General features: G+C 72.3%; 88 protein-coding genes and 2 pseudogenes (2 of these 90 running past the window's edge). 43 read left to right on the top strand and 47 right to left on the bottom strand.

Translation table 11 applies throughout. From position 1 onward, the window contains the following. Nucleotides 1-839, bottom strand: the 5' portion of a protein-coding gene (locus ACGFNH_RS28850) for an SRPBCC family protein (protein ID WP_393658661.1). Its footprint begins 307 nt before the window's first position; only the first 839 of its 1,146 coding nucleotides appear in the window; the start codon lies at nucleotides 837-839; the stop codon falls past the left edge of the window. A gap of 371 nt (nucleotides 840-1,210) precedes the next feature. Between ACGFNH_RS28850 and ACGFNH_RS28855 the strand changes: the two genes are divergently transcribed. The 15 genes from ACGFNH_RS28855 (at nucleotide 1,211) to ACGFNH_RS28925 (ending at nucleotide 29,742) form a co-directional block, all read left to right on the top strand. Beyond that, entirely contained in the window at nucleotides 1,211-1,618 is a 408-nt protein-coding gene (locus ACGFNH_RS28855; RefSeq protein ID WP_393658663.1) for a hypothetical protein, read from the top strand. Continuing rightward, nucleotides 1,615-2,907 carry an NADH-ubiquinone oxidoreductase-F iron-sulfur binding region domain-containing protein gene (locus tag ACGFNH_RS28860; protein ID WP_393658665.1) on the top strand — a complete coding sequence of 431 codons (1,293 nt, stop codon included), beginning with the start codon at nucleotides 1,615-1,617 and terminating at the stop codon, nucleotides 2,905-2,907. The genes ACGFNH_RS28855 and ACGFNH_RS28860 overlap by 4 nt, the downstream gene beginning before the upstream one ends. A 14-nt stretch (nucleotides 2,908-2,921) precedes the next feature. Further along, nucleotides 2,922-3,113 carry a ferredoxin gene (locus ACGFNH_RS28865; protein ID WP_393658667.1) on the top strand — a complete coding sequence of 64 codons (192 nt, stop codon included), beginning with the start codon at nucleotides 2,922-2,924 and terminating at the stop codon, nucleotides 3,111-3,113. Nucleotide 3,114: 1 nt separating this feature from the next. Continuing rightward, nucleotides 3,115-5,175 (top strand): acetate--CoA ligase family protein, encoded by a 2,061-nt coding sequence (locus tag ACGFNH_RS28870; protein ID WP_393658669.1) that lies wholly within the window; start codon nucleotides 3,115-3,117, stop codon nucleotides 5,173-5,175. A 157-nt stretch (nucleotides 5,176-5,332) separates the two neighbouring features. Then, nucleotides 5,333-6,505: an acyl-CoA dehydrogenase family protein gene (locus ACGFNH_RS28875; protein WP_393658671.1), complete on the top strand. Its 1,173-nt coding sequence runs from the start codon at nucleotides 5,333-5,335 to the stop codon at nucleotides 6,503-6,505. Nucleotides 6,506-6,557: 52 nt separating this feature from the next. Next, complete coding sequence (locus ACGFNH_RS28880) at nucleotides 6,558-7,730, top strand: acyl-CoA dehydrogenase family protein (RefSeq protein ID WP_393658673.1); 1,173 nt, start codon at nucleotides 6,558-6,560, stop codon at nucleotides 7,728-7,730. Nucleotides 7,731-7,908: 178 nt separating this feature from the next. Next, nucleotides 7,909-8,769: a 3-hydroxybutyryl-CoA dehydrogenase gene (locus tag ACGFNH_RS28885; RefSeq protein WP_393658675.1), complete on the top strand. Its 861-nt coding sequence runs from the start codon at nucleotides 7,909-7,911 to the stop codon at nucleotides 8,767-8,769. Between the two features lie 190 nt (nucleotides 8,770-8,959). Then, on the top strand, nucleotides 8,960-9,565 hold the full coding sequence (locus ACGFNH_RS28890; protein WP_393658677.1) for a TetR/AcrR family transcriptional regulator: 606 nt from the start codon (nucleotides 8,960-8,962) through the stop codon (nucleotides 9,563-9,565). A 335-nt stretch (nucleotides 9,566-9,900) separates the two neighbouring features. Further along, a complete protein-coding gene (locus ACGFNH_RS28895; protein WP_393658678.1) occupies nucleotides 9,901-11,343 on the top strand; it encodes an MFS transporter in 1,443 nt (480 codons plus the stop codon). Between the two features lie 115 nt (nucleotides 11,344-11,458). After that, nucleotides 11,459-12,835 carry a carotenoid oxygenase family protein gene (locus ACGFNH_RS28900; protein ID WP_393658680.1) on the top strand — a complete coding sequence of 459 codons (1,377 nt, stop codon included), beginning with the start codon at nucleotides 11,459-11,461 and terminating at the stop codon, nucleotides 12,833-12,835. A 126-nt stretch (nucleotides 12,836-12,961) separates the two neighbouring features. Continuing rightward, the gene (locus tag ACGFNH_RS28905) at nucleotides 12,962-13,408 is read left to right on the top strand and encodes an SRPBCC family protein (protein WP_393658682.1); all 447 of its coding nucleotides are present in this window, start codon (nucleotides 12,962-12,964) and stop codon (nucleotides 13,406-13,408) included. Between the two features lie 136 nt (nucleotides 13,409-13,544). Next, complete coding sequence (locus ACGFNH_RS28910; RefSeq protein WP_393658684.1) at nucleotides 13,545-26,768, top strand: amino acid adenylation domain-containing protein; 13,224 nt, start codon at nucleotides 13,545-13,547, stop codon at nucleotides 26,766-26,768. A gap of 125 nt (nucleotides 26,769-26,893) precedes the next feature. Further along, nucleotides 26,894-27,457, top strand: a complete 564-nt coding sequence (locus ACGFNH_RS28915; RefSeq protein WP_393658686.1) for a TetR/AcrR family transcriptional regulator — start codon at nucleotides 26,894-26,896, stop codon at nucleotides 27,455-27,457. A gap of 315 nt (nucleotides 27,458-27,772) precedes the next feature. After that, nucleotides 27,773-28,342, top strand: coding sequence for a TetR/AcrR family transcriptional regulator (locus tag ACGFNH_RS28920; protein ID WP_393658688.1), 570 nt, complete (start codon nucleotides 27,773-27,775; stop codon nucleotides 28,340-28,342). A gap of 185 nt (nucleotides 28,343-28,527) precedes the next feature. After that, a complete protein-coding gene (locus ACGFNH_RS28925) occupies nucleotides 28,528-29,742 on the top strand; it encodes a GDSL-type esterase/lipase family protein (RefSeq protein WP_393658690.1) in 1,215 nt (404 codons plus the stop codon). A gap of 45 nt (nucleotides 29,743-29,787) precedes the next feature. On the opposite strand, the gene ACGFNH_RS28930 is transcribed toward ACGFNH_RS28925, so the two are convergent. From ACGFNH_RS28930 to ACGFNH_RS28950, 5 genes are all read right to left on the bottom strand, one after another. Then, nucleotides 29,788-30,609, bottom strand: a complete 822-nt coding sequence (locus ACGFNH_RS28930; RefSeq protein ID WP_393658866.1) for a class I SAM-dependent methyltransferase — start codon at nucleotides 30,607-30,609, stop codon at nucleotides 29,788-29,790. 237 nt (nucleotides 30,610-30,846) lie between these two features. Then, nucleotides 30,847-31,800, bottom strand: coding sequence for a transporter (locus tag ACGFNH_RS28935; protein ID WP_393658692.1), 954 nt, complete (start codon nucleotides 31,798-31,800; stop codon nucleotides 30,847-30,849). Next, nucleotides 31,797-32,738 (bottom strand): ATP-binding cassette domain-containing protein, encoded by a 942-nt coding sequence (locus tag ACGFNH_RS28940; protein ID WP_393658694.1) that lies wholly within the window; start codon nucleotides 32,736-32,738, stop codon nucleotides 31,797-31,799. The genes ACGFNH_RS28935 and ACGFNH_RS28940 overlap by 4 nt, the downstream gene beginning before the upstream one ends. Continuing rightward, nucleotides 32,735-33,157: a GntR family transcriptional regulator gene (locus tag ACGFNH_RS28945; RefSeq protein WP_393658696.1), complete on the bottom strand. Its 423-nt coding sequence runs from the start codon at nucleotides 33,155-33,157 to the stop codon at nucleotides 32,735-32,737. The genes ACGFNH_RS28940 and ACGFNH_RS28945 overlap by 4 nt, the downstream gene beginning before the upstream one ends. A 162-nt stretch (nucleotides 33,158-33,319) precedes the next feature. Continuing rightward, nucleotides 33,320-35,266, bottom strand: coding sequence for a SpoIIE family protein phosphatase (locus ACGFNH_RS28950; protein ID WP_393658698.1), 1,947 nt, complete (start codon nucleotides 35,264-35,266; stop codon nucleotides 33,320-33,322). A 94-nt stretch (nucleotides 35,267-35,360) separates the two neighbouring features. Here ACGFNH_RS28950 and ACGFNH_RS28955 point away from each other — a divergent pair, with 94 nt between their 5' ends. Beyond that, nucleotides 35,361-39,734, top strand: a complete 4,374-nt coding sequence (locus ACGFNH_RS28955; RefSeq protein WP_393658700.1) for a HAMP domain-containing protein — start codon at nucleotides 35,361-35,363, stop codon at nucleotides 39,732-39,734. Beyond that, a complete protein-coding gene (locus ACGFNH_RS28960) occupies nucleotides 39,731-40,429 on the top strand; it encodes a two-component system response regulator (protein ID WP_393658702.1) in 699 nt (232 codons plus the stop codon). Before ACGFNH_RS28955 ends, ACGFNH_RS28960 begins: the two co-directional genes overlap by 4 nt. Before the next feature lie 123 nt (nucleotides 40,430-40,552). On the opposite strand, the gene ACGFNH_RS28965 is transcribed toward ACGFNH_RS28960, so the two are convergent. Then, nucleotides 40,553-42,994 (bottom strand): SpoIIE family protein phosphatase, encoded by a 2,442-nt coding sequence (locus tag ACGFNH_RS28965; protein WP_393658704.1) that lies wholly within the window; start codon nucleotides 42,992-42,994, stop codon nucleotides 40,553-40,555. 425 nt (nucleotides 42,995-43,419) lie between these two features. On the opposite strand from ACGFNH_RS28965, the gene ACGFNH_RS28970 reads away from it, so the two are divergent. The 3 genes from ACGFNH_RS28970 (at nucleotide 43,420) to ACGFNH_RS28980 (ending at nucleotide 46,356) form a co-directional block, all read left to right on the top strand. Continuing rightward, nucleotides 43,420-44,433 (top strand): NADP-dependent oxidoreductase, encoded by a 1,014-nt coding sequence (locus ACGFNH_RS28970; RefSeq protein WP_393658706.1) that lies wholly within the window; start codon nucleotides 43,420-43,422, stop codon nucleotides 44,431-44,433. A gap of 112 nt (nucleotides 44,434-44,545) precedes the next feature. After that, the gene (locus tag ACGFNH_RS28975) at nucleotides 44,546-45,364 is read left to right on the top strand and encodes a TylF/MycF/NovP-related O-methyltransferase (RefSeq protein ID WP_393658708.1); all 819 of its coding nucleotides are present in this window, start codon (nucleotides 44,546-44,548) and stop codon (nucleotides 45,362-45,364) included. Nucleotides 45,365-45,552: 188 nt separating this feature from the next. Beyond that, entirely contained in the window at nucleotides 45,553-46,356 is an 804-nt protein-coding gene (locus tag ACGFNH_RS28980; RefSeq protein ID WP_393658710.1) for a PE-PGRS family protein, read from the top strand. Nucleotides 46,357-46,564: 208 nt separating this feature from the next. Here ACGFNH_RS28980 and ACGFNH_RS28985 read toward each other — a convergent pair whose 3' ends face one another. Then, a complete protein-coding gene (locus tag ACGFNH_RS28985) occupies nucleotides 46,565-46,849 on the bottom strand; it encodes a zf-HC2 domain-containing protein (RefSeq protein WP_393658712.1) in 285 nt (94 codons plus the stop codon). Between the two features lie 55 nt (nucleotides 46,850-46,904). On the opposite strand from ACGFNH_RS28985, the pseudogene ACGFNH_RS28990 reads away from it, so the two are divergent. Further along, nucleotides 46,905-47,474 (top strand): annotated as a pseudogene (locus tag ACGFNH_RS28990) (sigma-70 family RNA polymerase sigma factor); the annotation flags it as partial. A gap of 214 nt (nucleotides 47,475-47,688) precedes the next feature. On the opposite strand, the gene ACGFNH_RS28995 reads toward ACGFNH_RS28990, so the two are convergent. The 3 genes from ACGFNH_RS28995 to ACGFNH_RS29005 all read right to left on the bottom strand — a co-directional run bounded on the left by ACGFNH_RS28995 (nucleotide 47,689) and on the right by ACGFNH_RS29005 (nucleotide 51,037). Next, on the bottom strand, nucleotides 47,689-48,201 hold the full coding sequence (locus ACGFNH_RS28995; RefSeq protein ID WP_393658714.1) for a copper chaperone PCu(A)C: 513 nt from the start codon (nucleotides 48,199-48,201) through the stop codon (nucleotides 47,689-47,691). Beyond that, on the bottom strand, nucleotides 48,198-50,585 hold the full coding sequence (locus ACGFNH_RS29000; protein WP_393658868.1) for a heavy metal translocating P-type ATPase: 2,388 nt from the start codon (nucleotides 50,583-50,585) through the stop codon (nucleotides 48,198-48,200). Before ACGFNH_RS29000 ends, ACGFNH_RS28995 begins: the two co-directional genes overlap by 4 nt. Nucleotides 50,586-50,728: 143 nt before the next feature. Next, entirely contained in the window at nucleotides 50,729-51,037 is a 309-nt protein-coding gene (locus ACGFNH_RS29005; RefSeq protein WP_393658716.1) for a hypothetical protein, read from the bottom strand. Between the two features lie 516 nt (nucleotides 51,038-51,553). Here ACGFNH_RS29005 and ACGFNH_RS29010 point away from each other — a divergent pair. Further along, a complete protein-coding gene (locus ACGFNH_RS29010) occupies nucleotides 51,554-52,525 on the top strand; it encodes a DMT family transporter (RefSeq protein WP_393658870.1) in 972 nt (323 codons plus the stop codon). Between the two features lie 616 nt (nucleotides 52,526-53,141). Further along, complete coding sequence (locus ACGFNH_RS29015) at nucleotides 53,142-55,283, top strand: SpoIIE family protein phosphatase (protein ID WP_393658718.1); 2,142 nt, start codon at nucleotides 53,142-53,144, stop codon at nucleotides 55,281-55,283. 32 nt (nucleotides 55,284-55,315) lie between these two features. Here the strand turns inward: ACGFNH_RS29015 and ACGFNH_RS29020 are convergent, their stop codons facing one another. Continuing rightward, on the bottom strand, nucleotides 55,316-56,737 hold the full coding sequence (locus ACGFNH_RS29020; protein ID WP_393658720.1) for a hypothetical protein: 1,422 nt from the start codon (nucleotides 56,735-56,737) through the stop codon (nucleotides 55,316-55,318). Nucleotides 56,738-56,874: 137 nt separating this feature from the next. Here ACGFNH_RS29020 and ACGFNH_RS29025 point away from each other — a divergent pair, with 137 nt between their 5' ends. After that, nucleotides 56,875-57,300 carry a YchJ family protein gene (locus tag ACGFNH_RS29025; RefSeq protein WP_393658722.1) on the top strand — a complete coding sequence of 142 codons (426 nt, stop codon included), beginning with the start codon at nucleotides 56,875-56,877 and terminating at the stop codon, nucleotides 57,298-57,300. A gap of 74 nt (nucleotides 57,301-57,374) precedes the next feature. Here ACGFNH_RS29025 and ACGFNH_RS29030 read toward each other — a convergent pair whose 3' ends face one another. The 3 genes from ACGFNH_RS29030 to ACGFNH_RS29040 all read right to left on the bottom strand — a co-directional run bounded on the left by ACGFNH_RS29030 (nucleotide 57,375) and on the right by ACGFNH_RS29040 (nucleotide 61,558). Then, nucleotides 57,375-58,544 (bottom strand): anhydro-N-acetylmuramic acid kinase, encoded by a 1,170-nt coding sequence (locus ACGFNH_RS29030; RefSeq protein WP_393658723.1) that lies wholly within the window; start codon nucleotides 58,542-58,544, stop codon nucleotides 57,375-57,377. A gap of 29 nt (nucleotides 58,545-58,573) precedes the next feature. Continuing rightward, a complete protein-coding gene (locus tag ACGFNH_RS29035; RefSeq protein ID WP_393658725.1) occupies nucleotides 58,574-59,914 on the bottom strand; it encodes an MFS transporter in 1,341 nt (446 codons plus the stop codon). Nucleotides 59,915-60,139: 225 nt separating this feature from the next. After that, on the bottom strand, nucleotides 60,140-61,558 hold the full coding sequence (locus ACGFNH_RS29040; protein ID WP_393658872.1) for an MFS transporter: 1,419 nt from the start codon (nucleotides 61,556-61,558) through the stop codon (nucleotides 60,140-60,142). Between the two features lie 180 nt (nucleotides 61,559-61,738). On the opposite strand from ACGFNH_RS29040, the gene ACGFNH_RS29045 reads away from it, so the two are divergent. Continuing rightward, on the top strand, nucleotides 61,739-62,299 hold the full coding sequence (locus tag ACGFNH_RS29045; protein WP_393658727.1) for a CGNR zinc finger domain-containing protein: 561 nt from the start codon (nucleotides 61,739-61,741) through the stop codon (nucleotides 62,297-62,299). Nucleotides 62,300-62,522: 223 nt separating this feature from the next. On the opposite strand, the gene ACGFNH_RS29050 is transcribed toward ACGFNH_RS29045, so the two are convergent. The 7 genes from ACGFNH_RS29050 to ACGFNH_RS29080 form a co-directional block, all read right to left on the bottom strand. Beyond that, complete coding sequence (locus tag ACGFNH_RS29050) at nucleotides 62,523-62,867, bottom strand: hypothetical protein (RefSeq protein ID WP_393658729.1); 345 nt, start codon at nucleotides 62,865-62,867, stop codon at nucleotides 62,523-62,525. A 515-nt stretch (nucleotides 62,868-63,382) separates the two neighbouring features. After that, the gene (locus tag ACGFNH_RS29055; RefSeq protein WP_393658731.1) at nucleotides 63,383-64,762 is read right to left on the bottom strand and encodes a Tm-1-like ATP-binding domain-containing protein; all 1,380 of its coding nucleotides are present in this window, start codon (nucleotides 64,760-64,762) and stop codon (nucleotides 63,383-63,385) included. Nucleotides 64,763-65,310: 548 nt separating this feature from the next. Then, on the bottom strand, nucleotides 65,311-65,538 hold the full coding sequence (locus tag ACGFNH_RS29060; protein ID WP_393658732.1) for a hypothetical protein: 228 nt from the start codon (nucleotides 65,536-65,538) through the stop codon (nucleotides 65,311-65,313). Between the two features lie 203 nt (nucleotides 65,539-65,741). Continuing rightward, entirely contained in the window at nucleotides 65,742-66,800 is a 1,059-nt protein-coding gene (locus ACGFNH_RS29065) for a PHB depolymerase family esterase (RefSeq protein ID WP_393658734.1), read from the bottom strand. 530 nt (nucleotides 66,801-67,330) lie between these two features. Continuing rightward, complete coding sequence (locus tag ACGFNH_RS29070) at nucleotides 67,331-68,299, bottom strand: zinc-binding dehydrogenase (protein ID WP_393658736.1); 969 nt, start codon at nucleotides 68,297-68,299, stop codon at nucleotides 67,331-67,333. Between the two features lie 116 nt (nucleotides 68,300-68,415). Beyond that, complete coding sequence (locus ACGFNH_RS29075; protein WP_393658874.1) at nucleotides 68,416-70,302, bottom strand: AMP-dependent synthetase/ligase; 1,887 nt, start codon at nucleotides 70,300-70,302, stop codon at nucleotides 68,416-68,418. 163 nt (nucleotides 70,303-70,465) lie between these two features. Next, complete coding sequence (locus ACGFNH_RS29080; RefSeq protein ID WP_393658738.1) at nucleotides 70,466-73,684, bottom strand: chondroitinase family polysaccharide lyase; 3,219 nt, start codon at nucleotides 73,682-73,684, stop codon at nucleotides 70,466-70,468. 360 nt (nucleotides 73,685-74,044) lie between these two features. On the opposite strand from ACGFNH_RS29080, the gene ACGFNH_RS29085 reads away from it, so the two are divergent. Both ACGFNH_RS29085 and lpdA read left to right on the top strand, forming a co-directional pair. Next, nucleotides 74,045-75,004 carry a hypothetical protein gene (locus tag ACGFNH_RS29085; RefSeq protein WP_393658740.1) on the top strand — a complete coding sequence of 320 codons (960 nt, stop codon included), beginning with the start codon at nucleotides 74,045-74,047 and terminating at the stop codon, nucleotides 75,002-75,004. Nucleotides 75,005-75,459: 455 nt separating this feature from the next. Beyond that, nucleotides 75,460-76,860, top strand: a complete 1,401-nt coding sequence (gene lpdA, locus ACGFNH_RS29090) for a dihydrolipoyl dehydrogenase (RefSeq protein ID WP_393658742.1) — start codon at nucleotides 75,460-75,462, stop codon at nucleotides 76,858-76,860. Here lpdA and ACGFNH_RS29095 read toward each other — a convergent pair. The 3 genes from ACGFNH_RS29095 to ACGFNH_RS29105 form a co-directional block, all read right to left on the bottom strand. Next, nucleotides 76,850-77,275, bottom strand: coding sequence for a sigma factor-like helix-turn-helix DNA-binding protein (locus ACGFNH_RS29095; protein ID WP_393658744.1), 426 nt, complete (start codon nucleotides 77,273-77,275; stop codon nucleotides 76,850-76,852). The genes lpdA and ACGFNH_RS29095 overlap by 11 nt on opposite strands. A 60-nt stretch (nucleotides 77,276-77,335) precedes the next feature. Beyond that, nucleotides 77,336-78,004, bottom strand: a complete 669-nt coding sequence (locus ACGFNH_RS29100) for a chaplin (protein ID WP_393658746.1) — start codon at nucleotides 78,002-78,004, stop codon at nucleotides 77,336-77,338. Nucleotides 78,005-78,329: 325 nt separating this feature from the next. After that, nucleotides 78,330-79,193, bottom strand: a complete 864-nt coding sequence (locus ACGFNH_RS29105; protein WP_393658748.1) for an aldo/keto reductase — start codon at nucleotides 79,191-79,193, stop codon at nucleotides 78,330-78,332. Between the two features lie 138 nt (nucleotides 79,194-79,331). On the opposite strand from ACGFNH_RS29105, the gene ACGFNH_RS29110 reads away from it, so the two are divergent. Next, nucleotides 79,332-80,219 (top strand): LysR family transcriptional regulator, encoded by an 888-nt coding sequence (locus tag ACGFNH_RS29110; RefSeq protein ID WP_393658750.1) that lies wholly within the window; start codon nucleotides 79,332-79,334, stop codon nucleotides 80,217-80,219. Nucleotides 80,220-80,336: 117 nt separating this feature from the next. Here ACGFNH_RS29110 and ACGFNH_RS29115 read toward each other — a convergent pair whose 3' ends face one another. The 10 genes from ACGFNH_RS29115 to ACGFNH_RS29160 are packed head-to-tail and all read right to left on the bottom strand — an operon-like array spanning nucleotide 80,337 to nucleotide 89,089. Next, a complete protein-coding gene (locus ACGFNH_RS29115) occupies nucleotides 80,337-80,468 on the bottom strand; it encodes a DUF6893 family small protein (RefSeq protein ID WP_393658752.1) in 132 nt (43 codons plus the stop codon). Continuing rightward, nucleotides 80,465-81,280, bottom strand: coding sequence for a hydrogenase maturation protease (locus tag ACGFNH_RS29120; RefSeq protein WP_393658754.1), 816 nt, complete (start codon nucleotides 81,278-81,280; stop codon nucleotides 80,465-80,467). Before ACGFNH_RS29120 ends, ACGFNH_RS29115 begins: the two co-directional genes overlap by 4 nt. Then, complete coding sequence (locus ACGFNH_RS29125; protein WP_393658756.1) at nucleotides 81,277-82,347, bottom strand: hypothetical protein; 1,071 nt, start codon at nucleotides 82,345-82,347, stop codon at nucleotides 81,277-81,279. Before ACGFNH_RS29125 ends, ACGFNH_RS29120 begins: the two co-directional genes overlap by 4 nt. Then, nucleotides 82,335-83,057 (bottom strand): DUF6084 family protein, encoded by a 723-nt coding sequence (locus tag ACGFNH_RS29130; protein WP_393658758.1) that lies wholly within the window; start codon nucleotides 83,055-83,057, stop codon nucleotides 82,335-82,337. The genes ACGFNH_RS29125 and ACGFNH_RS29130 overlap by 13 nt, the downstream gene beginning before the upstream one ends. Next, the gene (locus ACGFNH_RS29135; RefSeq protein WP_393658760.1) at nucleotides 83,054-83,260 is read right to left on the bottom strand and encodes a hypothetical protein; all 207 of its coding nucleotides are present in this window, start codon (nucleotides 83,258-83,260) and stop codon (nucleotides 83,054-83,056) included. Before ACGFNH_RS29135 ends, ACGFNH_RS29130 begins: the two co-directional genes overlap by 4 nt. After that, nucleotides 83,242-83,925: a DUF5947 family protein gene (locus ACGFNH_RS29140; RefSeq protein ID WP_393658762.1), complete on the bottom strand. Its 684-nt coding sequence runs from the start codon at nucleotides 83,923-83,925 to the stop codon at nucleotides 83,242-83,244. Before ACGFNH_RS29140 ends, ACGFNH_RS29135 begins: the two co-directional genes overlap by 19 nt. Continuing rightward, nucleotides 83,922-84,485, bottom strand: a complete 564-nt coding sequence (locus ACGFNH_RS29145; RefSeq protein WP_393658764.1) for a NifU family protein — start codon at nucleotides 84,483-84,485, stop codon at nucleotides 83,922-83,924. The genes ACGFNH_RS29140 and ACGFNH_RS29145 overlap by 4 nt, the downstream gene beginning before the upstream one ends. Nucleotides 84,486-84,494: 9 nt before the next feature. Next, nucleotides 84,495-86,282: a nickel-dependent hydrogenase large subunit gene (locus ACGFNH_RS29150; RefSeq protein ID WP_393658766.1), complete on the bottom strand. Its 1,788-nt coding sequence runs from the start codon at nucleotides 86,280-86,282 to the stop codon at nucleotides 84,495-84,497. A 24-nt stretch (nucleotides 86,283-86,306) separates the two neighbouring features. After that, on the bottom strand, nucleotides 86,307-87,359 hold the full coding sequence (locus ACGFNH_RS29155; RefSeq protein WP_393658768.1) for a hydrogenase expression protein HypE: 1,053 nt from the start codon (nucleotides 87,357-87,359) through the stop codon (nucleotides 86,307-86,309). 56 nt (nucleotides 87,360-87,415) lie between these two features. Further along, nucleotides 87,416-89,089, bottom strand: coding sequence for an enoyl-CoA hydratase-related protein (locus ACGFNH_RS29160; protein WP_393658770.1), 1,674 nt, complete (start codon nucleotides 89,087-89,089; stop codon nucleotides 87,416-87,418). Between the two features lie 278 nt (nucleotides 89,090-89,367). On the opposite strand from ACGFNH_RS29160, the gene hypA reads away from it, so the two are divergent. From hypA to hypE, 6 genes and pseudogenes are all read left to right on the top strand, one after another. Further along, on the top strand, nucleotides 89,368-89,778 hold the full coding sequence (gene hypA, locus ACGFNH_RS29165; RefSeq protein WP_393658771.1) for a hydrogenase maturation nickel metallochaperone HypA: 411 nt from the start codon (nucleotides 89,368-89,370) through the stop codon (nucleotides 89,776-89,778). Continuing rightward, entirely contained in the window at nucleotides 89,778-90,620 is an 843-nt protein-coding gene (gene hypB, locus ACGFNH_RS29170; RefSeq protein WP_393658875.1) for a hydrogenase nickel incorporation protein HypB, read from the top strand. Before hypA ends, hypB begins: the two co-directional genes overlap by 1 nt. A gap of 23 nt (nucleotides 90,621-90,643) precedes the next feature. Beyond that, nucleotides 90,644-93,049: a carbamoyltransferase HypF gene (hypF, locus tag ACGFNH_RS29175; RefSeq protein ID WP_393658773.1), complete on the top strand. Its 2,406-nt coding sequence runs from the start codon at nucleotides 90,644-90,646 to the stop codon at nucleotides 93,047-93,049. A 92-nt stretch (nucleotides 93,050-93,141) separates the two neighbouring features. Continuing rightward, nucleotides 93,142-93,444 (top strand): annotated as a pseudogene (locus ACGFNH_RS29180) (HypC/HybG/HupF family hydrogenase formation chaperone); the annotation flags it as partial. Nucleotides 93,445-93,548: 104 nt separating this feature from the next. Beyond that, entirely contained in the window at nucleotides 93,549-94,676 is a 1,128-nt protein-coding gene (gene hypD / locus ACGFNH_RS29185; RefSeq protein ID WP_393658775.1) for a hydrogenase formation protein HypD, read from the top strand. A 100-nt stretch (nucleotides 94,677-94,776) separates the two neighbouring features. Beyond that, the gene (gene hypE, locus ACGFNH_RS29190) at nucleotides 94,777-95,766 is read left to right on the top strand and encodes a hydrogenase expression/formation protein HypE (protein WP_393658877.1); all 990 of its coding nucleotides are present in this window, start codon (nucleotides 94,777-94,779) and stop codon (nucleotides 95,764-95,766) included. 73 nt (nucleotides 95,767-95,839) lie between these two features. Here the strand turns inward: hypE and ACGFNH_RS29195 are convergent, their stop codons facing one another. Continuing rightward, nucleotides 95,840-96,229, bottom strand: coding sequence for a hypothetical protein (locus ACGFNH_RS29195; RefSeq protein WP_393658777.1), 390 nt, complete (start codon nucleotides 96,227-96,229; stop codon nucleotides 95,840-95,842). Between the two features lie 415 nt (nucleotides 96,230-96,644). Between ACGFNH_RS29195 and ACGFNH_RS29200 the strand changes: the two genes are divergently transcribed. The 3 genes from ACGFNH_RS29200 to lnt all read left to right on the top strand — a co-directional run bounded on the left by ACGFNH_RS29200 (nucleotide 96,645) and on the right by lnt (nucleotide 100,081). Further along, the gene (locus tag ACGFNH_RS29200; RefSeq protein ID WP_393658779.1) at nucleotides 96,645-97,145 is read left to right on the top strand and encodes a pyridoxamine 5'-phosphate oxidase family protein; all 501 of its coding nucleotides are present in this window, start codon (nucleotides 96,645-96,647) and stop codon (nucleotides 97,143-97,145) included. Between the two features lie 160 nt (nucleotides 97,146-97,305). Next, nucleotides 97,306-98,355: a phosphatidylinositol-specific phospholipase C domain-containing protein gene (locus ACGFNH_RS29205; RefSeq protein ID WP_393658781.1), complete on the top strand. Its 1,050-nt coding sequence runs from the start codon at nucleotides 97,306-97,308 to the stop codon at nucleotides 98,353-98,355. A 133-nt stretch (nucleotides 98,356-98,488) separates the two neighbouring features. After that, a complete protein-coding gene (gene lnt / locus ACGFNH_RS29210; RefSeq protein ID WP_393658783.1) occupies nucleotides 98,489-100,081 on the top strand; it encodes an apolipoprotein N-acyltransferase in 1,593 nt (530 codons plus the stop codon). On the opposite strand, the gene ACGFNH_RS29215 is transcribed toward lnt, so the two are convergent. Both ACGFNH_RS29215 and ACGFNH_RS29220 read right to left on the bottom strand, forming a co-directional pair. Continuing rightward, the gene (locus ACGFNH_RS29215) at nucleotides 100,002-100,910 is read right to left on the bottom strand and encodes a Gfo/Idh/MocA family protein (protein ID WP_393658785.1); all 909 of its coding nucleotides are present in this window, start codon (nucleotides 100,908-100,910) and stop codon (nucleotides 100,002-100,004) included. The genes lnt and ACGFNH_RS29215 overlap by 80 nt on opposite strands. 89 nt (nucleotides 100,911-100,999) lie before the next feature. Further along, nucleotides 101,000-102,310, bottom strand: coding sequence for an FAD-dependent monooxygenase (locus ACGFNH_RS29220; RefSeq protein WP_393658787.1), 1,311 nt, complete (start codon nucleotides 102,308-102,310; stop codon nucleotides 101,000-101,002). 137 nt (nucleotides 102,311-102,447) lie between these two features. On the opposite strand from ACGFNH_RS29220, the gene ACGFNH_RS29225 reads away from it, so the two are divergent. Then, nucleotides 102,448-103,050, top strand: coding sequence for a TetR/AcrR family transcriptional regulator (locus ACGFNH_RS29225; protein WP_393658789.1), 603 nt, complete (start codon nucleotides 102,448-102,450; stop codon nucleotides 103,048-103,050). Between the two features lie 65 nt (nucleotides 103,051-103,115). Continuing rightward, nucleotides 103,116-103,628, top strand: coding sequence for a DinB family protein (locus tag ACGFNH_RS29230; protein ID WP_393658791.1), 513 nt, complete (start codon nucleotides 103,116-103,118; stop codon nucleotides 103,626-103,628). Nucleotides 103,629-104,234: 606 nt separating this feature from the next. Here ACGFNH_RS29230 and ACGFNH_RS29235 read toward each other — a convergent pair. From ACGFNH_RS29235 to ACGFNH_RS29260, 6 genes are all read right to left on the bottom strand, one after another. Next, nucleotides 104,235-104,705 carry a hypothetical protein gene (locus ACGFNH_RS29235; protein ID WP_393658793.1) on the bottom strand — a complete coding sequence of 157 codons (471 nt, stop codon included), beginning with the start codon at nucleotides 104,703-104,705 and terminating at the stop codon, nucleotides 104,235-104,237. A gap of 96 nt (nucleotides 104,706-104,801) precedes the next feature. Then, nucleotides 104,802-105,470 (bottom strand): uracil-DNA glycosylase, encoded by a 669-nt coding sequence (gene ung, locus ACGFNH_RS29240; RefSeq protein WP_393658879.1) that lies wholly within the window; start codon nucleotides 105,468-105,470, stop codon nucleotides 104,802-104,804. Between the two features lie 189 nt (nucleotides 105,471-105,659). Continuing rightward, nucleotides 105,660-106,421 carry an SDR family oxidoreductase gene (locus ACGFNH_RS29245; RefSeq protein WP_393658795.1) on the bottom strand — a complete coding sequence of 254 codons (762 nt, stop codon included), beginning with the start codon at nucleotides 106,419-106,421 and terminating at the stop codon, nucleotides 105,660-105,662. 17 nt (nucleotides 106,422-106,438) lie between these two features. Next, entirely contained in the window at nucleotides 106,439-107,200 is a 762-nt protein-coding gene (fabG, locus tag ACGFNH_RS29250) for a 3-oxoacyl-ACP reductase FabG (RefSeq protein ID WP_393658796.1), read from the bottom strand. Nucleotides 107,201-107,465: 265 nt separating this feature from the next. Beyond that, nucleotides 107,466-107,861 (bottom strand): DUF3037 domain-containing protein, encoded by a 396-nt coding sequence (locus ACGFNH_RS29255; RefSeq protein ID WP_393658798.1) that lies wholly within the window; start codon nucleotides 107,859-107,861, stop codon nucleotides 107,466-107,468. After that, complete coding sequence (locus ACGFNH_RS29260) at nucleotides 107,858-108,682, bottom strand: HipA family kinase (protein WP_393658800.1); 825 nt, start codon at nucleotides 108,680-108,682, stop codon at nucleotides 107,858-107,860. Before ACGFNH_RS29260 ends, ACGFNH_RS29255 begins: the two co-directional genes overlap by 4 nt. Before the next feature lie 55 nt (nucleotides 108,683-108,737). On the opposite strand from ACGFNH_RS29260, the gene ACGFNH_RS29265 reads away from it, so the two are divergent. Both ACGFNH_RS29265 and ACGFNH_RS29270 read left to right on the top strand, forming a co-directional pair. Next, the gene (locus ACGFNH_RS29265; protein WP_393658802.1) at nucleotides 108,738-110,855 is read left to right on the top strand and encodes a prolyl oligopeptidase family serine peptidase; all 2,118 of its coding nucleotides are present in this window, start codon (nucleotides 108,738-108,740) and stop codon (nucleotides 110,853-110,855) included. A gap of 95 nt (nucleotides 110,856-110,950) precedes the next feature. Then, entirely contained in the window at nucleotides 110,951-111,424 is a 474-nt protein-coding gene (locus tag ACGFNH_RS29270) for a Rieske (2Fe-2S) protein (protein ID WP_393658803.1), read from the top strand. Nucleotides 111,425-111,457: 33 nt separating this feature from the next. Here the strand turns inward: ACGFNH_RS29270 and ACGFNH_RS29275 are convergent, their stop codons facing one another. Beyond that, nucleotides 111,458-112,102: an isochorismatase family protein gene (locus tag ACGFNH_RS29275; RefSeq protein ID WP_393658805.1), complete on the bottom strand. Its 645-nt coding sequence runs from the start codon at nucleotides 112,100-112,102 to the stop codon at nucleotides 111,458-111,460. Nucleotides 112,103-112,556: 454 nt separating this feature from the next. On the opposite strand from ACGFNH_RS29275, the gene ACGFNH_RS29280 reads away from it, so the two are divergent. Beyond that, nucleotides 112,557-112,997: a pyridoxamine 5'-phosphate oxidase family protein gene (locus ACGFNH_RS29280; RefSeq protein ID WP_393658807.1), complete on the top strand. Its 441-nt coding sequence runs from the start codon at nucleotides 112,557-112,559 to the stop codon at nucleotides 112,995-112,997. A gap of 35 nt (nucleotides 112,998-113,032) precedes the next feature. Here ACGFNH_RS29280 and ACGFNH_RS29285 read toward each other — a convergent pair whose 3' ends face one another. Then, nucleotides 113,033-113,938, bottom strand: coding sequence for a LysR family transcriptional regulator (locus ACGFNH_RS29285; RefSeq protein ID WP_393658809.1), 906 nt, complete (start codon nucleotides 113,936-113,938; stop codon nucleotides 113,033-113,035). A 37-nt stretch (nucleotides 113,939-113,975) separates the two neighbouring features. On the opposite strand from ACGFNH_RS29285, the gene ACGFNH_RS29290 reads away from it, so the two are divergent. Next, nucleotides 113,976-115,193: a DMT family transporter gene (locus ACGFNH_RS29290; protein WP_393658811.1), complete on the top strand. Its 1,218-nt coding sequence runs from the start codon at nucleotides 113,976-113,978 to the stop codon at nucleotides 115,191-115,193. 33 nt (nucleotides 115,194-115,226) lie between these two features. Here ACGFNH_RS29290 and ACGFNH_RS29295 read toward each other — a convergent pair whose 3' ends face one another. Further along, nucleotides 115,227-115,343, bottom strand: the final stretch of a protein-coding gene (locus ACGFNH_RS29295) for an aminotransferase class I/II-fold pyridoxal phosphate-dependent enzyme (protein ID WP_393658813.1). Its footprint extends 1,215 nt past the window's final position; 117 of the gene's 1,332 nt are visible here — the last part of the coding sequence; its start codon lies beyond the right edge, outside the window; the stop codon is at nucleotides 115,227-115,229.

The raw sequence follows: 115,343 nt of genomic DNA on the forward strand, positions 1-115,343 counted from the left end.
TAGATCACGGCGTACCGCCAGACCCTGCGGTCGGCCTCGTGCAGGCCGGGCATGGGGGCGGCCAGTCGCTGGTAGGCGCGCTCGGTCCAGTTGGACGAGGGCTTGTCCCGCAGCGGCGACGCGAAGAGCACGTAGTTCTCGGCGATCTCGCTGGTGTAGCTCTGGTAGTCCAGCAGCCTCATGAGACCTGGGTGTGCCACTGGTACGTGATAGCCCTCGAGGTAGTTGTCGATGGCTACCTTCCAGTTGGCGTTCTGCACCTCGGCGCCGGCCAGGTCGTGGATGCGGGCGCGCCCCACGGGCTCGAGGTCGGCTCCGGCGTAGTGACCGACCGATTCGGCCAGCCCGGCGCACTGCTCGGCGAGCGGCACGGCGTCCGGGTCGAGGTTGGCGAAGACGAAGCCGAGGAAGGACTCGACGCGGACCGGGAACAGGCCGAGCTTGGGCTTGTCCAGGCACGGGATCTGCCGGGCTTCGGGGGCGCCGACGAGGCGCCCGTCGAGCTTGTACGTCCAGCCGTGGTACGGGCAGCGGATCGCCTTGCCGGACGGTTCCGGACTGGTGACGAGCCGGGTTCCGCGGTGCCGGCAGACGTTGAGGTGGCCGACCAGACCGCCGTCCTCGGTGCGGACGACGAGTACCTCGCGGTCGGCGACCCGGGCGGCGAGACGCGCGCCCGGCTCCGGCAGGTCGGACTCGTGGCACACGAGCTGCCAGGACTTCGCGAAGATGTGCCGGGTCTCCTCGGGGACGACGTCCGGATCGGTGTAGTAGCGGGCCGAAAGGGCCTTCCCCGGTGTGGCCTGGCTCGGCGGCGCTGCGGGGGCTTGGGGCTGCATCGGATACTCCTCCATGCCGCGCGGGCGATGGGCGCTGAGGCGGCCCAAGGGCGTGTCGGCGGGCCGGGATGTGCACCGGAGACCGCACTAACTAATTGGTCAGTCAGATTGCGGGCGGGTTTCCGCACTGTCAAGACTTGTGGACTGACTAATTGATTAGTTAGCCTACTCGCCACAGCTGCCCCCCGGCGTGCCCGTGGCGGACCGGCCGGCAGCCCCCGGGCCCACCCATCGCCCGGGGCGCTTCTCACTCTCACATCGCGCCGGACCCCACCGGCACCCACATCCCTACGCGTGAGCCCCACCGCGCCGAACCGCCCCCAGGAGCGGCCCGCGGAAACGGCTCCCCCCACCCCATCCCGGAGGCACGCATGAGCGGTCGTCGGAGTCTGGTCTGGCTCGGGCTCACCCCCGAACCCGAGCGGGAACTGCCGTCCACGGTGGCCGTCCTGCGCGTGCCCGGACAGTCCGCCCCGGCAGCGCCGGACCTCGCGGCGGCCGAGCGGCGCCGCGTGGAGAAGCTGATCCTCCACGGCACCCAGCGCAGCTGGCTCCGCTATCTCGCCGAGGTCACCGATCTGGTCACCTCCGTCGCCGACGGCTCCTCCCACGGCGACCCGGGAGCGGCGCTGCTCGCCGGAGAGGTCGTCCTGGACCACCACCGCATGCTCATCGGCCTGCCCGGCCCGGGCTACGGCCGGACCGAGGGGGACCGCAGGGCCCTCGAATCGGCGGTGCGGACCCTGCGCACCCACACCGAGCAGGGAGGCCGGGGATGACCGCGATCCAGTCCCTGATGCCCGACGCGGAGACCGGCCTGCTCGGCACGGACCCGTCGGCAACGGAGAGCGCCGGGACCTATGTCACGGCAGGCGGCTACGCCGACACGCTCACCCCCGGGGAGCTCCTCGACCGGATCTGCGAGTCCGGGCTGCGCGGCCGCGGCGGCGCCGGCTTCCCCGCCGCCGTGAAGCTGCGCACCGTACGCGAGGCCGGCGGCAGCCCCGTCGTCGTCGCCAACGGCGAGGAGGGCGAGCCCGGTTCGGCCAAGGACCGGTGGCTGCTGCGTGCCCGCCCCCACCTCGTGCTGGACGGCCTCGCACGCGCCGCCGCGATCACCGGCGCCCGGACCGCGTACGTCTACGTCTCCGACCCGGCCGCTGCCGAGCGCGTCAAAGCGGCCCTCGGCGAGTGGCCGCCGGACGTCCCCGTCGAGATCGTCGAGACCGCCCACACCTATGTCGCCGGTGAGGAGACCGCGGTGGTCCGCCGGATCGACGGCGGCCCCGCACTGCCCACCTCCAAGCCGCCCCGGCCGTACCAGGAAGGAGTGGGAGGCCGGCCGACGCTGATCGCCAACGTCGAGACGCTCGCCCGAATCGCGCTCATCGCGGCCCGGCCGGAGGAGAGGGGCCACCGTACGAGCCGGTCCACCCTCCTCACCCTCTCCAGCGGCACCGCACAGCCGCTGCTGACCGAGGCGCCCTACGGCACGACGCTGCGCGAGCTCGCCACGGCCCAGGGCACCCCGGACGCCTGCGGCGCCCTCATGGGCGGACTGTTCGGCGGACTGATCGGTGCCGACTCCCTGAACCTCCCGCTCGACCCCACCACTCTGACCGCGGCCGGTACGTCGCTGGGCTGCGGAGCCATCCGCTTCCTCGGCCCGGGAGAGTGCCCCGCCTCCGTGGCCGCCGACGCGGTGGACCACCTCGCGGCCCAGAGCGCGCGCCAGTGCGGCATCTGCGTCGCGGGGACGTCCTCGATCAGCACCACCCTTGCCGCCCTGGCCACGGGCCGGGCGGACGGCGACGCCCCCGAAAAGCTGCTCCGCTGGTCCTCCAGCCTCCCCGGCCGCGGAGCCTGCGGCCTGCTGGACGCCTCGGCGGGTACGGCGGGCAGCCTGCTGCGCATCTTCCCCTCGCTGGTGCGCTCCCATCTCGACGGCCCCTGCCCGGGATGCGCCTCCTCCCCTCCCGACGGGCGCCGCCTCACCGTGCCCGTCCCGAAGATCACCGGGATCCGCTCATCCGAAACGCGGATCCCCCGTCCCTCCCCCGCGCCGTAGCGAAAGGACCGACCGTGAAGCTGCTGCTGGATTCCACACGCTGCCAGGGCTACGGCCTCTGTCAGGAGCCCGTGCCCGACCTCATCGAGCTGGACGAGTTCGGCTACGCGAACGTCCTCGCCCGGGACGTACCTCCCGGGAGCGAGGACGACGCCCGCGCCGCCGTCGAGGCATGCCCCAACTCCGCGCTCCGGCTGGAGAAGTGACATGGGGCGCGACCTGACGGCGCTCTTCGACCCCAAGTCCGTGGCCGTCCTCGGTGCCAGCGACGACCCGGCGAAGTACGGCCACGCGGTGGCGGCCCAGGCCCTCCGCGCACCCGGCCGCCGCCCCGTCCACCTGGTGAACCGCCGCGGCGGTACGGTCCTCGGCCGCACCGCGGCCACCTCGCTCGCCGAGATCGGCGACCCCGTCGACCTCGTCGTGATATCCGTCCCGGGCGCGGGGTTCGAAGCCGCGATCGACGACGCCCTGGCCGTCGGGGCCCGTGCCATCGTCGGGATCACGGCAGGTTTCGCCGAGACCGGGGCCACCGGGCTCGCCCGGCAGCGGGCCGTCGCCGAGCGCGTACGGGCCGCCGGTGCGGTCCTGGTCGGGCCCAACTGCCTGGGCATCGCGGACAACACGACCGAGCTCTACCTCGCCTCGGACACCTTCGCGCCCGGCGGTGTCGCCCTGCTCAGCCAGAGCGGCAACCTCGCGCTCGAACTCCAGCTCCGCTGCGCCCCGCACGGCCTGGGCTTCTCCCGCTTCGTCTCCCTCGGCAACCAGGCCGACGTCACCCTCGTCGACCTCGTCGAGGACTGCGCCCGGCACGACGACACCCGCGCCATCGCCGTCTACGCCGAGGACTTCGGCGACGGGCGCGCCTTCGCGGAGGCCGCCGCCGCCGCGGGCAAGCCCGTCGTGCTGCTCACGGCCGGGCGCGGCACCGCCTCGGCGCGCAGCGCCCAGTCGCACACAGGGGCGCTCACCACCTCGGCCGATGTCGTGGCCGCCGCATGCCGGGACGCCGGGGTCGAACTCGTCGCCACGCCACGGGAGATGGTGGTCGTCCTGGCCGCGCTCTCCGGGGCGCGGCGTACGGCGGGGCGCCGCACCGCGGTGTTCACCGACGGCGGTGGCCACGGCGTCATCGCCGCCGACGCCGCCGAGGCCGCTGACCTGTCCGTCCCCGAGTTCGGTCCGGCCACGCAGGCGCGCCTCACGTCCGTGCTCTGGGAGCAGTCGGCGGTCGGCAACCCGGTGGACCTGGCCGGGATGGGCGAGCAGAATCCGCGCTCGTACGCCGACACCATCGGCGGGCTGATGTCCTCGGAGGAGGTCGACGCCGTCCTGATGACGGGCTACTTCGGCGGCTACGCGGCCGCGGGAGGCGGTCTGGGCGGCGGCGGGATGGCGCTCGCCACGGGCGAGCAGGAGGCCGCGCACGAGATCGTCGCCCACCGCATGACCTCGGGCAAGCCGCTGGTCGTGCAGTCGATGTACCCGCAGTCACCCACCTGCCGGACGCTGTCCGCCGCCGGGATCCCGGTGTTCGACGCGACGGAGGACGCCGCCCGCGCGCTGGCCGCGCTGACCAAGGAGCAACGGCTCGACCGACCCGGCGTCGCCCCGCTGCCTCCGGCCGCCGCCCCACTGCGCGACCCCGGCTACCACGGGGTGCGGGCGCTGCTCACCGAGGCCGGTGTCCCCTTTCCCCCGGCCCGCGAGATCGGCAGCGAGGCCGAACTGCTCGCCGCCGCCGAGGAGTTCAACGGCCCGTACGTCCTCAAGGCGCTCCATGTCCTGCACAAGTCCGACGCCGGCGGTGTCGCACTGCGGCTGGACGGCACGGAGGCGCTGCTGGACGCGTACCGGACCATGCACGCCCGGCTGGGCGCCCCGTCGTACTCGGTCGAGGCGATGGCGGACCTCTCGGACGGGCTGGAGCTGATCGTGGGCGTGAACCGCGATCCGCGGTTCGGCCCGGTCGCGATGGTCGGTCTCGGCGGCGTGCTCACCGAGACGCTCCGCGACGTGGCCTTCTCCCTGGCGCCCGTGCCCGCCGCCCGCGCGGTGCAGTTGCTGTGGAGCCTGCGGTCGGCCGCGCTCCTCGGAGGTGTCCGCGGCCGCCCCGCCGTGGACGTCGCCGCCGCGGCGGAGGCCATCGCCCGCATCACCGAAGTCGCCGCCGCGCACCCGGAGATCGCGGAACTCGAAGTCAATCCGCTGCTCGTCCGTCCGGACGGCGTCCTGGCCCTGGATTCCCGCGCCGTACTCGGCTGACCGCTCCCGGACGGCCCTCGTCCTCCGGCCGGCGGCCGCCCGTCCCCGCACCCCGCCCGTCCCCGCACCCCCGCACCCCCGCACCCCGCACCCCCTCGCCCCCTCGCCCCCTCGCCCCCTCGCCCCCTCGCCCCCTCGCCCCCGGAAAGGACACCGCATGGACTTCCGCTACACCCCCGAGCAGGCCGACCTCAAGGCCCGCGCCGCCGCGTACACCCGGCTGCTGATGCGCTACGAGGACCAGTCGGAGGAGGCGGGCGGCCCGCTGCCCGTCGAGACGGTCCGCGAACTGACCCGCGCGGCCATCGACGCCGGCGTGTTCGCCATCAACATGCCCGCGAAATGGGGCGGTCCGGGCCTGACCCTCCTCGACCAGGTCATCGTCGAGGAGGAGTTCGGCAAGGCCACCAACTGCCTGTGGGACATCCCCTGGCGGCCCGCGAACGTACTGGCCTACGGCACGGAGGAGCAGCGGGAGAAGTATCTGCTGCCGGTGATCCGGGGCGAGCGGTTCGACGCGTTCGCGGTGACCGAGCCGGGCGCGGGCTCCGACCCGTCGTCGGGCACCAGCACGGCCACCCGTACCGACGGCGGCTGGCTCCTCAACGGCGAGAAGTGGTTCGTGACGTGCGGCGACATCGCCGACTTCCTGCTCGTCCAGGCGGACGCGGGACCGGAGAAGGAAGCGACCCTCTTCTTCGTCGACAAGCAGGCCCCGGGCGTGGAGATGACACGCGTGCCCCGCTTCATGCACAACGCCGTGAACGGGCACCCGGAGTTCACCTTCACCGAGGTCTTCGTGCCGGACGAGGACGTGCTCGGCGGTGTCGGCAACGGCTACGAGCTGACCAAGGAGTGGTTCACCGACGAGCGGCTGATGATCGCGGCCCGGACCACCGGGGCGGCCGAGCGTGCTCTGGAGCTGGCCCGCGACTGGGCCGTCGAACGCCGCCAGTTCGGCACCCGAATCGCCGACTTCCAGCTCGTCCAGGGCATGTTGGCCGACTGCGCCGTCGACATCGCCGTCAACCGCGCCTACACCCACCAGGTCGCCTGGGAGGCCGACCAGCCGGGCACCGACCGCAAGACCCTGCACGCCAAGGCCTCGACGGCCAAGCTCGCCGCGAGCGAAGCGGCGGGCCGCGTCATCGACCGCTGCGTGCAGATCTTCGGCGGACGCGGCTACGACCGCTCCTACCCCGTCGAGCGCATGTACCGCGAACTGCGCGTCGACCGCATCTGGGAAGGCACCTCCGAGATCCAGCGCCTGATCATCGCCAACGAGCTGATCAAGCGCGGCACCCGGGCCCTCGCGCTGCCCACCTCCTGACCCGCCCCCCGCTTCCGTCCCCGCTCACCCACACCAACCCGCGAGGAAAGACATGGACTTCCGTCTCACCCCCCGTCAGGAGGAACTCCGGAGCGCCGCACGCGGTCTCACCGAGTTCATCATGAAGTACGAGCTCGACTGCGAGGAGAACAACGGGCTCACCCCGCAAGCGCACGCCGAGATCCGCGACGCCGTTCTCGAGAGCGGGTTGCAGGCCGTCAACATGCCCACGGAGTGGGGCGGCGCCGGGCTCACGATTCTGGAGCAGGCCACCGTTCAGGAGGCGCTCGGCCGGCTGACCGGCGCGCTGTGGGACATGGTGTGGCGCCCGGCGAACGCCCTGCGCTTCTGCACCCCCGAGCAGCGCGAGCGGTTCCTCGTCCCGGTCATCCGCGGCGCGCGCCGCGACTGCTACGCCGTGACCGAGCCGGGCGCGGGCTCCGACCCGCAGAACCTGGCGACGACCGCGACGCGCAACGACCGGGGCTGGGTGCTGAACGGCGAGAAGTGGTTCGTCACCGTCGGCGACCACGCCGACTTCATGATCGTACTCGCCGCGGCCGGTGAGGAGAAGGAGCCGACCCTCTTCCTCGTCGACAAGGACACGGCGGGCATCGAGATGACCAACGTCCCCCGGTTCATGCACACCTTCGTCTACGAGCACCCCGAGTTCACCTTCACCAACGTCCAGGTCGGGGACGACGCGGTGCTCGGCGGCGTGGGGAACGGCTACGACATCACGCGCTCCTGGTTCACCGAGGAGCGGCTGATGATCGCGGCCCGGACCATCGGCGCCGCGGAGCGTGCTCTGGAGCTGGCCCGCGACTGGGCCGTCGAACGCCGCCAGTTCGGCACCCGAATCGCCGACTTCCAGCTCGTCCAGGGCATGTTGGCCGACTGCGCCGTCGACATCGCCGTCAACCGCGCCTACACCCACCAGGTCGCCTGGGAGGCCGACCAGCCGAACGCCGACCGCAAGAAGCTGCACGCCAAGGCGGCCATCGCCAAGCTCGCGGCGAGCGAGGCGTCGGGCCGGGTCATCGACCGCTGTGTGCAGATCTTCGGCGGACGCGGCTATGACCGCTCCTACCCCGTGGAGCGTCTCTACCGCGAGCTGCGCGTCGACCGCATCTGGGAGGGCACCTCCGAGATTCAGCGCCTGATCGTCGCGGGCGAACTCGTCAAGCGCGGTACGGGCGTTCTGCACATGCCGACGACCGACTGACTCCTCCGGGCGGGCCCCCGGGCCACCAGCCGGGGGCCCGCCGTATCCGTCCCATCTCCCGCCCCCCATCGCAACGAGGCGGACGGCCCCAGCCGAGGACGCCACCCGCAAGGCACAGGCATACAGCCGCGAGCCACAGAGATCCGAAGACGAAACTTTCAGAGCCGAAGGAGGGCCGATGGCGGACATCGAACTCATCGGAATCGTGGGCTGCGGCCTCATGGGATCCGGTATCGCCGAGGTCTGCGCACGGGCCGGACGTGACGTGGTGGTCGTCGAGACCACCCCCGAGGCGGCGGAGGCCGGGCGGAAGAAGATCGCCGGGTCTCTGGAGCGCGCCACCAGGGCCGGGAAGCTGTCCACCGCGGACCGTGACGCGGCGCTGGCCCGTATCCGGGTGACCGCGGACATGGACGAGCTGGCCGACCGGGATCTCGTCATCGAGGCGGTCGCGGAGAACGAGGACGCGAAGCTGGAGGTGTTCGCCCGGCTCGACACCACGGTCAAGCGGCCGGACGCGATCCTGGCGACCAACACCTCGTCCATCCCCGTCATCAAGCTCGCCGCGGCCACCTCGCGCCCGGAGCAGGTGGTCGGCCTCCACTTCTTCAACCCCGTCCCGGTGCTGCCCCTGGTCGAGCTGGTGCCGTCGCTGCTGACCGGCGAGACCACGACGCGGGCCGTCGAGGCGTTCGCCTCCGAGGTGCTGGGCAAGACGGTCATCCGGGCACGGGACCGAGCGGGGTTCATCGTGAACGCCCTGCTCATCCCGTATCTGCTGGCCGCCGTACGGATGGTGGAGTCCGGCATCGCCTCGGCCGCGGACATCGACCGCGGAATGACGCTGGGCTGCGCCCACCCTCTCGGCCCGCTCGCCCTCACCGACCTCATCGGCCTGGACACGACGCTGGCCATCGCGGAGTCGATGTACGAGGAGTTCCGCGAGACGCTCTACGCGCCGCCGCCGCTGCTGGCGCGCATGGTCGACGCGGGCCTGCTCGGCCGCAAAGCGGGCAGAGGCTTCCATACCTACCGGTGATCGCCGTCGCCGCCGGGCCTCGGGAACCCGGCGGCGACGGCGATGCGGGAAGATGAGAGGCAGGCGGGGGACCCACGCCGGCCCGGCGGCCGGACGGCCCGGGACTTCCACGGGCGACGCTCGGGGAAGGGCCTGGCGACCGTAGGGAACCCTGCGGAGAAGACGACGACCGGGGAGCAGCAACGTGTCCATGACCGAGCGCACGATCGAAACGCGCGAGCGGATCCTGTCCGCCGCGTGCGAAGTGATCGCCGACGTCGGATTCGAAAAGATCCGCATGCGCATGGTCGCGGAGCACGCCGGGGTGTCGACGGCCCTGCTGCACTATCACTTCGAGAACCGCGAGAAGCTCTTCTCCGAGGCGATGGCCCACTCCTTCGCCCACACGGCCACCGAGCTGGAGCGGGACGCCGACGCGGTCCCGGCCTCGGTCATCCTGGCCCGCATCGTGCACAGCCTCCTGCCCACCGACCCCGAACTCCGGCAGGACTGGCGGCTCTGGCAGGAGCTGTGGGTACGGGCGCTGCGTGACGAAACGGCGCGCGAGTTCGCCGTCGACCTCTACGACCAGCTCCACTCATGGGTGGGGCATGCGCTGGAGCGCGGCATCGAGTCCGGCGAGTTCGCCGAGCGCGACGTGTACGAGACGAGCACGCTGATCCTCGCCCTGTGCGACGGGTTCGGCATCCGCCTGATGCTCGGCGACCCGCGGATCAGCCTGGACGCGGCGAAGGCGGCGATCTGGGGGGCGGTCGCCGGGGCGCTGGGCGTACCGCCGGAGTTCCCCGCGATCTGAGCCGCGCCGCGGCCGGGCAGCCGGGCGAGTGCGCCCCGTTGGCACGGGGGCGTGCGTCTGCGGGTCAGTGGGAGTGCGTTCGGCGGGTCAGCGGGCGTGCGTTCGGTGGCGCGGCGGGTGTGCGTTCGGCGTCCGGTCCGGCCCTTTGTGGAGTCCCTGAACGACCGGTTGACACCCATCGGAATGAGTGGTTGATTACTCACAATCGGGAGGCGCCTCAGATCCTCTACGGGCGAACTCCTCGCGACGCACCAACTCTGCCACCCCGAGCTCGAATGCCATCGGCCCGTCGTTGCGCAGCGAAGTGAGTAATCAACCAATCTTTTGGAGACGTTGTGTGGCCGACTTCCCTCAGTCCCGGCGCGGCCGGCATCGCACACGACCCCGACGGATCCGGACGCCCGTCCCGCCTCGCGCTGGCGGTGCCGGCCACGGCGCAGTTCCTGGTCGTCCTGAGCACCTCGATCGTCAACGTGGCGCTTCCGTCCCTGCAGCGCGACCTGCACCTGGACCCGGTGGGTATGTCCTGGGCGGTCAACGGCTACGTCCTGGCCTTCGGCGCGCTGCTGCTGCTCGGCGGCCGGGCCACTGATCTCCTCGGCCACCGGCGGATGTTCGTCGGCGGCCTGGCGCTCTTCGCCGTGGCGTCCGCCGCCGCGGCGCTGGCCGCCAGCGCCGAGGTGCTCATCGCCGCGCGCATCGTCCAGGGGCTGGCCGCCGCGGTGCTGGCGCCGGCGGCACTGGCGCTGGTGATGACGCTGTACCCCTCGGGCCCGCGGCGCGCATTCGCCCTGGGGGTCTGGGGCGCCGTGTCCGGAGCGGGCGGGGCGGCGGGGGTCCTGCTCGGCGGCCTTCTCACCGATGCGTACGGCTGGCCCGCGGTCTTCTGGCTGAGCGTGCCCGTCTCCCTGGCGGCGATCGGCGGTGCCTACGCGGTCCTTCCCGGCGACCGTCCCGCGAGCGGCCCCCGCCACATCGACCTGCCCGGTGCGGCGACCGTGACCGCCGGCCTCTTCGCGGTCGCCTACGCCCTGGCGGGTGGGAGCCGCAACGGCTGGACGAGCCCTGCCACCCTGCTCATGCTGTCCGCCGGCGTCCTGCTGCTTCTGCTCTTCGTCCGCATCCAGCGCCGGTCGGCGGCCCCGCTCCTGCCGCCGAGGATCCTCTCCGTGGGCACGGTCGGGCCGGCCAACGTGATGATGGCCGCGCTCGGCGCGATCTGGATCGGCCTCTTCTACTTCCTTCCGCTCTACCAGTCGCAGGTGCTCGGTTACGGCCCGCTCAAGACCGGCCTGACACAGCTCCCGCTCGCCCTGACCCTCACACTCGCCTCGGCCCTGGCCCCCCGCCTCACGGCACGCCTGGGCCGGCGCAACACCCTGACCGCGGGGCTGGCCGCGGTGAGCGTCGGCCTGGTCTGGCTGGGGCGGGCGCCGGCCGACGGCACGTTCGCCGCGGACCTGCTCGGCCCGTCCCTGCTCGTCGGCGCGGGGCTCGGCCTCGCCTTCGTCCGGCTCACCACACTGGCCACCGACGGGGTGGCGGCCACGGAGGCGGGGGTGGCGGGCGGGCTGGTCAACACCACCCGGCAGATCGGCGGTGCCCTCGGTCTCGCCGCACTCACCGCCGTCGCGGGTGCCGCCTCCCCCGCACCGCACAGCACGGCCGCCGCAGTCACGGCCGCACAGCACGCGCAGGGATACGGCGCCGCCTTCCTGGCCGCCGCTGCCGTGGCCGCGCTCACCTCCCTCTACGCCGCGCTCCGCTCCCCGCGCTGACCCGGAACCCCTTCGCACCATTGCGGAACGAACCGCTCCGCCCGATCCCGAGTAGCACCCCTGACACAACCCGCCCCGCACGACCCGGAACACGACCCGCAGGAGAAGAGCCGGCATGAGCACCGAGACAAGCACCGCGACGGGCATCGACAAGCCGTACATCACCGGGCACTTCGCGCCGGTGGCCGAGGAGACCACCGCCACCGGCCTCACCGTCCGGGGCACCCTGCCTCCGGAGCTGAACGGCCGCTACTTCCGCAACGGGCACAACCCCAAGCCGGGCGACGTCCCGACGCACTGGTTCAAGGGCAGCGGGATGGTCCACGGCTTGCGGCTGCGCGACGGCCGGGCCGAGTGGTACCGCAACCGCTGGGTCACGACGCCGGCGCTGGACGGTGCCCCGTACATGCGCGAGGACGGCACCCCCGACCTCACCGCCAGCATCGCGGGAACGCACATCATCGAGCACGCCGGCCGCATCCTGGCCCTCCAGGAGGCGAACCTGCCCTGGGAGATGACCCCCGAACTCGACACCGTCGCCCCGTACGACTTCGGCGGCAGACTTCGCACGGCGATGACGGCCCACCCCAAGGAGGACCCGGTCACCGGCGAGCTGCACTTCTTCGGATACTCGCCCTTCCCGCCGTATCTGACGTACTACGTGGCTGACGCCTCGGGGCAGTTGGTGCGCAGCGTCGAGATCGAGGGTGCCGGTCCCTCGCTGATGCACGACTTCGCGCTCACCGCCAACCACGTCGTCTGGCTGGATCTGCCGGTGGTGTTCGACCACGCCGAGCAGTCCGGCATCCCGTACCGGTGGAGCGACGCGTACACGCCGCGGATGGGTGTCATGCCGCGCACCGGGCCGGCGAAGGTCACCTGGTACGAGGTCGAGCCCGGAGCACTGCTGCACGTCGCCAACGCGCATGAGGACGAGACGGGGCGCATCGTCATCGACGGTCCCCGCTACGACCGCACGTCGTGGGAGTCGTCGTGGAAGTGGTTCGTCGGTGCGCCCGGCTACGGCCCCGTCCCCTCCATCGGCTCCGTCGGGCACCGGTGGATCCTCGACCCGCACAGCGGCAAGGTGACGGAGGAGGCGCGCGACGGCCTGGTCACCGAGTTCCCCACCGTCAACGACGCGTACCTCGGCCATGCCAACCGGTACAGCTACGCGCTCGCCTTCCCCGGGGCAGGACTCGACGCGTACGCCCTCGTCAAGTACGACAACGACACCGGTGAGCGCCGGATGGCGCCCATGGGCGAGCGGAGGATGCCGGGCGAGGCGGTGTTCGTACCCGCAGAGGGCGGTACCGCCGAGGACGACGGCTATCTCCTGACGATCGTCAGCGACCTCGCCCGTGATGCCTCCGAACTCCTCGTCCTGGACGCCACGGACATCCGGCGCGAGCCGGTCGCGGTGGTGGAACTGCCGAACCGCGTGCCCTCCGGGATCCACGGCTCCTGGATCCCGGACGCCGAACAGGCCTGACCCCCGCGGTGGTCGCGGAGCCCGTACGGCTGTGCGCGACCTGCCGCCCGTACGGACGTGTGCGCCCTGCCGCCGTACCCCGCCCCGGTCTTCCCCCACGCCCTCCCGCCCCGAAAGGACCTCTCCATGGACATCGACCGCACTGCACCTGTGATCGTCGAGCTCGAGATCACCGTCGACGCGCCCCGCGCGACCGTGTGGGACCTCCACACCGACATCGCGCGGTGGCCGGCCTGGCAGGCCGACATCAGCACCGCGCGGCCGGACGGTCCCCTCGCTCCCGGGACCACGTTCGCCTGGGAGACGGCCGGACTGGCCATCACCTCCACCATCGAGGAGGTCGAGCCGCAGCGGCGCATCGTGTGGGGAGGCCCGGCGCACGGCATCGACGGAATCCATGTGTGGACGTTCGAGGAGACCGCCGCGGGCACCGTCGTCCGTACCGCAGAATCGTGGAACGGCGACCCCGTGCGCAGCGACCCCGACGGCATGCGCACCGCGCTGCACGGCTCCCTGAAGGCGTGGCTGACCGCGCTCAAGAACGCCGCCGAATCCGCGGCAACCCGCGCCTGACGAAAGCGGTCCTTCTCCCTGGAGCGGGCTCCTCCGCTCCAGGGAGACTTTGCGTCCGAAACGTACGGCTCGGCGCCGTATGCGACAGGAGGCACGGCACTCCGGCCCGTTGGCCGAGATTGGTACGTTACCCGTCATGCCAGGCCCGAACGGTGAGAAGACCCTCCTCGACGTCCTGCTCCGCGCGGCCGAGGAGGCGCCCGGGCAAGTCCTCGTGCATGTGCGCGGTGACAGCAGCGAACGGGTCGTGACGTACCGCGATCTCCGCGACGAGGCGCTGCGGATCGCCGGAGGATACGTTTCCGCAGGCCTGGAGCCGGGCGCCCCCGTCCTGCTGCTCGCCGACCTCGGGGACGACTTCCAGCCGATGTTCTGGGGGGCGCTTGCGGCCGGACTGGTGCCGGTGCCGCTGCCGCCCGAGGCGGGCCGCGTGCTGCCGGTCTGGGAACATCTCGGCCGCCCGCACCTCGTCGTCGACGAGGCGAACGCGCCGCTGCTCCCCCGGCTGCCGGACACGGTGCGCGCGCTGCGACTCGCGGAGCTGCGCGAGGGCACCCCGCCCGCCAGGCTGCCGGAGCCGCACCCCGACGAGGTGGCGGTGCTGCAGTTCTCGTCGGGCAGCACCGGGGCCCCCAAGGGCGTGGAGCTGACGCACACCGCCGTCCTGGCCAACCTGGGGCAGATTCGGGCCGCCGCCGCGCTCACACCGGACGACGTCGTGGCGAGTTGGATGCCGTACTTCCACGACATGGGGCTCTTCGGCACCCACTTGGCGCCGCTCGCGGCCCGCGCCAAGCAGGTGCGGCTGAGCCCGCTGTCGTTCGCCAAGCGGCCGGAGCTGTGGTTCGACGCGGCGCAGCGTCACCGTGCGACGATCCTGTCGGCCGCGAACTTCGCGCTGGCCCTGGTCGTCCGGCGGCTCCCCGAGGCGGCGCTCGCCCGCTTCGACCTCCGCAGCGTCCGCCAGGTGATGGTCGGCGCCGAGCCCATATCACCGTCCGTGTGGCGGGAGTTCGCCCGCCGCACGGAAGGCGCCGGCCTCGCCCCGCACGCACTGCTTCCGGTGTACGGGCTGGCCGAGGCGACATTGGCGGTGACCTTCCCACCGCTCGGTGAAACCGCGTCACCTCTGGTTCTGGACAGGGCGGCGCTGAGCGAGGGCAGCGCGGTGGACACCGAACCCGGCCCGGGTGCGGTGGAGTTGATGGATGTGGGGCACCCCGTGCCGGGATGCGCGGTACGGATCGTCGACGAGGCGCGGACGCCGCTCGGCGACCGGCGCGTGGGACACATCGAGGTCCTGGGGCCGCAGATCGCCCGTGGCTATCACGGTTCGCCGCGTGCGACGGCGGAGACGTTCAGCGACGGGTGGCTGCGCACCGGCGACCTGGGGTTCCTGCGGGACGGGCGCCTGTGCGTGACGGGTCGCCACAAGGACGTGCTGTTCGTCAACGGCCGTACTTTTCATGCCTCCGACGTCGAAGAGGTGGCGGCCGCCACGCCGGGGTTCGCCGACGGGCCGGTGGCGGTTGCCGGATCCACGGACCGGGTGGGCGGCGGTGAGCGCGTCCTGGTCTTCGTCCGGGCCGTACCGGACCGGACGAAGACCGGTGCGGACCGCGACCGCGCGGGTTTCGCGGCGGGCTGCTCGGGCGGACCGGCGGCCGCCCTCGGCCGGGTGGCGGCGCGCGTACGGGAGGCGCTGGCCCACGACGACGTCACCGTGGTGGCGCTGCCCCGTGCGGCGTTCCCGCGCACGACGAGCGGAAAGGTGCGGCGCGGGCTGATGCGGGAACGGTACGAGGCGGGCGCGTATGCGGACGCCCCCGCGCACCCCGTACTCCCGGCCTTCCCCGCACACCCCGAACTCCCCGCACACGCGACGCACTCCGAACACCCCGGACACCACGAAGTCGCCGCACCTGCGGCGCACCCCGGACACCCCACGCATGACAACGCGTCCGTGGGGCCCGACCGGCCGCACATGGAGCAGGAGCCCGCATCGCCCTCGTCCGCGCCGGACGGAGGGGTGTCGCCGCGCTCGAGGCGTGAGGCCGAGAGCATCGTACGAGCGGTCTGGGCCCGGGTGTTGGGGATCCCGGAGCGGCACATCGGGCCGCACGACCGGTTCCTGACGATCGGTGGCTCGTCGCTCAAAGCGATGGAGGTGCTGGCCGGGCTCGAGGACGCGTTCGGGATCACCGTTCCCCCGGCGGCCGTCCGGGACCGCGACACCGTCACCGCGCTCGCCGGATTCCTGCTCGGTGAGGCAGCCGTTTCGGATGCGACTCCCGCCGCGCAGGGCGGTGTCGCGGCGACGGCAGCACCGGGCGTCGCATCCGGGGAGGCCGCGCACGGTTCCGCGATCGCAATCGTCGGGATGGCCTGCCGGTTCCCCGGAGCCTCCACTCCCGAGGCGTTCTGGGCGCAACTGACGGCGGGTCATGATGCCGTCACCCCGGTACCGCCGGACCGGTGGGGCGGCACGCCCGGTTCCGCGCCGGACGACACATCCCGTGCCGGTGCGTTCCTGAAGGATCCGGCCGCCTTCGACGCCGCGTTTTTCGGTCTGGCCGAGGACGAGGCCCGTGCCACCGACCCCCAGGCCAGGATCCTTCTCGAACTCGCCCATGAGGCCCTGGAGCGCGCCGGTTACGCGGGACGGCGCCGCCACGGCCTCCGGGTCGGGGTCTTCGCCGCGGTCGGCGACAGCGGCTACCGCGACGTACTCGGGCAGGCGGCACCGGAGCGGTCCCCCCTGCCCGCCGAGGCGTTGACGGGCAACCTGCCCAATCTGGCGGCCGCCCGGGTGTCGCAGTGCCTGGACCTGACCGGCCCGGCGCTGGCCGTCGACACCGCCTGTTCCTCGGCGCTCGTCGCGCTGCACCTGGCACGGCAGAGCCTCGGCAGCGGCGAATGCGACGTGGCCGTGGTGGGCGGGGTCTCGCTCCATCTCACCCCGACCGCCTACGCGTTGCTCGAAGGGGCGCAGGCGCTCTCGCCGACCGGACGGTGCCACACCTTCGGCGCGGCGGCCGACGGCTTCGTCCCGGGCGAGGGCGGCGCGGCGATCGTCCTGACCCGCCTGGAGGACGCCCGGCGCGGCGGCGATCCGGTGCTCGCCCTTCTCCGGGGCACCGCGGTCAACAACGACGGCAGGTCGATCGGCCTGATGGCGCCGAATCCGCTGCGGCAGCGCGAGGTCATCACCCAGGCGTACCGCGACGCGGGCGTCGACCCCGGCACGGTGTCGTACGTCGAGGCGCACGGCACCGGTACGGCCATCGGCGACCCCGTCGAGGTGCGCTCGCTCGCCCACGCCTTCCCGCCGCGCGCCGACGGGCGGCCACGCCTGCTGGGTTCGGTCAAGTCCAACCTCGGGCACCTGCTTCACGCGGCGGCCCTGCCGAGCCTGGTGAAAGTGGTGCTGGCGCTGACGCACCGCCGGCTTCCGCCGTCCCTCCACCACATGCCGCCGTCACCCGCCTTCGACCTCGACGCCGCCGGGTTCGCCGTGGTCGCCGAGGCTCGCGACTGGTCCGCGCCCGGCCCGCTGGTGGCGGGAGTCAACGCGTTCGGTTTCGGGGGAACCAACGCGCACGCCATCCTCGAACAGGCGCCGGCCGCCCGCGACGACCGACGGTGCACGTCCGCTTCCCTGTCCCCCTCCCCATCCGCGTCCCAGGGCCCGCATCTGCTCACCCTGTCCGCGCCCAGCGCCCCCGCCCTGCGCGCGGCCGCGCGCGACCTCGCCGCGCATCTGCGCGCCAGGCCGGACCTCGACGAGGGCGACGTGTGCGCCGCGGTCGCGGCCGCTCGGGACGACGGGCCGTACCGGCTGGCCCTCGTGTCGTCGGGCGACCTCGCCGGGCGCCTGGGGGCCGGGCAGGGCATCACGGAGGCCGGATCGCGGCCGCGGCTGGTGTTCCTGCTGCCCGGCCAGGGAGCACAACGCCCGGGGCAGGGCCGCGCTCTGTACGAGACCGGGCCGGTCTTCCGGGACACGCTCGACGAGGCGTCCGCCGTCGTGGGCGCTCTGCACGGGCGCACTCTGACGGAGTGGTGTCTCGACGCGGACGTCCAGGCCGCCGAACTCGCACGGACGGACATCGCGCAGCCCCTGCTCGTCGCCTTCGGTGCAGCGCTGGCGCGCCAGCTCGGGGCCTGGGGCGTGACCGCGGACGCGGTCGCCGGTCACAGCGTGGGAGAGATCGCGGCGGGCTGCGTCGCGGGGGCACTGACTCTGGCCGACGCGGTGCGGTTCGCTGCGGAGCGCGGGCATGCCATGGCGGACTGCGCCCCGCCCGGCGCGATGGCAGCGGTGAAGGGCGGCGAGGACGTCGTCGCGGAAGTGGTCGCCGACGCGGGCGGCTCGCTGTGCGTGGCGGCCGTCAACAGCCCAGAGCAGGTGGTTGTTTCGGGAGACCCGGACGCGGTCGGCAGGGCTGTGGAGAAGCTGACGGCCGACGGTGTCGCCGTACGACGGCTCGCGGTGTCGCACGCCTTCCACTCGCCCCTGATGCTCCCGGCCCTCGACCGGATCGCCGGCGCGGCGGGCACCCTCGCCTTCCGCCCTCCGTCGATCCCGATGCTCAGCACGGTGACCGGCGACTGGTGCGCCGGACCGGACGTGGCGCACCTCCGTGAACACGCCGTACGGCCCGTACGGTTCGGGGACGCGGTGCGACGCCTGCTCGACGACGGTTTCGACACCTTCGTCGAACTCGGCCCGGGCACGACGCTGCCCGGGCCGGTGCGTGCCGTCGCGGACGCGCACCATCCGGCGGCCGATGTGCTCGCGACAGCGGCGCTGCGCGGATCCGAGGACGGGGGAAGAGCCCTGCTGGAGACGGCGGGACGGTTGTGGGCGCGCGGGGTGCCCCTGGACCGGACGGTGCTCGACGCGGACCGGGCGCGGGTCGACGTACCGACGTACCCCTTCCAGCGGCTGCGCCACTGGGCCGGGCCCGGTGGCGGCGATGCGGGGCGGGGCGACGCTGCGGGGCGGGGTGACGCTGCGGGGCGGGGTGACGCTGCGGGGTCGGGCACTGCTGCCGGGCGGGGCGGCGTCGCGGGTCGGGTGGGTGTCGCGGGGCGGGACGGTGTCGCGGGGCGGGACGGTGTCGCCGGGCGGGACGGTGTCGCTGTGCATGACGCCGTCGCCCCGAGGGGCGGTGCTGCCGGCGGGCAGAAGGGAGGCAGCGCCGGGCAAAACGACGCGCCGTGGCAGGAGTCGCCGCTGCACCGGCTCGTGTGGGACGACGCGCCGATGGTCGCCGCCGCCGCTCCCCGGGCGGTCCGGCTGACCGGTCCCGACTGCGCGCTGGCGCGGGCGTTCGCGGAACGGCTCGCCGGCCGAGGCGCCGCCGTGTACCGCGACGGCGAGGTACCGCCGACCGGAGCGGCGGCACCGGAGGCCCTCGTCGTGATAGCCGGACCGGCGATGCACCTCGATTCGGTGGCGGCCCTCGACGCCGCGCAGCACACGGCCGTGACGACGATGAGCCAACTCGCGCGACCGGACGGGCTGTTGGGCCGGGGCGGGTCCGGGAGGGGTCATGCCCCCTCCCGGGGGGTGGGGGCCGTCGGCGAGGGGATCTCTCGCGTACTGGTCGTCACCGAGGACGTGCACGCGACCGGCAGCGTCCCCGAACTGCTGTGCCCCGCCCAGTCCTTGCTCACGGGATTCGCTCTGGCCCTTCCGGAGGAGCGGCGCGGCCTCTCCGTCCGCAGTCTCGACCTGTCCTCGCTCGACTCCCTCCAGGACCGCCTCGACGCCCTGGAACGGGAACTCGGTGTGCGTGCGGCTCCGGAGCGGGGCACCGAAGTGGTCGCATGGCGCGCGGGCCGCCGTCTCACCCGGTACCCGGTCCCCGAGTCGGCCTCCCTCCGGACCCAGTCCTCTCTTCCGGCGGACGGTGCCTACCTGATCACGGGCGGGGCCGGGGGTCTCGGCGGCGCACTCGCCCGCGACCTGGCGAGGCGGGGGCAGCCGACACTGGTGCTGGCCGGCCGGTCACCGGAGCCGCCCGAGGGGCTGCTCGACGAACTCGCCGCGCTGGGCTGCTCGGCGCGATATCACGGTGCCGATGTGTCGGTCGGGTCCGACGTCGACGCGCTCATGGCCCAACTGCCGCCCCTGGACGGGGTGTTCCACGCGGCGGGCGTCGTGAGCCCCGGCACGCTCGGCTCCAAGTCACCGGATGATGTCGGCCGGGTCCTCGCGCCCAAGGTGCGCGGCACCTATCTGCTCGCCGACGCCCTGCGGCGGTACGGTCAACGCCCCGCCGTGTGTGTGGCGTTCTCCTCGGTGGCATCGGTGCTGCCGGGCCTCGCCGGAGCGCTGGGCGACTACGCGGCGGCCAACGCCTTCCTCGACGCGTTCGCCGCGGCGGAGCGGTCGGCGGGCCGCCCCTGGCAAGCGCTCAACATGGCCGCCCTGGCCGAGACCGGCCTGGCTTCCCGGCCCGTGATACGCGAAGCCGTCGTCGCACGGGGCGTCGGCTCTCTCACGACGGGTGCCGCGCTGGCAGCACTGCACACCGCGTGCGGCATCGATGCGGCGCAGCTCCTCGTCGGCGATCCGGCACCGGACCGGAACCGCCCGGCAACTCCCCTGCGAGGCCTGGACACCGCCGACTTCCCGGTGCGCGGGGAGGTGGAGGCGCAGAGCACGGGAACGCGTACGGGCGCAGCGTCCGGGCCCGCACCCGCCCCCGTCTCCGTCCCTGTTCCGGCGCCCACGCCCGTACGGACGCAGGAGTCCGCGCTGACACAGGGTCACGTCCCGCCGGGCGTGGGCCGGATACTCCGCCGTCTGCTCTCAGAGGCTTTGGACCGGCGGCCCGCGGACATCGCCGACGACGAGCCGCTCCTCTCGATGGGGCTGGATTCGCTGACCGCCGTCGACCTGGTCAAGAAGCTGGAGCCGGAACTCGGCCGCCCGCTCCCGGCGACGCTGTTCTTCGAACACCCGACGGTCGGCGCACTGGCGGCGCACTTGGAGGCCACCACTTCCGGTACGGCGTCCACCACCTCCGGTACGGCGTCCACCACCTCCAGCACGGCGTCCACCACCTCCAGCACGGCGTCCACCGTGCCCGTCACCGATGCGCCCGTGGCCGAGCGGGCAGCGGTGCGGCCTCCGTCGGTCGAGGACGCGCCGTTCCCGCTCACCCCCGTGCAACTCGCCTTCCACACGAGCGGACGGCTGCACCCCAAGGTCCCCGCCTACGGCTACGTTCGGCAGACGATCACCGGACCGCTCGACGCCGATCTGCTCGGCACGGCTCTCGCCGTCCTGATGGAGCGTCACCCGATGCTCCGGATCCGTATCGAGCCCGACGGCTCCTCGCCTCGGCAGTCCGTGACACCACCGGCCCCGCTCCACGACTGGTACGAGGTACGGGATCTGCACGGCCCGCTCGACGATCTCGAAGAGGCCCTGTGCAACGGGGTGTTCGACCTCGCCGCCGGTCCCCCACTGCGCGCGGTACTCGCCCGCGAGGGCGCACGCGACCGGGACGCCGGACCCATGACTGGCGCATGGGGGGCCCGGGACGAGGATGTGGCGCACCTGCTGCTCGTGATCCATCACGCCGCCGGGGACGGATTCAGTCTGAACATCCTCGGCGAGGAGCTGTGGGCCGTCTACACCGCGCTCGCACACGGCCGAGCGCCCGCCCTCCCCGTGCCCGGCACGAGCTTCGCCGACTACGCGGCAGCCGTCGCCGAGGAGCGCGGCTCCGCCGCGTTCGAGGAAGACCTGGAGCACTGGCGGGGCGTGCTGTCCTCACGCCGCGAACCCCTGCACCTGCCCTACGACGGCGATCCGGACACTCCGCCCGCGCCGCCCTTCGTCGCGCACCCGGCCGTCACCGACCGCGACCTCACCGCGGCGCTGCGCGAACGGGCCGCCGCGCACGGCGTATCGCTCTTCCACCTGCTGCTCACCGCGTACGTACGCTGTCTGGCGCGGTGGAGCGGACAGCGCGACGTGACCGTCAACGTCGCCCGCGCGCGCCGCGAGACGCGGCTGCCCGGCATGGACCGGCTCGTCGGCCCGCTCGCCGACACGCTGCCGGTCCTCGTCGCCGTCGAGCCCGGTGAGCCGGTGGCAGCTCTGGCCGGGCGTGTGCGGGAGGCCTGGCTGTCGGGGGAGCGGCACGCCCGCCCCACAAGCCTCGACCTCGCGCGGCTGCTGCCGGCCGACGGACCCGGACCTCGTACGGCCGGCCCGGCGAGCTTCAGTTTCGCCCGCTTCCCCGCCACAGTCGATCCCGACTGCCCCGTCACGGTACGACCGACGGCGGCCGGCACCGCCACGGCCGCCACCCGACTCGCCCTGCTGTGCTGGGAGTCGGACGACGTCCTGCACTTCTCCTGGAACGTCCCGGCCCGGCTGTTCGACCGCGAGACCGTGGCACGGCTGGCAGGCGACCATCTCGTGGAGTTGCGCTCTCTGGCCCAACAGCCCGATTCCGTACGGGAGTCGGCACCCGCGGCAGGAGAAACGGGGCCCGAGGGGCTGGTGGCCCGTCTGTGCGCCCGCTTCCGCGCCGCCCCCGGGCTCGTCGCCGTCGACACGGGGGACGCGACCCTGACCTACGCCGAACTGGATCGCGCCTCCGCCGGACTTGCCGCCCGGCTGCGTGCCTCGGGAGTCGGCCCCGGGGACCTCGTCGGCCTCCTCACCGAACCGGGCGCCGACACCGTCACGGGGCTCGTCGGCATCCTGCGCGCCGGGGCGGGCTGGGTCCCGCTGGACGCCGGCCACCCCGTGTCGCGCCTGTCGGGCCAGCTCGATCGGACCGCGGCCCGTACGGTCGTGTGCCACCGCGCCACCCGCGCCACGGCTGACGCGCTCCCCGGTGTCACGGCCGTCTCCGTCGACGCCCCGCCACCGGCGCCCATGTCCGTCGACGCCCCGTCACCAGCGTCCATGTCCGTCGACGCTCCGCCACCGGCTTCCGCAGCCGGCACAGAGCCCGGCGTCGGGCACACCACGGCCCATGACCCTGACGCCATCGCGTACGTGATCTTCACCTCGGGATCCACCGGCCGCCCCAAGGCGGTCCCGATCACCCACCGGGCGGCGGAGAACTATCTCGACTGGGCGCTGGACACATTCGGCTACGGCATCGGCGACCGTCTCGCCCAGACCGCTTCGATCTGCTTCGACGCCTCCGTCCGCCAGCTCCTCGCCCCGCTGCTCGTCGGCGCCACCGTCGTCACCCTGCCCCGGCACCTCGTCCGCGACCCCCAGGAGCTGCTCGCCCATGTCGAGCGGGCGGGAATCACCGTATGGAGCTCCGTACCCACGCTGTGGGAGCAGCTGCTCTCCGCCGCCGAGAACCGCGCTCGGCGCGAGGGGTCCCGGCCCGATCTGAGAGCGCTGCGCTGGATCCACGTCGGCGGTGAGGCACTGCCCGCAGCCCATGTCCGGCGCTGGTACGACCTGTTCGGCCCCGGTCACCGCTTCGCCAACCTCTACGGGCCGACCGAGACCACCATCAACGCGACCTGCCACATCATCGACGGCCGCCCCGGCGCCACCGTGGCGCGGCTGCCGATCGGCCGTCCCATCGCAGGAACCGATGTCGAGGTGGTCGGGGCGGACGGACGGCGCTGCGCCGACGGCGAGCCCGGCGAACTCCTCATCGGCGGCGTGGGCCTCTCCCCCGGCTATCTCGGCGAACCGGCCCTCACGGCCGCGGCGTTCGCCGAACGCGGGGGCAAGCGCTGGTACCGCAGCGGCGACCGCGTGCGCGTCGGCCCGGACGGAGGGCTGGAGTTCCTCGGCCGCCTCGACGACCAGGTGAAGGTCCGCGGCCACCGGGTCGAGCCCGGCGAGATCGAGGCGACGCTGCAGAACCACCCGGGCGTCGCCCGCGCGGCGGTCCTCCACCAGGACGGCCGCCTCGTCGCTTACGTGGAACCGCGGCCCGGCGTCCCGGCGGCGGACGCAGCGGCGCCGGACGCAGCGGCGGCGGACGCAGCGGCGGCGGTATCGACTGCGGACGTACGGACTCCGGACATCGCGGCTCCGGACGCACAGGCTCAGGGCGCCCCGGCTCCGCACGCACAGGCTCCCGAGGTTCGGGCTCCGGAGGTACAGGCCCCGGGCACAGCGTCTCTCGACGCCACCGGGCTGCGCGCCCACCTCGCCGCGACGCTGCCCGACTTCATGCTCCCGGCCCGGATCCACCTCGTCGACGCACTGCCGCTCACCGACACCGGCAAGATCGACCGACGCCGGGTCGCCACTCCCCCGGCACACCGGGATGACGGTACGAACGCCACGCATCGCCATACGAACGAGCCCCGGGGCGAGGCGAGTTCACGTCCGGGGACTCCCCCCGCGACCGGGACCGAACGCCTTCTGGCCCGGATCTGGTCGGCGCTGCTGGAGGTGCGCGGCGTCGTCTGCGAGGACGACTTCTTCGACCTCGGCGGCGATTCGCTCCTCGTCCTCGACGTGTTCGCCCGCCTCGGCGAGGACATCGCCGCCCTGCCCAGGCCGACCCTGATCTACGAGCACCGTACGCTCGGCGCTCTCGCCGCAGCGGTGGACGCGTTCACCGCCCACCCGGCCGATCCCGCCGACCTCGCCAGCCCCGCCGACGAACCGTGCGCACACGCCAACGCGCCTGCCGGTCGGGCCGGTTCCGGACCGCAGGAATCCCCGCCGTACCCCGTCACGCCCACGCAGCGCGGCTTTCTGCTCGCCGAAGCGATGAGGCCCGGGTCGGGATCCGCCTGGCTCGCGCGGCTGCGCCTGCGCGGACCGCTCGACGCCGGAGCCTTCCAGCGAGCGGTCGATGTCCTCGTGGAACGCCATCCGATGCTGCGCACCGTGTTCCCCGCGGGCGCCCGCCCGCCGGTCCAGCAGGAGCTCCCCACCGCGCTGCGCCTTCCCGTGCACATCGAGGTTCTGGAGTCCCCCGGCCTGCTCGCCGACCGTATCGCCGAGGAACGGCTCCACCGCTTCGAGCCGTGGGCATGGCCTCTGCTGCGTCTGCGTGTCCTCACTGTCGGCGTGGACGACCACGTCCTGGTCGTCCACGCCCATCACCTGATCGGCGACGGCTACAGCGCCGCGCTCCTCGGCCGCGAACTGCTTGCGCTCTACGACGGTCAGGTACGGGGCGACGTGGTCGAACTGCCGCCGCCGCGCGCCACGTTCCGCGATTACGTCGCCCTCCTCGAACGGTCCGGTGCCGCCGGTCGTACGGATGCCGCCGCGGCGAGCGATCCGGCCGCGGCGGACCCGCGGCGCGACCGCACCGACGCGCCGTACGAACGCCCCCTGCTGCGCGCCGATGCCCCCGCCCCCCAGGGCCCCGACGACTCGGCGCGCGTCGCCGAAGGGGCCTTCCACTCCGCCGGGTTCACCGTGGGGGCCGCTCAGGTCGACGCGCTGCGACGGCTCGCCGCCGAAGCCCGGACCACGCTCTACGCACCCCTGCTCACCGCCTACTACCGGGCGTTGACGGGTTTGACGGGCCGAGCCGATCTGGTCCTGGGCCTGGCCGTCACCGGGCGGGACCATGCCCTGCCCGGCATCGGCCGTGTCTTCGGCCCGTTCGCCGCGGCCGTACCCGTACGCCCGGCAGCGCCCGCCCGCCCGGCGGAAGGGCCAGGAGCCCGGCAGGCCGAAGAGGGCGTTCCGGACCGGGACTTCAGGGACGATCTGCGGCGCGTGGTGGCCGAGGTCGCCGCGGCCCGCACCAGCGGAGCGGACGTCGTCCGGCGCCCGGCCACAGCCCGCCTCCCCGCATCGGCCCAGTTCTTCTTCACCTTCCTCGACTTCTCCGCCCTCGGCCCGCCGGCCAGTGAGACGCTGGACGTCACCTGGGACGAGGACGCAGAACTCGACCCGCCGCCCGTGGGCACGGACACCTTCCTGGCGGTTCGTCCGGTCGGTGACGGCCTGCGCGTGACGCTGCGAGCCTCGGCCTCCGCAATGAGTTCAGCGGTATGCGCGGACCTCGCCCGGGTGCTGCGCGAACAGCTCGTGGACGCGGCGGCACGGACCATCCCACGCCAGTCCGCTCCACACTCGTACGCCCCACGCCCGACCGCTCCACACTCGTACGCCCCACGCCCGACCGCTCCACACTCGCACGTCCCCGGCACGGCCAACCCCCGCCCGTACGCCGGGCGTTCGCCCGCCCGGCTCTCGGACGCGCCACACCCCGAGCTCCCACGCGCAGGCGCCGACCCGGCTCCCGTCACCCCGCTGGACGCCGCGCTCGTCGGCTATCTCCCGGCCCCGGACCAGCTCTTGGCGCTGACCGGCCGTCATGGTCCGGCGGTCCCCCGCGACGACCTGCGCGCCCTCGTCTTCCCGGACGGCGGCCCGCGCCTCCTGGAGCACATCGCCACGCCGCTCGGCCGTTCGGGGTTCGTCTGTCTCCCGCTGTTCGCCGACGAGTTGGCGCCTGGGCCGGACCTGGCGGCGCGCACCGCCCGCGCCGTGGAGTACGCGGCGTCCCTGGGCTCCCGCTGCACGTCGCTCGCCGGGATGATCCCCGCCCTCACCGGCTACGGCTTCGGTGTCCTCGACGCGTCGGGCGCCGCGCCGCCGCTCACCACCGGCCACGCAGCGACCGCCGTGTCCGTGGTCAAGACCGTGCGTGCCGCGCTGGAGGCCATGGGGCGCGACCTGGAGGACCTCACTGTCGCGGTGGTGGGTCTCGGCTCCATCGGCAGCACCTCCCTGGAACTGCTCCTGGCCCGCGCCCCGCGCCCGCCCGCCCGGCTCCTGCTGTGCGATGTCGCCGGGAGCGCGGCGCGCCTCGCCGAGATGGGCGGGACCCTGTCCGTACGCGGACGGGCGGCCCCGGCCGTGGAAGTCCACGAGTCCTCCCCTGAGCTCCCGGCCGCCGTGTACGAGGCCGATCTGCTCATCACCGCCGTCAGCGGCACGACGGACCTCATCGATGTCGACCGCCTGCGGCCCGGCTCGATCGTCGTCGACGACTCCTTCCCTCACTGCTTCGACACGGCGCGCGCCCTGGCGCGTATGCGGGACCGGCGTGACGTACTCGTCGTCGGCGGCGGGCTGCTGGCGGTCGGTGCCGTCGAGCGGCACCTCGCGGAGGGCCTCCCGGCGGCGGCCGGCGACGGGTACGCGGCGCGATCGTGGATCCCGGACACCGTGGCCTCCTGCCGCCTGGAGTCACTGCTGCACGCGGCGGTCCCCGGGCTGCCCCTGATCCACGGCCTGGTCGATACGCCCCGCGTCCTGCGCTACCTGCGGGCGGCGGAGTCGTCCGGTGTCCGCGCGGCGCCGCTCCACCTGCTGAACCACACCATCGGCCCGGACTCGCTCACCGGGTTTCCGCCCGGGCACTGAGCGGACGCCGAATGCCCGGTCCAGGGCGGCCGAGTCTCCGGCCCGGGCGTACGACATCCGCGTCCGCGTCCCCGTAGTCCGCTCATCGATTGACACGGCACAAGTGTGAGTGAGTGAATACTCACATGTCTGCAACCACCCGTCGCCTGTCCACCGCCGAGGAACGCCGGGAGACGGTGCTGCGCACCGCGATCGGCGCCTTTGCCTCACGCGGGTACTTCGGCACGACGACGACCGATGTCGCCAAGGCCGCCGGCATCTCGCAGGCGTATGTGTACCGCCTCTTCCCCAACAAGGAAGCCCTCTTCGTCGCCGTGGTCGAGTACTGCTTCACCCGGGTGCGCGAGAGTCTGGAGGACGGCTCCGCGGCGGCTCGCGGCAGCTCCGCGGAGGCGGCGCTGTCGGCGATGGGCGAGGCGTACGCGCGCCTGATCGCCGACCAGGACCTCCTGCTGGTCCAGCTCCACGCCCAGGCGGCGTCGGTCTCCGAGCCCGCGGTACGGGAAGCCGTACGGGCGGGGTACGCCCGCGTCGTCGAGTACGTCCGGGGCGCGTCCGGGGGCAGCGACGAACAGGTCCAGGAGTTCTTCGCGCGGGGCACGCTCTGCCATCTGGTGGTCTCCATGGGCGCTGAGGAGATCGACGCCCCGTGGACCCGCACGCTGACCGCGGGCATCCGGCACTACTAGGACCCGTCGCCTCCGCCGAACGTCCGCTTCCACCTCTCAGCAGCGTCAGCGGGCCGCCGTCCGCGCGAATGTGCGTCAACCGCTCCCGGCACGCCCCCCCGTTGAGCCGCCCGGCACGGTGATCAGGTGGCTGCGGCCCCGTGCCGTCGCACCGACCGAGTGATCCGCCGGGTCACGCGCCTCGCCGCGCTCCCGCCCCACGGCACGACGACGCCGTGGACCCGCTCCACCGCCAGAGGCCCTACCAAGCCATACCCTCTTGCCTAATACCTTTAGGTTTTTGCATAATCAATCAAGCCAAGGGAAGGGATGGGCATGGCGCGCGCAGGGCTGAACACGGAACGTCTGACCCGAGCGGGGGCGGAACTGGCCGACGAGGTCGGCTTCGACCAGGTGACCGTCTCGGCGCTCGCCAGACGGTTCGATGTGAAGGTCGCGAGTCTGTACTCGCATGTGAAGAGCTCCCATGACCTCAAGACCAGGATCGCCCTGCTCGCCCTGGAGGAACTCGCCGACCGGGCCGCCGACGCCCTGGCCGGCCGTGCCGGCAAGGACGCCCTGACCGCCTTCGCGAACGTCTACCGCGACTACGCCCGCGAGCATCCCGGCCGCTACGACGCGGCCCGGTTCAGGCTCGACCCGGAGGCGGCGGCCGCCAGTGCCGGCGGCAGGCACGCCCAAATGACGCGGGCGATCCTGCGCGGTTACGACGTGACGGAGCCGGACCGGACGCACGCGGTACGGCTGCTGGGCAGCGTCTTCCACGGTTACGTCAGCCTGGAGTCGGGCGGAGGGTTCAGCCACAGCGCCCCCGATGCGCAGGAATCATGGTCACGGATCCTGGACGCTCTCGACGCGCTCCTGCGCAACTGGCCCACGCCCTGACGCACGTCCCGACCCGCGTCCCGGCCTGCGTCCCGACCCGCACCCGGCACCCGGCACCGGCCCGGAAGCCGTCCGCCTACCGCCCCGCCCGATCACCTCACCTACCGCCCCGCGGTCGACCACTCCCGCATCGGCGCCCCCGAACCATGCCCCGCTCCACACCCTTCGATCGGCAGACCGAGGCCATGCACACCACCGAGCACGACTGGATCACCACGCCCCTCACCGAGGACCTCCTGCGCGGAGCCCTCGAGTTGGAGCGCACCGCGCAGGGAGGTGTGCTGCCGCACCGGCTGCCCGCCCGGGCCCGCGCCCAGTGCACCGACGGACAGCTCGCCATGGCGGAGGCCCAGCCCTCCGGCGTACGGCTGGTCTTCAGGACCGGGGCCACCGCCGTCGAGTTGGACACGCTGCCGACCAAGCGGGTCCACGTCGGCGCCCCTCCCCGCCCGGACGGGGTGTACGACCTGGTCGTCGACGGCCGGCAGGCGGGCCGGGCGAGCGTGACCGGCGGCAACACCCTGACCATCGACATGACCACCGGGACCGCCGAGAGCCGGCCCGGTCCCTCCGGCACGCTGCGCTTCACCGACTTGCCCGACGGCGTCAAGACCGTCGAGATCTGGCTGCCGCACAACGAGACCACCGAACTCCTCGCCCTGCGCACGAATGCCCCTATCGAGCCGGCAGCGGACGGGGGCCGGGCAGTGTGGCTGCACCACGGCAGTTCGATCAGCCATGGTTCCGACGCCGCGAGCCCCACCACCACCTGGCCGGCGCGCGCCGCCCGCCTCGGCGGTGTGGAGCTGATCAACCTGGGCCTTGGCGGCAGCGCTCTGCTCGACCCGTTCACCGCCCGGGCCCTGCGGGATACCGCGGCCGACCTGATCAGCGTCAAGATCGGCATCAATCTGGTCAACACCGACCTGATGCGCCTGCGCGCCTTCGCGCCCGCCGTCCACGGTTTTCTCGACACCATCCGCGATGGCCACCCCACGGCGCCCCTGCTGGTCGTCTCGCCCATCCTGTGTCCCATCCACGAGGACACACCCGGACCCAGTGCCCCGGACTTCACGTCGCTCGGCAGCGGACACCTGCGGTTCCGTGCCGCGGGTGACCCGGCGGAGCGCGCGAACGGGAAGCTGACCCTGGGTGTCATCCGCGACGAGCTGGCCCGGATCGTGGAGCAGCGGTCGGCCGAGGACCCGAACCTGCACTACCTCGACGGTCGTGACCTCTACGGTGAGGCGGACTCCGCCGAACTTCCGCTGCCGGACCGGCTCCACCCGGATGCCGCCACCCACCGCCGTATCGGCGAGCGCTTCGCCGAGCTGGCGTTCTCCGCCGACGGGCTTCTCACGGGGCGCGGCGCCTGGCACGGGAGCGCCGCGCGGCGGTGATCCCCGCCTGCGGCCCGAGCGGAAGGCCGCGCGGCGGGGCCGCCCTCAATCGGTGTCGGGGAGCGGCGAGCGGCTGACGCGGATCTTGGACTGCCCGTGCGGGCGCTTCTCCCAGTCCGTCATGAACCGTGCGTGCAGACCGCGTTGACGGGCGAGGTCCAGCAGGGTCTCGGTGCGGTAGTAGAAGTCCTCGCTGAGCACCTGGTGTTCGGTGCCCTCCGTGCGGTCGAAGGTGAAGTCGAAGAAGCCGTTCGGTGTGAGCACCCGGCCGACGTGGGTGAGGCATTCGTCGATCACATGGAGCGGTGAGTGCGAGAACACGCTGTGCGCGTGGATCACGTCGAAGTGTTCGTCTGGCAGGAAGTCCAGGGTGAGGTCGCCGGTGATGGTGAGGTGCGGCAGTTTCTCCTGGAGTGCACGTTCGGCGACGGTCTTCTTCGCGTGGATCAGGATGTCCGGTGAGATGTCGATTCCGTAGTAGTTGCCGCTGTCCAGGTGGTGTATGAACCGCCAGCCGCCGCGCAGGTTTCCGCAGCCGATGTCGAGCATGCGGTGCTCCGGGCGGAGCCCGTGCTCCACGAGGTAGTCGAACTGCATCTGCCCCAGCGCCAGCCAGCGTTCGTGGGTCCGGGCGCCGACGGCTCGCTCCGGGCTGCGCCGGGTGTCCGAGGCCATCACGGCGCGGTAGTACGAGACATGGTCGCGGTGCTTCCACCGCAGCCAGGTGTCGCGTCCGGAGCGGCGCAGATACGGCGCGACGCGGCCGGGGTGACGGAGCGCGTAGGTGATTTTGTGGCCGAGGCCGGACCGGTTGGAGGCCAGCTTCTTCGTCGACTTCGGGGAGGACTGCGAGGTGTTTTCCGGCATGACGAGAAGACCTTTCATGGGGGTGAGGGAAAGGGTGTCGGCGACGGTGAACGGCGGGAGGAAGGAACGAAGGACGGACGGATGGAGGAAGGGCGGAGGAAGGGACGGACGAAGGAAACGTGCGGGACGTCCGGAAGCGGGGTCCCGGAAACACCGGCGGACGGTCCGCCGAGACTGCCCTGCCGGGCCGTGCGTCAGGACGACGTCGTCCCGGACCGCGTAAACCCTGAGGGAGCGTCAGATGCGACGGCGCAGCCGCCACACCGTGAAGGCGACGAGAGCGATGGCCAGTCCGCAGAGGACCGCCGTGTCGATCCACTGGAACACCCAGTAGTCACCGGGCGGGTTGGCCGAGTAGACGCGGGAGGCGTAGTCGTGGTCCGTCATGCATTCCCGCAGCTCCCGGCCCGCGGGATAGGGGCAGTTGGTGATGGACTCGCGGTGTCCGGAGGGGGTGAGGTAACCCCAGTTCCCCGCCGACCACTTGTCGGCCATCGGCTGTCTTCGCCCGGCCCCGTGACTGGCGTAGACCTGGGGCGGAACGAGCAGACGTGCCTGGTGCGACCACTGGAGCAGTACGCCCACCGTGCCCGTCACGAGGGCGGTAAGCCCCATGGCGAGGACCACCCGCCGCACCAGCAGTCCGGCCAGTGTGCCCACCGCAAGCCCGAGGACCGCGGCGGCCACGGCTCGCGGCCCGGAGCCCTCCAGGGCCACGGTCTCGTACCAGTACAGCCCGTAGCTCCTGTCGGCGACCGGCTTCCACCACCAGGCGAAGAGCAGCGCCGGCACTCCGGCGACGACGACCGCCCAGGTGGCGGCGAGCATCAGGCGGGCGGCGAACCAGCGGGTCCTGCTCACCCCTTGGGTCAGCACCAGCCGGTGGGTGCCCAGTTCCCGGTCACGCCCGAGGAGCGGGGCGCCCCAGAGCATTCCGATCAGGACGGGCAGGGCCATGTTCAGGATTCCGAGCAGGCGCAGCGGGCCGGTGTCCAGGGCCCGGGGCAGGCCGATGGAGTTTCTGCAGGTGAGGGGTCCGATGCCGCAGTTGCGTACGGCGCCGCTGCCCAGGGCCGAGAGGATGGCCGCGCGTTCGGACGCCGCGACGACGGCGAGGACGGCCAGCACCCCGGCGCTGCCTATGATCAGCGCGCGCTGTTGGCGCCAGGCCAGCCAGAACGAGCCCTTCACGCGACCTCCTCCCTCGTATCGTTTCCCGTGGCCGTGGCCGTGGCCGTGGCCGTGACCGTGACCGTGGCGTCGGCGCTGGGTGCCCGGAGGTGGCCGAGCAGGATCTCCTCCAGTCGGGGCCGTTCGGCGATCCAGTCGCCGCGGACCGGGCCCCGCGTGCGGACCAGCGCGGTGATCTGTCTGCCGCTGGTGCGTCGATGGACTACGCTGTGCTCGTCCAGCGCCCCGGCGGCGTCGGCGTGCCCGGTCAACACGGTGTGCGCTTCCCGCAGTTCGTCCACGTCGGCGCAGAGGCCGACGCGTCCCTCCCGCAGCAGGACGACCCAGTCGCAGACCTCTTCGACGTCGGGGAGCACATGGGAGGAGAGCACGATGGTGACCCGGCGCTCGGCAGCCTCCTCCATCAGCGTGGCGGTGATCTCCTCACGGACGAGCGGGTCGAGATCGGCCAACGGCTCGTCCAGGAGCAGCAGTTCGGGCCGCCGCCCCAGGACGAGCGCCAGAGCGACGCGGGTGCGCTGGCCTGCCGAGAGCCGGCCCACCCGGTCGGTCAGGGGGATGTCCCCGGCCCGTACGACACGTTCGGCGGCCGCCTGGTCCCATTCGTGGTTGAACTCGCGGCCCAGGCGCAGGGTGTCGGCCACGGTGAAGCGGGGATAGAGCGGTTTGTCCTGGGCGAGCAGCGCGACACGGTCGCGGATGGCGGCCGCCCCGGGGGACGCCCCGAGCACCCGCAGGTCTCCCTCGGCGGGCGCGATGAGGCCGGACGCAAGGTGCAGCAGCGTGCTCTTGCCCGCCCCGTTGCGCCCGACGAGCGCGGCGACACGTCCGGCGGGCAGGGTCAGTTCGCAGTCCCGCAGGGCCCAACTGCCGCGGGTCCGGAACCGGAAGCCCAGCCCTGTGGCGTGCACCGCGGCCGGCGCCGTCGCCCCCGTCATACGTCCTCCCGAATGTGCTCCCGGCTGTCCCGTGCCTCCTCGGCCGGCAGCTCGTCCAGCGCTGCCCGGCACAGCGCGAGAATGTCCTCCCGTTCCAGCCCCGCCGCCCGTGCCCGCTCCATCCACGCGGCGAGTTCGGCCCGCAGCTCGGAGCCGCCCTCGGCCCCGGGCCGCGCGAGCGATCTGCGGACGAACGTCCCGAGGCCGCGGCGGCCCTCGACCAGTCCGGCCCGTTCCAGCTCCCGGTAGGCCTTGAGCACGGTGTTGGGGTTGATGGCAGTGGCGGCGACGACCTCCTTGGCCGTCGGCAGTTTGTCGCCGACCTGCAGCGTGCCCATCCGGAGGGCCTGCTCGGTCTGCTGCACGATCTGCACGTACGCGGGTACGCCGCTCCGCCGGTCGATCCGGTAGTCGACCACCGCCACCTTCCATGTTTCACTAGTTAAGTAGTGAAAGCATGGATCAGGGGTGGGACGGGTGTCAATCCCGATCGGACGATCCCGGCCGGAAGTAGACCGCTGGAAGGGGGTGGCCGGCAGGTCGCTCCCCCGGAAGGCGCTGAGCGCCCCGGCGCCGCTCGTTCAGAGACCCGGGTCCGGCGCGCCGCTCGCCGTGCCCTCCTGCGGCCCGGCCGTCCGCGCCCGCACCGGACCGCGCACAGCGTGCATCACCAGCACCGCGAGATCGTCCTCCAGCGGCTCCGGGGAGAAGTCGTGGGCCACCTGCCGCACCCGTTCGGCCACGGCCATGGCACCCATGCCGGCGCATCCCCGCAGCACGTCGGACAAGCCGTCATCGTCGTCCAACTGCCGGTTCCCGCTGCGGCGTTCGGTGACGCCATCGGTGACGCACAGCAGCGTCTCGCCGAGCGCGAGGTCGAAGGAGTTGGCGTTGAAGCGGGTGCTCCTGTCGATGCCCAGCAGCATCTGGGGATCCGCCGCCGGTTCCACCGTGCCGTCGGGGAACAGCCTCAGCGGCAGCGGATGCCCCGCACTCGCGATGGTGCAGCGCGCACCGCCTGCGGCAGGGTCGGGCTCGAGCTCGCCGTAGAGGAGGCTGAGGAATCTGGGGTGCGCCTGCTCGCCGCCGTACGCCACGGCCTCCGCGCTCTCCTCGGCCATCGCGATGTTCAGCCGGTGGAGGACGGACTCGACGCCGTGCCCCTCGCGCGCCAGCAGGCGGACCAGGTGCCGGGCCAGGCCCGTCACCGACATGGCCTCCGGGTCCTTGCCCTGCACGTCGCCGAGCAGGAAGCACCAGCGCCGCCCGCCCATCGGGAACAGGTCGTAGAAGTCGCCGCCGACGGTCTGCGCCTCGCCGAACGGCTCGTAGACGATCGCGGTCTCCACTCCCGGGACCCGGGCCAGGGAGGGCGGGAGCTGCCGTCGCTGGAGCGCCTGGCTGATCGTGGTCTGCCGGGTGTACTGGCGGGCGGTGACGACGGCCTGTGCGACCAGGCGCGCCACGTCCTCGACCTTCCGGACCACGCTGTCGCTCATCGGCATACGGCCCGCCCGGCCGAGCAGCAGCACCCCCTGGCAGGCCCCACCGGTGACCAGGGGGAACGCGAGAACCGAACCGCCAGCCCCGTCGGCGTCGCGGTCCTCGGGCCACGGCCAGGGCCAGGGGAATCCGGCGGCACGGAGGCTGGGAGGCGGCGGATTCTTCTCCAGCACGGGACGCAGCGTCTCGGTCATCCGCTCGTCCATGTGCCAGATGCGGGACAGCCGCATCCGCCCGCTGTCGGTGCTCAGCCATACGGCGCACCAGTCCGCGAGCCGGGGCACCACGAGCTGCCCGGCGAGCGCGGCCACCATGTCCTCGTCGAGCTGCCCGGCGAGCAGCTCGCTGGCCTCGGCGAGGAAGGACGGACCGATCCGGTCGAACCGACGGGAGGCAGGGCCAGGGCGCGCCGCCTCGGGCTCCGCGGTGCGTACGGGCGGGGCAGGGGCGGGCGCGGCCGGCTCCGCCGCTCGTACGTCGGACCCGAGCCCGCTGTCGGCCTGCACGAGCAGCTCCGGTTCCTCCGTCCTCGCCTCCAGGCGGAACCACACCGTCTTCGCCGTGTGCCGGTACGTCACCCCCCACGATTCGGCCAGCGCGCCCACCACTTGGAGGCCGAGGCCCCGCCTGCCGTGCCGGGCGTCCGTACCCCGGCTCACTGCGCTGGACGGGTGGTGGTCGACCACCTCGACGACGAGACCGGGCTGCCTCTCCGTACCCGCCGCACCATTGCCGTCCGCGTCCACGGCCACGACGGAGGGAAAGCGCAGCCCGGCCTCCAACCGGAGAATGACCTCGATCTCGGTCCCGGCGTGCATGACGGCATTGGTGACCAGTTCGTCGACGAGAAGCACGGCATCGTCCACGAACCGGTCGGTGATCGCACCGGAGGAGAGGTCCGGGCCGCCGACCTGCTCGATGAGCACCGAGCGCACGAATGCCCGGGCCGCGGAGGCCGCCAGCCGGTCCGACGGCAGGCTCGTCCGTGACACGAACACACGCGGGAACGAGGGGGATGGCTCCATGCGCGACCTTGGGAAGCAGCCGGGAATTCGGACTGTATTTGCAGTCTTATACTAGGACACGCCCGTACAAGTAGATCACTGAGAATGGGCTGTTATGGCACTCGATCCTGCCCCGCCCGCTTCAGCGTCCACCACCAGTCGATCACCGGACTCCACAGGGCCACCGGGCTCCGCCCCGGACGAAGGCCCGTGGGTGCGGGTAGCTGACCTGCGCCCTTTGATCGCGGCGATGAATGCGCTGTGCGACGGAGACTTCACCGTACGTGCCGACGCCGTCGGCGAAGGTGCGGCGGCCGAGATGGCCGGGCTGTTCAACCGCATCGTGGCCCGCAACGACCATTTGGCCCTGGAGCTCCAGCGCGTACGCCGCGAGATGATCCGCCATGGCCGGCTCGACGAGCGCATATCCGCCAGCCCGGGCCAAGGCGCCTGGGCACGCAACGTCGATGCGACGAACACCCTGCTGGACGCCCTCGTGGTCCCGGTCGGCAAGGCGACCCGGGTCCTGGACGCGGTCGCGGACGGGGATCTGACCCAGCACGTGGATCTGCACGACGGCAACCGCCAGCTCCGGGGCGACCTGCGTCGTCTGGGCCTCGGTGTGAACCGCATGGTGGACCAGCTCTCGAGGTTCACCGGCGAGGTGACCCGGGTGGCCCGCGAGGTCGGCACCGAGGGACGTCTGGGCGGCCGTGCGAAGGTCCAGGGCCTCTCCGGCGACTGGCGCTACGTGACGGAGGCCGTCAACACCATGGCGTCCCGTCTGACGGCTCAGGTCCGCGACATCGCGGTCGTCACCACGGCGGTGGCCCGGGGTGACCTCACCCAGCAGGTGACGGTGGAGGCCACGGGTGAGCTGCTGGAGCTGAAGCTGACCGTGAACACGATGGTCGACCAGCTCCGCGCCTTCGCCGACGAGGTCACCCGCGTCGCCCGCGAGGTCGGCACCGAAGGGCAGCTCGGCGGACGCGCCCAGGTACGCGGCGTCTCCGGCGTCTGGAAGGACCTCACCGACAGCGTCAACTTCATGGCGTCGAACCTGACGTCCCAGGTCCGCAACATCGCCCAGGTGACCACCGCCGTCGCGACGGGCGACCTCAGCCAGAAGATCACGGTGGACGCGCGGGGCGAGATCCTTCAGCTGAAGGACACCGTGAACATCATGGTCGACCAGCTCTCCGCCTTCGCGGACGAGGTCACCCGCGTCGCCCGCGAGGTCGGCACCGAGGGGCGCCTCGGCGGACGCGCCCAGGTACGCGGCGTCTCCGGCGTCTGGAAGGACCTCACCGAGAACGTCAACTTCATGGCGGACAACCTCACCTCCCAGGTCCGCAACATCGCCCAGGTCGCCACCGCCGTCGCCGAGGGCGACCTCGGCAAGACGATCACCGTCGAGGCCAAGGGCGAGATCCTGGAGCTGAAGTCGACGATCAACACGATGGTCGACCAGCTCTCCGCGTTCGCCGATGAGGTCACCCGCGTCGCCCGCGAGGTCGGCACCGAGGGAAACCTGGGCGGTCAGGCCCAGGTCAGGGATGTCTCGGGCGTCTGGAAGGACCTGACCGACAACGTCAACTTCATGGCGCTGAACCTGACGTCCCAGGTCCGCAACATCGCCCAGGTGACCACCGCCGTCGCCGACGGCGACCTGTCGAAGAAGATCACCGTCGACGCCCGCGGCGAGATCCTCGAGCTGAAGGACACCGTCAACACGATGGTGGACCAGCTCCGCGGGTTCGCCGACGAGGTCACCCGCGTCGCCCGCGAGGTCGGCACCGAGGGGCGCCTCGGCGGACGCGCCCAGGTACGCGGCGTCTCCGGCGTCTGGCGAGACCTCACCGACAACGTCAACTTCATGGCGGACAACCTCACCTCCCAGGTCCGCAACATCGCCCAGGTCGCCACCGCCGTCGCCCAGGGCGACCTGTCGAAGAAGATCGACGTGGACGCCCGCGGCGAGATCCTGGAGCTGAAGACCACCATCAACACCATGGTCGACACGCTCTCCTCGTTCTCCTCCGAGGTGACCCGCGTCGCCCGCGAGGTGGGCAGTGAGGGACAGCTGGGCGGCCAGGCCCGCGTCGAGGCCGTCTACGGCACCTGGAAGCGGCTGACCACCAGCGTCAACGAACTCGCCTCGAACCTCACCACCCAGGTCCGCGCGATCGCCGAGGTCGCCAGCTCCGTCGCCAAGGGCGATCTGTCGGGCGCCATCCAGGTGGAGGCCGAGGGCGAGGTCAACGAGCTGAAGAACAACGTCAACCTCATGGTGGCCAACCTCCGCGAGACCACCCGCGCCAAGGACTGGCTGGAGTCGAACCTGACCCGTATCGCCGGTCTGATGCAGGGCCACCGCGACCTGGTCGAGGTCGCCGACCTGATCCTGCGCGAGCTGACACCGCTGGTGAACGCCCAGTTCGGAGCGTTCTTCCTGGCCGAGGCGGCCGCCCAGCCCGGACAGGGGCTGCAGTTCATCGCCGGCTACGGCACGGACGCCGCCGGCGGCAGCAGCACCTCCCAGACCACGACCGGCACGATCGGGCGCGGGCTGATCGCCCAGGCCGCCCTGGAGAAGACACGCATCCTCATCACCGACGTCCCGCCGGACTACATCACCGTCAACTCCGGCCTCGGCGCCGCCCCGCCCGCGAGCATCGTGATCCTCCCGATCCTCTTCGAGGACGAGGTGCTGGGCGTGATCGAGCTGGCCTCGTTCAGCAAGTTCAACGAGGTCCACCTGGCGTTCATCGACCAGTTCGTCAACACCATCGGCGTCTCGATCAACACCATCATCGCCAACTCCCGTACGGAGTCGCTGCTCTCGGAGTCCCAACGGCTGACCACCGAGCTGCGCAAGAGCGCCGACGACCTGCAGCGCTCCAATGCCGAGCTGGAGGAGAAGGCCGCCCTGCTGGCGACCTCCTCGCAGTACAAGTCGGAGTTCCTGGCGAACATGTCGCACGAGCTGCGCACGCCGCTCAACTCCCTCCTCGTACTGGCCCGGCTGCTCGCCGACAACCCCGACGAGCGGCTGTCCGAGCAGGAGGTGCAGTTCGCCGCCACCATCTACCGGTCCGGCTCCGATCTGCTCCAGCTCATCAACGACATCCTGGACCTCTCCAAGATCGAGGCGGGCCGGATGGACGTGCACCCGAAGAAGCTGCCGCTGACCAAGCTGCTCGACTACGTGCACGCGACCTTCCGCCCCCTCGCTCACGACCGCAATCTGACCTTCGAGGTCTCGGTCGCCGACAACGTGCCCAGGGAGCTGTTCTCCGACGAGCAGCGCCTCCAGCAGGTGTTGCGCAATCTGCTCTCCAACGCGGTGAAGTTCACCTCGTCCGGCGGTGTGGAACTGCGCGTGGAGCGCGTTCCGGGCACCGAGTTCGAGGAGGCGACACTCCAGACCGCCGAGAGCGTCGTCGCCTTCACGGTCGAGGACACCGGCATCGGCATCCCGCCGGACAAACTGCCGGTGATCTTCGAGGCCTTCCAGCAGTCCGACGGCACCACCAGCCGCAAGTACGGCGGTACGGGCCTCGGCCTGTCCATCAGCCGGGAGATCGCCGGTCTGCTCGGCGGCCGTATCACCGCGGAGAGCGAGGAGGGCGTCGGCTCGCGCTTCACGCTCTTCATCCCGTCGCAGTACCCGGCCGTCACGCCCCAGCCCCAGACGGCACAGCCGCTCACGGCCGCGACCACGGCCCTTCCCCCGCCGCCGCCTCCCGCACCCGCGGCGCCCGCGCCCCTGCCCTCGCAGCTCCCGCCCGGGGCCGACTTCAGGCCGACCCGCGTCGCCGGACCGGACGGCGACGGGGCGGAGCCGGCCCATACCTCCGACTACGAGGGCGCCCGCACCGAGGCCCCCCGGCTGACCGAGTGGCTGGGCGGGCGTCCCGGCCGCCTGCTGGCGGGCCGGCAGATTCTGATCATCGACGACGACATCCGCAATGTCTTCGCCCTCACCCACGTCCTGGGACGGGTGGGCATCACGGTGAAGTACGCGGAGAACGGCCGCGAGGGCCTCGAAGTCCTCGACCGGAACCCGGAGGTGTCTCTGGTCCTGATGGACATCATGATGCCCGAGATGGACGGCTACGAGACGATCGGAGCCATCCGCAACACCCCGCGCCTCGCCGGTCTGCCGATCATCGCGCTGACCGCCAAGGCCATGCCGGGCGACCGCGACAAGGCGATCGAGAGCGGCGCCTCGGACTACGTGCCCAAGCCCGTGGACGTGGACCGCCTGCTCTCGGCGGTCTGCAAACTGCTCGAGAGTGAGTCGGACCCGGCGGAGGACGACGCCCGGGACGATGGCGGGGAGGCTGTCGGCGGCGAGCGGACCGAGCACACCGAGCAGACCGAGGACGCGGCGGACGACACCGGGAAGACCGACGGAACCAAGAAATCAGGTTCGGCGAGGACTCGGACGAAGGGCGGAAGGAAACCACCGAGGAAGGGCTCATGAGCACAAGCGCATCGGAGAAGTCGAGCATCCTCATCGTCGACGACATGGAGGAGAACCTCGTCGCGCTGGAAGCCGTACTGGGCTCGCTCGACCAGCTGGTCGTCCGCGCGCACTCCGGCGAAGAGGCCCTCAAGGCCATGCTCCGCCAGGAGTTCGCGGTCGTTCTGCTCGACGTGCTGATGCCCGGCATGGACGGCTTCGAGACCGCCGCCAACATCAAACGCCTCGACCAGACCAAGGATGTGCCGATCATTCTGCTCACCGGCACCGATGCCGACACCGACTACGCCTACCGCGGCTACGCGGTGGGCGCCGCGGACTTCCTCACCAAGCCCTTCGACCCCTGGCTGCTGCGCACCAAGGTGAACGTCTTCCTGGAGCTCCACCGCAAGAATCGCCAACTCGCGGCCCAGGCCGAGCAGTTGCGACGCCTGCTGGTGGGCGACGGCACGTCGGACGAGACGACGGAAGGCGCGGCGTCCGACGAGACGCAGGAGGGCGCGGACGCCGGAGCCGATGCCCCGGCGAACGGTAGGGAAAGCGGCGAGCGGCTGGCCGAGATCGTCAATCGCCTCGCCCAGATCGAGCTGCTTCTGCGCGACGCGGAGGGCGAGACGGCGACCGGGCTGGCCGACCGTATCTCCGACATGGAGCATGCCGTCGACACCCTGCGCGTACGCGGCGACTCCGCCTGAGCAGCCGCGGCACCGGTGCGGCGGACGCTGCGGCAGACGCGCGGCCCCTCAGGCTTCGCCTCCGTGACTCGGAGGGCCCTCACGACTCCTCGGAGGGTCCTCACGACTCCTCGCGGAGGGCGCTCACCGCTCCGGGGGGCGCGGGAGCGGCTGTTCGGCCCAGATCGTCTTGCCCTCCGCCGTGTAGCGCGTGCCCCAGCGCTGGGCGCACTGTGCGACGAGGAACAGCCCGCGTCCGCCCTCGTCCGTGGTCCGCGCGCGCTGAAGATGGGGTGAGGTGTTGCTGTTGTCGGAGACCTCGCAGATCAGGTTCTGGTCGCGGATGAGGCGCAGATTGATCGGCCCGACGCCGTAGCGGACCGCGTTGGTGACCAGTTCGCTCACGATCAGCTCGGTCGTGAACGCCGATTCCTCCAGCCCCCACGCGGCCACCTGCCGGCCCGCCTTGTGCCGTACGTCGGCGACGACGGCGGGATCGGCCTCCAGCTCCCAGGACACGACGTCCTCGTCGCTCAGACAGCGGGTGCGGACGACGAGGAAGGCGACGTCGTCGTGCGGCCGGTCCGGCAGCAGCGTCCGGACCATGGTGTCGCAGATCTCCTCCAGCGGGCGGTCGGGGTGGGCCAGCGCGAAGTAGAGCCGCTCGAAGCCGACGTCGACGTCCCGGTCCGCGGCCTCGATGAGCCCGTCGGTGTAGAAGGCGATGACGCTGCCCTCCGGGAGCTCGAACTCGGCCGATTCGAAGGGCAGTCCGCCGAGTCCGAGCGGGGGGCCGGCGGGGATGTCGGGCAGCTCGACCGGTGCTTCGAGGTGGGCGATCGCGGGTGCGGGATGGCCGGCTCGCGCCATGGTGGCCCGGCGCGTGATCGGGTCGTACACCGCGTACAGGCAGGTCGCGCCGATCACGTCGCCGCCGTATCCCGATCCGGCCTTCTCCGCCTCGTCCGAGAGCCGGACCACCAAGTCGTCGACGTGCGCGAGGAGTTCGTCGGGCGGCAGATCGAGGTCGGCGAGCGTGTGAACGGCGGTGCGCAGCCGGCCCATGGTGGCCGCCGCATGGAGACCGTGGCCGACGACGTCCCCGACGACCATCGCGACCCGGGCACCGGAGAGCGGGATGATGTCGAACCAGTCGCCCCCGACGCCCGCTTGGGCGTCGGCGGGCAGGTAGCGGTAGGCCGCCTCCACCGCGCTCTGCTCCGGCAGATCGCGCGGCAGCAGACTGCGCTGCAGCGTCAGGGCGGCGCTGTGCTCGCGGGAGAAGCGCCGTGCGTTGTCGATGCAGATGGCGGCGCGGGCGCCCAACTCGCCCACGAGCAGCATGTCGTCATCGTCGAAGGGCTCCGGGTTCTTCCAGCGGACCATGGTGGCCACACCCATGGTGATGCCGCGGGCCAGCAGGGGCACGGCCACCGCCGAGTGAATACCCAGCTCGCGCATCCGCGCGCCGCGGACGATGTCCCGGCCCACCCAGGGGGCCGACAGGTCCACCACGGCACGCAGTACGGGCCGCCCCGTGACCAGGCACTCCATGGGCGCCCAGCCGACGGGGTAGCGGGTCGGCTCGCCGGGCCCCACGACGGACTCGGGGACGTCCTCCTGGATGGACTGGTGCGCGACCCGGCGCAGCGCCGCGGCCGCGCTGACCGGTCCCGGACGCAGTTCCTGGGTGCGGACGACGGCGTCCAGCAGGTCGACGGAGACGAAGTCCGCCATCCTCGGGACGAGCAACTCGGCCAGTTCGCGGGCGGTCTGGTCGAGGTCCAGGGTGGTACCGATGGATCCGGCGGCCTCGTTGACCAGCGCGAGCCGCTGCCTTGCCCGGTGGTGGGCAGTCACGTCGAAGACGGTGTGGCACAGGCCGAGGACTTCGCCCGCCGGGTCCTGGATGCGCCACAACCGGACGCGGTTGTGGCGCGGCGACGAACCGGGGCCGGTCTTCACCGGCCCGAAGGTCTCGTACGTCTCCAGGGGGTCGCCCGTTTCAAGGACCTGCTTCGCCTCGCGCTGGACGAGCGCGGCGTCGACTCCCGGGACCACTTCGCCCAGGAGCCGGCCCACGTGCTCGTGAGCCGGCAGGCTGTCCATGGCCTCCAGCGCGGGGTTGATGCGCAGGTACTTCAAGTCGGCGTCCACGATGGCCATGCCGATCGGGGACTGGGTGAACAGCCCGCGGTAGACGGCCTGTTCGCGCTCCCACTCCTGCAGCCCGGCCACGTCGGTGACGGCGAGGAGCCAGCTCGGCTTGTCCTCGGTGCCCCACAAGGGGCACGCGCGGAACGCCAACGCCAGGCGTCGGCCGTCGCGGTGACGGACGGCCACCAGCCCGCTCCAGCCGTCCCCCTCCTTGCGGCGGCCCTTCGCGGCGTCCAAGGTGTCCCCGTCGGGCAGGAGTTCCGCGACCGGACGGCCCACGACATCCTCCGCGCGGTGGCCGAGCAGTTCCTCGGCACCGCGGCTCCACCGTTCGACGACGCCACGCTCGTCCACCACCGCGGTGGCCGCGTGCATCACGTCGAAGGGGCTGCGAGGACCCCCGCGGGGTTCCGCTCCGGATCCGCTCATCGCTGCCCGTCCGTCCCTGCCATATGTCGCCCCCGGCTGTCGCCCCGGCTCTGTCGTACTCGGTTCCCATTGTTCGCGGATCCACTTCGAACGGGAAGGAAACAGCTCATCCGGGATTACTCGATGCGCGAAATGCACACCCTATTTCTGCATGGAACACCCAATAATTCCGGTTCGCAATTGCGCGACTCGCGCAATATCCCTGCGCAGAATGCTCGGTTCGCGACCCCCGGCCCGCCCCATGCCGAGACCCCGAGACCCGGGACCCTCGTACGCACGACGCGCGGCGGGCTCCTCGCGGCCCCGGCGGGCGCCACCCGCGCGGACTCGGCGCCCTTGCCCCCGTCGCGGCGCTGCGACTAGCCTCCGACAAGCACATACCGACCAGTCGGTGTGAGTCCGCCTACCGTCGAGGAGCCGCCGAGATGAGCCGCACCCATCACCAGTTCCGCCTGGCCGCCCGCCCCGTGGGGCTGCCCAGGCCAACGGACTGGGAGCTGGTCGAGGAGACCGTCTCCGAGCCGGGCGACGGCGAACTGCTGGTGCAGGTCACCCACATCTCCCTCGATCCGGCCATGCGCGGCTGGATGAACGAGGGCCGGTCCTACATCCGGCCCGTCGAGATCGGCGAGGTCATGCGCGCGGGCGCTGTGGGGCGCGTCGTCGCCTCGCGCCACGACGGCTTCGCCACCGGTGACCACGTGTACGGCTCCTTCGGCGTCCAGGAGTACTGCCTGACCGACGGCACGGGCGTCATCAAGGTCGATCCGGACCTGGCGCCGCTGCCCGTCTACCTGGGGACACTCGGCATGACCGGGATGACCGCCTACTTCGGGCTGCTCGACATCGGCCGGCCCGAGCCCGGGCAGACCGTGGTCGTGTCCGGTGCCGCCGGGGCCGTGGGCATCGTGGTGGGCCAGATCGCCAAGATCATGGGGTGCCGGGTCGTGGGCATCGCCGGCGGCGAGAGCAAGTGCCGCATGATCGTGGACGAGCTCGGATTCGACGCCGCGATCGACTACAAGTCCCAGGACGTCCGCAAGGCGCTGCGCGAGGCCGCGCCGGACGGCGTGGACGTCTACTTCGACAATGTCGGCGGCGACGTCCTGGACGCCGTCCTCACCCGCCTGGCGCGCGGCGCCCGCATCGTCATCTGCGGTGCCATCTCGCAGTACAACAGCGTCGAGCCGGTCAAGGGCCCCGCCAACTACATGTCGCTCCTGGTCAATCGCGCCTCGATGACGGGCATGGTGGTCTTCGACTACGCGGACCGCTACCCCGAGGCGACCGCCCGGCTGGCCGAATGGCTGGCCGCCGGAAAACTCCGCACCAAGGAGGACGTCGTCGACGGTGGCGTGAAGGCCTTCCCCGAGACCCTGCTCCGCCTGTTCAGGGGAGAGAACCTGGGCAAGCTCGTGCTGAAGGTGGCGGACGCGTAGCCGGACCGCAGGGGGCGGGCCGGCCGCCCCCGCGCCACCCCTCCCTGGTGTCCGCCCGTGCCGCCCCGTCCGCCGATCTGCGAGGCGGGGCGGCACGGGTTAGCTTCGGGGCATGAGCTGGAGGAGGAGAGTCAACCGGCAGCTCGGGCAGCTGACCGGCTACGAACTGCGCCGTCCCGCGCCGTCCGCACCGCAGCGCCCGGCATCACCGGCGCCGAGCGGGCAGCAGAGCGGGCAGAGCAAGCCGAGCGGGCCGAAGCTGCCCGCCGACTACGACGACGAGACACGCGAGATCATCGGCGCGGTCCGGCCGTACACCATGACCTCGCCCGAGCGGCTGAACGCCCTGATCCTCGCCTGCCGCTACGTCGCCAGGCACCGCATCCCGGGTTCCCTCGTGGAGTGCGGCGTCTGGCGGGGCGGCAGCATGCAGGCGGCCGCCCGCAGCCTCATCGCGGCGGGCGACACCGACCGCGACCTGTATCTCTTCGACACGTTCGAGGGCATGCCCCCGCCCACGGAGAAGGACCGCCGGCGCGACGGCGAGATGGCCTCCGACCTCCTGGCCCGCCGCGGCAAGGACGCCCCCATCTGGGCCATCGCCACGCTCGACGACGTCCAGCAGGGTTTTGAGCAGGTGCCCTACCCCAAGGACCGCGTCCACTACGTCCAGGGCAAGGTCGAGGACACCGTTCCGGCCAATGCCCCGGAGCAGATCGCGATCCTGCGACTGGACACCGACTGGTATGCCTCCACGCGCCATGAACTGACCCACCTGTACCCCCGTCTGGTCAGCGGCGGTGTCCTGCTCATCGACGACTACGGCTGGTGGCAGGGCTCGCGCGAAGCGGTGGACGAGTTCCTGGAGGAGACCGGCGCACGGCTGCTGCTCCTGCGCATGGACGAGGGCCGCATCGCCGTCAAGCCGTAGTCGGCCGGGGCACCTTGGCCGACCACGGACAGCGGCCCGGTCCCGTACGCGAGAAGGCGCGATCCCGCGTATCGGCGGGTGAATGATCGAATGGCCCCCGTCCGTATACGGGGCCGATGGGTGCTCTCAGGAGGAGTTGCGGCCCCCGGGCTCCGCACGCCGGGGCGCAATGCGACGATGAGCGGACCATGAGGAAAGGGACCGTTCTGCGAGGGCTGCGCACGGCGGTGTTCGCCGCGGTGTGCGCGCTGTGCGCCGCACTGGGCCACGCGACGATGTCGGGTGCCTCCCTCCCCTGGTGGGCCGTCGGCGGTGCGTTCTGCGCGACGGCGGCCGGGACATGGCGTCTGGCTCGCCGCGAACGGAGCCCGCTCCTCGTCGCCGCCGCGGCCGTGGGCGCGCAGGGCGTCCTCCACGCCGTGTTCTCCTTCGCCCAGGCCGTGGTGCACCCCCTTCCCCACGGCGGCACCGCGGCACTCGCGCGGCAGTGGCTGGGCTATCTGCTCTGCGCTCCGTCAACTCCGGCCGCGATGGCGCACGGTGGCGCGATGACCGGCTCCGGCCACGGCCGGGCGGCAGGCCGGATGGCCGCCGAGCACGTGGCCGCGGGCCACGCCGCGGCCGACCACCTGGCCGGGGCGGGCGGCATGGACGGCATGAGCGGCATGAGCGGCATGGACGGTCTGCCGCACGCCATGGGCGGCACCGGGCTGCCCGGGGACGCCGTCGGCATGCTGCTCCTCCACCTCCTGATCGCCCTCCTCGGCGCCCTCTGGCTCTCCGTGGGCGAGCGCGCCGCCTTCCAGCTCGTACGGGCCCTGTCCGCGCGGCTGTTCGCCCCGCTCGACCTCGCCGTACGCGGCCGCGCCCCCGTACCGCCTCCGCGCGGCTGCGGGCGTGCCAGGGACGTACGGCGTCCGCTGCGCCTGTATCTGCTCGTTCACGCCATCTCCTCGCGGGGTCCGCCGCGTCAGGTCCTCGCTGTCGCCTGACGGACAGCACGGAGCCATCGGCCGGGAGGCGCGGGAGTGTCGCACACGCCTGCGCCGGGCCGTCCATTCCACCGGTCACGCCCCCGCGTGGTGCGGACCGGTGCACGCGAAGGACCACACGATGACGAAACCTGCCCGGAAACAGACGTATCCGGATCCCCTGGCACCCGTCGGCGCCATCGCGCGGCGGCACCGCCGCCCCCGTCCCTCAACCGGCCCGGGTACCCCCGAGCCCGTGGTGCCCGGTGTCCGTACGGCCGTCCGTCTCTGCTCGTACGCGCGCGAGAAGGGCGTCGGCGGCGGCCTCTCCCCCGCCGTGGGCATCGGACTCCGTGGACGCAACGTCCCGCAGGCGCTCGATCCCGTCCGCGAAGCGGCGGCATGCGGCACACGACCCCAGGTGCTCCTCCACCGCCGGGCCGGTGACACCCGGCGGCAACACCTCGCCGTCGGCGCGGGCGGAGAGGGCGGTGCGGAAGCGGGAACACTGCATGGGCTCATTCTGGCCGAACCGCATCGGGTGCCGCGGCACGCAGGGGAGGCGATCCATGCGTGACGACACGCGGGTCACGGAGTGGGCGCTGGCCGCCCGGACCGGTGACCGGGACGCGGTGGAAGCCTTCGTACGCGGCACCCAGCTCGACGTCCGGCGCTATGTCACCCACCTCAGCGGTGACGCGCAGGCCGCGGACGACCTCGTCCAGGACACGTATCTGCGGGCGTTGCGCAGTCTGCCGGGCTTCGAGGGCCGTTCGTCGGCGCGGACCTGGCTGCTGACGATTGCGCGGCGGACGGTGGCCGACCGGATCCGGGCGCATTCGGCACGCCCGCGGCTCGCGGGCGTCGAGGACTGGCAGTCGGCCGCCGAGCGCGCACAGCCGCGCGGGCTGCCGGGATTCGAGGAGGGCGTGGCCCTGTCGGAACTGCTCTCGGCCCTGCCGGCGGGGAGGCGCGAGGCCTTCGTGCTGACCCAGCTCCTGGGGCTGCCGTACGCGGAGGCTGCCTCGGTGGCCGAGTGCCCGGTGGGCACGGTGCGTTCCCGGGTGGCGAGGGCACGTGAGGCGCTCATCGCCCTGCTCGACGAGGCGGAGGAACCGTCCGCCCCGCCGCGGGCCGCCGGGGCGCACGCCACCGGTACGGCGTTCGCCGGGACCTCCGTCGCCAGGGCGTCGGCAGGAGCGACCGCCGGAACCGGCCGCCGGGTGGCGGCTCTCGCGGGCAGCGGCAGCGGTACCTGATTCCGCGAGCCGGGGACCCGGGGGGGCCGTACGACGTCTGGGCGCGCGTACGGCCCCACCGCTCCCGCCAGAGGGCGGGTCCGTGCCGGCCCGGCTATATGCCCGGGCGGACGGCGACCGCTTCCACCTCGATCGGCGGGTTGTCGCGGAACTGCAGGGTGAACGGCACGCGGTCACCGGGCTTCAGACGCGGCGCCGGCCTGATCATGACGTCCACGGTCGAGTGCGACATCCGCAGTGTCGAGCGCGCCGCCAGGGGGACGCTCAGCACCATGCGCATCGTCTGGGCGTTGCCCTTCTCCACCGACTCGCTCAGCATCGAGAAGCCCACGGCCGAGGACCGTACGCCGATCAGTTCGTCCGCCGTGTCCCCGGTGTTCCGCACGGTGAAGAAGGCGGCGGTGGTGTCCGGGTTCGCGGGCAGGTAGATACGGGCGTCGGAGACCTCGATCTCCTGCCCCTTCCCCGCCCTGCCGGAAGCCGTCCAGGCCACCAGCCCTCCCAGGGTGAGCGCGCAGGCCAGCAGCGCCGCGAGGGCTGCCGGCACACCCGCTCCGGACAGAGCGCGGCGCGCCGACGTGGGCCCGGAATCCGGGTGTTCGGTCACGACTGCTCCCCCAGGCGGTTGGGCCGTGCGCCGCCCCGGCCGGGCCGGCGCGCTGCGGACGGGTGGGCGTCCGGGCTCCAGTCGCGCAGACGCAGGCTGTTCGCGACCACGATCACGGAGCTGGCGGACATGGCGGCGGCAGCGAGCATCGGGTTGAGCAGGCCCACGGCGGCCAGGGGGACGGTGACGAGGTTGTAGCCGAACGCCCAGGCCAGGTTGGCGCGAATGGTGCCGAGGGTGCGACACGCCAGGCGTACGGCGTCGGCGACGGCCCGGATGTCCTCGCGTACGAGAGTGACGTCGGCGGCCCCGATGGCGGCATCCGTGGCACCGCCCATGGCGATGCCCAGGTCGGCACGGGCCAGCGCCGCCGCGTCGTTGACGCCGTCCCCGACGACCGCGACCCGGCGCCCCTGCTCCCTCAGGGAGTTGACGAGAGCCGCCTTGTCCTCCGGGAGTGCTCCTGCGTGGACCTCGGTGATGCCCAGGTGCTCGGCGACGGCGTGGGCGGTGGCCGGACGGTCCCCGGTGGCCAGGACGGGCTGCATCCCCAGGCGGCGGAGGTGTTCGACGGCGCGGTAGGCATCGGGCCGTAGGGTGTCGCCGATGGCGACGACGGCTTCGGGAGCGCCGTCCACGGTGAGGAGAACCGCCGTGTGCCCCCTGTCCTCGGCGCTCTCCACAGCCTTGCGCAACGGCGCGGGAAGAAGCGCGGCCTCACCGGGCCCCGTCACGGCGACGCGGCGGCCTTCGACGGTGCCCCGCACCCCGTTGCCGGGGACCGAAGCGAATCCCGTGACCGGCGGCAGAGGCCGGTCGCCCCTGGTACGGCGTACGTGTGCGGTGACGGCGCGTCCCAGCGGGTGCTCGGAGCCGTGCTCCACGGCGGCCGCCAGCAGCAGCGCCTCGTCCGCGCTCAGGTCACCGCCCCGCCCGGTGACGTCGGTGACGCTCATGCGGCCGGTGGTGACCGTGCCGGTCTTGTCCAGGACGACCGTGTCGACACGGCGCAGCCGCTCCAGGACTTCGGGTCCTTTGAACAGGATGCCCAGATGCGCGCCGCGTCCGGTGGCCGCCAGCAGTGCGGTCGGCGTGGCCAGGCCCAGCGCGCAGGGGCAGGCCACGACGAGGACCGCGACCGCCGCGGTGATCGCGGCCTGCGGATCCGCTCCCGCCCCGAGCCAGAAGCCGAGGACCGTGACGGAGACGGCGAGGACGGCGGGCACGAAGACGGCGGCGACGGCGTCGGCGAGACGCTGCACGCCCGCCTTGCCCGTCTGTGCTTCCTCCACCAGGCGTGTGATGCGGGCGAGTTGGGTGTCCGCACCGACGGCGGTGGCGCGTATCTCCAGCAGCCCGCCGGAGTTGACCGAACCGCCGACGACGGCGGAACCGGGCCCGACCTCCACGGGACGGCTCTCGCCGGTGACATGCGAGACGTCGAGAGCGGAACTGCCGTCGGTCACGACGCCGTCGGTGGCGACGCGTTCTCCGGGCCGTACGACGATGTGGGCGCCGACCCGCAACTCGCCGATGGGGACGCGGCGTTCGGTGTCACCTTCACGTACGGCCACGTCCCGGGTGGCCAGTTCGGCCAGCGAACGCAGCGCGGATCCGGTCCCGCGCCGGGCCCGGGCCTCCAAGTGGCGTCCCGCGAGGACGAACAGCGGTACCCCGACCGCCGCTTCGAGGTAGACGTGGGCGGTGCCGTCCCCGGCCGACGGCAGGAGCGAGAACGGCATGGTCATGCCCGGCGCTCCGGCCCCGCCGAAGAAGAGCGCATAGGCGGACCATCCGAAGGAGGCGGCGACGCCGAGGGATACGAGGGTGTCCATGGTCGCCGCGCCATGGCGCAGTCCGCGCAGAGCGCGGGTGTGGAAGGGCAGGGATCCCCAGAAGGCGACGGGCGCCGCGAGGGCGAAGCAGAGCCACTGCCAGTTGCGGAACTGCCAGGCGGGGACCATGGACAGGACGAGCACGGGGACCGCGAGCAGGGCCGTGACGCGCAGCCGGAGACGTTCCTCGCGCTGCCGCGCCTCCTCGGCCGGATCGGCGGAATCGGCGGAATCGGTGGGCCTGTTGGGCCCGTTGGGCCCGGTGTTCTCGTTGGCCGCTGTCGCGCCCGTACCGTCGCCGTTGTCCCTACGGTCCGTGGCCTGCCGCTCGGGGTGCAGAGGTCCGTGGCTCACGGGTGCGGCGGCCGGGGGTTCGGGGAGTTCCGCGGTGAAGCCCGCGGCCTCGACCGTACCGATGAGGTGATCCACCGTCAGACCTGCCGGGTGGCTGACCCTGGCCCGCCCGGTGGCGAGGTTGACGGTCGCGCTGACCCCTTCGAGGCGCCCCAGCCTCTTCTCGACCCGGCCGACGCAAGCCGCACAGGTCATGCCGCCGATCAGGAGGACGGTGGAGGCGGGAGCGGCGTCGTCCGCGGTCTCGGAGTCCGCGGACGGTGTCTCCCCGTACGACCCTGCCTCTTCGTACGCGGCGTCCGCCGGCGCGGTCCTCGGAGACCGCGTGGGCCGGGCGGTCATCGCGCCTCTCCCCGGACCGGGCCGGAGCCGCCCATCCCATGCATTCCGCCCATGCCGCCGCCGTCCGCCCCTCCGGGCGACCCCGGGGCGGGCACGTCGTCACCCGGTACGCCTCCCCCGCTGCCGCCGTCACTCGCGGGGCGCATGGCGGGCGCGACGGGTCCGGCCAGCGTGCCTGCGCCGTAGGAGGCGGCGAACACCAGCAACAGCAGCAGCGCGAAGCCGAGGACCGAGGGCGCGGGCAGGAGCCGTACGGTATGCGCCCGTGCCGCGGCAACGGACGGTCGACGGGACGTGGGAGGCATCGCCGCTCCTGTACGAAGGTCATGAGGCAGCGGGGTCCGGTGGTGCGAGCCCCGTTCGGCACGCCATCGTGGCAGGCGGGCGCGGGCCGGAGGGGCGAATCGGGGGCCGCGTACGGCGTGAGAAATGTCGTTCCCGGTGTCCGGAACTCCCACGCCCTTCCGGGCGACTTACTGGGGAGCGTACGGGCGGGGCACGCACCGCGTGCACGGCTGGACCGGCTTCGGGCACCCACCGCACGGAAGGCCGGACCGGCTCCCGCCCGCGGCCACCCGGTGCCGCCGGAACAAGTAAGCGTCTCTACGCCGTGCCCCCAGCCGAATTCACTTGTGCTGACGAATCACCTGGCCCAGGGTGGCCACTGTGAGCGCGGCGCCGCGCGCCGGGCCAATCTCCGACCGCGCACTGTCAGCGGCGCATCATAGGGAAGGACGGGCGCTGTGAAGCTGCGTTCCGGATCGAGGACGACGGGGAGTTCCGTGAGCGCCGACGACCGTGACCGTGTCCATGCACCAGCAGTGATCGCCGCCACGGTCACCGTCCTGCTGTGGGCGTCCGCCTTCGTCTCCATCCGCAGCGCCGTGACCCACTTCGAGCCGGGCGCTCTGGCTCTGGGGCGACTGCTGGCGGGCTCGATCGTCCTGGTCGCGGTTCTGCTCGTCCGGCGGGGCGGGTTCCCCGCGCGCGAGGCCTGGCCCGGCATCCTGATCTCCGGCGTCCTCTGGTTCGGCGGCTACATGGTCGCCCTCAACTGGGGCGAGCGCGAAGTGGACGCGGGCACGGCCTCCATGGTGGTGAACGTCGGCCCGATCCTGGTCGCACTCCTCGGAGGCTGGCTGCTCAAGGAGGGCTTCCCGCCGAAGCTGATGAGCGGGATGGCGGTCTCGTTCCTCGGTGCGGTCGTCGTCGGGCTCTCCATGTCCGGGGGCGGCTCGTCCTCCCTCACCGGCCTGCTGCTGTGCCTGGTGGCGGCCTGTGCGTACGCCGGGGGCGTGGTCAGCCAGAAGCCGGCCCTCAAGCACGCCACGGCCCTTCAGGTCACGACGTACGGATGCCTCGTCGGCACGATCGCCTGCCTGCCCTTCGCCGGCCAACTCGTGTCTCAGGTGTCCGAAGCCCCGCTCTCGGCGACGCTGAACGTCCTCTACCTCGGCATCTTCCCGACCGCCCTCGCCTTCAGCACCTGGGCCTACGCACTGTCCCGCACCACCGCCGGGCGCATGGGCGCCACGACGTACGCCGTGCCGGGCCTGGTCGTGCTGATGTCCTGGATCGTCCTCGGCGAGGTCCCCGGCCTCCTCACCCTGCTCGGCGGCGCGCTGTGCCTGGCGGGCGTGGCGGTCGCGCGGATGCGTCCGCGCCGCGGGTCGCGCCGGCCGGGCGAGAGGGACGCGGGCTCGTTCACGGCGGCCGAGGGCAGGCCGGACGCGACGCAGCCCGGCGCCGTCGCGACGGAACCGGGCTGCGTCGCGAGCCGCGGGACGGACTGAGGGTCCCTCCGCGGACCCGAGAACCCACCGCGGGTCGGAGCTCCGCGGAGCGAGGGCGTGGAGCCCCCTCCGCGGAGCGAGGGCGTGGAGCCCCCTCCGCAGAGCGAGGGCGTGGGGCCCGCTCAGATGGGCCGATCTGAGCGGGCCATCACCGTTGGTGCGCTGCCCTGGAGCAGCGCGCTGACGCCCGTATCGACGCCGTCCCACTGAGTCGGGACCTGCTGCACCGCACCCGGATTTGCTCCGTCGACGGCGTTCGAGCAGCGCGGGTGAGTAGGGCGGACCCGGCCGTTCCGCGCAGGTCTGGCCGGAGTGGACCCCGCAGCGGCGCCGGGCGGGTCCGGGGGTTGGTCTCACCGAAGACCCCCGCACCTACGCGGACCACACCGGACCGGACCCCGGATCCCGGTGATCAGGGCGTGGCCGCGCACCGTGGCCGCCATTCCGCACTCACATCCCAGGCCTGGGAACCCATCAGCCTCTGATGCGGCGATCATGATCATGCCCTCACCAAGGATCCGTAAGCCTTCACTGAAAGGTGACATAGAGGGCAAAATTGAAGATGTCAGTGCATCACGCAAACAGGACCGGGGCTTCCGTACGGGGAGGAACAACGGTGTCCTCAGAAGTGGCAGGCCAGACGCAGGGCCGGAGTCCGCTCTGGTCGGAGCCCGGGTCCCTGCTGGAACGGGTGCCGGTCGCGGTGTTCGGCGTGGATGCCGACGACCGGATCTGCTTCTGGGGCCCGGGAGCGGAGTCCCTCTTCGGCTACTCCGCACACGACGCGCTCGCGCAGCCCAGCGCCATGCTCTTCCCCGACGCCCCAGGCGGAGGCCGCGACGAATGGGCCCGCATGGTGGAGCGGGGGCGGAGCGAGCGCTACTGGCGCGGGCGCCTGACCATCCGCCACCGCGACGGCACGGTCTTCGACGGCGGCTTCCGGGTCTTCCGGCTCGCCGGGACCGGCGGCCGGGACACCGTCATGGCCCTGGCCAGCGAGAGCGGTGAGCTCGAACGCGTCAGAAACAATCTGGCCTTCCTCGACGCACTCTTCGAGAGCTGTCCGATCGGGCTGGTCATGTTCGACGCGGACCTGCGGTTCGTTCATCTCAACCAGGCACTTGCCGACATGGACGGGATGCCCATCGAGGAGCACCTGGGGCAGCACGTGGGCGACGTGCTGATCACACCGGACGGCGGCGAGTACGAGAGCATGCTGCGCGCCGTCGCCGAGGTGGGCCGGCCGATCGTCGGCTCGCTCCTGGGCGTCCGCACCCGCGGGCACCCGGACCGCGACCAGGTCTGGTCCGTGAGCCTCTTCCCGCTCAGCAGGCCCGGCGGCATCCGCCTCTTCGGGGTGGGCGGGATGATGGTCGACGTCACGGACCGCGAGCAGGCCATCGTCGAGGCGTCCGCGGCACGCCAGCGGCTCGCGCTGCTCGACCGCGCGGCCTCCCGGATCGGCACCACGCTGGACGTGGCCGTCACCGCGCGGGAGATCGTCCAGGTCGCGGTCCCCGACTTCTGCGACGCGGCCGTGGTGGAACTGGTGGAGTGGATGAACGAACAGGAGCCGTTCGACTCCGCCCTCCCGGTGGTCACGCGCCGGATCGCCTCCGACACCGTCCTCTCCTCGGCCGCCACCGAACTGCTCAGCGGCCGGGAGAAGGCCCGCTACCCGCCGGGCTCGGCAATCCACCACGTACTCCAGACCGGGCGTCCCGAGTCCGCGCAGGTGGACGAGGCCTTCGTGACCCGCAACGTCCCCGACGAGACCAGCGCGCGACTGCTGGTCGACAGCGGACTGTCCACGCTCGTCATCGCACCGCTCATCGCCCGCGGTACGGTCCAGGGCATCGCCATGTTCGGCCGCTCCGCCACCCGCCCGGCCTTCACCGACCAGGACCTCAGCCTGGCCGCCGAGCTGACCTCGCGCGCCGCGCTGTGCCTGGACAACGCCCGCCTCTACAGCAGGGAACGGGACATCGCGCTCACCCTCCAGCGCGCTCTGATGCCCGAATCCCTCCTGGCCGGACGCTATGTGACGGTCGCTCACCGCTATCTGCCGGGCGGCCGGGTCACCGAGGTCGGCGGCGACTGGTACGACCTGATCCAGTTGCCGGACCGCCGCGTCGCACTCGTCGTGGGCGACGTGATGGGCCACGGCGTACGGGCCGCGGCGGACATGGGCGGCCTGCGCTTCACGGCCCGGGCCCTGGCCAGGCGGGATCCCGAACCGGCCGAACTCCTCGCGGAACTCGACCAGTTCGCCATGGAGTCGGGCATCGAACTGGCCACCTGCATCTACGTCGTCTTCGATCCGGCCGCCGGGCACACCCGTATCGCCAGCGCCGGTCACCCGCCACCGCTGATCCTGCACCCGGACGGCGAGGTCGAGACCCTCGACGAGGTGCTCGGCGTCCCCTTGGGGGTGGGCGGCGTTCGCTTCCGGGCGATGGACGTCGACCTCCCCGAGGACGCCGTGCTCGCCCTCTACACGGACGGACTGGTCGAGTCGCACGAGCAGGACTTCGAGACGGGGCTGTCCAGGCTCCGCGACGAACTGCGGGGCGCCCCCGAGTCGTTGGAGCGCACCGCGGACCGGGTCCTCACCCACCTGGTGTCGACGGACCCGGACGACGACACCGTGCTGGTCCTCGCGCGGGTCCGCCGGATCCCCCTGCGCGAGCAGCCGCGCTGGACCGGTCGCTGGCGCCTGCCGGCGCGGGGCCGCCGGGCGCGGCGCGGGTGGAGCTGACCGCGCCGACGCCCGGGGCCCGCGTGTTAGGGCTACAGGTATCGCGTACCCGTACTGGTGGAACGGTCGTCGGCCAGGCACTCGGACGTGGTGTGGGAGCCGCGGAGCGTGGCATCCGTCCGGTTGGAGTTGCCGCAGCTGTTGTTCTGGCGGCCCTCCTGCGCGGTGTTCTGCTGCACCGACATCGCCATGCCGCTTCCGCCGTCCACCTCGGCGCCGCCGCCCTGGGTCACGGTGTCCTGGCTGAGGGACCGGTCGGTGGTGTCGCACCTGTTGTCCGCAGCGCCACCCGACACGTTCAGGACCCCCCTGTTGATGTCGCCGCAGTGGGTGTTCTGCCGTCCCTCCTGAGCCACGTTCCGATGGTAGATCGCATCGGCGGAAGAGCCGCCGGATGCCCCCGCGCCGCCGTTCTCGGTGACGGTCCTGTGGCTGCGGGACTCATCGGCGTTATGGCAACTGTTCTCCACCCGGCCACCTGAGGGCCGGTGCGCCGAGGCATTGAGGTTGGCGCAGTGGACGTTCTGCCGTCCTTCCTGCGAAGCGTCCTGCGCGAAGGCGGCCACGGGCCCGTTCCCACCGTTGACTTCGGCTCCTGACCCCTTCACCGCGGTGGTGTGGCTTCGGGAGTCGTCCGCGTTGCCGCAGCTGCTCTCCGTCCTGCCCCCCATCAGGTCGACGCCCCCGGTGGCGGCGTTGTCGCAGTTGACGTTCTGCCGCCCTTCCTGCGCCCAGCTCTGGCCGACCAACAGCCCGCCCGACGTAGCACCGTTGGTCTCGGCGCCCCCGCCGCGCGTCGTGGTGAACCGGCTGCGGGAGGTGTCCTGGTTTCCGCAGCGACTCAGCGTCCGGCCCCCTTGCAGCAGCGCGGCGCTCGCGTCCTGGCTCGCGCAGGTGGTGTTCTGCCGCCCCGCCTGGGCCACGTTCTGCTGGAACGCAACCCCGGCGGGCGCACCGCTGACGGCCGCGCCCTCTCCCTCCACCGTGGTGTGCTCACTGGAAGAGAAATCCCGGTCCGCGCACCGGCTCTCCATACCACCGCCGCTCGCGGTGACGGTGGAACCACCGGTTCCCCCCGAGGCGCAGTTGTTGTTCTGCCGCCCGCGCTGTGCGGTGTTCTGCTGAGCCACCTGGAGGGGGCCGTCTCCGCCCGCAGCGTCCGTTCCGCCGCGCTTGACGTGAGCGAACGCGTTGAGGGATCCGTCGGCCGTCACACAGCGTCCGTCCACGCGGCCGCCGTCCACCGTCGTCCTTCCCCCGTTCGTGCGGACGCAGTTGTTGTTCTGCCGCCCGTCCTGTGCGGTGTTCTCCTGGCCCAGGCCGCCCATCGCGGCGGACCCTCCACCGGCCGTCGCTCCGGGGCCGTCGGCCCACGCCGATCCCGCCCCCAGGGATGCCAGCCCGCCCACCGCAAGGGCAACGGCCGTGGCTGTCGCGATCCTCTGAACCTGCACACTTTCCTCCGGACGAACGCAGTGACTCCGAGCGCCATTCCAACGCCGGTCCCGCGGTCCCGGTCATGGCACCCGGCGCTGATCCCCCCGAACAGCCCACAGACACAACACCCCCGCAGGTGACGGACAATGGACACATGTCGCCTCGCCGTTCACACACCCAGCGGACCTCCGTCACCACCGCCTCGCCCTGCCCCTGCGGCACGGGCGCTTCCTACGGCGACTGCTGCGGGCGCCTGCACGCCGGCACGGCCTCGGCGCCGACCGCCGAGGCACTGATGCGGTCCCGCTACAGCGCGTTCGTCATCCAGGACTCGGCGTATCTCTTGCGCACGTGGCATCCCGCGACCAGGCCGACCGTCGTCGACTTCGACGCCGGGCTGCGGTGGTCGGGGCTGGACATCCTGGGCACCACGGAGGGCAGCGCCTTTCACACGACGGGCACCGTCACCTTCCGCGCCCGCTACACCCACGAGGGGCAGCCGGGGGAACTCCACGAGCAGAGCCGTTTCGTACAGCACGACGGTGCGTGGGTCTACAGGGACGCGGTCTTCACTCGCTGATACCCCTGAGCGGAATCGCCCTTTCCGGCACGGCACGGCACGGCACGGCACGGCACGGAACAGTACGGGCGCGGTCACGGCCGCGGGGCGATCCGGAGTACGGCCGGAGCGGTCCGCGGTGCCTCCGGCAGGCGCAGACCGCGGCGGCCGGGGGTGAGGGAGCCCAGAACGGTCGCGTGCCGGGCACCGGTGCATGTGGGGACGGTTCCGGGCAGGCCATGGACGGTCAGGTACCCCAGGACGGCGAACGCGTAAGCCTCCTTGGCGTCGGGCGGCAGGCCGAGGTCGCCGGAGGCGAGCAGCCCGATGTCGTCGAGTTCCGTACGGAGCATGGCCATCAGAACCGGGTTGCGGGTACCGCCGCCGGACGCCACGACCTCCGTCGCGCCCACGGACCGGACCGCGTCCGCGACGGTCCGGGCGGTGAGCCGGGTGAGTGTGGCGACCACATCCTCCACGGGGAGCAGCGGGCGGCCGGCCAGGGCGGCCCGCAGGTACGGGAGATGGAACAGCTCCTTCCCCGTCGTCTTCGGCGCGGGCCTGGCGTAGTACGGCTCGTCGAGAAGGCGCTCGAGCAGGGGCTGGTCCACATGGCCGCGGGCGGCCAGGGCCCCGTCGGCGTCGAAGTCCCTCCGTCCGCCGGTGAGATCGCGGACGGCCGCGTCGATGAGGGCATTCGCGGGGCCGGTGTCGAAGGCGACCGGATCGCCCGCGGCGACGGTGATGTTGGCGATGCCGCCCAGGTTCAGGGCCACGGGGACGCCGGGGCGGCCCCGCAGCCACAGCACGTCGACAATGCTCACCAGGGGCGCGCCCTGGCCACCGGCGGCCACGTCCCGCGTACGGAAACCGGACACGGCAGGGCAGCCGGCCGCCTCGGCGATCCACGCGGGCTCACCGATCTGCAGGGTGCCGTGCACCCGCCCGCCCTCGACCCAGTGGAAGACGGTCTGGCCGTGCGAGGCGATGAGTTCGGCCCGGCCTCCGCACAACTCCCGGTCGGCCCGGACCGCGACCGCGGCGAACTCCTGGCCGACGCGCGTGTCCAGCCGGCAGACGTCCTCCATGGTCGTCGCCGCGGGCGGCAGTGCGGCGGCGAGTGCCTTGCCCAACTCGTCGGAGTACGGGACGCTCAGCGATCCGAGCGGGGTCAGCACCAGCGCGTCGCCGTCCAGGGTCAGATCGGCGGCCGCGGCGTCGATCGCGTCCAGCGACGTGCCCGACATCAGACCGATCACCCGCATGGTCCACCTCTCCTGGCTCGCCGGACCGTTCAGTCACGCAGGGCGCGCCGGTGGTCGTCGCCGCGCAGGGTGAGCAGTGCCAGTGCGCTGACGACGCAGGTGACGACCACGTAGTACGCGGGGATGTCGACATTGGCCGTCCGCTTGATCAGTTCGGTGATGATGAGACCCGCCGAGCCCGAGAACACCGCGTTCGAGAGCGAATACGCCAGCCCCAGGCCCGTGTAGCGGACGCGCGTCGGGAACATCTCGGCGAGCATTGCCGGCCCCGGGCCCGCCATCAGGCCGACGACGACGCCCGCCGCGGTCACCGCCACCCCCTTCGCGACGTCCGAGGCGTCCGGGTCCTGCAACAGGTTGAGCAGGGGGAAGGCGAGGAGGGCCACCAGGACCGCCCCCGTCAGCATGACGGCACGCCGCCCGATCCGGTCGCTCAGCATGCCCGCGGGGATGATGGAGGCCGCGAAGCCCAGATTGGCGAGCACGGTTGCCACCAGCGCCTGCTGGAAGGTGGCGTTCAGCGTGCTCTGCAGATACGCGGGCATCACGACGAGGAACGTGTATCCGGCCGCCGACCACCCCATGAGCCGTCCCGCGCCCAGCACGATGGCCTGGATCACCTCACCCCGGGGGGTCTTGGAGGCCTTGAGCGCATCGGGGTCGACCGCCGGATCGGACAGGCCCGCGCTCGCGCGCTCGAACGAAGGGGTCTCCTCCAGGCGCAGCCGGAGCCACAGCGCGACGAGGCCCAGGGGCAGCGCCAGCAGGAACGGCACGCGCCAGCCCCACGACTGGAGTTCGGATGCGGTCAGCAGGGTGGCGAGCAGGGCGGCCGTACCCGCGCCGCCGAGCAGGCCGAGCGCGACGGTGAACGACTGCCACGAGCCGTAGAGACCGCGGCGGCCGGGCGGCGCGAACTCCGTCATGACCGACACAGCGCCGCCGAACTCGCCTCCGGCGGACAGGCCCTGCAGAACACGGAGCAGCGTGAGGAGCCAGGGCGCGGCGGCCCCCACGGTGGCGTACGTGGGGAGGACGCCGATCAGGGTCGTGGCGCCGGTCATCAGCAGGAGGACCAGGATCAGGGTGGGGCGGCGGCCGATCCGGTCGCCGACACGGCCGAAGACGGCGGCTCCGATCGGGCGGAAGAAGAACGCGAGGGCGAAGGAGGCATAGGTCTTGATGAGCCCTTCGAGGTCGCTGCCGCCCTCGGGGGTGAAGAAGTTCGCGGCGATGATCGTGGCGAAGTAGCCGTAGACGCCGAACTCGTACCACTCGATGAAGTTGCCCACCGAGCCCGCCACCAGAGCCCGGCGCGAGCGCGCCGGGCCGGTGGTGTCCTGGGCGGGGCCGTGTACGGAGGTGGTCATTCCCAGCCCTTTCGGCGTCGCGGACGTCCTGTGAGGATCAGGACGGTGAAGTCCTGTCCTGGGCTCAGGATGGCGCGGCTCGGCGGAAGCGCAAGATCCGCGGAGCGGTCCTTCACGCAACCCGCCGCTGGTGTGCGTGCGATGAGGGGCGCCCTCGCCCGGCCCGTCATCCCGTCCTGGTCGGAAGCAGAGCTGCCGTTTCGCGCCGGCTGGGGTCGGGCGGCCTCAGGCGGAGGGGCCACTCGCCCGGTGTGAGCCGGGTGAGGAACGCAGGGGGACGGGCGCGGGGGATGCGGCCCTCTTTCGTGCGGGTACGGCACGGGCGACGCCGTAGAGCAGCAGAGCCGCCAGCTGGACGACAGCGATCGCCAGCAGGAGGAGCGGCGGAGGCCAGGCCGCGAACGCCCCGGTGAGGGCGGCCCCGCACGCCGCCGCCGAGATCTTCAGTCCGGCGCCGAGGGTGAAGACCTGCGGCCGCAGATGCGGCGGCGCGTGGTCGGCCCGGATCCGCAACGTCGCGCTCAGCAGCGGTCCGTCGCACAGTCCCGCCACCGCGAACAGTGCCGCGGCGGCGGAGAAGGTGGGTAGGAGAGCGGCGGCGCCGAGCGCCAGACCGGTCCCGAGGAGGCTCAAGGCGACGAGGCGGTACACGGTGAGGCGCGGCTGCCACCGGGCCAGGCCGAGCGAGCCGGCGAGGGCTCCGAGGGCGAACAGCGTAACCAGGACGCCTCCGCCACCGGGATGTCCGCGGTCCTCCGCCAGAAGGACTGCGGAGGTCGTGAGTCCGCCGACACCGACGAAGGCCAGTGAGGCGGCGGCGGTGACGGCCCGCAACTCGCGCGTCCGCCATACGGCTTGCAGCCCGGCGGCGAGGTCGGCGCGCAGCGTCGGCCGCGACCCGGCAGCGGGGCGGCCCGGGTGCGGCCGGGTGGCGGGCCGTCGTCCGGGGCGCGCCTTGGCGGCAGAGCGGCCCGAGCCCGGCGAGCGCGCCCCGGTCGACGCCCGGCCGGTCGCGTCCTCCGTCGCGGGCCAATGGGCCCCGGCCGAGGCCTCCTCGGCCGGGGCCGGCCCGGTCGCCCCGGACGTCGCGTCCGCCCGGGCCGTCCCCTTCGGACCCGGTCCGCTCCCCCGGGTTGCTGTGGTACCCGCCCCTTCCGACCGCAGGACCGCGGCCAGAACCGCGGCCAGCACGCCCGCGCCCGCCAGCGCGGCCGCCCCCGCGCCGGGCGAGAGCGCCGCGGCCGTGACCGTGACGGCAGCGGGCCCGGCGACCGAGGCGGCGTTGTACGTGGCGGCGTCCAGCGCGTAGGCCCTCGTCCGCTCCTCGCCCTCCGGCACCCAAGCGGCTACCAGGCTGGACAGCCCGCCGGAGACGACCGGTCCGCAGGCACCGCCCGCCAGGGCGATGGCCACGGTCACCGCGGCGGGTGCCCGCCCTACGGTGACCGCCAGTCCCGCGATCGCGGCGGCGAATCCGCCCAGCGCGCAGACGCGGAAGAGGCGTGGATGCCGTGCGCGGGCGGCGAGGCTGCCCGCCAAGGGCGCCGCCAGCACATGGGGTGCCATCCAGGCGGTCAGCAGGAAGGCTCCCTCGGCAGCGGAGCCGGTGCGCCGGAGCGCGAGAAGCACCGCGGCCACCGCCATGCCCTCGTCCGCGAGCCGGGCGAAGAACGCGGTCGTCAGATACAGCCCGAGATGCCCCCGCGTACGCACGCCCTCCACCTCTCGGTAACGGCTTAATGACATAAGACGTTACACTCGGACGGGGGACAGCGCAGCCGAAGTCACCAGGCACCAGGCACCACCGGGAAGGATCACGTCCGCGTGAGCAACGTCCGTACCCAGCAAGGATTCCGGCCCGCCCGGAGGCTGATCGAGATCGCCGGTGCCGTACGCCGCGAGCCCGCGCTCTCCCGCGCCGAGCTGGCCGGCCTCCTCGCCCGGCACGGGGAGACTGCGGGCGACGTGACCGAGGAGGGGTTCACCGAGGCCGATGCCGTGGACCTGCGCGCCGCTGCCGGGCGCCTCGTCGACGTCCTCACCGAGACGGACATCGACCGCGCGGCCCGCGCCATCAACGCTCTACTGTCCGAATGCGGCGCACGCCCGCGTCTGTCGTGCCACGACGGGCACGCCTGGCATCTGCACGTGGACCGGGGCGAGGACGCGAGCTGGGCCGACTGGTTCCTCGCCTCCGGCGCCATGGCGCTGGCCCAACTCCTCAGCGAACTCGGCCGTATCGCGTGGGGCGCATGCGCGGCTCCGGGCTGTGCCGGGCTCTTCCTGGACACCGGTCCGGGCGCCGTGCGCCGCTACTGCTCCCCCGCCTGCGCCTCCCGCACCCGCGTCGCCGCGCACCGGCGCCGCAGGCGCGAGGCGCGCTGAGGTCACCATCTCGGCGGCACACGGTCGTTCGGGGGGGCGCACACCTTCCGCCACTTTTCGTACGGGGTCACGAGGTCGCACGCCCTCGCCACGCATCCGACCCGTACGCAGCCCCCTGCTCGTACACGCACACCCGCCCTGCGCACACATCCCCGGCACACCGTCCCGCACGACGGCGTACATGAGGCCCGAGGCCAGTGCGGGTACGTCACCCGCCGGCCGATCAGCGGGCCCGGCGGCTGCGCTTCCCTCCGGTGCGGAACGCGTGGATGCCGTGCCCCTGGTCGTGGGCGGCCTGTACGGCCTCCTCCCAGGTCAGGGAACGCTCCCCGACGGCGAACACGGGACCGGACTCGCGGTCACCGATCAGCTCGCGCAGAAGCTCGGCAGCGCGCTCTCCGAAGGTGTCGAACTCGACGTCCCGGACGTCGAGGGAGAGCAGTTCGAGGACCGGAAGCTCGCCTTCCCACAGCAGGAGCCAGAGCGTCCGGTGCACGGCGGGGATGGACCGATCGGCGAGGAGTTCCTCGAGCCGTTCAGCGGTGACGGTGTCGGCGGTGAGGGTCATGGCCCCGCAGTATGGACCCGGTCACCGTCCGCAGCATAGGGCTGGGTTGAAACCGCAACGAGAAGGGCGTCCGTACGTCGCACGCCCGTCACACCCCCGCCTGCGGGCGATCGCCCCCTCCACGTGCCGCCCTTCCCCGCACCACCGTGCGTGGCGGCGGGAGCCCGTCTCTTGGTTCAGCCTCACCGCGGAGAAGGGGAGCACCGTCGGACAGCGACATGTTTGCTCGCAACTGCGCCGTCAGTGCCGCATGAGAAAGTCACGCTCCGAAACCGCGAGTGGGACTGCCGACTCCGTCACGATACAGGCGTCTCATCGCGCACCCCTGGCCCTCAACAGCCTCTCGGAGGCCGAGTGTTGGGACCCGGAGGACGAGGAGGAACACGTCACCCCCGCCACCGCGCGATTTTCCGTGAGGCTCCGGCCGGCGTGCACGAGGCGCACGCGACTCTCTGGACCGCCGATATGGATGTCGAGGAATTCGCCGAAGCGGCGTCCGCCCACCGCCAAGGCATCTACGAATCCCTCTGAAGCGTCACGTCATCATTGACGGACTCGGCCTCCCCCCTCACGCCACTCTCACGGCATCCGTTCGCCGATCGGTCCGTCCCGTCGACCCGCGCGCGATCCGACAGGACTCCCTGGGTCGAGCCCGCGGCCGCCGTGATCATCGTGTGCAGACGCTCGGCCGCCGCGCGCCCGAACGCCGGGTCGTTGAGGTGCGTATCGACGTCCCGGACGTCGACGCCGCTGGACGCCAGCCCGTCGCGCAATGCCGTGAACAGCGCGCCGTCCGCCTCGGGGTCGTGATACGGGCCGCCGGGTGAGCCGAGCGTCGACAACCCTTGCCGTGGCAGATAGACGGCCGTGGGACCGGTCGCCGCCCGGAGTTTCGCCGCGACCCGGCGGCCGAGTTCGGCGCACTCCGCCGCCGACGTCCGCACGACCGTGATCGAGGGGTTGTGCACATGGACCAACCGGTCGCGGAAGCGCTCGGGCAGGGTGTCACGTGGACCGAACTTGACCATGTCCAGCGCCCCCAGGCTCACCACCTGCGGGGTGCCCCGCCGCCCGGCGGCCTTGAGGCGGTCCGGTCCCGCCGACAGGATTCCGCCCATCAGGTCGTCCGCGATCTCACTCAGCGTCAGATCGAGAACCCCGGCGAAGCGTCCCTGCCCGGCCATCGCCTCCAGCGACCGCCCGCCCGAGCCGCTGGTGTGGAAGACCAGGACCTCGTAACCGAGTTCGGACAAACACTCGCGCGCGGCGTCGACTCCGGGAGTCGTCACGCCCGCCATGCTCGCCGCCACCACCGGGCGTCCCTCGCCCTCTCCCCATCGCACGGAGCGTTCCCCGCGCGCCGCCGCGTACCCCTGCGCCATCCCCGCCATGGCGTCGGCGGCATTGGCCAGAACGGGCGCCAGGATCCGGTTGATCCCGGCGATGTCGACGACACTGTGCATCATCGTGATGTCTGCGGAGCCGACGTACGGCGTCACATCACCCGCCGCCATCGAGGACACCATCATCTTCGGTACGCCCAGGGGCAGTTCACGCATCGCCCGGGTCGCCATCGACGTACCGCCGCTGCCGCCGATGGCCATCACACCGTGCAGCCGGTCCTCCGCGTGGAGACGCCTGACGACCTCGGCCGCTCCGCGCGCCATGGTCGTCACCGCGGCGCCCCGGTCCCCCGCCGCACGGAGGGCGTCCGCCTCGGCGCCCGCGGCGAGGGCCACCTCGCGTCGCGGGACATCGGGCCGCACCACCGGTTCCCCGAGGACCCCGACGTCGACGACCACCACCTCGACGCCGCGACACCGCAGCCGGTCCCGCACCCACCCGTACTCCGCGCCCTTGGTATCCAGGGCCCCGACCAGAACGACCACCGCCATGACCCCCGTGTCCCCGGAGCCGCCGGGCGGGAAACGGCCCCAACTGCCCTGCACACGCGAGCGATTCGACGGGTCCGGGCAGGGCGAGCGATACGGAGATGGCGCTGCGGACGCGGGTCCGGATGCGGATGCGGATGCGGATGCGGAGGTGGAGGTGGAGGTGGAGGTGGACTCGGGTCCGGTTTCGGGTCCGGTTTCGGACAGACGCGTAGACGGCGCCGATCAGGGCCGTCGCACCGACTCGGCCAGCGGCCGCCGGGTGTCTTGCGGGGATCGTTCGCCAGGCGGGGACCCATTCCGTCCATCACGCATCCGACACCGGGGCCCGCATCGGAGTCCGCCATCCCGAAGGAGTCCCCGTAGCCGTCATGGCCGAAGTCCTGTCCGCCGCACCGCGTCCACCGTCGCGTGGGAGTCACCGTACCGGCCGGTCGGACAGCCCGGGAGGTCGCACCGCGCGAGCACGCGTTCCGCGACCGGCACCCCATGGCGCCCTGCGGCGGTCCCCCAGCGCCGCACCGTCACCGCACACGCGCACCCGGCGAACGTCAGGTGGCCGGCCAGTCGTCCGGCCCGCCGCCCCGCCACTCGATCAGGCCTGGGTCGTCCAGCACCGTCCCCTCGTCCCCGAGCCCGGCGCGGCTCAGCACCCCGCGCAGCTCGGCCGCGCTGACGACAGCACCCACCTCCTCGCCTTCGATCATCACGCGACGGCGCCCGTCGAGCGGCTGGTCCACCACTACGGGCGGCGTACGTTCCTGGGTCTCATCCTCCATGCGACCAGGCTGCCCCGGGTTCGGCCCGGCCGCAGCTCCAGCCGCAACGGAGGCGTGACCGCCGCACCGCCCCGACGCGTCCCGCCCGCGGGGGGGGCAAGCCTGCTCAGGAGTCCCTGAGCCTCAAGGGTCCGTGTTCCAGAGTCCCGGTGTCCCAGGGGCGCGATGCCCCAGAGGCGCGGCGTGCCGAGGGCCCCTGAATCTCAGGAGTCCAGGCCCCAGGACCGACCGATCCGGTACGAGGCGCAGATGTTCGCATCCAGGACGTACCGCCCCGCCACCCCGCACTGCTCGGCGCCGCCGCCCGGGTCGACCGGCTGACCGTGGCCCATGCCGGTCAGCGCGTAGCTCTCGACGACCGGGGTGCCGGAGCCGTCCGTATAGACCTCGTGCCGATGGCCCTGGACGGTGTCCGAGGCGTCCACGACCGCGTCGGTGCCGTGGACGTCGGTCCACTGCTCGACGAGTTCGGTCATGTTCACCGGCCGAACGGTGGCGTCCGTCGAGCCGTGCCACACGGACATGACCGGCCGAGGACCCTCGTACGACGGGAATGCGGCACGCACCTTGTCCCCCCACACCCGCGGCCCGAGGTCCCTGCCCGGGCTCATGCACGTCAGGGCCTCGACAAGAGTGCGGGCGCAGTCGTACGGGAGTCCGGCGACGACCGCGGCGCCCCCGAAGACGTCCGGGTACGAGGCCGCCATGGCGGAGGTCATCGCTCCGCCCGCGGACAGGCCCGTCACATGGACCCGGGAGGCGTCCGATCCCAGGTCGGCCTTCATCCGGTCGACCATCTGCCGGATGGACAGGGCCTCGCCGGAGCCGCGCGCGGTGTCCTGCGGCTGGAACCAGTTGAAGCAGCCATTGAGATTGTTGCCGCTCTGCTGCTGCGGCAGCAGAAGGGCGAAGCCCCACTCGTCGGCCCACCGCGTCCAGCCGGTCTCGTCGTCGTAGGCTGCCGCCGACTGCTTACAGCCGTGCAGGGCGACCACGAGCGGCCGGCCGCTGGGCAGGCCGTCGGGCACGTAGCGGAACATCCGCAGCTGTCCGGGGTTGGAGCCGAAGCCGGTCACCTCGGTGAGGCTCGCGGCGGACGCGGGCTGCGGGAGGGCGAGGGCGACCGCCAGCAGGGCGGCGGCAGGGACGGCACGGCACATGCGGGCCAGACGCCGCGTGAGCCCAAGTCGCGGGCGGCTACGGGCAGGGTGTGCGTACGGGTGCCGGTGGGCGTTCTCCGGGGTGTGGTCGTGCGCGGACATGGCGGCTCCTCAAGGGTGGGGGACGTACGCCACGGTGCGGGCGCCGTACAGCACCCGCACGCGAACGTCAGGACAGGGAACAGGAGTTGACGACATCGCCGGTGACGGTTGCGGGATGTCTGCCGCTGCCATGGCGCACATCGTCCGCCGCCCGGGTCCACCCGGCCATGGGGACGCACCACAGCCGAATGCCCGCCCGCGTGGAGCGGGCGCCCACTGTGCGGGCGGGGACCGCTGGTGAACTCCCTTCCTCCGCAAGCCGGTTCGGAGGGTGAGCACCTCCGAACCGGGAACGGGCGTCCCTGGTCGGGGCCGCCATACGGCTGGTCCCGCTCAGGGCCGCCATACGGCTGGTCCCGCTCAGGGCCGCCATACGGCTGGCCCCCTCAGGGTCGCCATTCCGCTGGTCCCGCCCAGGACGCCGTACGGCTGATCCCCCCAGGGGTCGTCACAGGCCGAAGCGCCCCCAGGTCACGGCACGGCCGAAGCGGCCCCCTCAGGTCACCGCATGGGCCCTGGCGGCATCCCGCTCAGGGAATGAGCAGCACCTTCCCCACGGTCTCCCGGCCCGCCAGCGCGGCATGTGCGAGCGGGGCGTCCTCCAGCGCGAAGCACTGTCCGATGACGGGCGCGATCCGGCCGATGGCCGCCTCCTCCAGGGCCCGGTTCTGCTGGGCGCGGAACCGCGAGGGGTCCACGCCCGGGGTGCTTCTGCCGTAGCCCAGCACCGTGAGTCCTCGGCCGTAGACCAGCCCGCCCGGTATCTCGGTGCCGCGGCCCGAGGCGATGCCGTAGACGATGAAGCGGCCACCCGGCGCCAGCGTCTCCATGGCCTCCCGGCCCACGTCCCCGCCGACCGAGTCCAGCACGACGTCCACTCCGTCGGTGCCGGCGGCCTGCCGGACCAGGTCGCCCCAGCCGGGCACGCCGTAGTCCACCGCGGCGTCCGCGCCGAGCTTGCGGACGATCTCCAGTTTGTGATCGCCTCGGGCCGCGCCGATGACCTTGGCACCGGCGACCTTGGCGAGCTGGACGAGCAGGCTGCCCACGCCCCCGGCGGCCGCTTCGACGAGCACGGTCCGGCCCTCGCGGACCGCGGCGAGGTCGAGCAGCCCCACCGCGGTGAGGCCCTGGCCGAGCAGGCGGACGGCGTCGTGCAGGGACAGGCTGTCGGGGAGAACGTGCAGGGCCCTTCGGTTCACCACGGCGCGTTCCGCGTAGCCGCCGGTGCGCTCGGTCTGTCCGGCGACCCGCCTGCCGACGAGACCGGGTTCCACGCCGGGACCGACCGCGCTCACCACACCGGCGACGTCCCGGCCCGGGGTGTACGGCCTCGGCACATGCGCCGACTTCCCCGCGCGCACCAGCGTTTCGACGAACTGCACGCCCGCCGCGGCGACATCGACGAGCACCTCCCCCTCCCCCGGCTCGGGATGCGGCACGTACTCCACCCGCATGACTTCCGGCGGGCCGAACTCGGCAACACGGACAGCGCGCATGCTTCGGCTCCCTCGTATCCGCTCCGATGCTGCTCTCTCACCAGCAGATACGGGTGCCGGACCGCGATTGCCTCAAACCGTGTCCGACCCTGGGGACTTCAGGCCCCGCCCGGGGCTCAGACCGTGTAGAGCTCCTCGATGTCCTCCGCGTACGCCTGCACGATCGCGCTGCGCCGCAGCTTCAGGGAGGGCGTCATCATTCCGCCCGCCGCGGTGAATTCGCGGGGCAGGATCCGGAACGCCCGGATCGACTCGGCCCGGGACACCGCGCTGTTCGCCGCCGTCACCGCACGCTGGATCTCGTTGTGCAGATCCTGATCCGCCGGGTCCGGTACGGGATGTGACGGGCCGTCGGACCGGCCCCTTGCGTGTCCCCCGCCCTCCTCCGCCTTGCCGTTGATCCGGAGCCAGTGGTGCAGTGCGTCCGGGTCGAGGGTGATGAGCGCGGCGATGTACGGCCGGTCGTCGCCGACGACCAGGCACTGCGACACCATGGAGTGCGCACGGATGCGCTCCTCCAGCACGTACGGGGATGTGCTCTTGCCGCCGCTGGTGATGATGATGTCCTTCTTGCGGCCGGTGATGACGAGGTAACCGGCATCGTCCAGGTGGCCGACGTCGCCGGTGGCGAACCAGCCGTCCCGCAGCACCGCCTCGGTGGCCTCGGGATCGTTGTGGTAGCGCGAGAAGACCACGCCGCCGCGCACCCACACGTCCCCTTCCTCGGAGATGTGCACGGCGCACCCCGGAAGTGGGCGGCCCACCGTCCCGAACCGGACGCGCCCCACCGGCTGGCCGGTGACGGCCCCGGTGGTCTCGGTGAGCCCGTAGCCCTCGTAGACGGTGATCCCGGCGCCCGCGAAGAGCAGGCCGAGTTCGCGGCGCAGGGAGGACCCGCCGGAGACGGCGTAGCGTACGCGGCCGCCCAGCACCGCCCGCAGTCTGGTGAAGACCATGCGGTCGAAGACGGCGTGCGCGGCCCGGAGCATCGGGCCGGGACCGGGCCCGGTCTTCATGTGCCGGCGTTCGATCGCCTCCGCGTAGCGCACCGCGACATCCGTCGCCCGGTCGAAGAGGTCGCCCCTTCCGCTTTCCTGGGCGACCTGCCGCGCCCGGCTGTAGATCTTCTCGAAGATGTAGGGGACGGCGAAGACGAAGGTCGGGCGGAACGAGGCGAAGGCCGGGAGCAGTTCGGACGGCGCGAGGTCGGGCTGGTGGCCGAGGGTGACGCCGTTGCGGATGCAGAAGACCTGCACCATCAGGCCGTAGATGTGCGAAAGCGGCAGAAAGGCGAGCAGGGACGGCTGTTCGCCCCGCTCGGCCAGGATGACGCTCCACCCGGCGAACAGGGTGTCGCACTCGGCCATGAGGTTGGCGTGGGTGATCACGCAGCCCTTGGGGCGTCCCGTGGTGCCCGAGGTGTAGGTGATGGTGGCCGTCGACTCGGGCCCCACGGCGTGGCGGTGACGGTGGACCAGCGCGTCCGGTACGTCCCGCCCTTCCTCGGTCAGCCGCTCCACGCAGCCGTCGTCGAGCTGCCACATCCGGCGCAGCGGAAGCCCTCCGCACGCCGCGCCCACGCTCATCGCATGGTCCTCGTGCTCGACCACGATGGCCGCCGCCTCCGCGTCGGCCAGGATCCAGCGGACCTGCTCCGCGGAGGACGTCGGGTAGACGGGTACGACCTGGGCGCCGATGGACCACGCCGCGTAGCTGAACAGGGTCCACTCGTAGCGGGTCCGGGACATCACGGCGATCCGTTCGCCGAAGGCGATGCCGTTGGCGAGCAGTCCCTTGGCGACCGCCATCACCTCGTCGCGGAACTCCGCGGCGGAGACGGGGGTCCACTCGGCTCCGTCCGGGGTCCTCTCGGCTCCGTCCGGCCCGCCGCGGCGCGCGAGGGCGGGCAGGCCGGGGGTGCGCTCGGCCGTCTCGTACACGGAGTTGGCCAGCCCACCCGATCGCGGGATCTCCACCAGGGGTGGAAGGCTGAAGTCCCGCACGACGACGTCCCCCTCAACGAACAGCATGTTCTGCCCTGCCGCAATTGCACCCGGCAGGCAGCGCACCATACCGGTCGGTCCTGGTGCTGCCTAGGGGGGTGAAAGGGGCGGCGCGCGCCGGGTCGGGGTCCGCCCGGTCGCGCCGGGTGTTCCCGGTCGCACGTCAGGCGGACGACGCCCGCACCAGTCGCGCCTGGACAGGGCGCCCGTCGACCGTCTCGAACGCCACGACCGTCCCGCCGTTCTCGTGACGGACCCGGCACGGCTCGCTGTCCGCGGCGGGGCGCCAGTGGCCCCGGAGCGTCACGCGCAGGGCGTGGGGCCTGCTCGGTCTGGTGAGCCAGGGGCGGGACCACGGGCTGAAGTGGCCGACGTAGACGCCGTGTTCGTACTGGTCGCTGTCGATGCCGTCGTGGAGCCGCAGGTCGGGATCGCAGACGGCGAGGACCAGCGCCTCACCGTCGCGGCGGGTGAGCAGCATCGACGGGGTGTCCACGCCGCGTACGGTCCCCTCGGCCAGCCGCGCGGTGGGCTCGAAGGCGGCGTAGCCCGTGATGCCGGTGGCGCGGTCGGTGACGATGTGGGCGGTGGTGTCGGCCCGCAGGACGGTGTACGCGGCCCGCGCCGGATCGGCCATGTCCCGGGCGAACGCGGCCATGCGCTCCGGTGTCGCACCCACCAGCATCGCGTACTCGTAGCGGCCGCCGGCCGGCGCGATGCCGTGCCGGATCCAGGCGGTGGCGAAGTCGCCGCTGGTGGCGGCGTCGGTCGCCTGGTCGCGCGAGGTCTGGGTGGCGCGCCGGACGCCGATGCGCTGGCCGGGCGGCAGGTAGTAGCCGAGACCCTTGTCGTCCAGCAGCCAGGTCGCCCGGTCGAGGTGGATGTCGGGCCGTTCGTACGGGAAGGCGGTGACGGGCTCCGGGCCGCCCACGTACGTCGGGTCCGCGGTGTCGGCGAGCGAGGTCTGGAAGAGGGTGGTCTCGGTCTCGTTCGTGCGGTCCTCGTTGCGGATGCCCGTGCCGAGGGCCACGACCCGGTCGTCGAAGAGGAAGACCGAGATGCGGGCGCGGTGCGAGCCGTCGTACTTGGGGTGTTCGCGCAGCCGCATAGCGAACATGCCGTGGCGCCCGTCGATGGTGTGCGCCCCGGCGAACCGCTCCTCGGTGAGCAGCATTTCCTCGATGGTCCCGGTCAGATCGGCGCGCAGCTCCGGCAGCGGCTTGCGGAGGGTGGTGGTGCCGGGGCGCCGGTTCCAGTCCCATCCGGCCTGGCTGTACCCGCTGTCGGCGTTGTTGACGGGATCGCCGCGGTGCAGGACCTGGATCTGGCCGTACGTGTTGTAGCGGCCGTACCAGTTGGCGCCGTCGTAGACCTCCGTGCTCCACAGGTAGCGGTTGTGCCCCCGGACGGTGACCTGCCAATTCTCCCGCCGGTGGACGGCGAGAGCCGCGTAGTTGAGGGCCCAGGCGCCGTTGGGGTCCGCCTCGGCGGTGACACCGCGGGCGGCGAGCCGCTCGGCCAGCCGCTTCTGCCGGTCGGTGGGTGCGGCCGGGAGCAACCGCAGGAAGGCGGCGCCGAGTTCGGGGTCGTGGTCGCTCGTCCCGCCGGGTGTTCCGGCGAAGGCCAGCCACTCGTACGGGGTCACCGACAGCGCCGTGGTGCCGCGCGGGTGTCGGCCGGTGAGGGAGATCGGCCAGTGGAACTTGTTGGCGTACAACCGCATGGTGAGCAGGGCCCGCTTCAGCGATCCGTGGGCCCGCCCGGAGATCCGGAACGCACCGCCGCTCATCACGTACACCATTGGCGCCAGTCCGCTGAATCCGTCGCGCGCGTAGTCCGGGTAGAACCCGACGTGGTGGAAGGTGCAGCCGTCCGGCTTGAGACCGTCCTGGATGCCGGGCACGGGCAGCAGGGCCGCATCGAGCCAGGTGCGCAGGGCGTGCAGATACGCCACCTGCTCCGCCTCGGTGTCGCGCAGCAGGACGGCGGCGAGCAGGCCGCGGAAGGTGGTGCCGAGGATGTCCATGATGCTGCCGTACGCCATGCGGTGGTCCCAGCCGCGGACGATCCGGCCGAGCCCGGACAGCCAGGTCACATCGGCGCGGACCGCGTCCAGGAGACCGGCCTCGCGCAGGACGTCGCGCATCAGGTGGACGGAGTCGTAGTACCCGCGTACGTCGTAGCCGAGGTGGTGGATGGTGCCCTGGCAGCTGCCGTGCGTCCAGCCCTGGTCGCGGAGGTGGGCGACGATCCGCAGATAGAGCTCGGCGAGCGCGGGGCGCCGCCCGGTGTCCGCGGCGTCGTGAGCCTGGGCGATCTTCTGCATCAGATCGGTGACGCTGCGCAGTGTTGCCGCGTCGACAAAGGACTTGAGGTCGGCGGCGATCTCGGGCGGGTACGTCTGGGCCTGGTAGGCGTGGACGGGGCGGCCGGTGCCGGCGGTGGTCCGCTCCGGCACGCCGAGTTCGGCGACCTGGGCGGTCAGCGCTGCCACGTACGCGTCATCGACCGTCACGGGCGCGGCCAGGTAATCGTCGTGATAGCGCGTCAGAAGGGTGTGCAGGGAGGCCCGTTCGTGCGAGGTGGGCTCGCGGACGACGGGCGGACGCTTCGTCAGGAGCCGGTCGAAGAGGTACAGCGCCTGCCAGTGCTGGGCGTCCCACTCATCGCCCTCGCGGCAGACTTCGGGGACCTGGGCGTCGCGCGTGGGGCCGTCGGGCCGTACCGCGACGTTGAGCAGGAGCTGGTCGAGGTACAGCGTGCCGGAGCGGCGCGGGGCGATGATGCGGACGGTGTCCATGCCGGGGTGCGGCCGACCGTGCATGTCGTAGCCGTACCGCACCCACGCGGTGCGCCAGCCGGTGAAGCCGAGGTGGAAGTCGAACCAGGCGTCGGTGCGTTCGCCCCTGCCGAACTCGAAGCGGACGGTGTCGTCGACGGCCTTCTCGTTGAAGATCCACACCGAGAAGGTGTCCACCGTGCCCTGCCACGCCTGATCGTCCAGGGGACGGTACGGGTCGGGCGCGTACTCCAGTCCGGCGCCTACCACGATGCGGGAGCGGGCCGTGTGGTCCCAGCGCAGGGCATGGCCGCCGCACACCGAAGCCCGGTCGCTGATGGTCAGCCGCGAACCGTGTTCGGCGGTCATGTGCGGCGGAACGGCGGTCTCGAGCAGGAAGGCGGGCGGCCGCAGCTCCAGCGCCCGTTGTTCGAGACCGACGTCGGCGGTGGCGGTCGTTGCTCCGGGATGAGCCGCTTCCGCGGGGCGGTCCGGGGTACGGGCGCCTGCGGGTGCGGAGGGGAGGGCGAGCGTGCCGGCCGCGCTGACGGCGGCGGCCTTGAGGACCGTACGGCGGTGTGTTTGCGGGGCGTCGTCCGACAAGATGCCTTCTCCTCGGGTCACTTGCCTTCACTGACGTGCCTCTGAGCTGACGAGGATTGTGTGGTGAGTCTCCCTCAGCGTCAACCATCCCGGGCGGTACGACGGTCGGCGGTGTCCCGCGCCGGGAGGTCGGCCATTCGGTGGCGGTACGGGGAGAGCCGGCCCTTGGGTGGCGCCGCCGGGAAGAGGGACTCGGGGTGACGGCGAGCCGGGCGGGTCCGCCGCCGCCGCTGCCGGCACGTACCGCACCCGGCCGACCGTCAGCCCCGCGCCTCGGGCCGTCCGCCAACCGGCCCAGCTCCCTCCGCGGCCGGCCCCCTCGATCCGTCGCCGCACGGCGAATGGTGCGAACCTGAACGCATGGGTTGGGAAGAGGTCGCCGACCGGTTGTACGCGCTGCCGCCCGAGCAGTTCATCGCGGCGCGCGACGAGGCGGCCAAAGCCGCACCCCGCGGAGACGCTGCAAAGATCCGCGGGCTGCGGCGGCCCACCCTGGCTGCCTGGGCCGTGAATCTGCTGGTCCGCAGCGATCGCGACCAGATCGCCGCGCTCCTCGGCCTCGGCGAACAGCTCCGCCGCGCCCACCAGGACCTGGACGGAAGTCAGCTGCGTGAGCTCTCCGGCCGGCAGCGCCAGCTGGTGACCGCCCTCTCCCAGCAGACCCAACGCCTGGCCACCGATGCCGGACGTCCGGTGAGTGAGAGCGTGCTGCGCGAAGTGGAGGCCACCGTGCAAGCCGCGCTCGCGGACGCCGACGCGGCCGACGAACTGGCCACGGGACGGATGACCAAGGCCCTGACACCGACTGCCGGTTTCGGCCCGCCGGTCAGCGCGACGGTGCACCGGCTCCGTCCGCGTGAGCCGCGCTCCGGTACCGGCGGGCGCGCGGGACGGGGTTCATCGACGGCCCCGGGGCGTACGGCCTCGGTGACCCACCTGGCCGAGCGGGCGGAGGAGCAGGAGCGCGCCGAGCGCGAACGGCGCGAGGCGCTGGCGGCCGCCCTCGACCTCGAGGTGGAGCTGGAGCACAGCGCCCGCGACAGCGAGCAGAAGTCGGCTGACTCGCAGGACGAACTCGCCGACGCCGAGGCGCGGCGACGCCGGGCCGAGGAGCGCGTACGGGAGCTGGAGTCCGAGCTCAAGGAGGCGCGGGCCGAGCTGACCGAGGCACGGCGGGGTGAGCGGAACGCGCGCGTCCCGGCACGGCGGGCGCGCGAGGCGGCCGAGCGGGACCGCAAGCGTGCCGAGGACGCGGCCGCCGACGTCGACCGGCTGGAGGCGGAGGAACCGCGTGGCCGGGGTGGCAGAACGCGGCGCTGATCGAAGAACAGGGCGCTGGCGAAGGGCAGGACGGCGCGGAAACACCGGCTGCCTGCCTCACGCGTACAGCCTGCCTCATGCGTACAGGAGAAGTCACCGGCCGCAACCATGCGCCGCACGCGACCGGCCGACGTGGACGGGGCGCCGGAGCCGCCCGCTTCTTGCGGACCCTCATTGCACGGTGCGCGGTACACGTCCCCGCTTCTCCGTGCCGGATCATCACTCTCGACGCCCACGCCACTTTCCATGACAGCACTGCGGCCGCCCGACGTCCAGGCCCGGCCCCGAGGACCGTACGGCGGCAGGCTCCGCCGCCCTTCGCGAGGGCCCCTGCACCACTCCTGGAGCGCCCCGGCCCCCTCCCGTAACCGTTCCGGCGAGGGGGCCCGTACCGTTCCGGCCAGGGGGCCCGTGACGCGCTGCGCCGCAGGACACCGCGGCCTAGGCTTCCGTGCATGAGCGCACACTTTGACGTCGTGGTCCTGGGCGCAGGCCCGGGAGGGTATGTCGCCGCGGTCCGAGCCGCCCAGCTCGGCCTCAGCACGGCGATCGTCGAGGCGCGGTACTGGGGCGGGGTCTGCCTCAACGTGGGCTGCATCCCTTCCAAGGCCCTGCTGCGCAACGCCGAACTGGCGCACATCTTCACCCAGGAGGCGAAGACGTTCGGCATCCGGGTCGAGGGCCGCGTGAGCTTCGACTACCGCGAGGCCTTCAACCGCAGCCGGAAGGTGGCGGACGGGCGCGTCAAAGGCGTGCACTACCTGATGAAGAAGAACGGCATCACCAAGTACGAGGGCATCGGCAGCTTCATCGACGACCACACCCTCCAGGTCACGGTGGCCGACGGCAGCACGGAGACCGTGTCCTTCGGGCACGGCATCATCTCCACCGGCGCGACGACCAAGCTCCTGCCCGGCACGTCACTGAGCAGCCGGGTGGTCACGTACGAGGAGCAGATCCTCAGCGAGGAGCTGCCGCAGTCCATCGTGATCGCCGGTGCCGGCGCGATCGGTGTCGAGTTCGCCTACGTCCTGCACAACTACGGCGTGCAGGTCACCCTCGTGGAGTTCCTCGACCGCATCGTGCCCCTGGAGGACGAGGAGGTCTCGGCCGAGCTGGCCCGCCGCTACCGCAAGCTGGGCATCGATGTCCTGCCGTCCACACGTGTCGAGGCGATCGACGACTCGGGTGAGAAGGTCCATGTCATCGTGACCACGGGCGGGCAGCGGCAGACGCTCGAGACCGACAAGGTGATGCAGGCTATCGGCTTCCAGCCGCGGGTCACCGGCTACGGCCTGGAGAACACGGGCGTCCGCCTGACCGACCGCGGCGCCATCGACGTCGACGCCCGGTGCCGCACGAACGTCCCCCACATCTTCGCCATCGGCGATGTGACGGCGAAGCTCATGCTCGCGCACGCGGCGGAGGCGATGGGGATCGTCGCGGCCGAGACCATCGGCGATGCCGAGACCATGGAGCTGGACTATGTGATGATCCCGCGGGCCACGTACTGCCAGCCGCAGATCGCGAGCTTCGGCTGGACGGAGGCGCAGGCGCGGGAACAGGGCTTCGACGTGAAGACGGCGAAGTTCCCGTTCAGCGCCAACGGCAAGTCCCACGGCCTCGGCGACACCGCCGGATTCGTCAAGATCATCAGCGATGCCCGCTACGGGGAACTGCTGGGCGCCCACCTCATCGGTCCCGAGGTCACCGAGCTGCTGACGGAACTCACGCTGGCCCAGCAGTGGGACCTGACGGTTCACGAGGTCGCGCGGAACATCCACGGTCACCCGACGCTGGGCGAGGCGGTCAAGGAAGCCGTCCACGGCCTGGCGGGGCACATGATCAATATGTGACCGGGAGGCGCTGGGCCGGCCGTGTACGCCGGGCGCGTACGGCGAGCCGGCGCGTACGGCGAGCCGGCGCTCGCACCGGCCGGACCGCTCCAGAAGCGGTTGTGCCGTTCGGCTCCCGGAGCTGCACCGGCGCCTGCTTCCCGAGCTGCCGCGCCCGCTCACGGGTCGGCCCGACGTGCTCGGCGACCTGGCCCGACGTGTGCGGCCGGCCGTCGTGGAGCCCGTAGCGGAGGGGGATCATCGCCTCGCGCCGCGGCGGCAGGGGTGCCGATGGTGGGCGGAGCTGCTCGGCGAGGGCGCGGTACTGCACCACCCGGGCGCCTGCCCTCCCGCTGACTTTCACGCGCTCGGTGTCGCCTTCACGCGCCCCTGCGACGGCGGTCAGGCTCCCGCCCTCTGCGGAACCTGCGGGCATGGGACCGCCCCCGCCACCGAGGGGGAGTGGGTGGCGGGGGCGGGTCTTCGGGGGTGCGGCTCAGCGCTGGGCCGGGCGGGCCTTGCGGTAGAGCACGGCGCCACCCAGCACCAGGCCGGCGGCGGCCGGCAGGGCGAGGCCCGTCACGTCCGCACCGGTGTGGGCCAGTGCCGCATGGGTGTTCGTCTCACCGGAGTGGGCAACGCTCCGCGGCGGCGCCGGGGTGGCCGCCTTCGGCGGCACGGGGGTACGGGGTGCTTCGGGACGCTCCTCCCCCGGCGTGTTCGAGGACGAGTTGCCGACGGCGCTGTTGCCGATTCCGACGACATTGGCCGAGTTGCCCGTGACGTTGACCGGCACGTCCACCGGCACGCGCACCGTGTTGCCCGAGACGAGGCCCGGGGAGTCGCTCCCCTGCGCCTGGGTGGCCGCCGCGGGCCGGGCACGGTGCGAGCCCTTTCCGTAACCGCCCTCGTCCTGACCGCCGGAGTCGTTCGTGCAGACGTTGCCCGAGGCGCGGTTGAGCAGGCCCACGACGTTGACCGTGTTCCCGCAGACGTTGACCGGGACGTCGACCGGAAGCTGGACCGTGTTGCCCGACAACACTCCGGGGGATCCGGCCGCGGCGCCGGTGGCACCGGCGTCGGCGTGCGCGTAACCCGCTGCCGCGGCCAGCACGCCACCCGCGGCCATGACGGTGACCAGGCCCTTCTTGGCGACCTGCTTCATACGTTCCCTGCCTTCCAGTCATCCTCGCGGGGCACATGCCCGCACCGGGAACAACGGCCGCAGAGCCAATCGGGTTATGCCTCGTATGCATTTCACTCCATCGAGTGGGCGGCTTATCGCCCCGCGACCGGCGCCGGGGCGTGCCCGCAGATCGGCGTCCGCGCAGCGCCCGGCGCTGCGCGCTCCGGCAGAACGCCCCGGAGGCCGTGCACGGGCCAAATAGCCTGATGCATACGGAAGTTGACGGAGCGACACAGCGATCCGGCGGCGGAGGACCGTCCGGGCGGCGCCCCGGGGTGCCAATGCGCCCGTGCGGAAGCCCCGTTCACCCACCCGTGGCGTCGAGCCGCGCCATCTCCTCCTCGGTGAGCGTCAGTTCGGCAGCCGCCAGTGAGTCCCGGGCGGTCTCGGGGCGGCTCGAACCCGGGATCGGGATCACCTGCGGCGACTTGGCCAGCATCCAGGCCAGGCAGACGCGCTGCGGGCTCGCCCCATGGGCCTCGGCCACCTCCGCGAACGGCGCAAAGGGCGAACCGGCCGTGGACGCCTGCGCGATGCCGCCCAGCGGCCTCCACGGCAGGAAGGCGATGCCCAGCCGGTCGCAGAGATCGAGCTCCGGCTCGCTTGAGCGGAAGTCGGGCGCGAACTGGTTCTGCACGGACGCCAGACGGCCGCCGAGGATGTCGTTCGCGAGCCCGATCTGCGCCGGGTCGGCGTTGGAGACGCCCGCATGAAGGATCTTGCCCTCGTCGAGGAGGTCGCGGAGCGCTCCGACGGACTCCTCGAACGGCACCTCGGGGTCCGGCCGGTGGAACTGGTAGAGGCCGATCGCCTCGACGCCCAGCCGCGCGAGCGAGAGTTCGCAGGCCCGCTTGAGGTGCTCGGGCCTTCCGTCCAGGGCCCAGGCGCTGCCCCCGGGTCGCACATGGCCGCCCTTGGTGGCGACGAGCACCTCGGAGCCGCGCTCGTGGCTCGCCAGCGCCTTCGCGATCAGGCTCTCGTTGTGACCCACGTCCTCGGAACCGAGGCTGTACGCGTCGGCGGTGTCGATCAGGGTGACGCCGGCGTCGAGGGCGGCATGGACGGTGGCGATCGCGCGCTCCTCGCCGGGCCTCCCCTCGATCGACATGGGCATCGCCCCGAGACCGATCGCGCTGACCTCGACGGTGCCGATACGGCGAGTCTGCATGACGGATGCCTTTCTCGTACCTGGTGGAACTCGTGTGCCGGAGGGACTCCCCTGCCTTCGGCGTCCAGCCTCGCGCCGGAGACAGCCATCTGTCCAATAGAAGAATGCGAAAGCATTCAGCGACTAGGCTGCTGAATCGTGGAACTACGGCAACTCGAGCACTTCGTGGCCGTCGCCGAGGAGCGTCACTTCACGCGCGCGGCGCAGCGGCTGATGGTCTCCCAGTCCGGACTCTCCGCCTCCGTGCGGGCACTCGAACGGGAGCTGGGCGCCCCGCTCTTCGTGCGCACCACGCGCAGCGTCGAGCTGACCGGGCCCGGCCGCGCGCTGCTGACGGAGGCCACCCGCGCGCTGGCGAGCGTACGGGCGGCCAAGGAGGCGGTGGCCGCCGTCCAGGGACTGCTGCGCGGCACGCTGACCGTGGGCACCGAGCAGTGCATCGCCGGAGTGGACGTCGCCGCGCTGCTCGCCCGGTTCCGGTCGGAGCACCCCGAGGTGGAGGTCCGGCTGCGTCAGGCGGGCTCGGCGGCGCTGGTCGCCGAGGTGGCCGCGGCCCGGCTCGACCTGGCGTTCGTGGCACTGTGCGGCGCGCCGCCCGAGGACGTACGCCTGATGCCGCTCACCCACGAACCGATGGTCCTGCTCTGCCACCCCGGCCACCGGCTCGCGGATGCGCAGGAGGTGGCGTGGGGCGAGCTGGCCGGCGAGTCGTTCGTGGACTTCCATCCCGACTGGGGGGCACGGGGGTTGACCGACCGCGCCTTCGCCACGGCCCGTACGGAGCGTCAGGTGGCGCTCGAGGTCGGAGACGTCCACAGCCTCATCGAACTCGTCGGCCACGGGCTCGGGGTCGCCGTCGTCCCGAGGCCCATGGCCCGCAAGCCGCAGGCGGCCGGGCTGGCAGAGGTTCGGCTCACGGGTGAACCGGAGCCGGTGTGGCAGGTCTCGGTCGCCGTCCCCGACGGGGACCGGGTCGGCCCCGCCGCGCACGAGCTGCTCTCCTACCTCGACGCCGGCCGCCCGTGAAGGCGGCACCGCCCCGGCCGCCGGGGGCCGTACGGGGCGGTGCCGACGGGTCGGCGGCGGGCCGGCACGATGCCACCCGCCGCCGAGGTGTTCGCCGATGTGAGAGTCAGCGGGCACTCACATCGTCTCGATCTTGATGTACCGCCGGATCCCGGGCGCCTCCGCCACGAGGGCAGTGACCACGGCGGCGGCCAGGAGGCCGACGGCGGCACGCACCAGGACCGCCGGAATGAAGATGCCGTTCTTCATCGGGGACTCACCTCCTCTCCCCTGAGCAGCTCCCCCACCAGTGATTCGACCAGGCGGGCGGCCTCGTCGACGGCCGCCTTCACGGGCGCGCTCAGTCCCACGACCACGTCCGGCTCGTCCCCGTTCATCCGCACCATCGGCTCGCAGCCGACCACGAGGATCCGGGGAAGCGGTGCCTCGCCCAGGTGGCGGGCGAGCGCGAGGACCTTCACGGGGTCCATGGCGTGCGCTTCGGGCGCGACGTCGCCCTCCGTGAGGTCCGGTTCGATGACGCTCAGCGTGCCGGGCTCCAGCCCGCGCGGAGCGGCGTCCACGAGGAGCGCGACGTCGTACCCGTCGAGCAGCCGGTAGGCGAGGTCCATGCCCCGGATGCCGAAGTCGGCGACATGCACGGTGCCGGGCAGGGAGATCCCGCCGAGTGCCGCGGCCACGGCGGGCCCGAATCCGTCGTCGGCCATGAAGACATTGCCGATGCCGGCGACGAGGATCCGCGTACCGGAGGGGCTGTCGGCGACCGGTTCCGCGGGCTCCAGTTCGTCGGGCGCGAAGAAGAAGCGGTGACCGATCTGGCCGCTCGTACCGAAGTCGCGGCCCGGGTCGCCCTCCAGCACCACAGCCACATGGATGTTGCCCTCGAAGTCCTCCTCGACGCCGTCCACTTCGGCGGTACGGCCGGACAGCGCCAGGTCGAAGATGTCCGCGCTGCGCGTGGGTCGCAGCCGCACCCGGCTGCCCTTGCGCACCGTGATCCCGTTCACCGTGCAGGTACGGGTCCGGGACTGCCTGACGTCGTCCCTCGTCTGCTCGCTCACACGTCCTCCAGAGGCCGGAACTCGCGGATGGTTCCGTGCAGGGCGATCAGTTCGTCGTGGGTGAGCCCGGCGCAGCGGTCCAGGATCTCCCGCGCCCTGGGGTCGCAGGCCCTGGCCTCCCGCTGCTCCTCCTCGGTCATGCTGAGCACGCTGAGGACGAGGAGTTGGTCGATCTCGGTCCCGTCGAACAGGTCGCCGGGGCTCTCGGGCGCGACCGCCGGGAAGTCGTAGAGCGTGACCGGCGAGGAGAGCACGGTGGGTGCGCCGTCCTCGGTGTCGCCCTCGCCGACGAGGACGGGCCATGTGCCCTGGTTCTCGCAGTCCTTGGCGGCCGCGCTCAGGCGCTCGGGCGGGTCGATGAGCGAGACGAACCGGCCCGGGGCCGCGTCCAGCACGGTGTGCGTGGAGACGAAGGCGTAGGCGGCCGCCGCCTCGCGGGCGTGCCGGGCGCCGGGGGCGGGCACCGAGCAGGGCGTGGTGTTCTCCACGCGTACGGTCAGCCGGTGCACGCCGTCGGCGACGCGCTCGGCGGCGACCTCCACCGTGCCGGTCAGCGCGTTCCAGCCGCGGACGAGTGCGCCGACGCGCCGGCCCGAGGCGTCGGTCAGATCCTCGTGGTCGGTGCCCGCCGGGATGTCGACCGCGGTGGTGACGGGCCCGGTGACGGCGGCGCTCAGGCTCAGGCGTACGGGCACCTCGCGCTCCGTCGCCTCCTGCCAGGCCACATGGCGCTCCCCGTCCACCGTCAGCTCGTCCACCGGCTCGTGTCCGTCCGGCCCTTCGCGGAGCACAGTGCGGTCGACCACGTGCAGGAAGCGCACGCGGACCGACACCTCGGACCCGTCCGGCCCTTCGATGAGGACCTGGGTCTGCATACGGCTCGCTTCGCCGAGTTCGACGGCGCAGGACCGCGGGAAGACCCCGCCGAAGGTCCAGCGCTTGGTGTTCTTCAGCGCGGACCTGCGGTAGGGCCACAGCAGGTAACCCTCGTAGAGGCAGGTGCGCACGATCTTCTCCACGGCGGTGTCCGCGGTCTGCGGTACGGCGCCCTGCTTCACTGCGTCCATGGTGCTCCGGCGGTTGCGGGGGGTGCGGACATGTCGGTGACTGCGGGGCTCTTCCTGCCGTCCGACGCGGCGTCGAGCAGGCTGCGGACCGTCTCGTCCCAGCCGACGTGGACCTCGCCGGTCCGGTACGCGTCGAGCCGGTCGTAGGTCTCCCGGGAGAGCCGCAGCCAGGGGCTGCCGCCGAAGTACCGGTCGATCAGTTCGTGCCAGAGCCCGGCGGGCATGCGGTAGCGGGCGTCGCGGCTCCATGAGATCTGGGCCGTGCCCATCCCTCCGCCGGGCGCCTCGTAGAAGATCGTTCCGTTGAAGAGGAAGTCCAGTGGCACGTCACCGTCACGGACGGCACGCAGGTACTTGGTGACGGCGAGCTCGGTGTCGTAGGTGCAGGGCACGCTGAGGTGCACCGTCGTGCTCTTGTCGAACGGGGGCACCACGAGCGTGACTTGCGTCCAGGACAGCGGCCGTACGGAGCTGCCCCAGCGCTGCGGCTCGCCGAACAGCTCGGCCAGCGCCCGCTGTTCGGCCGCGTCGTAGCGGCGGCGTGCGACGTCGACGCGGATCGCGGTGGTGAGGGTGACCGAGCGGACGGGGCCGCCGCCCGCCCGGCCGATCTCCAGCCCGAACCTCAGCGTGGGGACTGCCGCGAAGCGCTCGGGTTCCACGCCCGTGACCGTGAAGACCAGGTCCGGGATGGCGTGTTCGGCGGTCACGCCGGGGAGAGGTTGGGCATGTCGGGGTCCACCGGCTCGTGGTGCTTGGCGTTGATTCCGGTCGACCTGCGAGCCGTGGAGCGGTCGTCCTTGCGGTGTCCCGGCTCGCGCTTGCGACGTGTGTCGTTGCCTTCGCGGACGCCCTTGACGTGCGCCGGCGTATCGGGCTTGACATCGGCCTTTCCTACGTTGATGTCGGCCATGACGCCTCCTTGGCTGCTGGGTCGGAGTCGGTGGACAGGTCGCGGAAGAAGCCTTCGATCTGCTGCCATACGTCGGGCCCCCCGCCCAGTCCCTTCCAGTGTGCGCGCACCAGCGCGACCAGGCGATAGCAGTCGTCCAGCGGCACCAGCCAGTGCTCCCGGGCGCCTCGCGCCCGGTTGACCAGCAGGGCCTCCACATCGTCGGCGAGGCCGGCCAGGGCGGGGTGGGAGCCCTGGACCTCGGCCCAGCTCTGCGGATCGACGGTGGAGCGCAGTACGCCCATCGGGCTCGGATAGCCGACGGAGACCTCGCCCGACATCTCACCGCGTGTGAAGAACGCCAGCTCCACGGGGACCCCGAGACCGGCCAGGGTCATGTCGTCGATCTCGCAGCCGTCCAGCCGCAGCCGTCGCTGCGGCAGCAGCCGGTAGTGGGCGCCTCCGGACTCCTTGCGGTCGAACAGCAGCGAGCAGGCGCGGCACGCGCAGGAGACCTGCCCTTCCTGGATGTCCAGCAGGTGGCGGTGGTCCGGGGCGAGCGCCTCCGCGCAGAGGTCGCACCGCTCCGGCCCCGCCGACCCCGCCGTCCCTCCCGGCTCCGTGGAGCGGGAGGGACGGCGGGCAAGACCCCGAAGCCGGGGTGCGGCGAAGGAGGACGCGCTCACCCGGCACCGCGTCCCGTCAGGGTGCGGCCCTTGAAGAGCGCGTCCACGGGAATGAGCGTCTCCGGCTCGGGAGCCTGCACGGTCTCGATGTCGATGCGTTCGACCTCGGGCGCCGCACCGCCCACGGCGTCCCGTACGGTCTGCTCCAGGGCGTCCGGCGAGGACGAGCAGCCGCGGCCGCCCTGGACCCGGATCCGTACCGCTCCGTCCGCCGCTTCCAGCAACTCGGCGTCCCCGCCCAGGGATTGGAGCTGCGGGCGGACCTGCTCGACGGCCCGGCGGGCGCGGACGTCCGCCGGGTCGGGGTGCAGATCGTGCACGAGCAGCAGATGGCCGACGAGTTCGTCGTCCGCGAGTCGCCGTGCCAGGGCGCCGTCACCCTCACCGCTCGTGGCGTGTTCCATGACCCGGCCGAGGCACTCCCCGTAGAGGTCGACCAGCGCCTCGACGCATTCCAGGGCGCGTGCGGCCGCGACGTTGTCCGGCAGGGTGTCCAGACCGGCCAGCAGTTCCTCGGTGCGCGCGACGTGCCGGCGCGCGTCCTCCTCTTCCCACGGCATGCGGCCCGCCTAGTTGAGAGCGCCGAAGGTGGGCGAGTGGGTCTGGCGCAGGGTGCGCCCGTCGCCGAGGTACATGTGCACGCCGCAGGGAAGGCACGGGTCGAAACTGCGGACGGTGCGCATGATGTCGATGCCCTTGAAGTTCTCCGGGCCGTTCTCCTCGAAGATGGGCGTGCCCTGGACGGCGTCCTCGTACGGGCCGGGGGTGCCGAAGGAGTCGCGGGGAGAGGCGTTCCACGGCGTCGGCGGGTACGGGTGGTAGTTCGCGATCTTGCCGTCCTCGATCACCAGGTGGTGCGAGAGGACACCGCGGACCGCCTCGTGGAAGCCGCAGCCGATGGCGTCCTTGGGGACCTTGAAGTCCTCGAAGACCTTGGTGCGTCCGGCCCGGACCTCACCCAGCGCCTTGTCGACGAAGAAGAGCGCCATCGCGGCGGAGTAGGCCACGAAGTACATCCTGGCCCGGTTGCGCTCGATGGTGTTCGGGAAGGGCGGCGGCCGCCACTCGAGCCGGGTCTCGGGCGTCCCGGGGGTCTTCGGCAGATCGATCTGGACGCTGTGCCCGGTGGAGCGGACGTACGGGGTGTTGACCAGGCCGGCCAGCGAGGTGGCCCACAGGCGGGCGATCGCACCGCCGCCGGTCTCCAGCGGCAGGTGGTCGCCGGTGCGCTTGTCGAACCAGCGCGGGCTCATCACCCAGCTGTACTTGCCGCCCTCCAGGTCGCGCTTCTGCGGCGCGGGGAGGGTGGTCTGGTTCCAGGGGTGGCGGCGGTCGACGGGGTTGCCCAGCGGGTCCTTGTCGACAAAGGTCTGCTCGTTCGTCCAGTCCTCGTAGTAGGAGCTGCCGAGCATGATGCGCATGCCGAGGTTGATGTCGACCAGGTCGGTGGTGATCAGCTCGTTGTCGACGATGATGCCGGGAGTGACATACATCGCCCGGCCCCAGTCGGTCATCGTGCGGTAGTCGTAGTCCGCCACGTCGGGGTCCTGGAACGAGCCCCAGCAGCCGAGCATGGTGCGCCGCCGGCCGACCTCCTCGTAGCCGGGCATCGCCTCGTAGAAGAAGTCGAAGATGTCGTCGTTCATGGCGACGGCCTTCTTGATGAAGTCCATGCACTTCATCAGACGCACGAGGTAGTCGGTGAAGACCTGCGGCGTCGCGACGGTGCCCACCCCGCCCGGGTAGAGCGTGGACGGGTGGACGTGCCGCCCCTCCATCAGGCAGATCATCTCGCGGGTGATGCGGCTCATCACGAGGGCCTCGCGGTACATCTCGCCCTCGAACGGGTTGAAGGCGCGCATGATGTCGCCGACCGTCTTGTAGCCGTGGGCGTCGCCGCGGGGGGCGGGCGTGCGGTTCGCCTGCTCCATGACGCCCGGATTGGTCTCCTTGACCATGCGTTCGCAGTAGTCGACGAAGACCAGGTTGTCCTGGAAGATCGTGTGGTCGAACATGTACTCGGCCGCTTCGCCGAGGTTGATGATCCATTCGGCGAGCGGCGGGGGCTTCACCCCGTACGCCATGTTCTGCGCGTACACCGAGCACGTGGCGTGGTTGTCCCCGCAGATGCCGCAGATGCGACTGGTGATGAAGTGGGCGTCCCGCGGGTCCTTGCCCTTCATGAAGACGCTGTAGCCGCGGAAGATGGACGAGGTGCTGCGGCACTCGGCCACGACGCGGTTGTTGAAGTCGATCTTCGTATAGATGCCCAGGTTGCCGACGATCCTGGTGATGGGGTCGAACGCGACCTCGGTGAGGTTGCGTTGCTCGGGCGGGATGGTCTCACTCGTCGTCACAGAATTGGTCCTTGTCTCGCAACGTCAGCGGCCCGACCAGCGCGGGGCGAAGCCGGAGGTGAGCTCGGCACGGTTGTGGCGCCACTTGGGTTCGCGGTTCACCGCTCGGTTGGTGATGCCGCGCAGCGATCTGATGAGGGGCCCGTAGGTGGAGCCGAGCACGGCGGAGGAGAGGGAGCCGCCGGGGGGCTCGTCCATGAAGGGCATGAACATGTCGGGGAAGCCGGGCATGGTGCAGCCGATGCAGATGCCGCCGACGTTGGGGCAGCCGCCGACGCCGTCCATCCAGCCGCGCTTGGGGACGTTGCAGTTCACCACGGGACCCCAGCAGCCCGTCTTCACCAGGCACTTGGGCGAGTTGTAGTCCTTGGCGAAGTCACCCTGCTCGTAGTACGCGGCACGGTCGCAGCCCTCGTGCACGGTCTTGCCGAACAGCCAGGTGGGACGGCCCTGTTCGTCCAGCGGGATCGGCGGAGCCATCCCTGCGGCCTGGTAGAGCATCCAGGTCAGGGTCTCCATGAAGTTGTCGGGCTGGACGGGGCAGCCGGGGACGTTGACGATCGGCAGCCCGCTCGCGGAACGGAAGTCCTTGCCCAGGTAGTCGGTGAGGCCCATGGATCCGGTGGGGTTTCCCGCCATGGCGTGGATGCCGCCGTACGTCGCGCAGGTGCCGATGGCGACCACGGCGAAGGCCTGCGGCGCGAGGCGGTCGATCCAGGTGTTCAGCGTGATCGGCTCACCGGTGTCCGGGTCGTTGCCCATGGACGTCCAGTAGCCGTCCCCGTTGATCCGCTCGTTGGGGATGGACCCCTCCACGACGAAGACGAAGGGCCCCAGTTCGCCGCGGGCAGCCTGGTGGAAGGGCCGCATGAAGTCGTCGCCGGTCTCGTAGGCCAGCACCTTGTTGTGCAGATGGACCTTGGGAAGGCCTGGGATGGCGCCCATCACGACGTCTTCGATGCTCGGCAGCGACGCGGCCGTGACCGAAACCGTGTCGCCGTCACAGCTCATGCCTTCGGACGTCCAGAGGATGTGAACCTCTTCAACGCCGCTGGGGGTCGAGGTGACGGTGCTCATGGCGCCTTCTTTCCTGGGACCGGGTTCTACGGAAGGCTGACATGACGGACATATACCTACAACTTGAACACGCTGCAGGGCTCCTTCCGGACGAAGGCCGCCCGGAGGGCGTGGTACGGCGCCTCCGGGTCGAAGAAGGCTCTCCGCATGTGGGCCAGCTCCTCCACCCGGTACGCGCCCAGCGGCTTGGCGGCCTCGTCCCGCTCCCGCACGCTCTTCTTCTCCGCGATGCGGTCCCGTAGCACGGACGAGGAGGCGAGTCTGAGGGCCATTCGGGTGGCCTCCGCCGCGAACTCCTCGGGCCCCGAGTCCACGACCCGGTCGACGAGCCCGGCTCTCAGGGCCCCCGCGGCGCTGACCGGCAGCGCCTCACGGGTCAGCCGCGCGGCCTCGGCGTCCCCGACCCGGCGGGGCAGGGTGTACGTCCAGAACTCCGAGCCGTGAAGCCCCATGCGGCGGTAGTGCGGATTGAGCACCGTGCCGGTTCTGCACCACACCTCGTCCGCCGCCAGGGCCAGCATCACTCCCCCGGCGGCGGCGTTGCCGCCGAGCGCGGCGACGACCAGGCGGTCGGTGGTGGTCAGGATCTCCTCGACCAGGTCGTCCATGGCCTGGATGTTCGCCCAGGACTCGGCCGCCGGGTCGTCGGCGGCCTCGATGACGCCGAGATGGATCCCGTTGGAGAAGAAGTCCCGCGCGCCCCCGAGCACCACCACGTCCGTGGGGCGGGAGCAAGCGAAGCGGTACGCCGTCAGGAGCCGGCGGCACCGGTCCGTGCTCATCGCGCCGCCCGGGAAGGAGAACCGCAGGAAACCGACCGGGCCGCTCTCGTCGTACCGGACGTCGGACCAGGTGCGGTGGCCCTCCTCGGGCCAGAGCGGAGCGGGTGTCTCGGGCACGTCGGGCAGCCGGGATCCGAGCGCCTGGACGGCGGGCAGTTTGAACATACGGGGGCCGCCCGGCCGTCTCCGGGGCCGCAGCTCCGGGATCCAGACCGCACCGTCGGCCGTCGCGCGGCAGATCGCTCCGCAGCGCGTGGCCAGTACCCGGCCGGGCTCACCCCGCAGCGCGTCCTCCGCGTGGCCGCCGTGCAGGAACCACTCGCCGTCGAGGAACGCGTCCAGGACGCCGGGGCGGGAATCGGCGGCGCGCAACTTCCGCAGCACGGTCCCGGTGGAGTCGGTGTCCCAGTCGATCCGGCGCAGGTCCTGGGCGAAGTACGGGCGCCAGCCGTCGCCGGTGGACGGCGCGTGCGTCCGCGGCACGTACGTCCCCGAGGCGAAGCGCTCCACGGCGAGGAGGACGGCCCGGAGAGCGGCGTCGGCCGTCTCGCCCCGGTACAGCTCGCTCTTGGCCACCTTCGCCGGCACCGGGAAGGACGCCGAGGCCCACACCGGACCGGCGTCCATCTCCGCGTCCGCCTGCAGCACCGTCACGCCCCACTGGGGGACGCCCTCGTGGACGGCCCAGTCCAGGGACGACGGGCCGCGGTCGCCGGGCGGCCCGGGATGCACGACCAGGCAGGTGTGCTCCGCCCAGACGTCCTGCGGGATGGCGGTGGTCAGCATCGGGGCGACGACGAGGTCGGGGGCGTGCCGCCGTACGGCCTCCCGTACCGCCTCGTCCGAGACGGCGAGCTCCACCTCGACCGTGTGGCGGCGGTCGCGGAGCTCTGCGAAGACCCGCTGCGTCAGGCTGTTGAACGCGCTCGGGACGAGCAGGATGTGCATCACGCCTCCTGGGCATGGCCGTTGCTCTCGGGGTCTCGGGACGGTCAGGTTTCGCAAGGTCGGGTCCCGGGGCGATCAGGGCCTCGGACGGTCGAGGTCGGGGCGGCCGGGGGCCGGGGGTTCGGGGCGGTCCGGGGATCCCGCGTGGCGATGGTGACCAAGGAAGCGGGCGAGCGGGGTCGGGACGCGCCCGTGTTGGGCCGCCCGGGCGAATTCGGCGGCCCCCGCAGGCTCGCCGGAGTCCGGGGCGCCTCCGGCCGTGCCTACCGTGACGCTCCATGCATGAGCTCTCGATCGCCCTGTCCGTCGTCGAAAGAGCCGAGGAGGCCGCCCGGGAACACGGGGCCGCCTCGGTCGAGTCGGTGCGGCTGCGCATCGGCGAGCTGGCGGGGGTCGTGGCGGACGCCCTGAGGTTCTCCTTCGAACTGGTCGCGGAGGGCACGCTGCTGGCCGGCGCCGGACTCGTCATCGACGAGGTGCCGGCGAGCGCCCGCTGCGCCCCCTGCGACGTGGAGTTCCCGGTGGGTTCACCGCCACGACTGTCGTGCCCCCGCTGCGAGGCGTCGGTGACCGAGCTGCTGACCGGACGCGAGCTGGAGCTGCTGGACGTGACGCTGCCCGAGGGCGGCTCGTGCCCAGGGCCCGGGACAGCGCGGCACGCCGCGCGAGAGGGAGAGTGCTGCGGATGATGTGCCGTGTCGTCGACCTGCAACAGGCGGTTCTGGCGAAGAACGACGGGCTGGCGGCCGCACTGCGCGAGGACCTCGCGCGGCGCGGGGTCACCGTGGTCAATCTGCTGTCGAGCCCCGGCAGCGGCAAGACGGCGCTACTGGAGTGCGTACTGCGCCGGACCACCCAGCGCGGCGTCCCGGTGGCGGCGCTCACCGCAGACCTCGCCACGGAGAACGACGCCCGCAGGCTGGCGCGTTCGGGCGCGCCGGTGAAGCAGGTGCTGACCGGCGGGCTGTGCCATCTGGAGGCCGACCAGGTCCGCGCGCATCTGGAGGGATGGCTGCCGGAGGGGACCCGCGTGCTGTTCGTGGAGAACGTGGGCAACCTGGTCTGCCCCGCCTCGTACGACCTGGGCGAGCGGCTGCGGGTGGCGATGATGTCCGTGACCGAGGGCGAGGACAAGCCGGTCAAGTACCCGACCGCGTTCGGGCTGGCGAACCTGGTCGTCCTCGGCAAGACCGACATCGCGGAGGCGGTCGGATTCGGCGAGGCGGAGTTCGCGGCGAGCGTCGAACGCGTCAACCCGGGCGTGGAGGTGCTCCGGACGTCCTCCCGTACAGGTGAGGGCGTGGACACGCTCCTGGACCGGGTGCTTGCCGTGTGCGATGGCGACCTGCCGCACCAGCCGCCCCTGGCGGCGCAGCACCGGAGCGCGCATCCGCACGATCACGGCCCCGACGCGGGCCATGTGCACGACCACGGCGACGGCCACCCGCACAGCCACGGCCATGTCCCTGTGCACGACGACCCCGGTCCCGGTGCGGAGACCGCCCGCGCCGCCGGCGTCCCGGTCCGGTAGAGCGTCGGGGGCGAGGAGCCGCCATGACGACGCTCGCAGACGACCGCCGGAAGCAGGGCTTCCCCTGCACGGCCGTCCGGAGACGTGTCACCGTACGAGGTGTGGTCCAGGGGGTCGGCTTCCGGCCCTTCGTCCACACGCTGGCCACCGGACTGGGCCTGTCCGGCCATGTGGCCAACAACGCCGCAGGCGTCATCGCCGAGGTCGAGGGCGACCCCGCCTCGGTCGAGGCGTTCTGCCTTCGCGTCGGCACCGAGGCACCGCCGCTGGCGGTCGTCTCGTCCATCACGCACGAGGCCATGCATCCGCTGGGCACGGCCGACGAGCCGCCCGCGCCGGGGACGCCGGGGACGTCGGGGAGGGGCTTCACCATCCGGCCCTCCGAACTCGGAGAGGGCCGCACGCTGATGCCGCCCGACACCGCGACATGCGACGACTGTCTTCGGGAGCTGGCCGACCCCGCCGACCGCCGCTACAGGCACCCCTTCATCACCTGCACGCACTGCGGCCCGCGCCTCACCATCGCGACGGCACTGCCGTACGACCGCGCGACCACGACCATGGCGGGCTTCCCGCTGTGCGCGGACTGCGCGCGGGAGTACGGCGATCCGGCCGACCGGCGCTTCCACGCCCAGCCCGTAGCCTGCCTCGTCTGCGGCCCGAGGCTCCGCCTCACTCCGGCAGCGGGAAGCGAACTCCCTTACGGCGAGGGCGAGTCGGCGCTCACGGAGGCGCGGAGGATGCTGTCGCAGGGGGCGATCCTGGCCGTCAAGGGCATCGGGGGCTACCACCTCGCGTGCGACGCCACCGACTCGCGCGCCGTCGCCACGCTGCGCGAGCGCAAGGCCCGCGGGGCCAGGCCGTTCGCCGTGATGGCCGCCGACGCCGGGACCGCGGCGCGCCTGGCCCGCCTCGGACCGGCGGAGCACGAGATCCTCACCGGCCGCCGGCGCCCGATCGTCCTGCTGCGCCGCTTCGACGACGAGAGCGGGGTTCCGCTGGCACCCGAGGTGTGCCCCGGCAGTCCCGATGTCGGGGTGATGCTGCCGTACACCCCGCTCCACCACCTGCTGTTCGGGCTGCCCGGCGATCCGCTGGGCCCTCGCGTCCTGGTGATGACCAGCGGCAACCGCTCGGGCGAGCCCATCGTCACCGGCGATGAGGAGGCGCTCGACCGGCTCGACGGACTGGCCGACGCCTGGCTCTGGCACGACCGTGCGATCGAGGTGCCCTGCGACGACTCCGTGGTGCGCGTACGCCCCGACGGCAGCGAGGTCGTACTGCGCCGGTCCCGCGGCTACGCTCCCGCCCCGCTCGCGCTGCCCTTCGCGGTGCCGCCGGTCATGGCTGTCGGCGGGGACCTGAAGAACACGCTCTGTCTCGCGGAGGACGACCGGGCCTGGTTCTCCGCCCATATCGGGGACATGGGCGACCTGGCCGGGCTGCGGGCCTTCGAGGCGGCGGGCCACCGGCTGCAGATGCTGACCGGGGTCATCCCGGAGCTGCTCGCCTGCGACCGGCACCCGGGGTACCACTCGGTGCGCTGGGCACGCCGTCACCGGGACGGCCGGCCGTTGCATCTGGTGCAGCATCACCACGCCCATGTCGCCTCGGTCATGGCGGAGCACGGCCTGGACGGCAGCAGACCGGTCCTCGGTTTCGCCTTCGACGGCACCGGCTATGGCGACGACACGGCGATCTGGGGCGGCGAGGTGCTGCTGGCCGACTACGGCGGCTTCCGCAGGTTCGCGCATCTGGCGTACGTCCCGCTGCCCGGTGGCGACGCCGGAGTGGGCAACCCCTGCCGGATGGCGCTCTCCCGCCTGCGCACCGCGAGGATCGCCTGGGACGACGACCTGCCGTGCGTGGCCGCCTGCACTCCCGAGGAGCGGCATCTGCTGGCCCGTCAGCTCGTACGCGGTACGGCGTGCGTGCCGACGTCCAGCATGGGGCGGCTGTTCGACGCCGTCTCGTCGCTGGCGGGCGTGTGCCACCGGGCGGTCTACGAGGCGCAGGCAGCCGTCGAACTGGAAGCGGCGGCGGCACGTGCCTGGGCGGACTGCCGGGACGCGTACGCCTTCGGCCTGCGCCGTGGCCAGACCTCGGCGCTGCTCGACGCGGAGCCGGTGCTGCGGTCCGTCGTCCACGACCTGCGGGCCGGGACCGGGCCCGAGGTGATCGCCGCGCGCTTCCACCGGGCGGTGGCGGACGCGGTGACGTCCCTGGCCCGCCTCGCCCGCCGGGAGACCGGTACGAGCACGGTGGCGCTGACCGGTGGGGTGTTCGCCAACGCGCTGCTGGACGAGGCCTGTTCGGACCGGCTGGAGGCCTCCGGCTTCACGGTCCTGCGCCACCGGGAGGTCCCGTGCGGCGACGGCGGGCTGGCGCTCGGCCAGCTCGTGGTCGCGGCCCGGCTCGGGAGCCCGTAGCCGCCATCCCGTCCCGACCCACGGCGCGCACGGCCGTGTGCCCGGACCGCCCTTGTCCCCCTATGCCTTGACAACGACGAAGGGAGAACATCATGTGCCTGGCAGTGCCCGGCAAGGTGGTCGCCACCGAGGATCGCAACGGCACGCGCATGGCGCAGGTCGACTTCGGCGGCGTGGTGAAGGATGTGTGCCTCGCATACGTGCCGGAGGCCGAGGTGGGCGAGTACGTGATCGTCCACGTGGGCTTCGCCCTCCAGCGGCTCGACGAGGAATCGGCCCGGCAGTCCCTGGCGCTGTTCGCGGAACTGGGGCTTCTGGAGGAGGAGTTCGGGGACGCGTGGGGCCGCGCGGCGGAGGAGGCCGGTGCCGAGCGCCCCGACACCGCCGGCCAGGAGCCCGCGGTTGCGACAACGGCGGCGGCGACCGCAGCAGTGACGGAGGCGGTGGCTGCAACAGCAGTAGCGACGGAGGCGGCAGCGGCGGTACAGGAGGGAGTCCGGTGAAGTACATCGACGAGTTCAACGACCCCGGTCTGGCACGGCGGTTGCTGGACGACATCCACGCCACGGTCACCCAGCCGTGGGCCCTCATGGAGGTCTGCGGCGGCCAGACCCACTCCATCATCCGCCATGGCATCGACCAACTGCTCCCCGAGAAGGTCGAGTTGATCCATGGACCGGGCTGTCCGGTGTGCGTGACGCCCCTGGAGATGATCGACAAGGCGCTGGAGATCGCCTCCCGGCCGGATGTCATCTTCTGCTCCTTCGGCGACATGCTGCGGGTCCCGGGCACCGACCGGGATCTCTTCCGCGTCAAGGGCGCGGGCGGCGACGTACGGGTGGTGTACTCGCCACTGGACGCCCTCACCATCGCGCAGCGCAATCCGGACCGCGAAGTGGTCTTCTTCGGCATCGGCTTCGAGACCACCGCACCCGCCAATGCCATGACGGTGCATCAGGCCCGGCGCCTGGGCATCCGCAACTTCAGTCTGCTCGTCTCCCATGTGCGCGTACCCCCCGCCATCGAGGCGATCATGCAGTCGCCCTCCTGCCGCGTCCAGGCGTTCCTCGCCGCGGGCCATGTGTGCAGCGTGATGGGCACGGCGGAGTATCCGGGGCTGGCCGAGCGGTTCCAGGTGCCGATCGTGGTGACCGGGTTCGAACCGCTGGACATCCTGGAGGGGGTACGCCGTACGGTCCACCAACTGGAGCGCGGCGAGCACCGGGTGGACAACGCGTACGGGCGGGCCGTCCGCGACGACGGCAACGCCGCGGCACTGCGCATGCTCGAGGAGGTCTTCGAGGTCACCGACCGGGCCTGGCGCGGCATCGGCATGATCCCGGACAGCGGCTGGCGGCTGTCCGAGGCTTTCCGGGACTACGACGCCGAACACCGCTTCCAGGTCACCGACGTACGGACCTGCGAGTCCGGCGCGTGCCGCAGCGGGGAGGTGCTCCAGGGCCTGATCAAGCCGAACCAGTGCGAGGCGTTCGGCACGCTCTGCACCCCCCGGAAACCGCTGGGCGCCACCATGGTCTCCAGCGAAGGGGCCTGCGCCGCCTACTACTTGTACCGGCGCCTGGAGCACGGGCCGGCATCGCCGAAGGAGGCGAGCCCCGTTGGGTGAGACGGCTGCGACGACGGACCGGACCAGGGACGTACCCGCTCAGGTCAACCCCGCCGAGTGGTCCTGCCCGCTGCCCCTGCGCGACCAGCCGGTGGTGGTCATGGGGCACGGCGGTGGCGGTGCGCTCTCCGCCGAGCTGGTGGAGCACCTGTTCACGCCCGCGTACGGCAATGCCACGCTCGCCGGACTCGGCGACTCGGCGGCCCTGACGCTCGGCGGCGCCCGGCTGGCGTTCTCCACCGACTCCTACGTGGTGCGGCCGCTGTTCTTCCCCGGCGGCAGCATCGGCGACCTGGCGGTCAACGGCACGGTCAACGACCTGGCCATGAGCGGCGCCCGGCCCGCGTACCTCTCGTGCGCGTTCATCCTGGAGGAAGGCGTCGAGCTCGCCACGGTCGGCAGGGTGGCCGAGGCGGTGGGTGCGGCCGCGCTGGCGGCCGGGGTCATCGTCGCCACGGGCGACACCAAGGTCGTCGACGCCGGGCACGGCGACGGCATCTACCTCAACACCTCCGGCATCGGGCTGATCCCGGACGGCGTCGACATCCGGCCGCAGCGCGCCGTGCCCGGGGACGTGATCATCGTCAGCGGTCCCATCGGGCTGCACGGCGTGGCCATCATGAGCGTCCGGGAGGGGCTGGAGTTCGGGGTGGAGATCACCAGCGACACGGCCCCGCTGGCAGGCCTGGTCGAGGCGATGCTCGCGGTCACCCCGGACCTGCACGTGCTGCGCGACCCCACGCGCGGCGGCCTGGCCACCTCGCTGAACGAGATCGCCGCCGCCTCCGGTACGGGCGTGGCGCTCGTCGAACGCACCCTGCCCGTACCGGACGCGGTCGCCAACGCCTGCGGCTTCCTCGGCCTCGATCCGCTGTACGTGGCCAACGAGGGGCGGCTCGTGGCCTTCGTGCCCCGCGACCGGGCGGACGCGGTCCTCGAAGCGATGCGCGCCCACCCCCAGGGCGCGGGCGCGGCCGTGATCGGCGAATGCGTGGAGGAGCATCCGGGGATGGTCGTGGCGCGCACCGGGCTGGGCGGTACGCGCGTGGTGGACCTGCCGCTGGGCGAGCAACTCCCCCGTATCTGCTGAGACTTCACGGCAGAAGCGCGGACTCATGGCCGGTCCCGCGGCGAACACCGCCGCGGGACCGGTCATCGGCGTCTCAGGACGGGACGGCGACCCGGCTGCTCAGCCGCAGCCGGACCTGTACCTCCTGGTCCCCGGGCACGACGTGGCCTTCCTCCTCCGTCAGGAAGGAGCGGGCGAGGGCTTCCTCGATCTGCCGTACGGGGCGGTCGCCGCCGAAGAGGTCGGCGGTCACCGGTCCGGCGAGGGCCTCCGGATCCGCGGCGCCCGAGGTCCGTACATCGAACGTCCTGATCCACACCATCGGGTTGTCGAGCCGCGGGTGCTGGGCGCAGTGCGCGCCGGTCTCCTGGTCGACGGCGGCCGGAAAGGCGGACAGGAGGACGCCGAAGACGGAGTCCGCGTCCTGGGGTGAGCAGTCGGTGAGGTGGACGCTGACGTGAGCCGAGTGCTGCAGAGTGGTCATCGCGGGTCCTCCGGTCACGAGTACGGGTGCGGGTTCATGGGCCGGCGCGAGGGGATGGACGGCCGGGCTTCCCAGGGGCCCCGAGCGATGATCGCGACCGAGACACCGGGGCAGGCAGCGACAGGCGGACGGGACAGCGTGGGCCAAGGCCGCGGCCGGGCCGCGGTGCACGGTCCCGTCCGGCGGGCGGGGGGAAGATTCCGGTACTCGGTCATGAGTACCCGCCTCCGATCCGGATCTCCGTCTCGATCGTCCGCCCGCTCCGGGAGCGCTGTCAACGCGGCCTCGCGTCGCAAGATCGCCTTTCCGGGGAACCGGTACGGGAACGCCACGTGCCCGCCCCATCGGAGGAATGCGCAGGCACACGCCGCAATGGCGACAGAGGGTGTCGGGTTTCGCTGCCCATCATGAGCGCATGACGACCGATTGGGCGGCCTTCGAGGCCGCACAGCCCGAACTGGCCTCCACGGCACGCCGGCGCTTCCAGCAGTTCAAGCATCATGTCCTCGCCACCCTGCGGCGGGACGGATCTCCCCGCGTCACCGGCATCGAGGTGGATTTCCGCTTCGGTGAGATGTGGCTCGGCATGATGCCTCAGTCGCGCAAGGCGCTGGACCTGCTGCGCGATCCGCGGTTCGCGGTTCAGGCGAACCCCGGCCCGGACACGTCGATGGCGGGCGGCGATGTCCGGGTGAGCGGGCGTGCCGTCGAGGTGACCGATCCCGCGGTGATCTCCAGGTACACGGAGGCCGCGCAGCCTCCCGAGCCGTTCCATCTCTTCCGTACCGAACCGACCGAGGTGGTCCGCACCTTCGTCGAAGGGGACGACCTGGTCGTGCAGACCTGGCGCCCGGGCGAGCGCGTACGGACGATCCGGCGCGGGACGGACGACGCCCCTCCCCGCGAGGAGCGCTGAAAGCCCTACCCCTGTGAGGAGTTCGGGGTGGGCCCGGCACCGCCGTGCCCGGCGCCGGATGGAAGTCCACCTCGAATTTCCTCCTGGGTCGCCTCATTTCGTTCCAACTCCTTTACGCTGCTGCCACTTTCACCACCCCCCATGTCGAAGGTGGCATCGCATGAGCAGGATTCGCTCTGCAGTGACGGCCGTGGCCCTCTTGTCCGCCGGGGCGCTGCTCGCCGGAGCAGCACCGGCCGGAGCCGGGACCGCGGAAGCCGAAGGCCTTTCGTACTCCGGGTCCACATCGGTCGGCGTCCACAACGCGTACGAGAAGGACAAGTACCGGTATTTCGCCGACGCCCTGGATTCCGGTGCGGGTCTGCTGGAAATCGATGTCTGGACGAACGGCCTGAGCAAGAAGTGGCGGGTCTCGCACAGCAACCCGCTGGGCAGCGACAACAATTGCGAGAATGCCGGGTCACCGGCCGAGCTGCGCACCAAGTCGCGCAATCAGAGCCTCGGCGGCTGCCTTTCCGACATGCGGGCCTGGCACGACGCCAACCCCGGCCACCGCCCCATCCTGATCAAGGTCGAGATGAAGGACGGCTTCAACAACAAGGGCGGCCTCGGCCCCGACGAATTCGACGCCCTCGTCCGCTCCGAGCTGGGCGACGCGGTGTTCGGCCCGGGCGACCTCATCGGGGATCACGCCACACTCGACGAGGCGGTGCAGGCGGGCGCCTGGCCCGAGCGGTCCGCCCTTGCGGGCAAGTTCCTCATCGAGCTGATCCCGGGCACGGTCGAGCAGAGCAATCCCTTCGACTCGTACTGGACCGACCGCGAGTACGCGGAGCATCTGCGGTCGCTGTCCTCCTCCGGCGGCCTCGGCTCCTCGACCGCCTTCCCCGCGGTCATCGGAGCCGAGGCCGGTGACCCGCGGACGCGCTACGCGGACGCCTCGCTCCGCCCCTGGTTCGTGGTCTTCGACGGTGCCGCGTCCACGTACGTCACGGACGCCGGGATCGACACGGCCTGGTACGACCGGCGCAACTACCTGGTGATCATGACCTCGGCCCATGGAGTCGCTCCGGAGATCGACTCCGTGAACCCGCCGGAGGCGGACGCCCGGGCCCGTGTCGCGGCTCTGGCCGCCGAACACGGCTCGATCGTCACCAGCGACTGGTACCCGCTGCCCGGCGTCCTGTCGACCGTGCTGCCGCGCGGCTAGGACTCCGGGCGCGTCACCGGTCGGCCGATGCCGTCTGTCGCTGATCGTCGCACTCCCGGACACTTGTCGAACGCCCCTCCAACTACCGTGGGAAGGGCCCCAGGCCTCAGGGCCGGCGAGAGGGAGGCACGGCATGCGGGTGTCGGTCGACCGGTGGCACGGCGTTCTCGCCTCACCGTGGCAGCGAGGAGCGGTGGCGGTGGCCGCGGGGGCACTGCCCGCGCTGGCCTTCCCCGAGCCGTCGCTGTGGTGGTTGGCGTACGCGGCCCTGGTGCCGTGGCTGCTACTCGTCCGCACCGCTCCGACATGGCGCCGGGCGGCGTACGACGGCTGGCTGGGCGGCACCGGTTTCATGATCGCGGTGCACCACTGGCTGCTGCCCAATCTTCATGTCTTCACGCTGGTCATCGGTCTGCTGCTGGGCGTGCTCTGGGCTCCGTGGGGCGTCCTCGTCAGACGGCTGCTGGGCGGCACGCCGCGCCCGCGGCGCACGGCGGCCGCGCTGGTGCTGGTGCCCGCGGGCTGGATCGCGGTCGAGACGGTCAGGTCCTGGGAGGCCCTCGGCGGGCCGTGGGGCCTGCTCGGCGCCAGCCAGTGGCAGGTGACGCCCGCCCTGCGGCTGGTCTCGATCGGGGGCGTCTGGCTGGTGACGTTCCTGATCGTGGTGCTCAACACGGCGCTCACGATAGTGATCGCGCTGCCCACCGCCCGTACGGCCGCGGTGGCCGGGGGGCTGACGGTGGCGGTGGCGGGCAGCGCGGCATGGGCGTGGGTGCCGCAGCCGGACCGTACGGGCAGCGTCCGCATAGCCGTCGTCCAGCCGGGCGTCATCCAAGGCGGGGTGGACGGCAGGGAGCGGCGGTTCGACCGCGAGGAGGAGCTGACCCGGCAACTGGCCGGGAAGGACGTGGACCTCGTCGTATGGGGCGAGAGCAGCGTGAGCGCGGATCTGGGGACGCGCCCCGACCTGCGGGACCGGCTCGCAGCCCTCTCCCGCGAGGTGAACGCCGACCTGCTGGTGAACGTGGACGCGCAGCGCTCGGACCGGCCCGGCATCTTCAAGAGCTCCGTGCTCGTGGGCCCGGAAGGGCCGACGGGGGCGCGCTACGACAAGATGCGCCTGGTGCCGTTCGGCGAGTACATCCCGTTCCGCTCGGCGCTGGGCTGGGCTACCTCGGTCGGTGAGGCGGCCGCTGAGGACCGCAGGCGGGGCACGACGCCGGTGGTGATGCGGATCCCGGGCGCGGGGGGACTGCGTATCGGCCCTCTCGTGTGCTTCGAGACGGCGTTCCCGGACATGAGCCGCCGCCTGGTGAAGGACGGCGCCGATGTGCTCGTCGCCCAGTCGGCGACGAGCACCTTCCAGCAGAGCTGGGCTCCCGAACAGCACGCCTCACTGGCGGCGCTGCGGGCGGCCGAGAGCTGGCGGCCCGTGGTGCACGCGACCCTGACCGGCGTCAGCGCGGTCCACGGCCCGCGCGGCGAGGCCGTCGGGGAGCGGCTGGGCACGGACAGCAGTGCGGCCATGGTCTACGACGTGCCGCTCACCACGGGCACCAGCCCGTACGTGACCGCGGGCGACTGGGTGCTGTACGCGTCGCTGGTGTCGCTGGCCGTCTACGGGGTCGCCGAGGGCGCCCGGGCCGTCAGGCGGCGGCCTGTTCAAGGACCTCCCGGACCACCCGTTCGCACAGTTCATGGGTCCGCAGAGCGTCCTCGGCGCTGAGCGGCTTCCCGGTCCGTACGGCGTCCAGGAAGGCGTGGACGATCTGCTCGATCCCGCGCTGCCGGGCCACGGGCACCCAGTCGCCGCGGCGGCGGACCGTCGGCTGGCCCTTGTGGTCGATCACCTCGGCGAGGTTGACCACCTGGCGCTTGGTGTCCTGTCCCGAGACGTCGAGGATCTCCTCGGCCGAGCCGCTCATCCGGTTCATGGTGCCGATCGCCGTGAAGCCCTCACCGGAGAGCTGGAGGACCACGTGGTGCATGAGCCCGTGCCGCACCCGGGCCCGGACATCGACATGCTCGACCGTGCCGGGCACCAGGAAGCGGAGCGTGTCGACGACATGGATGAAGTCGTCGAGTACGAGGGTGCGCGGGGCCTCGGGCAGCCCGACGCGGTTCTTCTGCATCAGGATCAGGTCGCGCGGATGCTCCAGGCACTGGGCGTAGCCGGGCGCGTAGCGGCGGTTGAAGCCGACGGCGAGGCCGACCCCGCGCTCCTCGGCGAGCCGTACCAGCCGCTCGGAGTCGGCGTAGTCGTAGGCGAGCGGCTTGTCGACGTACGTCGGAACGCCCGCCTCCAGGAGCCGGGTGACGATCTCGGCGTGGGCCTCGGTGGCGGCGTGCACGAAGGCGGCGTCCGGACGGGCCTCGATGAGCGAGGCGAGGTCGGTGTGGCGGCGGTCCTCGGGGATGCGGTGGGCGGCCCCGAGCCGTTCGAGGGTGGCCGGGTCACGGGTCTGGAGGTGCAGGTCCAGCCCGGACCGGGCGCCGAGGACCGGCAGATAGGCCTTTTCGGCGATGTCCCCGAGCCCGATGCAGCCGACCTTCACGGTGGATCTCCTCACTGCCGGGTGCCACGGCCGGCTGGCGCCGCCGGGCGTCACCGGCCGGTGGCAGAGGCGGGTGCCGCGGCCGGGTGTCAGGGGCGGGTGCCACGCGGGGGTTTCGCCTCCTCGGCGGCGGCCCCCGTTCCGGCAGCATACGTGGGCGACGGCGGCTGCCAGTCGGCGATTCCGTCGAAGCTGCGCAGGGCCACATGGGGCGCGAACCGGCCGAGGACGCCGATGACGGCGGTGCGCAGGGCGACGGCGGGTCGGGAGGAGAGGGCCACGGCCCGGCACATCCGCCCCGAGCGGCGTACGACGTCCATGGTGCGGGGCAGCCGCTCCGCGGAGTAGGCGGCGAGGGCGGGGGTGATGTCGCCGGAGTCCGCCGTCGCCGGACGCCCGAGGTGCGCGGCGAGGACGACCCCGTCCTCGATGGCCTGGCACCCGCCCTGGCCCAGCATGGGCGCCATGGCGTGGACGGCGTCGCCGAGCAGGGCGACGCGTCCGCGGTGGAAGGCCGGCAGTGCCTGGGCCGTTTCGTACAGGTCGTGGCGGAGGACCGGTCCGCTCCCGGCGGCTCCGGCGGCGGCGAGCACGGCGGGGATGGGCTGGTGCCAGGTGCCGAACCGGCGCAGCAGCTCCGCCCGTTCGCCGTCCGGGGATGTACCGCCCGCCGGGGCGATCGCGCACCCGTAGGCGTAGATGCGGCCGTTGTGGAGGGGACTCGTACCCCAGACCGCGCCGCGCCCCCAGGTCTCGTGCGGGGCGAACGGGATGTCGGGAGCGGGGACGACGACGCGCCAGGCGGTGAGTCCGGTGTAGCGGGGGCCGGGGTGCTGGGGGAAGAGCGTCCGCCGGACGGCCGAGTGGATGCCGTCGGCGCCGACGACGAGGTCGGCCTCGATCTCCTCCACTGCTGCGAACTGCTGGGTCCTCACGCGCACTTCACCGTTCTCCGCATCGAGGCCGGCGCCCACGGTGACCCGCGCGGGGCGCCCGGGACCGCCCGGATCGGCGAGTGCCGCAGGGGCGGCCGTGCGCACGGCTCCGGCGGGCAGCCGCGAGACGAGCAGGTCGACGAGGGTGGCGCGGTGCACCACGACCAGAGGGCCGCCGAAGCGCTCGGCGAAGGCGTCGCTGGTGGTGCGGGTGACCCAGCGTCCGTCGGGGCGCCGCAGCCCTCCCTCGTTCTGCCACCTCGACAGGGCACGAACGTCGTCGCCCACACCGATGGTGTCGAGGGCGCGAACTGCGTTGGGGGCAAGGCCGATTCCGGCTCCTACGGCCCCCAGAGCCGGGGACCGCTCCAGCACCGTCACGGACCACCCGTGACGGTGCAGGGCCGCCGCGGCGGTGAGTCCGCCGATTCCGGCTCCGATGACGACGGCGCGGGGCGCGTTCATGTGTCATTCCTCCAAGGGGCTGATCGGCTCGCGGACGCACGCACCATGGCCATGGACATGACTGGCGCACCCTCACGGCTCACTACATCCGTAGTTGCACGCTACTACAGGCGTAGTGAGCGCGATAGATTGACCCCATGACCTCCGGCGCCACCCGCTCCCCCGACCGCCTCGCGCTCATCGCGGACACCGCGATCGACCTCCTCGCGGAACGCGGCCTGCGGGGCCTCACCCACCGGGCCGTGGACGAGGCCGCCGGGCTGCCCCCGGGCTCGACCTCGAACCACGCCAGGACACGTGCCGCCCTGCTGGAGGCGACGGTCAAACGGCTCGCCGCACGGGACGAACAGGCCTTCCGGCCCGAGGCGGTCCAGATGGCCACAGCCGGCCTGGAGGCGGTGACGGACGCGCTCGCGCCGATCGTCCACCGCTATGTGACGGACTACCGGCATCTGCTGGTCGCGCGGTACGAGCTGGCCCTGGAGGCCACCAGGCGACCGGAGGTGCGGGAGATCTACGACGCGGCGGGGCACGCCTTCCGCGAGCTGCTGGTGGCCCTGATGACGCGTATGGGGTCCTCGGAACCGGAGCGCCATGCGCTGTCCCTGATCGCCTGGACGGAGGGCGTGATGTTCTCGTGCGCCATCGGCGCCCATCACACCCGGACGCCGACACGGGAGGAGTTGCGGGAGAGCGTCACGGAGCTGCTGCGCGGGATGCTGCCGGGGCGTACGGCATAGCGCGGGCGAGCGGGGTCCGGATATTGCCTGGCAGATCCGGTCCCCGGGCCACGATGATGGCGCGCATGACGATCATCGACCGCCCCTCGCCGCCCACCACCTCCGGCGAACGCGCCATGCTGGAAGGCTGGCTGGAGTTCCATCGCGCCACTCTGGTCGCCAAATGCGGAGGCCTCGACGACGCCAAACTGCGCGAAGCGTCCGTCCCGCCGTCCTCGCTCTCCCTCATGGGGCTCGTACGGCACATGGCCGACGTCGAGCGTCACTGGTTCCGCCGCACCCTCACCGGAGAGGACGCGCCGCCTCTCTACTACACCGACGAGGACCCCGACGGGGAGTTCCACCTCTGCGAGGAGGACACCTGGAAGGACGCCCGCGCGGCGTGGGAGGACGAGATCGAGCGCGCCCGCGACGCCGCCTCCGGACGCTCGCTGGACGACCTCGCCGTCCAGGAGATCCGCGGCGGCAAGAAGGTGAACCTCCGCTGGATCTACACACACATGATCGAGGAGTACGCGCGGCACAACGGGCACGCCGACCTCATCAGGGAACGCGTCGACGGCGCGGTGGGCGTGTAGCGCGAGCCCTCCACCGCGCACATGAGCACAAGCCCCCATACGGTCACCCGTGCGGGGGCTTTTCCGTCGAACCGGCGCCCGGATGGGCCACGCGCCAGCAGAGTGGCGCGCGTGCACCGAATCGTCTCAGCAGTGCTGCTGCTCGCGAGCCCGGCCCTCGCGAGCTGTGTCAGCGTCTCCGCCCCAGCGTCCGCGCCTGAGCCGTCGTCGGCCCCACCTCAGGCGCCGGGCGCGGCCCGGCCGCAGATCGCGGAACCCTCCGCCCACGAAGGGCTGGAGACCATCCGCCCCGGCCGCGCGCACTCCTCCCCCGCGCCCCGCTCGCGACACGCGGCCGACAGCACCTCCGCCCACCCGGCGGCGCCGAGTTCGCGCGCGCCGCGGGGGCGGACTGTTCCGCGGTCCGGAACTTCCGTATGGCCGGCGCCGCAGCCGTCCCGTGTGCCGGTGCCCGTCCCGAGGCCGGGCCGCACCGCCGGGGTGTGCGACCTCGGCGAGACCTACGGGAAGTGGGCCCCGGGCAGCACGCAGTCCCGTATCTGCCGCGACGTCTACGGTCCCTGACGGTTTCCGGGGGGCTCCGCCGCCGGACGGACCGTGGGCAGGTCAGGTCGCCGGGTCGTCCAGCCGCCACCCGAGGCGGGCGATGGCGGCCCGCACACCATCGCCGTAATCGTCGTCGCCGAGTACTCCGGCCCGCGCCCGCGCGCGGTCCAGCTCGCGCTTCGCCGCCGCGTGACGGCCCAGCTTCACGTAGTCCGCGGCCAGGTTGAGGTGGAGCGAGGGATAGAAGGCGCGCAGGGCGAGGGACCGGCGGTGCCCCGCGCCGCCGTGCGCCGCCACGCGGGTGTCGGTGGGAGCGTCGGGGAGGCTGTCGGCAGCCCGCAGGGCGCGGACGTCCCAGGCCAGCTCATCGGCCGGGTCGTCCTGGGTGTCGGCCATGTAGTGCGCGAGGGTGCAGCGGTGGAGCGGGTCGCCGTCCTCGCCGATCTCCTCCCAGAGTGCGGCGAAGCGGCTGCGGGCCTCGTCCCGGTCGCCGCCCCTGTGGAGCATGACCACCTGGCCGATCCTCGTCATGACGGCGTCCCTCGACACCTCACCCCACTGCTCCTCCGCCACCTGACCTCCCGCTCTCGTCGCTGCGAGACCTTCCTTCCCTCCCGGAGGCGGACGCTAGCCCAGGTCGGGAATCCGCCAGTCGACCGGCTCATGGCCCTGTGCCGTGATGGCCGCGTCGATCCGGGTGAACGGCCGGCTGCCGAGGAACTTCTTGGCGGAGAGGGGCGACGGGTGGGCTCCCTCGACCACGGCGTGGCGCGTGGTGTCGATGAGCGGGAGTTTCTTCTTCGCGTAGTTCCCCCAGAGGACGAAGACCGCGGGGTCCGGCCGGGAGTCCACCGCGCGGATCACCGCGTCCGTGAACGTCTCCCACCCCTTGCCCTTGTGCGAGTTGGCCTCTCCCCCACGGACCGTCAGCACGGCGTTGAGCAGCAGCACCCCCTGCTCGGCCCAGGGCATCAGATAGCCGTTGTCGGGCACGGGGTGGCCCAGGTCGTCCCGGAGTTCCTTGTAGATGTTCCGGAGGGAGGGCGGTGTCCTCACACCCGGCCGGACGGAGAAGCACAGGCCGTGGCCCTGGCCCTCGCCGTGGTACGGGTCCTGGCCGAGGATCAGCACCTTCACGCGGTCGAACGGGGTCGCCTCCAGCGCCGCGAACACCTCGGCCCGTGGTGGGTGGACCGGTCCGTTGGCCCGCTCCTTCTCGACGAACTCGATGAGCTCCTCGAAGTAGGGCTTCTTCAGCTCCTCGCCGAGGACGCCGCGCCAGGACTCGGGCAGCATGTCGGTCACGTCAACAACCTCCGGTGTGCGATCCGTTCTGCATCACAGAACCTACCGGCGTCCACTGACAGACCGCCCGCACGGCGACGGCGGGCGGCCCTCCGGCCGCCCGCCGTCGCACGGTTCCACCAGGACGCGGGACCGTTTCCGTGCGCCGGTCCCGCAGCGGTCACGGGCCCGGCTCCCACCTCAGCCGACCCCGGCGTTGAGGAAGATCCCGCCATCGACCTGAAGTGTCTGGCCGGTGATCCAGGCCGCGCGGTCGGAGAGCAGGAACTCGGCCGCACCGCCCACGTCCCGTGGTGCGCCGAGCCGCTGCAACGGGTAGGAGGCCGCCGCCTCCGCCTCGCGCCCCTCGTACAACGCCTGCGCGAACTTGGTCTTCACCACCGCCGGGGCGATGGCGTTGACCCGTACGGACGGCGCCAGTTCGTGCGCGAGCTGCAGCGTGAGGTTGATCATGGCGGCCTTGCTCACTCCGTATGCGCCGACGAACGGCGACGCGGAAAGCCCGGCGATGGACGCGATGTTGACGATCGCGCCGCCGTTGTCCTTCTGCCACGCCTTCCAGGTCTGCTGGGCGAAGCCGAGTGCCGAGATCACGTTGGTCTCGAAGACCTTGCGGGCCACTGCGAGGTCCAGCTCGGCGATCGGCCCGAAGACCGGGTTGGTGCCCGCGTTGTTGACGAGGTAGTCGACCCGCCCGAACGCCTCCATCGTCTGCTCGACGGCCGCGGCCTGGTGGGCCTCGTCGTGGGCCCTTCCGGCGATGCCGATGACCCGGTCGGCGCCGAGCTGCGCCACTGCCTCCTTGAGCGTGTCCTCGTTGCGGCCGGTGATGGCCACCCGGTCGCCACGGGCGACGAGTGCCTCGGCGATGCCGTATCCGATGCCGCGGCTGGCGCCCGTGACGAGCGCGACCTTTCCGCCGGCCGGGACCTGTTCCGTCATGTCCGTGTCCGTTCTGATCAGTTGAGCGGGCCGCCGGCCACGTACATGACCTGGCCGGAGACGAAGCCGGCCGCGTCCCCCGCGAAGAACGCGATGGCGTTGGCGACGTCCTCGGGGCGTCCGACGCGCTGGACCGGGATCTGGGTGGCCGCCGCGGCCTGGAAGTCCTCGAAGCCCATGCCCACGCGCTCCGCGGTGGCGGCGGTCATGTCGGTGGCGATGAAGCCGGGGGCCACGGCGTTGGCGGTGATGCCGAACTTGCCCAGTTCCTTGGCGAGCGTCTTGGTGAAGCCCTGCAGACCGGCCTTGGCCGTGGCGTAGTTGACCTGGCCGCGGTTGCCGAGCGCCGAGCTGCTGGAGAGGTTGACGACCCGGCCGAACCCGGCGTCCACCATGTGCTTCTGGCAGGCGCGCGTCATCAGGAACGCGCCCTTGAGGTGCACGCCCATGACGGTGTCCCAGTCCGTCTCGCTCATCTTGAACAGGAGGTTGTCCCGCAGCACGCCCGCGTTGTTGACGAGGACCGTGGGCGCGCCGAGTTCGGCGGCAACCCGCGTGACCGCGGCCTCGACCTGTTCGGCGTCGGAGACGTCGCAGCCGATGGCGACAGCCCTGCCGCCGGCCGCGGTGATCTTCTCCACGGTGTCCTTGCAGGCCGCCTCGTCGAGATCGAGTACGGCGACGGCCCGGCCTTCCTCGGCCAGGCGTACGGCGGTCGCCGCGCCGATGCCTCGGGCTGCGCCCGTCACAATCGCAACGCGCTGCTCGGTGGTGGACATGCGGGAATCTCCTCGGCTCGATGAAGTGAGCAACCGCTTAGTAGGTCGGTGGACGAAACGCTAGAAGCACCGGCACCCGGTGTCAACGGGCCCTGCCCACCGACACCGCATGTCAGACGCATGTCACACGCAGCCTCTCCGCTCCTCTCCTCCGCGGTGCCGATGCGGTGCCGATGCGATGCCGGCGCGGTGCCGATGGGGTGCCGATGCAGTGCCAGTGCGGTACCGATGCGGTGCCGTCGAGACGTGCGGCACGGCCGCAAAGTCACCGCACCAGCAGGTCCAGCAGACGCTCCGCCTCCGCCTCCGGATCCGTGGTCAGCCCCGAGTGCACCGGACCGGGCTGGACGACCGTACTGCGGGGGGCGATGAGCCAGCGGAACCGCCGTCCCGCGTCGTCCGCGCCCGCCGCGCCCGCCGCCTCCCCGCCGTGGCACACGCCCTCGACGGCGCGCAGCGCGGCCCGTACGCCGGCCACGTCCGCGGTCGGGTCCAGCGCCCGCAGACGTCCCTCGTCCAGGTGCGTGCGAGCGGTCACGAACGACCGGGCGCGGCAGTAGACGACCACGCCCGCGTTGATCAGCTCGCCACGCTCGACGCGCGGCACGACACGCAGCACCGCGTACTCGAAGACATCGCGTCCGCCAAGGAGCCCGGTCACTGCGCGGCCTTTCCGTCGACCCATACGCGGAGCCACTCGGGCGCCCGCGACGGTTCCTTCTCCCGAGGGGCGCCGAGCGTGATGCGGGTGTGCACCGTGGCGGCCCGCTCGGCCAGCGCCTCGGCGTACGCCCGGCGCACGGCGTCGGGGGTGTCGAACCCCGGCTCGTCGGTGAGCCAGGCGTCGGGGACATCGGCCACGACCGAGGCCAGCAACTCCTCGGTGACCAGCGGCGCGAGCGCGGCGGCCGCGGCCTCGACATCGGGGGCGAAGGAGGCCAGCACGTGGTCGGAGGCGTCGTACGGCTTGGCGACCGAAGCGGACACGGTGGGCCAGTTGTGGTGCCAGATCATGGTGGCCCCATGATCGATGAGCCAGAGCCTTTCGTGCCAGACGAGCAGGTTGGGGTTGCGCCAGGAGCGGTCGACGTTGTTGATCAGGGCATCGAACCAGACGACCCGCCCCGCCTCTTCGGGCCCGAGCTCGAACGCCAGAGGGTCGAAGCCCAGCGAGCCGGGGAGGTAGTCCATGCCCAGGTTGAGGCCGCCGCTCGCCTTGAGCAGGTCCTGCACCTCTTCGTCGGGCTCGGCGAGGCCGATGACCGGGTCGAGCTGGATCCGCACCAGATCCGGGACCCTCAGGCCCAGCGCCCGGCCGAGCTGCCCGCAGACGACCTCGGCGACCAGCGACTTGCGGCCCTGGCCCGCGCCGGTGAACTTCATGACATAGGTGCCGAGATCGTCGGCCTCGACGATGCCCGGCAGCGAGCCGCCCTCCCGCAGGGGTGTGACGTAGCGGGTGGCGGTGACTTCGGGAAGCATTCCCCCAGGTTAATAGGTCGTTTCCGCGGGCGGGCGTCTCTGTCAGAGTCCCGGGATGACCACTCCGCCTTCCACCACCGCGCCCGTATGCCCTGGCTTCCCCCGCCAGTTCGCCCGTACCCGGCGCTTCTCGCTCGGCGTCCCCCGGCAGTTCACCGTCTCCGCCGACGGGCACCGGATCCTCTTCCTCCGCAGCGGTGGGGGCACCGATCCGGTGAGCCGCCTGTGGCTGCGCGAGCCGGAAGGCACCGAGCGAGTGCTCGCCGACCCGCGGGAACCGGGCGCCGCGGACGCCGACCAGCCGGAGGCGGAGCGTACGAGGAGGGAGCGGGCGCGGGAGCAGTCGGACGGCGTGGTGGCCTACTCCACCGACGTCCGGGCGCGCCTGGCCGCGTTCGCGCTCGGCGGGACGCTCCGGGTCGTCGAGGTGGACGGCGGAGCCGTGTCCACCGTGGCTACGGCCGGTCCGGTGACCGACCCGCGCCTCTCCCCCGACGGGCGCAGTGTCGCCTACGTCACGGCACGTGGTGTGCATGTCGTGGACCTCGACGGGACGGATCGCCCGCTCGCCGTCCCGGACGGACCCGAGGTGACGTACGGGCTCCCCGAGCATGTGGCGGCCGAGTCCATCGGGCGCCTGCGCGGATTCTGGTGGGCGCCGGACAGCGGGGCCCTGCTGGTCGCGCGCGTCGACACCGCGCCGGTCCAGCGCTGGCACATCGCCGATCCGGCCAACCCTCATCTGCCGCCGCGCTCCATGCCCTACCCGGCGGCCGGGACCGCGAACGCCGACGTCTCCCTGCACCGAATCTCCCTGGACGGGAGCAGGACCGAGATCGTCTGGGACCGGCAGGAGTTCGAGTACCTCGTCGACGCCCGGTGGGACGCCCACGGTCCACTGGTCACCGTGCAGAGCCGCGACCAGCGGACCGTACGGGTCCTGGCGGCCGACCCGGTCACCGGCGCGACGCGCACCCTGCACGAGCAGCACGACGCGTCCTGGGTGGAGCTGGTCCCCGGTGCCCCGGCTCGTACGGAATCCGGCGCCCTGGTGCACCCTCTGGAGCAGGACGGCACCCGGGGCTTGCGCGTCGGTGCGGACGGGCGCACACCGCCCGGCCTCCAGGTGCGCGCGGTGCTGGCCATCGACGGGGAACGCGTGCTGTTCGCGGCGAGCGAGGAGCCCACGGAGACCCATGTGTGGTCCTACGAGCCCGGGAGCGGCTGCACCCGGATCAGCGAGGGCCCCGGCCTGCACAGCGGCACACTGCGCGACGGCACCCTCGTCCTGGAGAGCCGCACTCCAGGCGGCCATCGCGTCACCGTGCAGCGCGAGGGTCAACCGGACGGCGCCGTCGCGGTGTTGGCCGAGGAACCGGTCATCACCCCGCGCCCCGTCTTCCTGAGCCTCGGCGAACGGAAGGTGCGCACGGCCCTGTATCTGCCGTCCTGGTACGAGCCCGGGTCCGGGAAGCTGCCGGTGCTGCTCGACCCGTACGGCGGTCCCGCCCTGCAGGTCGTGGTGCGCGCCCGCACCTGGACCTCGTGCGTCTCCCAGTGGTTCGCCGAGCAGGGGTTCGCCGTCCTCGTCGCCGACGGGCGGGGCACACCGGGCCGGGGGCCGGCGTGGGAGAAGGCCGTGTACGGCGACTCCCTGGGCCCCGTGCTGGAGGACCAGATCGATGCCCTGCACGCGGCCGCGGAAGTCTGCCCCGAACTGGACCTCGACCGGGTGGCGATCCGCGGCTGGTCCTTCGGCGGGTATCTGGCGGCGGGAGCGGTGCTGCGCCGCCCCGATGCCGTCCACGCGGCCGTCGCGGGCGCGGCCCCGGCGGATCCGCTGCTGTACGACACGCATTGGAAGGAGCGGTATCTCGGCCACCCGGCGAAGGAACCGGAGAACTACGAGCGGTCCTCGCTCCTGCCCGACGCCCACCGGCTCGGCCGTCCGCTGCTGATCGTCCACGGTATGGCGGACGACAACGTGGTCGTGGCGCACAGCCTGCGGCTCTCGGCGGCGCTGCTGGCCGCCGGGCGCCCCCACACGGTGCTGCCGCTGTCCGGGGTCACGCATCTGGCGGCGTCGGAGGATGTGGCCGAGAATCTCCTTCTGCTCCAGATCGTTTTCCTTCGTGAGGCGCTCGGTCTCGCCGGCGAGGCGAGGACGATCTGAACGCCTGAGCACCACGGTCCGTACAGAGGGGCCGAACCGGCAGTGCAGGAGCCGGTGAGGGAAGACGCCCAGCCAGCGAAGGGGACGTAAGCACCATGACGGGAACTGAGGGGACCGGGCGGAACGCGAGCCGACGTGCCGTGGTCGCCGCGGCGGGAGCGACCTGTCTGGCCGCAGCGCTCGCCGCATGCGGCGATTCCGGTGACGCATCACAGCCGCCGAAGGACGACACCTCCGCACCGGACTCCGGCGGGGACGGCGGGGACGGCGGGGACGGGGCGGGCGCCGCGCTCGCGGCGGCGGCCGACATCCCGGTCGGCGGCGGCAAGGTCTTCCCTGACCAGAAGGTGGTGGTCACGCAGCCGACGGAGGGTGAGTTCCGGGCCTATGCGTCGATCTGCACCCACCAGGGCGCCGCTTTGAACGAGGTGACCGGCGGCACCATCAACTGCCCGCTGCACGGCAGCAGGTTCGCCATCGCGGACGGCAGCGTGAAGAAGGGCCCGGCCACACAGCCGCTGCCCGGCAAGAAGGTCACCGTGGACGGGGACTCGATCAAGCTCGGGTGACCACCGAGCCCGACCGAGTCCCGTCGGTCCGCCTCAGGCGGACCGGTCCGGCCTGCTCCAGCAGGCCAGCACCTCGTCCGTCGCGGTGACCATCGCGACCAGGGCGAGGGTGTGCCGGACCATCGCGGGCGTGTACTCGGGGGGTACGCCCGCGATGGCGTCGGCCGGTACGACCGCGGTGTAGCCGAGGTTCACCGCGTCGAAGACCGCCGCTGGGACCGCGACGTTCGCGGAGACCCCGGTGACGACGAGGGTGCGGCAGCCGAGATTGCGCAGCAGGCCGTCCACGCCGGTCCCGGCGACCGGGGAGAGGCCGTGCAGGCGCCCGACGACGAGATCCTCGTCCGCGACCGTGACGGGTTCCGCGACATGTACGGCCGCGGACCCGGTGAGCTGCTGTACGGGAAGCCGCTCCGCGGCGCGGAACAGGCGCGCGTTCCGGTTCGCGCCCCGGCCGTCGGGACGGCGTTCGGCCACGGCGTGCATCACCTGGACACCGGCGGCGCGGGCGGCGGTGGCCAGCCGGGCGACATTGCGCAGCGCACCGGACGACCGTGCTTCCGCGGCGAGTTCGGGGAGCGCGCTGACGGCCCCGACGACGCCCTCCTGGCACTCGACGGTGAGCAGCACCGTGGTCGCCGGATCGAGCAGCCCGGCAGGCAGGTCGCGCGAGCCCATGTGTCTCCCCCACTCGGTCGGCGGCGTCGGCGGCGGGCGGTCAGGTCGGGGCGGTCCGGTCCGGTCCGGTCCGGTCGAGCCGGAGCGGCCCGGTGGGCGGACGCCGCCCCGCCCTGCGCTCGGCCCGCCAAGCGGTCCGTCCTGTCCTGCGGTCCGTCCTGTCCTGCGGTCCGTCCTGTCCTGCGGTCCGTCCTGTCCTGCGGTCGGCCCTCTTTGCGGTCGGTCCTGTCTCGTGGTCGCCGGTCCCGTGCGCGGCCGGTGGTCCCGCTCGTGACCGTCGATCTCCACCCGTGACCGGACCGTTCCCTCGTCAGGCCGGGACGTTAGCGGGACTTGCGCCGACCCGGAAGAGCGCCGCATTCTTTTTCTGACACACCATCAGAAAGAGGAGGGTGTAGGGACGATGGAAGCCAGCCCCCGGGAAGCCGGCACGCAGCGGCGAGGACGCCGGATCATGATGACCGGCCAAGAACTGGACGCCTTCCTGGCGGAACAGCGCACCTGCCGGGTGGCGACGGTGGACCCGGAGGGCCGCCCCCATGTGAGCCCGCTGTGGTTCATCTGGGACGGCACGTCGCTGTGGCTGTACTCCCTCACACGCAGCCGCCGCTGGACGGACCTGCGCCGCGACCCGCGCCTGGCGGTGGTGGTCGACGACGGCCACGACTACGGGGAGCTGCGGGGCGCCGAACTGTCCGGCACCGCCGTCTTCATGGGCGAAGCGCCGCGCACCGGCGAGCCCTGTCCCGAACTCGAGTCACCGGAGCGGCGGTTCGCGGCGAAGTACTTCGGTCTCGATGCGATGCCGCACGACGGCCGGCACGCCTGGCTGCGGCTCACCCCTGACGCCGTGGCCACCTGGGACTTCCGCAAGATGGCCGCCCCTGAGGCGTAGGGATCAACAGCACCCGCCCCCTTGGTTTTCTGCGCTCAGGTCTCCACGTCCAGCGCCGCCTTGCGCAGGGAGTCCACCGCGGCCCGGATGGAGGGGCGGCGGTCCGCGTCCGCGCGCCACACCGCGTAGATGTGCCGCCGCATCGTGGAACGCACCGGCACCACCCGTACGTTGGCGGGCACCGGACCGCGTCCCAGCCGCGGCGCGACGGCGACGCCGAACCCGGCCCCGACGAGGGTGAGTTGGGTGTGATGCTCCTCGGCCGTATGCGTGATGCGGGGTTCGACGCCCTTGCTGCGCAGCGTGAACATCAGCCAGTCGTGACAGAATTCGCCCTTCGGCCAGGAGATCCACTCGTCGTCCGCGAACTCCTCGAGGTCCACCTCCCTCCGGTCCGCCAGCGGATGGTCCGCGGGCATCGCGACATCGGCGGGATCGTCCAGCAGCGGCGCCTTGGCGAGCCCGTCGGGCAGGGACAGCGGCTTGTTGTACCAGTCCAGGACCACGGCGAGGTCGATGTCCCCGCGCACCACGCGCGGAAGCGAAGCGTCGGGTTCGAGCTCCTGCAACCGGACCCTCAACTGCGGGTGGTCGGCGCGCAGTACGGCCATGGCGCCCGGGAAGAGGCCGCGTACGGAGGTGGGAAACGCGCCCAGGAGCAGCTCGCCGACCGCCTGCCCGCGGTGCGCCTCGAGATCCGAGTGCGCCAGCTCGACCTGGGAGAGGATGCGCGCGGCGTGCTCGGCGAGCAGCCGGCCGGCGTCGGTGAGCCGGACGCCGCGGCCGTTCTTCGCGAGCAGCTGCTGCCCGGCCTCGCGCTCGAGCTTCGCGAGCTGCTGCGAGACTGCCGAGGTCGTGACGTGGAGTCCTTCGGCGGCGCCGCTCACGGAGCCGTGGCGGGCGACGGCGTCCAGGGTCCTGAGGCGGTCGAGATTCAACATGTAAGCAATCCTAAGCGATAGCTCCACGAAGTCTCGCTTGTCCTACGAAGTCTTGCGCGCGAGTGTGGAGTCCATGAGCTCCGCCGCGACCTCCCGCTTCCCCGCATCCGCACCGCAGTCCGCCTCTCCCTCCCCCTCCACCCCTCCGTCCGCCCCGCGGATGCCCGCCTCCCTCGCGGCCGAAGCCTCCCCTCCGACTCCTGCTGGCCCGTCCGCGCCGTCCGCGCCGTCCGCGCGCCGTCGGACCGTGGACTGGCGGATCCGGTTCGCCGTGCTCTCCTTGATCTGGGGTTTCAGCTTTCTCCTGATCAAGGTCGGCACACAGGCGTACGCCCCGCTGCAGGTCACGCTCGGGCGGATGGTGTTCGGGACGGCGGTGCTCGTCGCGGTCCTCGCCGTCCGCCGCGAGCGCATGCCGCGCGGCGCCCGCACCTGGGGGCACCTGGCAGTGGCCGCGTTCTTCCTCAACGCGCTCCCCTTCAGCCTCTTCGCGTACGCGGAACTGACCATCCCCTCCACACTCGCGGGCATCTGCAACGCCACCACCCCGCTGTGGGGCATGGTGCTGTCGATCGTCGCGCTGTCCGAGGACCGCCCGACCCGGCGCCGTGTCGCGGGCCTGGGCGTCGGCTTCGCCGGTGTGCTCACCGTCCTGGGCGCCTGGCAGGGCTTCTCCGGGCAGGACCCGGCGGGAACGGCCATGGCGCTGATCGCCTCGCTGAGCTACGCGGTCGGCTGGATCTACGTCCGGCGCACGCTTGCCGGGACCGGCAACTCCAACCTGGCCATGTCCGGCTCGCAGTTGCTCCTCGGCACCGTACAACTGGCCGTCGTCACCCCGCTGTTCACCACCTTCCCCACCTCCTTCCCCGTGGTGCCGCTGCTGTCGGTCCTCGCTCTGGGAGCGCTCGGCACCGGCCTCGCCTTCCTCCTGCAGTACGGCCTGGTGACCGAGGTCGGGCCGACGACCGCGACCCTGGTCACGTACTTCATTCCGGTCATCGCGACCACCGCGGGCGTGCTCGTTCTGGGCGAACGACTCACCTGGAACACACCGGTGGGCGCGCTGGTCGTCCTCGCCGGCGCGGCGCTGACCCAGAGTCGGCCGCGGTCCACGGGCCGCGGGACCGTCACCGCGAAAGGCGGCACCACCATCGCGAAGGACGACACCACCACCCAGGGCGGAACCACTACCGCCAAGGGCGGACCCATCACCGCGAACGACGGGGCGAGCACGGCCGGGAAGGCCCTCTGAGCGACCGGGAGAACCGGTGACCACCAGGGCCCTTCAGCCGTAGCGCCCCGAGGGGGCCGAGGCGGTCGCGGATGCCACGGCGTCCGCGACCGCCTCGATGTCGCCGCCGGACAAGGACGAAACGGTCACCCGCACTCCGGGCGGCGAGGC

Origin of the sequence: Streptomyces sp. NPDC048639 (assembly GCF_043199075.1) — a bacterium.
Classification (GTDB): domain Bacteria; phylum Actinomycetota; class Actinomycetes; order Streptomycetales; family Streptomycetaceae; genus Streptomyces.

Coding starts and splice junctions, on each gene's coding strand:
- ACGFNH_RS28890 (WP_393658677.1), top strand. CDS start 8,960: ATGACCGAGCGCACGATCGAAACGCGCGAGCGGATCCTGTCCGCCGCG.
- ACGFNH_RS29270 (WP_393658803.1), top strand. CDS start 110,951: ATGACGGGAACTGAGGGGACCGGGCGGAACGCGAGCCGACGTGCCGTG.
- ACGFNH_RS28955 (WP_393658700.1), top strand. CDS start 35,361: ATGGCACTCGATCCTGCCCCGCCCGCTTCAGCGTCCACCACCAGTCGA.
- ACGFNH_RS29280 (WP_393658807.1), top strand. CDS start 112,557: ATGATGACCGGCCAAGAACTGGACGCCTTCCTGGCGGAACAGCGCACC.
- ACGFNH_RS29225 (WP_393658789.1), top strand. CDS start 102,448: ATGACCTCCGGCGCCACCCGCTCCCCCGACCGCCTCGCGCTCATCGCG.
- ACGFNH_RS29160 (WP_393658770.1), bottom strand. CDS start 89,089: ATGCACATCCTGCTCGTCCCGAGCGCGTTCAACAGCCTGACGCAGCGG.
- ACGFNH_RS29135 (WP_393658760.1), bottom strand. CDS start 83,260: ATGGCCGACATCAACGTAGGAAAGGCCGATGTCAAGCCCGATACGCCG.
- ACGFNH_RS29095 (WP_393658744.1), bottom strand. CDS start 77,275: ATGCCCGCAGGTTCCGCAGAGGGCGGGAGCCTGACCGCCGTCGCAGGG.
- ACGFNH_RS29065 (WP_393658734.1), bottom strand. CDS start 66,800: ATGTCCGCGCACGACCACACCCCGGAGAACGCCCACCGGCACCCGTAC.
- ACGFNH_RS28915 (WP_393658686.1), top strand. CDS start 26,894: ATGTCTGCAACCACCCGTCGCCTGTCCACCGCCGAGGAACGCCGGGAG.
- lnt (WP_393658783.1), top strand. CDS start 98,489: ATGCGGGTGTCGGTCGACCGGTGGCACGGCGTTCTCGCCTCACCGTGG.
- ACGFNH_RS29230 (WP_393658791.1), top strand. CDS start 103,116: ATGACGATCATCGACCGCCCCTCGCCGCCCACCACCTCCGGCGAACGC.
- ACGFNH_RS29265 (WP_393658802.1), top strand. CDS start 108,738: ATGACCACTCCGCCTTCCACCACCGCGCCCGTATGCCCTGGCTTCCCC.
- ACGFNH_RS28975 (WP_393658708.1), top strand. CDS start 44,546: ATGAGCTGGAGGAGGAGAGTCAACCGGCAGCTCGGGCAGCTGACCGGC.
- ACGFNH_RS28930 (WP_393658866.1), bottom strand. CDS start 30,609: ATGCCGGAAAACACCTCGCAGTCCTCCCCGAAGTCGACGAAGAAGCTG.
- hypA (WP_393658771.1), top strand. CDS start 89,368: ATGCATGAGCTCTCGATCGCCCTGTCCGTCGTCGAAAGAGCCGAGGAG.
- ACGFNH_RS29000 (WP_393658868.1), bottom strand. CDS start 50,585: ATGACCTGTGCGGCTTGCGTCGGCCGGGTCGAGAAGAGGCTGGGGCGC.
- ACGFNH_RS29035 (WP_393658725.1), bottom strand. CDS start 59,914: ATGACCACCTCCGTACACGGCCCCGCCCAGGACACCACCGGCCCGGCG.
- ACGFNH_RS28905 (WP_393658682.1), top strand. CDS start 12,962: ATGGACATCGACCGCACTGCACCTGTGATCGTCGAGCTCGAGATCACC.
- ACGFNH_RS29115 (WP_393658752.1), bottom strand. CDS start 80,468: ATGAAGAACGGCATCTTCATTCCGGCGGTCCTGGTGCGTGCCGCCGTC.
- ACGFNH_RS28875 (WP_393658671.1), top strand. CDS start 5,333: ATGGACTTCCGCTACACCCCCGAGCAGGCCGACCTCAAGGCCCGCGCC.
- ACGFNH_RS29275 (WP_393658805.1), bottom strand. CDS start 112,102: ATGGGCTCGCGCGACCTGCCTGCCGGGCTGCTCGATCCGGCGACCACG.
- ACGFNH_RS29195 (WP_393658777.1), bottom strand. CDS start 96,229: ATGACCACTCTGCAGCACTCGGCTCACGTCAGCGTCCACCTCACCGAC.
- ACGFNH_RS29055 (WP_393658731.1), bottom strand. CDS start 64,762: ATGGCGGTGGTCGTTCTGGTCGGGGCCCTGGATACCAAGGGCGCGGAG.
- hypB (WP_393658875.1), top strand. CDS start 89,778: ATGTGCCGTGTCGTCGACCTGCAACAGGCGGTTCTGGCGAAGAACGAC.
- ACGFNH_RS29105 (WP_393658748.1), bottom strand. CDS start 79,193: ATGCAGACTCGCCGTATCGGCACCGTCGAGGTCAGCGCGATCGGTCTC.
- ACGFNH_RS29050 (WP_393658729.1), bottom strand. CDS start 62,867: ATGACCCTCACCGCCGACACCGTCACCGCTGAACGGCTCGAGGAACTC.
- ung (WP_393658879.1), bottom strand. CDS start 105,470: ATGCTGCCCGAGTCCTGGCGCGGCGTCCTCGGCGAGGAGCTGAAGAAG.
- ACGFNH_RS29060 (WP_393658732.1), bottom strand. CDS start 65,538: ATGGAGGATGAGACCCAGGAACGTACGCCGCCCGTAGTGGTGGACCAG.
- ACGFNH_RS29005 (WP_393658716.1), bottom strand. CDS start 51,037: ATGCCTCCCACGTCCCGTCGACCGTCCGTTGCCGCGGCACGGGCGCAT.
- ACGFNH_RS28985 (WP_393658712.1), bottom strand. CDS start 46,849: ATGCAGTGTTCCCGCTTCCGCACCGCCCTCTCCGCCCGCGCCGACGGC.
- ACGFNH_RS28900 (WP_393658680.1), top strand. CDS start 11,459: ATGAGCACCGAGACAAGCACCGCGACGGGCATCGACAAGCCGTACATC.
- fabG (WP_393658796.1), bottom strand. CDS start 107,200: ATGTCCACCACCGAGCAGCGCGTTGCGATTGTGACGGGCGCAGCCCGA.
- ACGFNH_RS29085 (WP_393658740.1), top strand. CDS start 74,045: ATGGGTTGGGAAGAGGTCGCCGACCGGTTGTACGCGCTGCCGCCCGAG.
- ACGFNH_RS29070 (WP_393658736.1), bottom strand. CDS start 68,299: ATGCGCGCTGTCCGTGTTGCCGAGTTCGGCCCGCCGGAAGTCATGCGG.
- ACGFNH_RS28980 (WP_393658710.1), top strand. CDS start 45,553: ATGAGGAAAGGGACCGTTCTGCGAGGGCTGCGCACGGCGGTGTTCGCC.
- ACGFNH_RS28940 (WP_393658694.1), bottom strand. CDS start 32,738: ATGACGGGGGCGACGGCGCCGGCCGCGGTGCACGCCACAGGGCTGGGC.
- ACGFNH_RS28960 (WP_393658702.1), top strand. CDS start 39,731: ATGAGCACAAGCGCATCGGAGAAGTCGAGCATCCTCATCGTCGACGAC.
- ACGFNH_RS28925 (WP_393658690.1), top strand. CDS start 28,528: ATGCACACCACCGAGCACGACTGGATCACCACGCCCCTCACCGAGGAC.
- ACGFNH_RS28970 (WP_393658706.1), top strand. CDS start 43,420: ATGAGCCGCACCCATCACCAGTTCCGCCTGGCCGCCCGCCCCGTGGGG.
- ACGFNH_RS28870 (WP_393658669.1), top strand. CDS start 3,115: ATGGGGCGCGACCTGACGGCGCTCTTCGACCCCAAGTCCGTGGCCGTC.
- ACGFNH_RS29145 (WP_393658764.1), bottom strand. CDS start 84,485: ATGCCGTGGGAAGAGGAGGACGCGCGCCGGCACGTCGCGCGCACCGAG.
- ACGFNH_RS29220 (WP_393658787.1), bottom strand. CDS start 102,310: ATGAACGCGCCCCGCGCCGTCGTCATCGGAGCCGGAATCGGCGGACTC.
- ACGFNH_RS28910 (WP_393658684.1), top strand. CDS start 13,545: ATGCCAGGCCCGAACGGTGAGAAGACCCTCCTCGACGTCCTGCTCCGC.
- ACGFNH_RS28920 (WP_393658688.1), top strand. CDS start 27,773: ATGGCGCGCGCAGGGCTGAACACGGAACGTCTGACCCGAGCGGGGGCG.
- ACGFNH_RS28885 (WP_393658675.1), top strand. CDS start 7,909: ATGGCGGACATCGAACTCATCGGAATCGTGGGCTGCGGCCTCATGGGA.
- ACGFNH_RS29260 (WP_393658800.1), bottom strand. CDS start 108,682: ATGCTTCCCGAAGTCACCGCCACCCGCTACGTCACACCCCTGCGGGAG.
- ACGFNH_RS29235 (WP_393658793.1), bottom strand. CDS start 104,705: ATGACGAGGATCGGCCAGGTGGTCATGCTCCACAGGGGCGGCGACCGG.
- ACGFNH_RS28860 (WP_393658665.1), top strand. CDS start 1,615: ATGACCGCGATCCAGTCCCTGATGCCCGACGCGGAGACCGGCCTGCTC.
- ACGFNH_RS29200 (WP_393658779.1), top strand. CDS start 96,645: ATGACGACCGATTGGGCGGCCTTCGAGGCCGCACAGCCCGAACTGGCC.
- ACGFNH_RS28880 (WP_393658673.1), top strand. CDS start 6,558: ATGGACTTCCGTCTCACCCCCCGTCAGGAGGAACTCCGGAGCGCCGCA.
- hypF (WP_393658773.1), top strand. CDS start 90,644: ATGACGACGCTCGCAGACGACCGCCGGAAGCAGGGCTTCCCCTGCACG.
- lpdA (WP_393658742.1), top strand. CDS start 75,460: ATGAGCGCACACTTTGACGTCGTGGTCCTGGGCGCAGGCCCGGGAGGG.
- ACGFNH_RS29040 (WP_393658872.1), bottom strand. CDS start 61,558: ATGGCGGTGGCCGCGGTGCTTCTCGCGCTCCGGCGCACCGGCTCCGCT.
- ACGFNH_RS28965 (WP_393658704.1), bottom strand. CDS start 42,994: ATGAGCGGATCCGGAGCGGAACCCCGCGGGGGTCCTCGCAGCCCCTTC.
- ACGFNH_RS28855 (WP_393658663.1), top strand. CDS start 1,211: ATGAGCGGTCGTCGGAGTCTGGTCTGGCTCGGGCTCACCCCCGAACCC.
- ACGFNH_RS29025 (WP_393658722.1), top strand. CDS start 56,875: ATGTCGCCTCGCCGTTCACACACCCAGCGGACCTCCGTCACCACCGCC.
- ACGFNH_RS29155 (WP_393658768.1), bottom strand. CDS start 87,359: ATGAGCACCGTCACCTCGACCCCCAGCGGCGTTGAAGAGGTTCACATC.
- ACGFNH_RS28950 (WP_393658698.1), bottom strand. CDS start 35,266: ATGGAGCCATCCCCCTCGTTCCCGCGTGTGTTCGTGTCACGGACGAGC.
- ACGFNH_RS29030 (WP_393658723.1), bottom strand. CDS start 58,544: ATGCGGGTGATCGGTCTGATGTCGGGCACGTCGCTGGACGCGATCGAC.
- ACGFNH_RS29205 (WP_393658781.1), top strand. CDS start 97,306: ATGAGCAGGATTCGCTCTGCAGTGACGGCCGTGGCCCTCTTGTCCGCC.
- ACGFNH_RS29100 (WP_393658746.1), bottom strand. CDS start 78,004: ATGAAGCAGGTCGCCAAGAAGGGCCTGGTCACCGTCATGGCCGCGGGT.
- hypE (WP_393658877.1), top strand. CDS start 94,777: ATGGGGCACGGCGGTGGCGGTGCGCTCTCCGCCGAGCTGGTGGAGCAC.
- ACGFNH_RS29125 (WP_393658756.1), bottom strand. CDS start 82,347: ATGGACGCAGTGAAGCAGGGCGCCGTACCGCAGACCGCGGACACCGCC.
- ACGFNH_RS29285 (WP_393658809.1), bottom strand. CDS start 113,938: ATGTTGAATCTCGACCGCCTCAGGACCCTGGACGCCGTCGCCCGCCAC.
- ACGFNH_RS29245 (WP_393658795.1), bottom strand. CDS start 106,421: ATGACGGAACAGGTCCCGGCCGGCGGAAAGGTCGCGCTCGTCACGGGC.